The 88,051-nt window shown below is 60.4% G+C and carries 74 protein-coding genes and 3 tRNA genes; 31 read left to right on the plus strand and 46 right to left on the minus strand.

Features of this window, described 5'->3' with window-relative positions:
• Nucleotides 1-84 precede the first annotated feature (84 nt).
• Nucleotides 85-1,197, plus strand: coding sequence for an IS4 family transposase (locus GM79_RS20185; RefSeq protein WP_035560846.1), 1,113 nt, complete (start codon nucleotides 85-87; stop codon nucleotides 1,195-1,197).
• Between the two features lie 16 nt (nucleotides 1,198-1,213).
• Here GM79_RS20185 and GM79_RS20190 read toward each other — a convergent pair whose 3' ends face one another.
• Together GM79_RS20190 and GM79_RS23965 are read right to left on the minus strand one after the other, a co-directional pair.
• Complete coding sequence (locus GM79_RS20190; protein WP_035567419.1) at nucleotides 1,214-1,531, minus strand: hypothetical protein; 318 nt, start codon at nucleotides 1,529-1,531, stop codon at nucleotides 1,214-1,216.
• Nucleotides 1,532-1,616: 85 nt separating this feature from the next.
• Complete coding sequence (locus GM79_RS23965; protein ID WP_072008682.1) at nucleotides 1,617-1,784, minus strand: DUF2256 domain-containing protein; 168 nt, start codon at nucleotides 1,782-1,784, stop codon at nucleotides 1,617-1,619.
• Nucleotides 1,785-1,930: 146 nt separating this feature from the next.
• Between GM79_RS23965 and GM79_RS20195 the strand changes: the two genes are divergently transcribed.
• Both GM79_RS20195 and GM79_RS20200 read left to right on the plus strand, forming a co-directional pair.
• Nucleotides 1,931-2,662, plus strand: coding sequence for a class I SAM-dependent methyltransferase (locus GM79_RS20195; protein WP_035567420.1), 732 nt, complete (start codon nucleotides 1,931-1,933; stop codon nucleotides 2,660-2,662).
• Between the two features lie 61 nt (nucleotides 2,663-2,723).
• Nucleotides 2,724-3,152 (plus strand): thioesterase family protein, encoded by a 429-nt coding sequence (locus tag GM79_RS20200; protein WP_035567422.1) that lies wholly within the window; start codon nucleotides 2,724-2,726, stop codon nucleotides 3,150-3,152.
• Nucleotides 3,153-3,234: 82 nt separating this feature from the next.
• Here GM79_RS20200 and GM79_RS23410 read toward each other — a convergent pair whose 3' ends face one another.
• Nucleotides 3,235-3,801 carry a DinB family protein gene (locus GM79_RS23410; protein ID WP_051719121.1) on the minus strand — a complete coding sequence of 189 codons (567 nt, stop codon included), beginning with the start codon at nucleotides 3,799-3,801 and terminating at the stop codon, nucleotides 3,235-3,237.
• Between the two features lie 149 nt (nucleotides 3,802-3,950).
• On the opposite strand from GM79_RS23410, the gene GM79_RS20210 reads away from it, so the two are divergent.
• Together GM79_RS20210 and GM79_RS20215 are read left to right on the plus strand one after the other, a co-directional pair.
• Nucleotides 3,951-5,360, plus strand: coding sequence for a hypothetical protein (locus GM79_RS20210; protein WP_152560111.1), 1,410 nt, complete (start codon nucleotides 3,951-3,953; stop codon nucleotides 5,358-5,360).
• Nucleotides 5,354-6,754 (plus strand): hypothetical protein, encoded by a 1,401-nt coding sequence (locus GM79_RS20215; RefSeq protein ID WP_152560112.1) that lies wholly within the window; start codon nucleotides 5,354-5,356, stop codon nucleotides 6,752-6,754. Before GM79_RS20210 ends, GM79_RS20215 begins: the two co-directional genes overlap by 7 nt.
• Before the next feature lie 268 nt (nucleotides 6,755-7,022).
• Here GM79_RS20215 and GM79_RS20220 read toward each other — a convergent pair whose 3' ends face one another.
• Both GM79_RS20220 and GM79_RS20225 read right to left on the minus strand, forming a co-directional pair.
• A complete protein-coding gene (locus tag GM79_RS20220; protein WP_035567426.1) occupies nucleotides 7,023-8,006 on the minus strand; it encodes a pyruvate dehydrogenase complex E1 component subunit beta in 984 nt (327 codons plus the stop codon).
• Between the two features lie 224 nt (nucleotides 8,007-8,230).
• Entirely contained in the window at nucleotides 8,231-10,039 is a 1,809-nt protein-coding gene (locus tag GM79_RS20225; protein WP_035567427.1) for a tetratricopeptide repeat protein, read from the minus strand.
• A gap of 162 nt (nucleotides 10,040-10,201) precedes the next feature.
• Here GM79_RS20225 and GM79_RS20230 point away from each other — a divergent pair, with 162 nt between their 5' ends.
• Complete coding sequence (locus GM79_RS20230; RefSeq protein ID WP_035567429.1) at nucleotides 10,202-10,420, plus strand: PspC domain-containing protein; 219 nt, start codon at nucleotides 10,202-10,204, stop codon at nucleotides 10,418-10,420.
• 207 nt (nucleotides 10,421-10,627) lie between these two features.
• Here GM79_RS20230 and GM79_RS20235 read toward each other — a convergent pair whose 3' ends face one another.
• The 14 genes from GM79_RS20235 to GM79_RS20300 form a co-directional block, all read right to left on the minus strand.
• Nucleotides 10,628-11,677, minus strand: a complete 1,050-nt coding sequence (locus tag GM79_RS20235) for a glycosyltransferase family 2 protein (RefSeq protein ID WP_235184127.1) — start codon at nucleotides 11,675-11,677, stop codon at nucleotides 10,628-10,630.
• Nucleotides 11,667-12,005, minus strand: a complete 339-nt coding sequence (locus tag GM79_RS20240; RefSeq protein ID WP_035567430.1) for a YbaB/EbfC family nucleoid-associated protein — start codon at nucleotides 12,003-12,005, stop codon at nucleotides 11,667-11,669. The genes GM79_RS20235 and GM79_RS20240 overlap by 11 nt, the downstream gene beginning before the upstream one ends.
• 113 nt (nucleotides 12,006-12,118) lie before the next feature.
• Nucleotides 12,119-14,122 (minus strand): gliding motility-associated C-terminal domain-containing protein, encoded by a 2,004-nt coding sequence (locus tag GM79_RS20245; protein ID WP_152560113.1) that lies wholly within the window; start codon nucleotides 14,120-14,122, stop codon nucleotides 12,119-12,121.
• A gap of 124 nt (nucleotides 14,123-14,246) precedes the next feature.
• A complete protein-coding gene (gene hutH / locus GM79_RS20250) occupies nucleotides 14,247-15,740 on the minus strand; it encodes a histidine ammonia-lyase (RefSeq protein WP_035567433.1) in 1,494 nt (497 codons plus the stop codon).
• Between the two features lie 92 nt (nucleotides 15,741-15,832).
• Nucleotides 15,833-17,671, minus strand: coding sequence for a serine hydrolase domain-containing protein (locus GM79_RS23415; RefSeq protein ID WP_051719122.1), 1,839 nt, complete (start codon nucleotides 17,669-17,671; stop codon nucleotides 15,833-15,835).
• A 27-nt stretch (nucleotides 17,672-17,698) separates the two neighbouring features.
• Nucleotides 17,699-18,856, minus strand: a complete 1,158-nt coding sequence (locus tag GM79_RS23420) for a helix-turn-helix domain-containing protein (protein ID WP_051719123.1) — start codon at nucleotides 18,854-18,856, stop codon at nucleotides 17,699-17,701.
• Nucleotides 18,857-18,977: 121 nt separating this feature from the next.
• Nucleotides 18,978-20,405 carry a histidine--tRNA ligase gene (gene hisS / locus GM79_RS20265; protein ID WP_035567436.1) on the minus strand — a complete coding sequence of 476 codons (1,428 nt, stop codon included), beginning with the start codon at nucleotides 20,403-20,405 and terminating at the stop codon, nucleotides 18,978-18,980.
• A 130-nt stretch (nucleotides 20,406-20,535) separates the two neighbouring features.
• Entirely contained in the window at nucleotides 20,536-21,885 is a 1,350-nt protein-coding gene (locus GM79_RS20270; RefSeq protein WP_035567437.1) for a serine hydrolase domain-containing protein, read from the minus strand.
• Nucleotides 21,885-22,328 carry a MarR family winged helix-turn-helix transcriptional regulator gene (locus GM79_RS20275; RefSeq protein ID WP_035567440.1) on the minus strand — a complete coding sequence of 148 codons (444 nt, stop codon included), beginning with the start codon at nucleotides 22,326-22,328 and terminating at the stop codon, nucleotides 21,885-21,887. The genes GM79_RS20270 and GM79_RS20275 overlap by 1 nt, the downstream gene beginning before the upstream one ends.
• Before the next feature lie 299 nt (nucleotides 22,329-22,627).
• Nucleotides 22,628-25,084, minus strand: a complete 2,457-nt coding sequence (locus GM79_RS20280; protein ID WP_035567441.1) for a TonB-dependent receptor domain-containing protein — start codon at nucleotides 25,082-25,084, stop codon at nucleotides 22,628-22,630.
• Nucleotides 25,085-25,765: 681 nt separating this feature from the next.
• Nucleotides 25,766-27,211 (minus strand): toxin-antitoxin system YwqK family antitoxin, encoded by a 1,446-nt coding sequence (locus GM79_RS20285; RefSeq protein ID WP_035567442.1) that lies wholly within the window; start codon nucleotides 27,209-27,211, stop codon nucleotides 25,766-25,768.
• Between the two features lie 217 nt (nucleotides 27,212-27,428).
• Complete coding sequence (locus tag GM79_RS20290; protein WP_051719124.1) at nucleotides 27,429-28,613, minus strand: acetyl-CoA C-acyltransferase; 1,185 nt, start codon at nucleotides 28,611-28,613, stop codon at nucleotides 27,429-27,431.
• Between the two features lie 137 nt (nucleotides 28,614-28,750).
• Nucleotides 28,751-29,761 carry a hypothetical protein gene (locus GM79_RS20295; protein ID WP_035567443.1) on the minus strand — a complete coding sequence of 337 codons (1,011 nt, stop codon included), beginning with the start codon at nucleotides 29,759-29,761 and terminating at the stop codon, nucleotides 28,751-28,753.
• A complete protein-coding gene (locus GM79_RS20300; RefSeq protein WP_051719125.1) occupies nucleotides 29,758-30,741 on the minus strand; it encodes a VWA domain-containing protein in 984 nt (327 codons plus the stop codon). The genes GM79_RS20295 and GM79_RS20300 overlap by 4 nt, the downstream gene beginning before the upstream one ends.
• 156 nt (nucleotides 30,742-30,897) lie before the next feature.
• On the opposite strand from GM79_RS20300, the gene GM79_RS20305 reads away from it, so the two are divergent.
• The 5 genes from GM79_RS20305 (at nucleotide 30,898) to ppk1 (ending at nucleotide 36,237) form a co-directional block, all read left to right on the plus strand.
• Nucleotides 30,898-30,985 (plus strand) — tRNA-Ser (locus GM79_RS20305).
• An 80-nt stretch (nucleotides 30,986-31,065) separates the two neighbouring features.
• Nucleotides 31,066-31,139 (plus strand) — tRNA-Pro (locus GM79_RS20310).
• 20 nt (nucleotides 31,140-31,159) lie between these two features.
• Nucleotides 31,160-31,233: transfer RNA gene (locus GM79_RS20315), tRNA-Arg, on the plus strand.
• 319 nt (nucleotides 31,234-31,552) lie between these two features.
• Complete coding sequence (gene gyrB / locus GM79_RS20320) at nucleotides 31,553-33,547, plus strand: DNA topoisomerase (ATP-hydrolyzing) subunit B (protein ID WP_035567444.1); 1,995 nt, start codon at nucleotides 31,553-31,555, stop codon at nucleotides 33,545-33,547.
• Between the two features lie 344 nt (nucleotides 33,548-33,891).
• On the plus strand, nucleotides 33,892-36,237 hold the full coding sequence (gene ppk1, locus GM79_RS20325) for a polyphosphate kinase 1 (RefSeq protein WP_235184128.1): 2,346 nt from the start codon (nucleotides 33,892-33,894) through the stop codon (nucleotides 36,235-36,237).
• Nucleotides 36,238-36,367: 130 nt separating this feature from the next.
• On the opposite strand, the gene GM79_RS20330 is transcribed toward ppk1, so the two are convergent.
• The 6 genes from GM79_RS20330 to GM79_RS20355 form a co-directional block, all read right to left on the minus strand.
• A complete protein-coding gene (locus tag GM79_RS20330; protein WP_081867912.1) occupies nucleotides 36,368-37,363 on the minus strand; it encodes a Ppx/GppA phosphatase family protein in 996 nt (331 codons plus the stop codon).
• A gap of 222 nt (nucleotides 37,364-37,585) precedes the next feature.
• Nucleotides 37,586-41,338, minus strand: coding sequence for a hypothetical protein (locus tag GM79_RS20335; protein ID WP_152560114.1), 3,753 nt, complete (start codon nucleotides 41,336-41,338; stop codon nucleotides 37,586-37,588).
• Between the two features lie 55 nt (nucleotides 41,339-41,393).
• Complete coding sequence (locus GM79_RS20340) at nucleotides 41,394-41,942, minus strand: metal-dependent hydrolase (RefSeq protein ID WP_035567447.1); 549 nt, start codon at nucleotides 41,940-41,942, stop codon at nucleotides 41,394-41,396.
• Between the two features lie 55 nt (nucleotides 41,943-41,997).
• A complete protein-coding gene (locus GM79_RS20345) occupies nucleotides 41,998-42,684 on the minus strand; it encodes an SIR2 family NAD-dependent protein deacylase (protein WP_035567449.1) in 687 nt (228 codons plus the stop codon).
• Between the two features lie 78 nt (nucleotides 42,685-42,762).
• Entirely contained in the window at nucleotides 42,763-43,179 is a 417-nt protein-coding gene (locus tag GM79_RS20350; RefSeq protein WP_035567450.1) for a pyridoxamine 5'-phosphate oxidase family protein, read from the minus strand.
• 48 nt (nucleotides 43,180-43,227) lie between these two features.
• Entirely contained in the window at nucleotides 43,228-43,761 is a 534-nt protein-coding gene (locus tag GM79_RS20355) for a hypothetical protein (protein WP_051719126.1), read from the minus strand.
• Nucleotides 43,762-43,947: 186 nt separating this feature from the next.
• Here GM79_RS20355 and GM79_RS20360 point away from each other — a divergent pair, with 186 nt between their 5' ends.
• On the plus strand, nucleotides 43,948-44,634 hold the full coding sequence (locus tag GM79_RS20360) for an HAD family hydrolase (protein WP_035567452.1): 687 nt from the start codon (nucleotides 43,948-43,950) through the stop codon (nucleotides 44,632-44,634).
• Between the two features lie 81 nt (nucleotides 44,635-44,715).
• Here GM79_RS20360 and GM79_RS20365 read toward each other — a convergent pair whose 3' ends face one another.
• Both GM79_RS20365 and topA read right to left on the minus strand, forming a co-directional pair.
• Nucleotides 44,716-45,621, minus strand: a complete 906-nt coding sequence (locus GM79_RS20365) for a DUF4846 domain-containing protein (RefSeq protein ID WP_161787228.1) — start codon at nucleotides 45,619-45,621, stop codon at nucleotides 44,716-44,718.
• A gap of 73 nt (nucleotides 45,622-45,694) precedes the next feature.
• A complete protein-coding gene (gene topA, locus GM79_RS20370; RefSeq protein WP_035567454.1) occupies nucleotides 45,695-48,217 on the minus strand; it encodes a type I DNA topoisomerase in 2,523 nt (840 codons plus the stop codon).
• Nucleotides 48,218-48,574: 357 nt separating this feature from the next.
• On the opposite strand from topA, the gene GM79_RS20375 reads away from it, so the two are divergent.
• From GM79_RS20375 to GM79_RS20405, 8 genes are all read left to right on the plus strand, one after another.
• A complete protein-coding gene (locus GM79_RS20375; protein ID WP_235184129.1) occupies nucleotides 48,575-52,918 on the plus strand; it encodes a HAMP domain-containing protein in 4,344 nt (1,447 codons plus the stop codon).
• Nucleotides 52,919-53,011: 93 nt separating this feature from the next.
• Nucleotides 53,012-53,542, plus strand: coding sequence for a chemotaxis protein CheW (locus tag GM79_RS20380; RefSeq protein ID WP_051719127.1), 531 nt, complete (start codon nucleotides 53,012-53,014; stop codon nucleotides 53,540-53,542).
• A gap of 78 nt (nucleotides 53,543-53,620) precedes the next feature.
• Nucleotides 53,621-54,007 carry a response regulator gene (locus tag GM79_RS20385; RefSeq protein WP_035567457.1) on the plus strand — a complete coding sequence of 129 codons (387 nt, stop codon included), beginning with the start codon at nucleotides 53,621-53,623 and terminating at the stop codon, nucleotides 54,005-54,007.
• A gap of 105 nt (nucleotides 54,008-54,112) precedes the next feature.
• Complete coding sequence (locus tag GM79_RS20390; protein WP_035567460.1) at nucleotides 54,113-55,753, plus strand: chemotaxis protein CheA; 1,641 nt, start codon at nucleotides 54,113-54,115, stop codon at nucleotides 55,751-55,753.
• Nucleotides 55,754-55,810: 57 nt separating this feature from the next.
• Nucleotides 55,811-56,443: a chemotaxis protein CheC gene (locus tag GM79_RS20395; protein ID WP_235184130.1), complete on the plus strand. Its 633-nt coding sequence runs from the start codon at nucleotides 55,811-55,813 to the stop codon at nucleotides 56,441-56,443.
• A gap of 18 nt (nucleotides 56,444-56,461) precedes the next feature.
• A complete protein-coding gene (locus GM79_RS25640; protein WP_161787229.1) occupies nucleotides 56,462-56,605 on the plus strand; it encodes a hypothetical protein in 144 nt (47 codons plus the stop codon).
• Nucleotides 56,598-57,695 carry an agmatinase family protein gene (locus GM79_RS20400; RefSeq protein ID WP_051719128.1) on the plus strand — a complete coding sequence of 366 codons (1,098 nt, stop codon included), beginning with the start codon at nucleotides 56,598-56,600 and terminating at the stop codon, nucleotides 57,693-57,695. The genes GM79_RS25640 and GM79_RS20400 overlap by 8 nt, the downstream gene beginning before the upstream one ends.
• Before the next feature lie 27 nt (nucleotides 57,696-57,722).
• Nucleotides 57,723-58,061 (plus strand): phage holin family protein, encoded by a 339-nt coding sequence (locus tag GM79_RS20405; protein WP_035567463.1) that lies wholly within the window; start codon nucleotides 57,723-57,725, stop codon nucleotides 58,059-58,061.
• A gap of 79 nt (nucleotides 58,062-58,140) precedes the next feature.
• Here GM79_RS20405 and murA read toward each other — a convergent pair whose 3' ends face one another.
• From murA to GM79_RS20420, 3 genes are all read right to left on the minus strand, one after another.
• The gene (gene murA, locus GM79_RS20410) at nucleotides 58,141-59,445 is read right to left on the minus strand and encodes a UDP-N-acetylglucosamine 1-carboxyvinyltransferase (protein ID WP_035567464.1); all 1,305 of its coding nucleotides are present in this window, start codon (nucleotides 59,443-59,445) and stop codon (nucleotides 58,141-58,143) included.
• Between the two features lie 118 nt (nucleotides 59,446-59,563).
• Complete coding sequence (locus GM79_RS20415; RefSeq protein WP_051719129.1) at nucleotides 59,564-60,313, minus strand: DUF4290 domain-containing protein; 750 nt, start codon at nucleotides 60,311-60,313, stop codon at nucleotides 59,564-59,566.
• Between the two features lie 89 nt (nucleotides 60,314-60,402).
• Nucleotides 60,403-62,649: an ATP-dependent helicase gene (locus GM79_RS20420; RefSeq protein WP_035567465.1), complete on the minus strand. Its 2,247-nt coding sequence runs from the start codon at nucleotides 62,647-62,649 to the stop codon at nucleotides 60,403-60,405.
• Between the two features lie 101 nt (nucleotides 62,650-62,750).
• On the opposite strand from GM79_RS20420, the gene GM79_RS20425 reads away from it, so the two are divergent.
• A complete protein-coding gene (locus GM79_RS20425; protein WP_035567466.1) occupies nucleotides 62,751-63,329 on the plus strand; it encodes a DUF3109 family protein in 579 nt (192 codons plus the stop codon).
• Between the two features lie 137 nt (nucleotides 63,330-63,466).
• Here the strand turns inward: GM79_RS20425 and GM79_RS20430 are convergent, their stop codons facing one another.
• Nucleotides 63,467-63,925 carry a peptidylprolyl isomerase gene (locus GM79_RS20430; protein WP_035567467.1) on the minus strand — a complete coding sequence of 153 codons (459 nt, stop codon included), beginning with the start codon at nucleotides 63,923-63,925 and terminating at the stop codon, nucleotides 63,467-63,469.
• 186 nt (nucleotides 63,926-64,111) lie between these two features.
• Between GM79_RS20430 and GM79_RS20435 the strand changes: the two genes are divergently transcribed.
• A complete protein-coding gene (locus tag GM79_RS20435; protein WP_035567468.1) occupies nucleotides 64,112-64,729 on the plus strand; it encodes a fasciclin domain-containing protein in 618 nt (205 codons plus the stop codon).
• A 119-nt stretch (nucleotides 64,730-64,848) separates the two neighbouring features.
• On the opposite strand, the gene rsgA is transcribed toward GM79_RS20435, so the two are convergent.
• From rsgA to GM79_RS20460, 5 genes are all read right to left on the minus strand, one after another.
• Nucleotides 64,849-65,817 (minus strand): ribosome small subunit-dependent GTPase A, encoded by a 969-nt coding sequence (rsgA, locus tag GM79_RS20440; protein WP_051719130.1) that lies wholly within the window; start codon nucleotides 65,815-65,817, stop codon nucleotides 64,849-64,851.
• Nucleotides 65,814-67,064 carry a 3-deoxy-D-manno-octulosonic acid transferase gene (locus GM79_RS20445; RefSeq protein WP_035567470.1) on the minus strand — a complete coding sequence of 417 codons (1,251 nt, stop codon included), beginning with the start codon at nucleotides 67,062-67,064 and terminating at the stop codon, nucleotides 65,814-65,816. Before GM79_RS20445 ends, rsgA begins: the two co-directional genes overlap by 4 nt.
• Before the next feature lie 49 nt (nucleotides 67,065-67,113).
• Nucleotides 67,114-67,698 (minus strand): peroxiredoxin, encoded by a 585-nt coding sequence (locus tag GM79_RS20450; protein WP_051719131.1) that lies wholly within the window; start codon nucleotides 67,696-67,698, stop codon nucleotides 67,114-67,116.
• A gap of 158 nt (nucleotides 67,699-67,856) precedes the next feature.
• Entirely contained in the window at nucleotides 67,857-68,630 is a 774-nt protein-coding gene (locus GM79_RS20455) for an enoyl-CoA hydratase-related protein (RefSeq protein ID WP_035567473.1), read from the minus strand.
• A gap of 38 nt (nucleotides 68,631-68,668) precedes the next feature.
• Entirely contained in the window at nucleotides 68,669-69,970 is a 1,302-nt protein-coding gene (locus GM79_RS20460; protein WP_051719132.1) for an aspartate kinase, read from the minus strand.
• A gap of 174 nt (nucleotides 69,971-70,144) precedes the next feature.
• On the opposite strand from GM79_RS20460, the gene fbp reads away from it, so the two are divergent.
• Nucleotides 70,145-71,170 carry a class 1 fructose-bisphosphatase gene (gene fbp, locus GM79_RS20465; protein ID WP_035567475.1) on the plus strand — a complete coding sequence of 342 codons (1,026 nt, stop codon included), beginning with the start codon at nucleotides 70,145-70,147 and terminating at the stop codon, nucleotides 71,168-71,170.
• A 69-nt stretch (nucleotides 71,171-71,239) separates the two neighbouring features.
• On the opposite strand, the gene GM79_RS20470 is transcribed toward fbp, so the two are convergent.
• From GM79_RS20470 to yihA, 3 genes are all read right to left on the minus strand, one after another.
• Complete coding sequence (locus GM79_RS20470) at nucleotides 71,240-71,764, minus strand: DUF5606 domain-containing protein (RefSeq protein WP_035567477.1); 525 nt, start codon at nucleotides 71,762-71,764, stop codon at nucleotides 71,240-71,242.
• A 108-nt stretch (nucleotides 71,765-71,872) separates the two neighbouring features.
• Nucleotides 71,873-72,325, minus strand: coding sequence for an energy transducer TonB (locus tag GM79_RS20475; protein WP_051719133.1), 453 nt, complete (start codon nucleotides 72,323-72,325; stop codon nucleotides 71,873-71,875).
• Nucleotides 72,326-72,409: 84 nt separating this feature from the next.
• The gene (gene yihA, locus GM79_RS20480; RefSeq protein WP_035567478.1) at nucleotides 72,410-73,030 is read right to left on the minus strand and encodes a ribosome biogenesis GTP-binding protein YihA/YsxC; all 621 of its coding nucleotides are present in this window, start codon (nucleotides 73,028-73,030) and stop codon (nucleotides 72,410-72,412) included.
• A gap of 450 nt (nucleotides 73,031-73,480) precedes the next feature.
• Here yihA and GM79_RS20485 point away from each other — a divergent pair, with 450 nt between their 5' ends.
• From GM79_RS20485 to GM79_RS20500, 4 genes are all read left to right on the plus strand, one after another.
• A complete protein-coding gene (locus tag GM79_RS20485; RefSeq protein ID WP_081867908.1) occupies nucleotides 73,481-75,751 on the plus strand; it encodes an OmpA family protein in 2,271 nt (756 codons plus the stop codon).
• 175 nt (nucleotides 75,752-75,926) lie between these two features.
• Nucleotides 75,927-76,655, plus strand: coding sequence for a bifunctional demethylmenaquinone methyltransferase/2-methoxy-6-polyprenyl-1,4-benzoquinol methylase UbiE (gene ubiE / locus GM79_RS20490; protein WP_035567537.1), 729 nt, complete (start codon nucleotides 75,927-75,929; stop codon nucleotides 76,653-76,655).
• Complete coding sequence (locus tag GM79_RS20495) at nucleotides 76,604-77,410, plus strand: porin family protein (protein WP_081867909.1); 807 nt, start codon at nucleotides 76,604-76,606, stop codon at nucleotides 77,408-77,410. The genes ubiE and GM79_RS20495 overlap by 52 nt, the downstream gene beginning before the upstream one ends.
• Nucleotides 77,411-77,503: 93 nt before the next feature.
• Nucleotides 77,504-78,250, plus strand: a complete 747-nt coding sequence (locus GM79_RS20500; RefSeq protein WP_035567481.1) for an SDR family NAD(P)-dependent oxidoreductase — start codon at nucleotides 77,504-77,506, stop codon at nucleotides 78,248-78,250.
• A gap of 159 nt (nucleotides 78,251-78,409) precedes the next feature.
• On the opposite strand, the gene GM79_RS20505 is transcribed toward GM79_RS20500, so the two are convergent.
• Together GM79_RS20505 and GM79_RS20510 are read right to left on the minus strand one after the other, a co-directional pair.
• Nucleotides 78,410-79,072: an alpha/beta hydrolase gene (locus tag GM79_RS20505; protein WP_035567482.1), complete on the minus strand. Its 663-nt coding sequence runs from the start codon at nucleotides 79,070-79,072 to the stop codon at nucleotides 78,410-78,412.
• A 74-nt stretch (nucleotides 79,073-79,146) separates the two neighbouring features.
• Nucleotides 79,147-79,644: a cytidine deaminase gene (locus tag GM79_RS20510; RefSeq protein ID WP_035567483.1), complete on the minus strand. Its 498-nt coding sequence runs from the start codon at nucleotides 79,642-79,644 to the stop codon at nucleotides 79,147-79,149.
• Between the two features lie 135 nt (nucleotides 79,645-79,779).
• On the opposite strand from GM79_RS20510, the gene GM79_RS20515 reads away from it, so the two are divergent.
• The 3 genes from GM79_RS20515 to GM79_RS20525 are packed head-to-tail and all read left to right on the plus strand — an operon-like array spanning nucleotide 79,780 to nucleotide 82,894.
• Nucleotides 79,780-81,132 carry a saccharopine dehydrogenase family protein gene (locus GM79_RS20515; protein WP_035567485.1) on the plus strand — a complete coding sequence of 451 codons (1,353 nt, stop codon included), beginning with the start codon at nucleotides 79,780-79,782 and terminating at the stop codon, nucleotides 81,130-81,132.
• Nucleotides 81,133-81,176: 44 nt separating this feature from the next.
• Nucleotides 81,177-82,175 (plus strand): hypothetical protein, encoded by a 999-nt coding sequence (locus tag GM79_RS25135; RefSeq protein WP_035567487.1) that lies wholly within the window; start codon nucleotides 81,177-81,179, stop codon nucleotides 82,173-82,175.
• A gap of 26 nt (nucleotides 82,176-82,201) precedes the next feature.
• The gene (locus tag GM79_RS20525; RefSeq protein WP_035567488.1) at nucleotides 82,202-82,894 is read left to right on the plus strand and encodes an ATP-binding cassette domain-containing protein; all 693 of its coding nucleotides are present in this window, start codon (nucleotides 82,202-82,204) and stop codon (nucleotides 82,892-82,894) included.
• A gap of 17 nt (nucleotides 82,895-82,911) precedes the next feature.
• Here the strand turns inward: GM79_RS20525 and GM79_RS20530 are convergent, their stop codons facing one another.
• The 5 genes from GM79_RS20530 to GM79_RS20550 form a co-directional block, all read right to left on the minus strand.
• Entirely contained in the window at nucleotides 82,912-83,634 is a 723-nt protein-coding gene (locus tag GM79_RS20530) for a tRNA1(Val) (adenine(37)-N6)-methyltransferase (RefSeq protein WP_035567491.1), read from the minus strand.
• Between the two features lie 57 nt (nucleotides 83,635-83,691).
• Nucleotides 83,692-84,162 (minus strand): ribonuclease HI, encoded by a 471-nt coding sequence (rnhA, locus tag GM79_RS20535; RefSeq protein ID WP_035567494.1) that lies wholly within the window; start codon nucleotides 84,160-84,162, stop codon nucleotides 83,692-83,694.
• Nucleotides 84,163-84,251: 89 nt separating this feature from the next.
• Nucleotides 84,252-84,812: a MarC family protein gene (locus tag GM79_RS20540; protein WP_035567497.1), complete on the minus strand. Its 561-nt coding sequence runs from the start codon at nucleotides 84,810-84,812 to the stop codon at nucleotides 84,252-84,254.
• A gap of 100 nt (nucleotides 84,813-84,912) precedes the next feature.
• Complete coding sequence (locus GM79_RS20545) at nucleotides 84,913-85,989, minus strand: aminotransferase class V-fold PLP-dependent enzyme (protein ID WP_035567499.1); 1,077 nt, start codon at nucleotides 85,987-85,989, stop codon at nucleotides 84,913-84,915.
• Between the two features lie 229 nt (nucleotides 85,990-86,218).
• Complete coding sequence (locus tag GM79_RS20550; protein WP_035567501.1) at nucleotides 86,219-86,665, minus strand: type II 3-dehydroquinate dehydratase; 447 nt, start codon at nucleotides 86,663-86,665, stop codon at nucleotides 86,219-86,221.
• 172 nt (nucleotides 86,666-86,837) lie between these two features.
• Here GM79_RS20550 and xerD point away from each other — a divergent pair, with 172 nt between their 5' ends.
• Nucleotides 86,838-87,737, plus strand: a complete 900-nt coding sequence (gene xerD / locus GM79_RS20555) for a site-specific tyrosine recombinase XerD (protein WP_035567502.1) — start codon at nucleotides 86,838-86,840, stop codon at nucleotides 87,735-87,737.
• Nucleotides 87,738-88,051 lie beyond the last annotated feature (314 nt).

The following is an 88,051-nucleotide window of genomic DNA, read 5'->3' on the forward strand; positions in this document are numbered from 1 at the left end:
CACTCTACCCTACTAAACTTTAGGGCATAAAAACGGGGCAGTCCGACCTTTGGGGTTCCTACACACCATTGTCCGTCCTGCCCCGTGAAGCCAAGCCTCATTGCCAAAATTACGACGCTTTTGCGTCGCGTCCAGCTAGTGCCCCATCTGTCCCGGCAAAAGTTTGTCAGCCAGTTTGTTATCGCCCTGCTCAAAAGCCGCAACGTCCAATTTTGCGAGGTAGCCCAGCACCTGAATGACGCGGTGAAAATCGCTTCGAATGAAACCCGCATTCAGGACTTTTTTCGGCAGGTGGACCTGAATTATCTGGTGCTGGCCCACCTGCTGCTGCGCTTGCTGCCCGCCACGGGCAAACTGCGCCTGTGCCTGGACCGCACCGAATGGGACTTCGGCCGCTGCCAGGTCAATATCCTGCTCGTGACCGTAGGCCGAGGCGACTTTCAACTGCCGCTCTATTGGGAACTGCTCGACAACCGCAGCGGGAACTCCAGTGCGGCCGACCGTATTGCCCTGCTCAAAATCTGCGTACAGGTGCTGGGCCGCGACCGCATCGGGCTGGTGGTGGGGGACCGGGAGTTTGTGGGCCATGTCTGGCTTAACTGGCTACGGAAGAATAAATTGCCTTTTGTAATGCGCCTGCCCAAGCACCACCAAATCACCTTTGCTAGTGGCCGACGGCAGGCCGTCACGGCCCTGGGCCTTGCCGTAGGGCAGCAGCGGCATTTTCTGCATTGCCAAGTGGCTGGGGTCTGGGGACAGGTCTGGGTCAAGCGGCTGGCCGACACGGAGTTTCTGTTTCTCTTCGCCGCGCCCGGCTTGCGCAACCTGGGCGGCCTCTACGCCAGCCGCTGGACGATTGAGCAGTGCTTTCAGAACCTGAAAGGACGCGGCTTTAACCTGGAAGCCACCCACTTATGCTGCCACCAGAAGCTGCGCAAGCTCGTGGCTCTGGTCAGCCTGGCCTACGCGCTATGTCTGGGCGTGGGCACGATGGCCCACGGCAAAATCAAGGCCATTCCACGCAAAAATCACGGCTGCCGGGCCACAAGCCTGAGCCGCTACGGACTGAATCTGTTGCGCCAGCTCACGCGGCCCCACGCCCAGCCACAAGAGCCGGTGGCCCGTAAAATCATGGCCCTGCTAGACTGGTTTATTCGGCAACTTACTTATTATCAAATCCCTAAAATAGTAGGGTAGAGTGACGTAGCAGTTATTAATGCACGATGCGCAGCTCGTAGCGCGCGGGGGCGCCATTCAGGGCGGGCACCTGCCACGCCCCAATCCGGCTGGGGCCGTAGCCCAGGTTCACTTTAAGCCATTCGTCGCGGGTGGGCAGCAGGGCAATGATTTCCTGTTCGAGTTTGGCCAGCTCGGTGCGTCGGCGGCTTATCTCCGGGTCCGATTCCCCGGTGTTTTGGGTATGGCCAGCGGCAATGGCTCGCTGCAGGGCTTTGGCCGATTCCAGGTAGGCATCGGCTTTTCCCTGCAGGGGAATGAGGGCCGGGTCAAGGTAGTCGAGGTTGGATGCCATGAGGAGGGAAAGAAGTGAGGGGGCAGCAGTAGCCCGGTTGCAGAACGGCTTCCGCTGCCGAAAGGATACAAGCGGCGGCGTTGCCTTAGGTAGCGGGGGGCGTCGCTGCCGGCCGGTTGCGCTGGCAGCGCTCGCCGCAGTATTTCACTTCGTCCCAGTTGGCCCGCCACTTTTTGCGGTACTCGAAGGGCCGCCCGCAGGTGAGGCAGATTTTGGTGGGTAGCTGGCCTTTGCGAAGTTTTGAGGGAAGCATAACGGTAGGGAATACAAGCGCTGATGAGCAAACGCCCGACGCCACCGCGAAGTTTTGGGTACTTTTCGGGCCCGAAACGGTGGCGCCGCCGCTTCAGTACCTCTTTTGCTTGCCAACTGGCCTTCATTCCAGCACCGTATTCCTTCATGACAACGACCACTGCCCCCGATGTTTTGGGCCAGGCCCTGCTGGCCTATCACCGAGGCGATGCCGATGCGTCGCTCATCGTGCATTGCAACGTGGCCGATGACGAACCCCTGCCGGCCGCGTATTTTTTCCGCACCCTGCTGCAAATGCCCGAATTGGAGCGCCTGGCCCTCGACGAGTGCCGGGGCCGCGTGCTCGACCTGGGCGCGGGCGCCGGCTGCCACAGCCTGGAGCTGCAAAACCGGGGCTTCGAGGTGAAAGCCGTGGACGAATCGGGTGGGGCCGCGCAGGTGATGGCCGAGCGCGGCGTGCGCACCGTGGCTCGCCACGACGTCTTCGACCCGCTGCCCGCCACCGAGCGGCCCTACGATACCATCCTGCTGCTCATGAACGGCCTCGGCCTCACCGGTACCTTGGAGGGGCTCGACCGGTTTTTGGCCCACGCCCGCACGCTGCTGGCCCCCGGCGGCCAGATTCTGGCCACTTCGTCGGATGTGCGCTACCTCTACGAGGACGAGGACGGGGCGCTGCTGCTGAACCTGAACGGCCCGTACTACGGCGAAGTAGCTTACTCGCTGAGCTACGCCGGCAAAACCGGCGCCTCGTTTCCCTGGCTTTTCGTGGATGCGGCGTTGCTCAACGACGCTGCCGAAACCGCTGGCTACAGCGCCGATTTTCTGGGCGAGGACGACGATGAGCAGTACCTGGTGCGCCTCACGCCGTTAGGCTAAAGTCGCAAGTAGCGCCATTGCCGTTTTGCTGGACCAATTTCGTATTTTACTTTCCTTTCGAATGACCAACGCCACTACTTACCGCACCCGCTGGGCCGACATGGACCCCAACGGCCACATGCGCCACTCGGCCTACGCCGACTATGCCGCCGACCACCGGGTGGTGCTGCTGGCCCAATGGGGCTACGGCGTGGCCAAATTCGCCGAGCTGCGCCTCGGCCCGATTCTGTTCCGCGAGGAAACCAAATACCTCAAGGAAATCGGAATTGGCGAAGAAATTCGCGTCGATGGCTGCCTGGCTTCGGCCAGTGCCGACGGTTCGCGGTGGTCCATTGTGCACACTATCTTCAAGGCCGACGGCCGGGTGGCGGCCACCGTTACCGTCGATGGGGCCTGGCTCGACCTCGACCGCCGCAAGCTCACCCTGCCGCCCGCCGAGCTCGCTGCCGCCTTCAGCTCAATGCCAGCCTACGAGCCGCCCACTCGCTAGCAAAAAAAGCCTCCATTTCGGATGAAACGGGGGCTTTTTTAAAGGAAGCTATCAGCTGAAAGCTGATGGCCAACGGCTCAGCTTAAGATTTTGCCAGCACCGGCGCGGTGGGCCGCAATGCCTTGGTAATGCGGCCCACCTGCTGCTGATGGTGCAGCAAATGGTCGAGCAAAAAGTCCATCACCTGCCCAATGGTAATCTTGCCGGAGCGGGGGTGCGGGAAAATAGCCCGGTTAATCTGCCGGCCGGGAAATTCGTTGAGCAGACGTTCGAGCTGACGGCGCGAGGCCAGCCAGGTTTCCCGCAGCTCGGGCAGCGTGGGCACGTCGCCGGTGTCGGTGAGGGTGGCCACGCCGCGCGGCGCCTTAAACTTAAAACCAGGCACACGCAGCAGCAGGCGCACAAAACGGGCCTTCAGCCGGGTATACAACCCAACTTTGGGCAGTAGCTCCTCAGACTGCATTTTTTTCTGGATGTACTGGATGATGTTGGTTTCAATGAACAGCAGGTGATGCACCACCTGCGTGGCCGACCACTGGCCCGTGGCGGGCGCCTTGGCGCTGTCGGGCCCCAGGGCTTCGGCCGAAGCCAGCAGGCGCTCGGTGGCGCGTTCCAATTGTTCGAGTTTGAGGTGGAGGCGATGATTCATCGGAAGGGCAAAGTCGGCGGTGGTGTAGCTTTGGGCTATTTACAGCAAGTGTACGGCTTCAGGGTCGTAATGGGCAGCAAGGTATGAGTAAAGTAGCTTGGTTGAAGAATCGGTGGGATTGGGTGGGGCATCACCCGACTCTGGTTGCCGTGCTAATTATATTTATTAGCTACCTGGTTTACCTGCCCACCACCGAGTACACCAAGCAGTACTACGACGCGGAAGGCTACTGGCTGTTTGGCGAAAAATACTTCTCTACGGGCCGTTTCGCTTTTCTTTCTTACTTCAACGCCATCCGGGGCTACTTTTTCCCGCTGCTGCTGGCGCCGCTCACGCGGCTGTCGGTCAATTATGGGTGGACGGTGATGGACCTGTGCCGGCTGCTGGGCGCCGCCAACGCGGCGGCCATCTTCGGCTGGGCGGGCCCGGTGCTATGGCACACCGTGCGGGGCGGCGCGCCCGTTTCGCTGGGCCGTCGGCTGCAGTTTGCCGCGCTGGGGTTTGCCCTGTGGCGCGACTATTTCAATTTTTGCCTGACCGATTTCCCGGCGCTGCTGGCCATTGGCATCGCCTTGATTGGTCTGCTGCGCGGTCGGGGACTGGCCAGCTGTCTGGTGGCCGGTATTGCGCTGGCGGCGGCCGTGAACATGCGCCCGGTGTACCAGGCCGCCATTCCGGCCATGGGGTTGCTGGTGCTGCTGCCCGCTGTGGGGCGGCCCCGCTGGTGGGGTGGGGCCCGCGCCGTTGTGCTGGCGGTGGGCATGGCCGTGGTGATGGCACCGCAGGCCTACAGCAACCATTTTCACGTGGGAAGCTGGTCGCCGTGGGTGCTCACCAGCATGCCCGACGAGCCCAATCTGTTCCTGCAACAGCTGGGCTGGGGCCTGGAAATGCAGAAATACGAAACCCACGTGGGCCAAAGCTACCCGTTGGCCAGCATGCGTTTCGAGGACCAGCGGGGCAAAGCATTATTGGCTTCCACCGGTCTCACCACTTTCACCGAAGCCAGCCAGTACGTGCAGCTATGCCTGCACCGGCCGTGGCGCGCCCTGGGCGTGTGGCTGCGGCATTTATTCAATGGCCTGGATATTCAATATCCAACGCCTTATATCCTTGATGTGTACGCGCTTTCCTGGCCGTTGGCGCTGCTGAATTACGGCCTCATCTGGAGCGGTTTGCTGGCGTTGTTCGTGCGGAAGTGGCCGCGGATGAGCGGCGCCTGGCTGCGGCCGGGCCTGGTGGCGCTGGCCTTGCTGGTGCCCTGCCTCATCACCTTGCTCACGGCTATTGAGTGCCGGTTTCTGCTGCCGCTACACTTGCTACTGAGTGCGGCGGTCGTTTTTGGCACCGCTCCGCTGCGGTGGTGGCGGGCGGCCACGGGACGGTGGCGCCTGGCGGTACTGGCCAGCTACGTGGTGGTGGTGGTAGCCGGCTTCTCCGCTTCGGCCAGCACGCAACGGCACCTGGCGCTGCAGCCCCGGCACATTTTGCGGGACTTGCCGTTTAGCGACGTTTCGGCCGATGATTTCCTGCCTGCTCCCCCGCCCGAACCGTGGTAGCGGCAACTAAAGTATTGGCAGCCAATAGGTGGCGGTTTTTGCTGGTGCTGGCCCTCTACGCCGCCTACCTGCCGCTGAGCGGCTACACCGTGGGCCAGTTCCGGTTTGATGCCGCCGAATACTGGGAGCTGTCGCTGAAGTTTACGCAGGGCGGCGGCTTCTCTCTGCTGCGGTTCGACGACCCGCTGCGGGGCTACCTGGGCCCGCTGCTGATAGTGCCGGCGCGGGGGCTGTGCCGCCTCACCGGGTGCTCGATGCTGACCGGGGCGCAGGTGCTGGGTGCCGGTTGGGCGGCGCTGCTGTTTGGCGTGGCCATTCCGCAGCTGTGGGCGCGGGTGGCGGGCCGCCCGCTGGCCGGGGCGCGCTGGCTGGTGTTGGTAGGCCTGGCGCTCATCTTCTGGCGGGATTACTTCAATTTTACCCTGAGCGACATGCCGGCGCTCACGCTGCTGCTGCTGGCCCTGGGGGCGTTGGGGCGGCCGGGGTGGCATTGGGCGTTGGTGGGTGGCCTGGGGCTGGCGGCGGCCCTCAACATTCGGCCCGTTTACGTGGCGGCCCTGCCCGGCTGTTTGTGGCTGCTGTGGGGAGCGCACCGGCTCAATGAGCGGCGGTGGGCGCGCTTGGCGGGCCTGGCCGCAGGTATGGCGCTGGTGCTGTCGCCCCAGTGGCTTATCAACCGGCAGCATTTTCAGCAAAATACGCCGTTGGTGCTGGCCGGCCGGCCCGGTAGCCCGCCGCTCTACCTCCGGCAATTGAACTGGGGCACGCGCTTCCAACGCTACGAATCGAGCCTGATACCGGAAATTCCCCGCTCGCTGCTCTACGCCGACTCTGCCGGCCAGCTGTTGCTGCTACGGGAGCCGGGCGGGCGCTTCGCCAGCTACGGGCAATACCTTAAACACACTTGGCAACACCCAGTCGCCACCGGTTGGCGGTACGCGCGCCACCTTTTCAATGGCCTCGACCTGCGTTTCCCCACGCCTTACCCGCGCCAGCTGCACCCGCCGGGCCAAGAAGGACTGCGCGTGCTGAATTACGGCCTGCTGGGAATCGGAGCCTGGTTGACGGCCCGCGCCGGGTGGCGGCGTCGCAAAAGCCGGCCGCACGAAACAACTGGCTCGGGCCAAGGTGCCGTGCTGCTGGCGTTGCTGCTGCCGTGCCTGCTCGTTTTGCCCACCCTCATGGAATGTCGGTTTCTACTACCGCTGCATTTGCTGATGCTCACGGGCGTTGCCGGTGCGTGGCAGCCCGTGGCATGGTGGCGCGGGCTCGGCGGGCCGGTCCGTCGGGCTGCGGTGCTGGGCTTGGGGGCGGCGTGGCTGTGGGGCTGCTGGCAGCTTTCAGAATCAACGGCCCGGCAGCGGCGCCCGCCCAGCGAGGCCCCGCAGGAATAGGTGAGTTGTCAGCTTCAAGCCGCAAGCTTGCGGCCTATTATTAAGCAGTGGTACAAAAGTAACCGTAGCGAAAAACCGGGTCATGCTGAGCTTGTCGAAGCATCTCTACCGCACCGTTGAAACTATCCAATGGTGCGGTAGAGATGCTTCGACAAGCTCAGCATGACGGTCAAAACTCAATACGATTACTTATGCATACCTGCTTATTAAGCCGCAAAAAGCCCCGACACAATTAACTGCCGGGGCTCTTACTTTTAAAATGGGTGACTTACACTTTGGCGTAGGTCACTTCCTTCACGGCTTTCACTACGCGGGCCACGTTAGGCAGCGAGGCTTCGATGAGGGTGGGGGCGTAGGGCAGGGGCACGTCGGCACAGGTGATGCGGATAACCGGGGCGTCGAGGAAATCGAACGCGCGGCGCTGCACCATGTAGGCCAGCTCGCTCGAAATGCTGGCCAGCGGCCACGCTTCTTCGATAACTACCATGCGGTTGGTCTTCTTCACCGAGGTTATCAGGGTGTCGTAGTCGATGGGACGCACCGAGCGCAGGTCGATAACCTCGGCTTCGATGCCTTCCTTGGCCAACTCGTCGGCGGCGGTGTAGGCCAACTTCATCATTTTGCCGAAGCTTACCAACGTTACGTGCTTGCCTTGGCGCACTACGTTGGCCTTGCCGATTTCGAGCAGGTATTCCTCTTCGGGCACTTCGCCTTTATCGCCGTACATCAGCTCCGATTCCATGAAAATCACCGGGTCGGGGTCGCGGATGGCGGATTTCAGCAAGCCCTTGGCCTCGTACGGGTTGCTGGGCGCCACTACTTTCAGGCCGGGGCAGTTGGCAAACCAGTTTTCGAAGTTCTGCGAGTGCTGGCTGCTGAGCATGCCGGCGTTGCCGGTGGGGCCGCGAAACACGATGGGGCAGGAATACTGGCCGCCCGACATCGAATAAATCTTGGCGGCCGAGTTAATCACCTGGTCAATAGCAACCAGCGAGAAGTTGAAGGTCATGAATTCGATAACCGGAATCAGCCCGTTGGCCGCCGCGCCAACGCCAATGCCGGCAAAGCCAAGCTCGGCAATGGGCGTGTCAATCACGCGCTCCGGCCCGAATTCGTCGAGCATACCCTGGCTCACTTTGTAGGCGCCGTTGTACTCGGCCACTTCTTCGCCCATGAGGAAGACCCGCGGGTCGCGGCGCATTTCCTCGGACAGGGCCTCGCGCAAGGCCTCACGAAATTGAATTTGACGCATGGTTTTTTAGTAGGTAAACAGCGGTTTTGAGCCGTTGGACAAAGCTACGATGGGCTGGGCGGATGGGCAAGTTCGGGGTAGAAGGGGTTTTAGGGTAGGCGGGTTTGGGGGTAGGAGGGTAGGAGTTTGGAAATAGGGTAAAAGGATTCGCGGCATGAGTTGATTTGCCAAATTCCTGCCCTCCCACCCCAGACCCGCCTACCCTATAAATACCCTAATAACCCCTACCGCAGCGCCTCCCGAAATACCTTGCCCTGGGCATAATCCTGAAATTCGAGGTCTTCCACAGCGCGCTGGGCGTAGCTGCGGTCCAGCGTCACCGCTTGTTTTAGGTAATTGCCCACGGCGGCCTCGTCTTTTTGCCGGGCGGCCACCACGGCCATGCCGTAGACCGGGGCGGCGGCGGCGGGCCGCAGGGTTTGGGCCAGCTGGTACTGGGCCAGCGCCGATTCGTAGCCTTCGCGGCCCACCAAAATCAGGCCCCGGTTGAGGGCGTTCTGGTAGGACGGCCCCGCGTAGTCGAGGCTGCGCAGGGCTTCATCGGGCTGTCCGATTTCGATTTCCAGCGCGGCCCGGTCCGAAAAAACTTTGCGCAAAAGCGGCCGCTCGCCGCCCAGCTTAATGGCGTAATCGTAATTCTGGAGAGCTTCGAGGCGGTCGCCGGCCCGGTGGTAGGCCGTGGCGGCGTGGTAGAAGAACTCCGCCGTGGGGTTGCGGTGGGCGGCCAGGGTGAAGTTGACGGCCGCGCGCCGGTAGTAGGCTTTGCGGATTTTATCGGTGGGCTCTTTTTCGCCGCGCTGCAACAGCACCACGCCCAGGTTATGAAACGCCTCCCAACTGTTGGTGGTGGCCGCGGACTTTTCGTAAATACGCTGCTTTTCGGCCAGCAACGGGGTTAGCGTAGCCGAATAGCGCAGCTCTTCGGGCGTGAGGGCATCAACCTCCAACTGCTTGTCTACTATTTTTTTAGACAGCAGATACACTTCTGAATCGTAGCGTTTGGGGGCCGTATACGTGACCGCTACGGTGCCAAAACGTAGCACGGGATAGATGTACTGCTCAATGTAATCGAAGGACGACAGCCGGTGCAGGGCTTTTTCCTTCTGCCGAAACGTGCCCTTGGCGTCGTTGATGATGCTCACGATGGAGTCAATCTGGTCGGCTTTAAGGGCCGAGGTCGTGACTTTGCTCAGGAACGTGTCCCAGCGCCGGGTGTAGGCCAGGGTGTCGAAGCGAATGTCCTGCACCTGATTGAGGTAGGAGAAGGTTTTGACGCGCTGCTGGTAGTAATAGAGCAGCATGCGCACGCGCTTGCTGGCCAGCAGGCGGTTGTGGGCATCTACCGAATCGGGGGAGTGGCCGGCGATGATGAGCACCTGCTTGGTCTGCTGGTTGGCGTCGATAAGGTCTTCCAGCGCCTGTACGTTGGTGCCGAGATAGCCACGGATAAACCACTGGCCCTCATCAAAATAAAAGGGGAGCACGCGAGTGCCGCTCATGGTATTGTTGGCCCGCTCGGGCAGCAGCGTCAGCACGGTGTCTTCGCGCGTCACGAGGCGGGCCGGGTCGGCGATGCCGCGGGCCACGCGCACCTCGCTCTTGGCGCGCAGCACCTGCCCGCCGGTTTTTAGCTCCCGCACCTGGGCCCGCGCCAGCAGTTCGCCGGGGTTGCGGCTGGGCGTGTTGGGCAGGCTGAATTTCTGGGTGGCCATGAGCAGGCCTTTGGTCTCCTCATCGTACACGTAGTTGCCCGTGGCAAAGGTGATGCGGCCGATGGTGTCTTCGCGCAGGCCGTGCTCGTAGCGGTAGCTCAGCAGCAGCTCGTAAGCGACACCCTTGTGCAGGTGGCTGGCTGGTACGCGGGCAATTACCTCGAATGGTACCGCCTCGCCCGACGCTGTGAGCGGGGTGGGCCGCGCCATCACGGTGCGCCCGGTTTCGGCCTCTTTGAGCACCCGGGGCAGGGTGCAGGCCGATAGAAATAACGTGGCTGCCAGGAGCACCGGGGCCAGTGGCCGCAAAATATTTATCATCAAAAAGCGCAAAGCAGGAAAACGAAAAGCATCCCTCCCAACGTAAAAGAGCCCAAATTAGTCGGGCGTCGGGTGGCAAAATTACGCCAATGCTGTTGCCTAACCCCCGGCCAAGCCTTATCTTAGCCCAAAGAATCTGTTTTTCGCTAGCCGCTACCGCCCATGAAACGCTTCACCGACTACCTGGAAACGCAGTCTTTTGGTTTGTGCTCCGCCCTCGCCCAGAAGTGGGGTTTCAGCACCCGTAGCGTCCGGCTCTCGTTCGTTTACGCCTCTTTTTTCACGTTTGGCTCGCCCGTGGTGCTCTACTTCGCCGGTGCTTTCTGGCTGAACGTGCGGCGGGCCATGCGCCAGCAGCGCAGCACCGTTTGGGATTTGTAAGCAGCTTGGGGTTTCGACCAACTTTTGTGATTATAGAAAAGAGCATCTTTCCTGTTGAGGAAGATGCTCTTTTTTATATTGAAGCTATTTAGGACGTTATCATGCTTCGACAAGCTCAGCATGACATTTTTTTTGTGATGCTTACTTTTGTACGAGTGCTTAAGGAGCTTCTGTGTCAACTGTTAGCTTTAGCATTTGGCAAGAAGCTTATTTAATCCCCAAATCACTGAATTTGCGTTTGCCCTTCGCGAAATAGGCCCATACCAAACTGCCGTCGTACACGCCCGGCCGCTGGGCAACGCGCAGGTGCGGACGGGCCGCCCGGCGCTGCCGGCGCCAGTAGGCGAGCTTGCCATAAAAACTGAAGTGGGCCCGGATAACCGCCTGGAAATTGCGAAACTGGCCGCCCGTCAGAAACCGCAGGCCCGCCACGCCATCCAATACCAGCCGCTGGAACATGCTGGATAGCAACTCGCCTGGAGCCGCGTTTTTGTAGAGCAGCGCCAGACCGTTGCGGAAGTTGAGGTAGGTTTTGCGGGGGTTGCTTTTTGGCAGGGTGCCGCCGCCCACGTGGTGCACGGCGCTGCCGCCGTGGTACCATACTTCGTGGCCGGCATTCCAGAGGCGCCAGCACAGGTCAATTTCCTCCATGTGGGCGAAAAACGCGGGCTCCAATCCGCCCAAGGCTTGCCAGGCCGGGCGCCGCACCATAAGGCAGGCACCGGTGGCCCAGGCCACGGGGCGGGAGTCGTCGTACTGGCCGTGGTCTTTTTCGAGGGTGTCGAAGAGCCGGCCGCGGCAAAACGGATACCCCAACCGGTCGAGGTAGCCACCGCCGCCGCCCGCGTACTCAAAGTACGTGGGGTCGGCGTGGGCCAGGATTTTGGGTTGCACCGCCGCTATGCGCGGACTGGCTTCGAGCAGGCTGCGCAAGGGCCGCAGCCAGCCCAGCGTCACTTCCACGTCCGAGTTCAGCAGCACAAAAAAGTCACTGTCGACTTGCTTCAGCGCTTGGTTGTAGCCCTCGCAAAAGCCGTAGTTGCGGTCGAGCAGCAGCAGCTCCACTAGCGGAAACTCGCGGGCCATCAGCTCCACCGAGTCGTCGGTGGAAGCATTGTCGGCCACGATAACGCGGGCGCCATCGGCGTGGGTGATGACACCGGGCAGGAAACGGCGCAGAAAACCCGCGCCGTTCCAGTTCAGAATAACGATGGCGACATCGGCACAGGGGCCGACTTTGGCGGCGCTAAGCTCCAAAACCACTCAGGTCGAGGCCCGGCACGTTGGGCATCAGGCCGCTGGTTTTGCGTTGCAGCTCCTGGCGGGCCAGCTCGGCGGCTTCGTCCAGGGCTTTGTTCACGGCGGCTACCACGAGGTCGGCCAGCATGTCGCGGTCCTGCGGCGTGAGCAGGCTTTCGTCAATTTCCAGCTTGAGGATTTTGCGGTGGCCGTTGGCCGTGGCCCGCACGAGGCCGCCACCGGCTTCGCCCGTAGCAGTAATGTGCTGGATTTCCTGCTGGGCCTGCTGCATTTTGTCTTGCAACTCTTTCACTTTGCCCATCATGCCGGTTAGGTCAAATGCCATAATTAATCGGGGTAATTTGTGTGTATTGATTGTTTGGTCTGGTAAACAAGGCAACGGCCAGAAAGTGCTTCCCAAATCGAAAAGAGTGCCTCCGGTACGAATTGGCCAAGACGTTAATTCAAAATGGTAACCGAACCTGTGGCAGTAAATGGCGTGCCGTCTTCGTTCAATTGCTGGAACCGCCACACGTAGGTGCCCGGCACCGGGGCCCGGCCCTCGATGGTACCGTTCCAGGTGTCGGTGCGTTGCGTGCCCCGGAATACTTCCTGCCCGTTGCGGTCCACAATCACAAAGATGTACTGCTGCAAATAGCGTCCTTTCACTTCCAACACGTCGTTGAGGCGGTCCCCGTTAGGCGTGAAAGCGGTGGGAATATTAAGGGAAAGCTGGCGTGTGACGCTGGCTACGTTCGAGTAGCTGACGGTGCCGGCGGGCAGGCCCGCTCCGCGAATCAGCAGGCGGTAGCGTAGCGTTTGGCGGTCGGCGGGCGGGGTGAAGTCCGTGAAGCTGCCGCCGCTTACGGGCACCGTGCTGAGCACCGTGCCATCGGGGGCCAGCCGTTGCAGCGTGTAGCTGACCGCAATGGCGGGCACGGGGCCGGTAAAAGGCGTCCAGGTGAGGGTGGCGGTGGTGCCGGTGGGGTCGGCCGGGGCAGCGGTGAGCAGGGCAGGGCAAGCGGGCGCGCTTTCTGGCGAGGCATTGCCGCACACGTCAATCAGGCGCACCGTGTAGCAAGGCATTTCGGCAATAAGCGCGGCCAGCGCCACCGAATCGCGCTGGATGCCGGCCGTTCGGGCTACGCGGAACGCGGCCGGCAGCCCGCCCGCAGTGCTACGCTGGTAGCGCAAGGTGCTGCCCGTGGTCAGGGCTGGGCCGTTGGCCAGTAGGGGCGTCAGCTCCACCACGTTGCGCAGGTTGAAGCTGGCCAGCAGCTGCGGTTGCGCCGGCGGCAGGGCCGACTGCGTAGTAATGGCCACCGGGTTGGAAACCGACTCGCCCCCGCCCGGCTGCGGGGCCGTGACGCGGTACGTGTACGTAGTGCCGCATTCCACGTTAGGGTCTTCCAAGCCACCCGGAATTACGTTGAAAACGGTGAGCGGCTGACCGTTGCGACTTACGCTGTATAGCGTATCGCGGCCCGCATAGGTAAGCAGCAGCTGGTTGCGGTTTTGGGTAGAGCTGCCCGCGAGGCTGAGCGTGCAAACGAGGGGCGAAAAGGCCGAATCGAGGCGGCAGGGGTCGGTGCGGCGCAGGCGGTAACAGCCCGCCGCCACATTGGTGAGGTTGAAGCTGGTGCTGCCGGCTGGCACGTTGGCTACGGCGCGGTAGTCGCCGGGTACGCTCGCATCGGCGCGTTGCAGGGTGTAGCGGTAGCCGGCCGGCAGCTGCCCCACGGCCAGCGTAGCGGTGCCGCCGTGCAGTGGAGTGGCTAGCGTGAGGCGGGTGAGGGCCGGGGTTTGCGCGGGCAGGAGCGGGGTAATCGGTTGGGTAGCGGCCCCGGTGCACACGCCGGTGGCGGCGTAGCGGCCCGTGACGGTGACTGTGGTGGCGCCGGCGGGCACGGCAACTACCGTGGCTTTATTGCGAAGGATAGTACTGGCCGGCCCGTTGCCCACGCGCACGGTGTAGCTGTCATAGGCCGCATCGGTCACCGTAACCAAGGCCGAATTGCTGGGGCAGGGCGCCACGGTGAAAGCGGGCGGCGCGGGGTCGTACACCCGAAACGTGCGGATGAAATAGGTGGACGCCTGCCCACCGCCGCCCCCCGCCGCATTGGCTAACTCCGAAACCGTAACTAAGCCCACCTCGGCTCTGGTAGGTGTGTATTGGAAAGTGGCAGGATTTGGTGGACTGCACGAGGGCAAAAAAGTGGTGCCGCTGCCGGGCAACACTCCGTAGAAGAGCAGCGCGGCGGGTACGTTGCGCCCGGCGCACTGCTCAAAACGCACCCGGCGCCCCACGCAAAAAGCACCAACTGGCTGGTTGGTAGCCACGTCGATGGCCAGAAAGCTGCACGACGGCTGGTTGGCCGAGGCGCATGAGGCCTGCGCCCGTACCGCCGATGCGGCTCCCAGCCAGCACACAACAAGCAAAAAACAGCAGCGAATCAACTTCATAGGCAACTCACATAACGCGGATAAGGCAGGCATCGCGCCCACCTCCCCGTAAAATTCGGGCAGTAATGAAAACTTCTTCACTACAAGGGCTTGCCTGTACCAAGCCGTTTGGCCTGGCTTCAGCTTACTGCCAGTCAAACTTACGGACGAAGGCGGCGGCCCGGTGCAGGTCGGGGTAGAGTACCCGGTCCTGGCCCACGAATTTTACTTCCTCCCGGAAGGCGTCAACAACTTGTTCCAGCGCGGCGGAAGTGCGGCCCGGCCGGCGGAAAGCCAGTGCCTGCACGGCCGTCATCAGCTCGATGCCGAGTACCTGCTCCACGTTTTCGACCACGCGGCGGGCCTTGGTGGCAGCGTTGGCGCCCATGCTCACGTGGTCTTCCTGGCCGTTGCTGCTCACAATGCTGTCCACCGAAGCGGGTGTGCACAGCTGCTTGTTCTGGCTCACGATGCCGGCCGCGGTGTACTGCGGAATCATCAGGCCGGAATTCAGGCCGGGTTCAGCCACCAAGTACTGAGGCAGGCCGCGCTGGCCGGAAATGAGCTGATACGTGCGCCGTTCCGAGATGCTGCCCAGCTCGGCCACGGCCACGGCCAGGTGGTCGAGGGCCAGGGCCAGGGGCTGCCCGTGGAAATTGCCGCCGCTCAGAATCTGGTCGTCGTCGGGGAAGATGTTGGGGTTGTCGGTCACGGAGTTGCACTCGATTTCCACCACCTGGGCCACGTAGGCCAGGGCGTCGCGGGTGGCGCCGTGCACCTGGGGCTGGCAGCGGAACGAGTACGGGTCCTGCACCGCCAGCCGGGGCTGGGCCTGCAGCTCGGAGCCGGCCAGCAGCTCGCGCAGGCGCCGGGCCACCAGCACCTGCCCGGCGTGCGGTCGAATCCGGTGCAGGTTTTCGCTGAATGGCGTCGGGCTGCCCCCAAAAGCTTCGGTCGAAAGCGCCCCGATGACGTCGGCGGCGTTGGCCAGGCGTTGGGCCCGCAGTACCCCATCCACCGCATAAGCCAGCATAAACTGCGTGCCGTTGAGCAGCGCCAGTCCCTCCTTGGCCTGCAACACAATGGGCGCCCAGCTAAATAAGCTCATAGCATCGGTCGCACTTAGGCGGTAGCCCATGTAGTTCACTTCGCCCAGGCCCAGCAGCGGCAGGCACAAGTGGGCCAGCGGGGCCAAATCGCCGCTCGCGCCCAGGCTGCCCTGCTCGTACACCACGGGCAGCATCTCGCGGTTGTACATGGCCACGAGGCGCTCGGCGGTGATGGTTTGCACACCGCTGTGGCCGTAGCTCAGGCTCTGGGCTTTCAGCAGCAGCATGAGGCGCACCAGGTGGCCGGGCACTTCGGCGCCGGTGCCGCAGGTGTGCGACATCATCAGGTTGACTTGCAACTGCGCGCGGGCCTCCTGGGGGATGGCCACGTTGCAAAGCGAGCCAAACCCGGTGTTGATGCCATAAATCGGGCCGTCGTCTTCGGCAATGCGCTGGTGCAAATAGGTGTGGCAGGCGGTAATGCGCGCTTTGGCATCGTCGCCGAGCGCCACGGGCCGGCCGTCGGCCAGCAGGGCAGCCAGCGCGGCCAGGGTGAGCGGCTGCGCGGGCGAGATAGTATGGGTGGGCATTGAGGGGGCGGGGTGAGGGGCTACAAAAATAGCCGCATTTCACTGGCCCCCGGTGTTCGGTTCCTCCTTCCGCTCTCCTCTCACCCAATTTTCTAACGGGTCAGGGTCACCAGTTTTTCCTGCAAAGCCTTGTCGCCCGGGTTCAGGCGCAGGGCCGTTTGGTAGGAGGTGAGGGCCTGCGGTTTGTCGCCCCGGCTCAGGTATAAGTCGCCCCACCGCGCGTGCACCACGGCCGACTGGGGGAATTTTTCCAGGGCCAGAGCCAGCAGGCCTTCCACCGCCGCGGGGTTACTGGGCCGGCGGTTGAACAGCTCATAAGCCATATAAGTGAGCTGATATTCGTTGAGCTGAAGCTGACGGTAGCCAGCCACGGCTTCCGCAATACGGCCCAGGCGCAGCAGCTCGTCGGGTAAAAACTGGTCGGGGCGCAGGCGGGGCATGGGTTTTTCGGCGTCCAGCATCCGAAAGCCCGTGACTGCGCCGGCCGCGTCGCGCTCGAACCGGCCCCGCATGGGGTAGTCGGTAAAGGCCACCGTGTCGCCGCCCACGGCATAGGTCAGAATCGGATTGCCGGCGTTAATGCGCTGCACCAGATGGGAGGCTTCCCGCTCAAACGTCACCACCTCGTCGGGGCCGCGCTGGTACCGGCCCGCCACGGCATCGAGCGTGCCCACGGGCACCACCACGGGCTGAATGGCGGCGGGCAGAAAATCGGGCCACTGGTACACCCGCGCCACGGCCCGCCGCAGCTCCTTGCCCAGCTCCCCGGCCCCGCCGTCGCTGTTCATCATAATAACCACCCCGTTCCCGCCCGTCACGCTGGCCAAGGCGTAGGCCAGAAAGCCCGCATTTACGCCCGTGTGCTCGAAGTACCGGCTGTTTTCGTCGGTGCGGTCCGCGCGTTGCAGTAGAAACGGGCCCAGCCCCATCTCCTCGCGGTAGGTCCCACTCGACACGGCTACCTGCGGTGTGAGCATCGTGCGGGCCGTGGCCTGGGTAAACAGCTTGCCCCGGCCCCGGTACGCCTGCTGCACTTCGATAAGATAGCGCGCCAGGTCCGTGGGGGTAGCGTACAGGCCCGCCGGGGCCTGCTGCGGATACAGATACGGCATGCCCTGAAACCAGCTGTTTTCGGAGTAGGCCCATGCCGCTTGCCCTTGCAGGGCGGCAGGCAGAGGCTGGGCAAAAGTGGCCGTTCGCATTTTTAGGGGCCGGAACAGCGCCGTTTCCGTGAGGGTGGCGAAGTCCTGCCCGGTGGCGTCCGTCATGGCCAGCTGAGCCACTAGGTAGCCGCCGCCCGAGTACTGGAAGCCCGTGCCGGGCGCGCGGTTCACGCCCACGGCCCGGCTTTCGGCCCGCGGCTGACCGCTCAGAATATCTACCACCGACGGCAACGGCCCCTTGCCCGGCACAAAGCCCCAATATGACGACTGACTGGTGCCGCCCTGGTGGCTGAGCAGCAGGCGCAGGCTCACGGGGCGCTGGCGGGTGAAGTTGTTCTCGGCCAGCTGCCACGACTTCAGGTAAGTATTGATGGGGCGGTCCAGGTCCAGCGTATGCTGCTGCACGAGGAGCAGGGCGGCGCCCGCAGCCACCAGCTTCGAAATCGAACCGGCCGAGAACATGGTGGTGGGGGTAACGGGCGTGCGGGCCGTGGTATCGGCCCAGCCGTAGGCCTTCACCCAGTCAATTTGGTAGTTGCGGATAACGGCAATGCTCAGGCCCGGCACCCGGTGGAATTTCATGCGGTCCCGCAGGTTCCAGCCGGGCAGGCCGGCCACGGGCACGTAGGGCAGCAGGCTATTCTCAACTTGCCGGATGCGTGCCGCAACCGTGGGAGGAACGGGCGCGGAAGGCGTCACCTGCGCCTGGGAAAAGGCGGGCCGAAGGCCACTTAACAGCAGCAGAAAAAGGGAGAGTTTGCGGAACATAAGCGGGGTGAATTAGCTGCCGCAAACCTAGCCGGGGCTTGGCACCGAGTCGTCCCAACGGGTAGGCTGGGACTTCTTTTGGTACTCTTTGGGCGTCAAACCAGTCTTTTCCTTAAAAACCCGGTTGAAAGTCGTCTTGGAATTAAAGCCCGCTTCCAGGGCCAGGGCCAGCACCGTGAGCCGGCGGGCGTCGGGGCCAAGCAGGCGCTGCTTGACCTCGGCCAGGCGGTAGCCGTTCACCACGTCGTGAAAGGACTGCTGCAAGCCGGCATTGATGGTCTGGGAAACCACGTTGGCCGACAGCCCCACGTGCCGGGCCAGGCTATCGAGCGTCAGGTCCGGGTCGCGGTACAGCTGCTCCTCATCCAGGGCCTGAACTACCCGCGCCAGGTGGTCCGGGTCGACGACTGGCCCCGGACTGCCGGCCGGCCGCTGGGCGGGCAGCGAAGCCGAAGCGGGGGCCGAGTCGGTGGTCGGGGTGGTGGAAGCGGGCTCCGGCGCCGGCGCCGGCCGGGTTACCCCGCGACTAAGCCAACTCCCCAGCGCCACGGCGTAGGCGAGGACCGGCAACGCCACGGTGGTGAGGTAAAATTTGGGCGCCCCCGCCGGCAGGTACGCCGCGTTGACGAGCGGGTCGAGGGCGGCGGCTCCGTAAAAAACACCCAGGCCGAGCAGCACAGCCCACAGCCAGCGCGGGCGCCGCTCGTGCCGGCCCACCACTCGCAGCGCCACAAACAGGTAGCTCAGCACCGACACGATGGCGCCGTAATGTTCCACATAGCGCGTCATGGGCTTGTGCACATTCAGCCAAAACCACGTTTTTGCATTGAAGGATTGCAGCGAGATAATCCCATAAAAAAGCGCCTGCCCCGCCACCGGCACGAAGTGGCGCCACGACAAGCGGCGCGCCGAACCATACACTTCCCGCACGTAGGCCAACAGCAACGGCCCAAAGCTCCACGAAAAAAACAGCGGCGTGAAATACAGCCAGCGATGCCGGTAGTACACCCCCGATTGGCTCAGGAAGTAGTCCACCACCTGCAGCGTCAGGCCGAGCAGCAGCAGGCCGAGCCAGCGGCTGCCCGCCCGTCGGGGCCGCGCCACCAGCAGGTACACGCCCGTCGTCAGGCCCTGCACGATGCAGAACAGCTGAAAAACCACGACCAGGTCAAGGTGTACGAACATGGAAAACCAACAAAATTGTCCGGGAAAGATAGAGCCGCCGCCACCCTTGCTAAAGCCGAAACGCCCCGGCCTTGTTGGGGTGCAACCAACAGTGCCGGGGCGTTTGCAATCGGAGCACGGCTTACTCCGCCGTCAGCGACGATACCACCTCGCCCAGCGGGAGCACGCGCTCCACGCCCGAGGCCATGATTTTGATTTTGGCCACGCCCGCCGCCAGCTCTTCCGGCCCCAGCACGATAACCAGCGGAATGCCCTTGGCATCGGCGTATTTGAACTGCTTTTGCAGCTTGCTCACGTCCGGGTACAGCTCGGCGGGGATGCCGGCCGCCCGCAGCTGGGCCAGCAGCGGCAGCGCCGCCCGCCCGCTGGCCGCGTCGAAGTGCGTGAGCAGGCAGCGGGTGGGCGTTTCGGCCGTGGCCGTGAACAGGTCCAGCGCCTCCAGGCAGTCGTAAAGTCGGTCTACGCCAAACGAAAAGCCCACGCCCGACACGCCCGGCAGCCCAAACGAGCCCGTGAGGTTGTCGTAGCGCCCGCCGCCGCTCACGCTGCCCATCTGCACGTTGTTGATTTTGACCTCGAAAATACAGCCCGTGTAGTAGGAGAGGCCCCGCGCCAGCGTGGGGTCAAATTCCAGCCGGTCGAACTGCCGGAAGCCGGAGGCTACGAGCAGTTCGCGCACTGCAGCTAACTCGGTCAGACCGCGGTAGCTGGCATCGGCGTCCTCGGCGTCCTCAGCATTCTCGTCGGGACGCCCGCCATCGGGCTCCACGCCGGCTGTCACGAAGCCCGCTAACAGACGCTCCAGCTTCTCCTCGTAGCTACCAGCCACGCTCAGCAGGTCAAACAGCGTCTCAATCGTCGCCGCCGAAAAGCCGCGCTCCAGCAATTCCTTGCTCACGCCCTCGCGCCCGATTTTGTCGAGCTTATCAATGGCCACGAACAAATCCGACTCCCGGCCCTCGCCGTCCAGCGCCTGGTAGATGTTGCGCAGCACGCCGCGGTGGTTGATTTTGATGGTAAAATCATCGAGCCCCAGCCCGCCCAGCACCTGCGCTATCATGAGCACAATTTCGGCTTCGCAGAGCAGCGAATCGGTGCCCACCACGTCGGCATCGCACTGGTAAAACTCGCGGTAGCGGCCGCGCTGCGGGCGGTCGGCGCGCCACACGGGCTGCATCTGGTAGCGCTTGAAGGGGAAGGTGAGCGTGCCCCGGTTCATGGCCACGTAGCGGGCAAACGGCACGGTGAGGTCGTAGCGCAGGCCCTTTTCGGCCACTTTGGGCAGCAGGGCTTTCGAGCCGGTTTCTAAATCGGCCGCCGTCACGTCCTTGGCGAAATCCCCGGAGTTCAGCACTTTAAACAGGAGCTGGTCGCCCTCATCGCCGTACTTGCCCGTCAGCACCGAGAGGTTCTCCAGCGTCGGGGTTTCGAGCGGCGCGAAGCCAAACGACTCAAACGTGCGGCGAATGACGTTGAAAATGTGCTGGCGGCGCGCCACCTGCGCGGGGCCAAAATCGCGGGTGCCCTTGGGAATACTCGGTTTCTGCATAACGCCACAAAGGTAGGGGCGGGGCTGCTCCCCTCCTTTTTTAAAGGAGGGGAGTTTTTGCGCAGCAAAAGCGGGGGTGGTAAAGTCGTTGCCCGGGCTGCGCTCGCAACAGCTATCCCATCGTTCCGGGCTACTGTCCCTTTTTATTTCGCAGCAGCGTTTCGGGAACTCCGCCCTTCGTCACCACCACGGCATAGACGGCTCCTTTTTTGTTGGCCAGGAACTCAAAAGTGCGGTCTGGGTTGGCTTGGTTGAAGAACTTGCGGGCGGATTCCGGCACCAGGGGAGTTTCCTCGGTGCCCAGGTACAGCCGCCCATTGGCCTGGCCGATGCGCACCGCGCCGTACTGGCCCGTGAACCGCGGCAGCGTGGCGGGGGCCAGGGCCACGGACTGGTGCTCGTAGGGCAGCTCCACCGCTTTGCCAAACAGGATGCCCGCCAGCCCGTAGCTAATCCAGTGCGATTCGGCCTGGTTGTTCGACAAAACCGTGACGAACAGCTCGTCCTTTGGGTAGCGGTCCAGGGTGGTCATGGCCCCGAAGTAGCCGCCGCTGTGGGTCAGCAGGTCGTGGCCCTGGCTGAAGAACGGGTTGATGAAGACGCCGTACCCGTAGCGGTCGAGAAAACCATTGCCCGGAAAGCGCTGGTTGTGCGGCGTGTTCATCAGCGTTTTCGACGCTTCCGAAAGCAGCGCGGTGCCTTGCATAGCGCGGTCGTAGCGGGCCAAATCGTCGGCCGTGGAGTACGCCCCGTCGTGCCCCACGTTGAGATTCCAGTTGATGTAGGGATTTTTGACGAATGCCACGCCTTCCCGGTAGTAGGACCGGGCCAGGCGGGGCACCAGGGCAGTGTTGCTGTGCAGGCCCGTTTGCGTCATGCCGGCCACGTCGAAAATATTCCGTTGCAGGTAGTCGCCATAGGATACGCCGGATACTTTTTCAATAATCTGCCCCAGCAGATAGTAGCCCACGTTGCTGTACACCAGGGCCGTGCCGGGAGCAAACTGCGTGGGCAGCCGTTGGACATAGGTCAGGGCCGAATCTTTGGAAACGGCGGTGCGGTCGAGGTACAGCTCCTCAAAATCGAGCGCCAGCCCGGCCGTGTGCGTCAGCAGCATGTGCACGGTAATGGCGTCGCCGTTGGGAAAACCGGGCAGAAACGCGCTGAGCTTATCCGAGAGCCGCAGCTGCTTGCGCTCAGCCAGCTGCAGTACGGCCACGGCCGTGAACTGCTTGGTGATAGATGCCAGCGCAAACTTGGTATCCGGGGTGTTGGGCACCTCCCATTCAAAGTCGGCCCGCCCGTAAGCCTGCCGCAGCAGCACCGAGTCGTGGCGCGTCACCAGCACCACGCCGGCAAAGTGGTTCACCGCGTGTTGCGCCTGCATGTAGGCGGCTAGTTTTTGCGCCACAGCCGGCTGCCCGAAACAAGTGGCGGCACTGCCCAGCCAGCAGCACAAGAGGAAGAGTATGGGGCGCATCAGACCGGAACAGAGCAGTTGGCGATGATTTTTTGCAGCGTGGCGTAGAACCGGGCCAGCTCTTCGTCGGGCAAGCCCGCCAGCGCCGTTTGTTGGTTGAGCTGAATGGTGCCGCCGAGCTGGGCAATGGTATCCCGGCCTTTGGCAGTGATGCGCAGCTCGAATTTGCGTCGGTCGGTGGCGTGCATGGCCCGGTCCACGAAGCCCTTTTGCACCAGCAGCTCGATGATGCGGGTAATGGAGGCCTTGTCCTTGAAAACCAGCTCGGCGATTTCGTGCTGGTTGAGCGTCGGGTGCTGGTTCAGCACCATCAGGGCCAGTCCTTGGTCTACCGTGAGGTCGGCCATTACCTGGGAAATGTTGCGCTGGCAAAGCTTCCGATAGGCCTTAATAGCCTGTTCGAGGGAATAAAGAACCGTTTGGGTGGGGGTGTCAACAATCATAGTTTGGTTTGTTTGATGCAAACATAGTTGATATATCAACATAGTCAACATCAAATTTGAAAGCTCTGCCAAGAGTCGGCAATACTTGTTTTCCCGCAGAGGTCGCAGAGGTAAAAACGCAGAGGTTCGCAGATTTTTCACGGTCACCACTGCGAGCCGGTGCGGAAAGTGCTCGCGGCTGGCTTGCGTACCATCCTTCACCTCAAACGACAAGCCCCGCCGCCGGACGAACCGACGACGGGGCTGTTTGCAGAAAGGAGGGTGAGAAAAGCGGGGTGGCAAACAAAAAATCAATTAACTCAGCCGCCGAAGCCGCCACCGCCCTGGGGCGCGGCCTCCATGCGGCCCGGCTTGGCCTTGCTGGCGCCGATGTACCAGGTGAAGCCCAGCCAGCCCACGCGGGTCTCATCTTTGGCGTAGCGGGTGCTGCGCAGCGCGTCAGTCTCCACTTCGCTGCGGTACTTCAGGGTGTTGAACACATCCGAAACGCGGAGTGTGAGAGCGGCGCGGTCCGAGAACAGGCGCTGGCGCAGGGCCACATCCATCGAACCCTGGGAAAGCTGCCGGCCCTGGGCCGTGAGCGCGGCCGAGCGCAGGTTGCCGCTCAGTTGCATTTCCAGGGTGGGGCGAATGGTGAAGTTGTTGCTCAGGCGCACGGAGCCCACCAGGGCCTGGCGGTTGTTGCCGAAGGCATTGGCCGCCACCTGGGCGCGGTAGAGGCTGGTGCTGGCATTCAAACGCCACCACTTGGCGATAGGCTGATTCAGGCTGAACTCGGCGCCGATGTTGGTGACGGTGCCCACGTTGTCGTAGGTTTCAGCCGTAACGAGGCCGGCGCCGGGGCCCGCCAGGCGGGTGGCCTCGGTGTCAACAAAGCGCAGGCGCTGAATGGAGTTGGTAGTGATGCGGGCGAAGGCCGTGCTCGTGAGCGTGGCCGCGCCCAGGCTCAACTGGTGGCCCAGCTCCATATTGTGGCTGAACTCGGCCTGCAGGCGGGGGTTGCCGAGGCGGTAGCTGCGCGGGTCCTGGTAGATGGCCAGCGGCATCTGCTGCATGAAATTGGGGCGGTTCAGGCGGCGGGCGTAGCTCAGCTGCAGGCGGTTCTGGCCGGGCTCCTTGCCAAACTCGCGGCTGATATTAGCCGAAGGGAAGAAGTTGAGGTAGTCCTGGTCGAGGCTGCCGCGCTGTGCTATGCCCGCGCCGCCTTCCACGCTGCCGCTGATGCGGGTGTATTCCGAGCGCAGGCCCACCTGGGCGTTCCACTTGGGGCCCAGGGGCCGCTGCACCGTTACGTAGCCGGCGGGCACCAGCTGGTTGAAGGAGTAGGTGAGCGAGCGGGCGGGGTCGTCCTGAAAGCTGTTGGGAGCCGTTTCGCTGTTGGCGACCCCGAATTTGTTGGAGCCGACGTTGGACTGGTTTTCAAACTTTACACCCATTTCCAGGCGGCCTTTGCCTTCGGCGAAAGGATGGGTGTAATCAACGGTTCCGAAGGTGATGTTGGCTATTACGTCCAGCTGCTGCCGCGTGCCGGGCTGCGCCGTCTGCCCCGAGCCGGCCTCTACGTACTGGCGCTGTACCACGGGCACGGTGGCATCGATGCGCACGCCGCCTACGTTGGCCGAAAGCTCGCGGCCTTTGTGAGCTTCCCAGGTGCGGCGGTAGTCGCCGCCGTACTGCATCACTTTCACGCTCACGTCGAGGTCTTGCCGGCCGCGGGCCCGCAGCACGGCGCCGTTGTCGGTTTGCTGGGTCAGGTCCTGGCTTTCGCCCTCAATGTTCCGCTCCGTACCCATCGAGGCACTAAAACCCAGGCTTTGGTCTTTGGGCAGCTCCAGCTGCACGCCGGCTTGCAGCTCCTGGTTGCGGTGAATTTCGCGGCCCACACCCACTTGGGTGGTGCGCACCGTCTGGGGGTTATCAGCGGTGCCCAGCAGGGCGGTTTGCTGCGAGCGTCCGCGGCTGCCGTAGGTCACGTCGCGCCCGTCGTAGCCCGCCGTCCAGGTGGCCTTGCCCACCTTTCGGGTCAGGTTCAGGCTGCCGCTGTACTTGTCCTTGGTGCCCAGGTTGAAGGCCGCGGTGCCATTGGTGCCGTTGCGGGTTTCCTTCTTGGTAATGAGATTGATGACCCCGCCGCCGCCCGAGGCATCGTACTTCGCCGAGGGGTTGGTGATGACCTCCACCTGCGCAATGCGCGAGGCCGGAATCTGGTCGAGGCGCGGACCACCCGCGCCGCCGCCGTTGCCGGTGCCGGCGGGCTTGCCGTCAATGAGAATGGTGAGGTTGGACGAGCCGCGCATCGTGACTGTGCCGTTCACGTCCACGTTCACCGAGGGCACGTTTTGCAGCACATTAGCCGCCGTGCCGCCGATGCTGCCCAGGTCTTTTTCCACGTTTATCACGCGCTTGCCCAACTCTTCCACCACGGTGGCTTTCTGGCCGGTCACCACTACTTCGCCCAGCTTGGTAGCCGAGGCGGCGGTCATGCGCAGGCCCGGAAAGTTGAGGCTGGGCGCGGCCTCCGTCAGGGTGAAGCGGCGGCGCAGCACCTGGTAGTTCAGGTCCTGCACCCGCAGCAGGTAGGTGCCCAGCGGCAGCGCGGCGCCCTGAAACGTGCCCTGCTCGGTGGTTTGGGCCACGGCCACAAACGTGGAATCGGCGGCGCGCAGAAAGAGAACATCGGAGAACGGAACGGCTTTGCCATTGCTGGCTTCCAGCAGGCTGCCGCTCACGCGGCCAAGGCCTGTGGTTTGGGCCATAGCGCCCAAAGGCAATAGTAACGAAGCAAATGCCCACCCACGCAGGGCGAGCGTAAAGCGGGAAAGAGCGGGGCGAGTGACGAAACTTTTCATGGTGCAGAGGTGAGAGTGGAGGCGGGCAGGGGAGCAGCTCATCCAGCGGCCGCGGTTCCGCTGGGATGGTGAGTTGCTCAGCGACCCTTACTCCGATGAGTGAGGTTTCAGTAATGGGGTAGCGGGCCATCTTTGGTACACGCTAAGCACAGCTACTGGGCTTTGAACAGAACAAAAGTAAAGCAGGTACTTTGTAAAGCAAGGTACTGTTGCAATAAATATTCAGCAAGCTATGCTTTGTGAATTGTTATCAATTGATTGTTAGTGTGTAACGGGTTGAAAAATATATTCAACTTCGCTACTATTGAGCGTCCATGCGTTGCGCGCTTGGTCATTCAGATGCCGGACTCAGATTTTGGGTTGCCTGAGAAAGCCGCCGGGATGGACAAAAACCAAAAAAGCCCTGGCCGGAAGCCAGAGCTTAAATTATTAAATTCACTGTTCAGTGCAGGAAGCTGGGTGTCAGTTGCTGGTTTAACTGCTCACGCAGAAGTATGCTCATTATGACAACTCAACTGGAGTACGGTTATTTATGCTCCATTCCCCAACAACCATTCAGCCAAAAACTAACAACCAGCAACTAAAAAATCATTTGCGTCTTGGCGCTGGCTTGGGCCGGGCGGCAGCCTTCTTCACCGGGTCCACCAGTTCGCCGTTGCGGTAGGTTACGGAGCGGGCTTCGGTGGTGCCATCTTCCTTGAAATACGTCCACACGCCGCTCTGCTTGCCGTTGCGGTACTGCCCGCTCACGGCCAGCGTGCCGTCCTCCCGTAGCTCCCGAAAAGGGCCCAGCAGCACGTTGCGCACGTAGGTGGTTTCCTTGTGCAGCTTGCCCGTGGGATAGAATTCCTGCGCCATGCCGGCCATAAAACCGTTGAGGAAAGGTTGGCGACTCTGCACCTCCCCGTTCTCGAAATAGGTGATGCGGTCGCCGAGCAGGCGGCCGGTGGGGCCGTAGGTTTCGGCCTTGCGCGGGGTCTTGCCATCGGGGTAAAACTCCTTCCAGGTGCCAGCGGGCTTGCCGTTTTTGTACTGGACTTCGGCCTGCGCCAGCTTGCCGGCCGCGTCGTGGTACCGCGTGATTTTGCGGTCGCGTCCGTTGTTGCTGTAGTCAATTTCCTCGCGCAGGTTGCCGTTTTCGAAGTATTCCAGAGCGTTGCCCACCGGCACGCCGCTGCGGTAGGTCATCTTGGTTTTCACCTGCCCGCTCTCGTAATAGCTCGTCGAGGCGCCGTCGAGGTTGTTGGTGCCGGTGAGCGGGGCCACACGCTTGGTGAGGTCATCGCCCAAAGGGTTTTTCACGGGGCGCTGCACCAGCGGGGCAGGGGCGTAGGTGCTTTCGGTCTGGAGCTTACCGCTTTGGTAGTAGCTGCGGTAGCGCCCGCGGCCATTCTTGTCGGCCAGTACCTCATTCTCAATCTGGCCGTTAGGGTAATACGTTTTGTAGGGTCCTGAGAGCAGCCCGCGCGTGAATACGCCCTCGCTCTGCACCGCGCCGCTGGGGTAAAAGAACTTCACCGCGCCGTTGGGCTGCCCGTCCACGTAGCTGATTTCAGCCTGGGTCTTGCCATCGGGATACAGCGCTTTCAGGGGGCCATTGGGCTGGCCTTTGGTGAGCGTGGTGCGCAGCCGGACTTCCCCGCTGGGGTGGTAAAACGTCAGCTCGCCGTTGGGCTCGTCGTCCTCAAAGAAGCCTTCCTGGGCCACCTTGCCACCGTCGTAATACGTTTTGAAGGGGCCCTGCCGGATGCCGTCGCGGTACGTCGTCTCCAGCCGTCGGTTGCCGGTCGGGTGAAACTCCACGTAGGCCGAATCGCGCTTGCCCTGCCGGAAACTGGTTTGCTGCTCCAGCTTGCCGTTGCGGTAAAAGCGCTTGTACGTGCCCTGGGGTACAGTATCGGCCGCCACCAGTGCGGTGTACACTTCCCGCTTATTTACCTTCGTGGAGTCGTAAAACGTGATGAGCCGCCGCACTTTCTGGCCATACGAAGGCAGGGCCAGTAGCAGCAGAAAAACAGGCACTAGGTATTTCATAAATCGCTGATTTTCTATGGTTAAGCGTGATTTCACTGCTTAACCGCAGTACGTAAACTGTTTCCCCCTTGCTTTTCGTTTACTTGGCGTCCACTCAACGCAAAGAAAAGGCCACGCTGCATCCAGCGTGGCCTTTTTGCAAATAGTTTTTTCAAGCTAACGAATCAGAACGGCAATTAATCAGTGAAATCACGATTAATCAGCGGCAATCAGCGATTTAGAAAGCCTCTACTACAATGGCGCTGGCACCGCCGCCGCCGTTGCAGATGCCGGTGACGCCAATTTTGCCGCCTTCGTTTTTCAGCACGTTCATCAGCGTGGTTACGATGCGGGCGCCCGAAGCGCCCAGCGGGTGGCCCAGGCTCACGGCACCGCCGTACACGTTTACCTTGCTGCCTTCCAGCTTCAGCAGCTGGTTGTTGGCCAGGCTCACTACCGAGAAAGCCTCGTTAATTTCGTAGAAGTCCACATCGGCGGCCGTTTTGCCGGCGTTCTTCAACGCCTTGGGAATAGCCAGCGCGGGCGAAGTCGTGAACCACTCCGGGGCCTGCTCGGCATCGGCGAAGCCCAGAATGCGGCCAATGGGGCTCAGGCCCAGGGCGTCGGCCTTCTCACGGCTCATCAGCAGCACGGCGGCCGCGCCGTCGTTCAGCGTGGAGGCGTTGGCGGCGGTCACGGTACCGTTCTCCTTGATAAAGGCGGGTTTCAGGCCGGGAACCTTGGCGAAATCCACCTTCAGGTATTCCTCGTCGTCGGCAATTACCGTGGTTTTGCCGCGGCTCTCGATGGTCACGGGAACAATTTCGTCCTTCTTCTTGCCCGCCTTGGCCGCGGCCGCGCTGCGGGTATAGCTTTCAATAGCAAAGGCGTCCTGCTGCTCGCGGGTGATGCCCATTTCCTTGGCCGTGTTTTCGGCCGCGTTGCCCATGGCGTAGTCGTTGTAGGGGTCCCAGAGGCCGTCGCGCACCAGGCCATCTATCATCTGGCCGTGACCGTACTTGGCTCCAAACCGCGCTTTATCGAGGTAATAGGGCACGTTGCTCATGCTCTCCATGCCGCCGGCCAGCACCACGTCGGCCTGCCCCAGCATAATGGCCTGGGCGGCATACATGATGGCCTTCGTACCGGAGGCACACACTTTATTCACGGTGGTGCATTCCACGGTGTCGGGCAGGCCCGCTTTTTTGGCTGCCTGCCGGGCCGGAGCCTGCCCCAGGTTGGCCGAAATCACGTTGCCCATAATCACCTGTTCAACTTCCGAGGCAGCGACGCCGGCTTTCTCCAGGGCACCTTTCAGGGCAATAGCACCGAGCTCAGTGGCCGACAGCGACGCGAGTGCGCCACCAAATGAGCCAATCGGGGTGCGAACGGCAGCTATAATGACAACTTCCTTGATTTGCATACGAGCTTCGATAAGAGTGTTGAGTGGGAGGTGAAATCAGGCCGCAAAAGTACGGATTTAACCGCCCCCAAGCCACCTCTTGCCTGGGAGGCGTTTTGCGGAGGTTGGTAGAAAGCATTTTGCTGGCGCCGCCACAATCACCAGGTTGGCTTGCTGGGGTCCGGTTTCTGCTGCACGGGCCGCGTAAGCTGCTGCAGGTATTGCTGCTCCTGGGCCCGCAGCGTTTCAAGCAGTTGGCGGGCCTGGGCCGGACTCAGGTTCATGGCTTTCAGCCGTTCCCGCTGGGTTTGCAGCTGCGCATCGCTTGCCGTGGCCGCTTCCGTCCCTAAGCCGCTGTTGCGTCCGTTGCCGGAGCTGCCCGGAGCCGCGCTGGTCCGGTCCAGCCCGCGCTGGGTGCCGGGCGTGGCCCCGCTGGCTACCGCTTGCGGCGTGCCGGAACCGGGCGCGCGGCCCTCAGCCGAGCCCTGGCCCGAAGTGCCCGCGGGCGGCGGCCCACCCGGTTGGCCGGCCGGGTCGGGCCGGCGTTCGGGAGGCGTGTTTGGAGTTGGTGGGGCGGGTTTTTGCTCGTTAACTTCTCCCTTGCGGGTTGTCCCTTCTTTTTCGGCGGGCTGATTTTTTTCGGCACCGTTTTTTTCTTTTTCCGGCGAGGGCTTTGGCACCCCAGTCGCAGGGGCCGGCGGCTCCGCAATTCTGGGCGCGTTGGGACGCCTGGTCAGGTACTCGCTCAGTACTTCGTAGTTGTAGCGGGCCCCGCGGTTGCCGGGGTCGAGTAGCAGGGCCTGCCGCAGCGAAGCCAGCGCCTGGGCAATTTCGCCCTGCTGAGCGGCTTGCACCGCCAACTGCTGCCGCGCCACGCTGCTCAGGCCCTTGGGGCCCGCCGCAAGTAGCCGGGCATAGGTGGTCTGCGCCGCCACCAGCTGCCCGGCCCGGGCCTGAGCGTGGGCCAGATTCAATACCAGGCGCGGGTCGGGCGTGCGCTGGGGCCGTGATGCCATGGCTGCTTTGAACGAGGTAGCCGCCACGGCCGCTTCTCCGCGGGCGTAGGCGGCGGCGCCTGCCGCCACGGCCGCGTTGCGGTCGTGCACCCAGGTCAGGAGCTGCCAGGTGGGCGCCCCAATTAGCAAAGCCAGCAATACCAGGTATTTCATGGGCGAATGATGGTAACGGTAAGCACAATGTCGAGCACCAGCAGCAGCACGGCCGCCGCCAGCGGGTAGCGGTAGCGGTTGTCGGCCACGGCCACCGTGCGCACCTGCTCCGTGGTGCCCTGCATGGTGCGCAACGACCGGAGCACCGTGCCAAAACCGTTCTGCTCGTTGTTTAGCTCCACGTATTGCCCGCCGGTTTGGGCCGCCAGCTGCAATAGGGGGGCTTCCTGCAGGCGGGTCTGCACCACTTGTCCCTTCGCATCTTTCACAAAGCCGCCCGCCGCACTCGGAATTTTACCACCTGCGCTCGTGCCCACGCCCACCGTGTACACCCGTGCCCCACTCCGGGCTATTTCCCGGAGCGGCTGTTCCAGGTTCTCGCTAAAATCCTCCCCGTCGCTCACCACCACCACCGCCGTCGCGCGGGGCAATGGGCCGGTAGAGGCAGCGGGAACAGCCGGGGCCAAACGACTCAATACCAATTCTAATGGAGCCCGCAGGGTAGTGGGGCCGCTGGGCAGCAGGCTGGTGCGCAGCGTGCTGATAAATACCTGCACCGCTTCCTGGTCGTAGGTGAGTGGGCACTGCACCACCGCCTCCGCCCCAAACACCACCAGCCCCAGCCGGTCGGCCGGAAACTGCGCTACCAGCTCTCGCAGCTCGGCCTGCGCGCGCAGCAGCCGGGTAGGGGCCACGTCCGGGGCGTCCATGGAGCGCGACACGTCTACCAGCAGCCATACGTCTTTGCCCGCAGTGCGTACCGGCTGCTGGCTCACGCCCAGGGCCGGGCCCAGGGCCGCCGCTAGCAAAGCCGCGCCCGAGAGCACGCGCAGCGTCAGTTTCCAGCCCCGGTGCCGGGCACGGCTACCCAGGGCGCGGCCCACCCGGTGGCTCCGGCGCCAATGCACCAGTAGCAAGAGCAGGGCAAATGCGGCCGTGAGACTTACGGCTAAAAAATGAGGGTATGCCCAGGTTATCAATTGTAGAACAATGAGAAAGCAAAGTGCAAAGAACCCTCCGGAGCGCCGGTTGCTCAACTTATTTTCACTTCTGCGATAAATTTTTTGCCGAAAGTGTGGTTTTCTGATTCCTGCCCGTACATTTGTACCCGCTTCGGACGGAAGCGAAACCAACCTGGAGAGGTGGGTGAGTGGCTGAAACCAGTAGTTTGCTAAACTGCCGTAGCTCTAAAGGTTACCGGGGGTTCGAATCCCCCCCTCTCCACTATAATGTTGGGTTGCGAAAGCTTCCCGTTGGGGCTCCACCCAATAGGTCGTCGCCAAGACTCAGCATTATTTTTTTCTCGGGGTGTAGCGTAGCCCGGTATCGCGCCTGGTTTGGGACCAGGAGGTCGTAGGTTCGAATCCTGCCACCCCGACATTTGATTGCCCCGGTTTCGACCCCGTAGCTCAGTTGGATAGAGCAACTACCTTCTAAGTAGTCGGTCTTTGGTTCGAATCCAAACGGGGCCACAAAAAAGCCTCTCACGGTAGCGTGAGAGGCTTTTTTGTGTACTTGGAGTGCGTTTTCGGCGGTTATTGATGAGCAGGGCACTCCAGTGTTAATGGGATTTATAGTGTAGAGCGAGGCTCAAAAAGGCGAATTCTTTTGCAGTCCGGTTTATGTCACGAAATCAGCGCTTTCGGCCATGAATTGTAATTAGGCATCCTAAAAAAACAGTGGGATTAAAACCGCAGAAATTCCTTAAAATGGGATTAAATAAGTACTTTTGATTGTTCAGTACCTAGCAACCCGAAGGGCTGTTTTACGACCTGATTTAATCCCGCCCACATGAGCGAAACGAAAGAGAAAATGGCGCAGTCGGACTATTCAGCCGACAGCATTCAAGTATTGGAAGGGTTGGAGGCCGTGCGCAAGCGGCCCAGCATGTACATCGGCGATACCGGCATGAAAGGCCTGCACCACTTGGTGTGGGAAGTAGTCGACAACTCGATTGACGAAGCCCTCGCCGGGCACTGCGACCTGATTAACGTTACCATCAATGAGAACAACTCCGTGACCGTGCGCGACAACGGCCGCGGCATTCCCGTCGATTTTCACGCCAAGGAAGGCCGCTCGGCCCTGGAAGTAGTGCTGACCGTGCTGCACGCCGGGGGCAAGTTCGACAAAGGCTCCTACAAAGTATCCGGTGGCCTGCACGGCGTGGGCGTGAGCTGCGTGAACGCGCTGAGTACCGACCTGAAAGTGACCGTGCGCCGCAACGGCCACAAATACGAGCAGGAGTACAAAATCGGCTTCCCGCAGTACGACGTGAAGGAAGTGGGCGACACCGAGGAGCACGGCACCGAAGTGCAGTTCCTGCCCGATGCCAGCATCTTCACCGAAACCGAATACCGCTATGATACCGTGGCCGGCCGCCTGCGCGACCTGTCCTACCTGAACAAGGGCATCCGGATTACGCTCACCGACCGCCGTGAGAAGCTGGAAGGTGGCGAGTTCCGTGGCGAAGAGTTTTACTCGACCGGTGGCCTGCGCGACTTCGTGCAGTACCTCGACGGCGAGCAGCGGCCGTCGCTGCTCTCGGAGCCCATTTACGTGGAGAGCGAAAAGGGTGGCACGCCCGTGGAAGTGGCGTTGCAGTACAATACCTCGTACCAGGAAAATGTTTATTCCTACGTCAACAACATCAACACCATTGAGGGCGGCACGCACGTGGCGGGCTTCCGTTCGGCGGTGACGCGGGTGCTCAAAACCTACGGCGACAAGAACAAGCTGTTTGAAAAAGCTAAGGTAGAAATCACCGGCGATGACTTCCGCGAAGGCCTCACGGCCGTGATTTCGGTGAAGGTGATGGAGCCGCAGTTTGAAGGCCAGACCAAAACCAAGCTGGGCAACTCTGAGGTGAGCGGCGCGGTGAACTCGGTGGTGGGCGAAATCCTGACGCAGTACCTGGACGAGAACCCCAACCAGGCCAACCGCATCATGGAGAAGGTGATTCTGGCCGCCAAGGCCCGCATTGCCGCCCGTAAGGCCAAGGACATGGTGCAGCGCAAGGGCGTGCTGAGCAGCAACAGCCTGCCGGGCAAGCTGGCCGACTGCTCGGAGTCGGACCCCGAAATCTGCGAGCTGTACCTGGTAGAAGGTGACTCGGCTGGTGGCACTGCCAAGCAGGGCCGCAACCGGGCGTTTCAGGCCATTTTGCCGCTACGCGGTAAAATCCTGAACGTGGAGAAAGCCCAGGAGCACCGCATTCTGGAGAACGAGGAAATCAAGAATATGATTACCGCGCTGGGCGTGAGCTTCAACGAGCGGAAGTCATTGGCCTTTACCACCGACGACGACGGTACGGAATCGGGCCCGCTGAACTTCAGCAAGCTGCGCTACCACAAGGTCATCATCATGACCGACGCCGACATCGACGGCTCGCACATCCGCACCCTGATTCTGACTTTCTTCTTCCGCTACATGCGCGAGCTGGTGGACCGGGGCTTTATCTACATTGCCCTGCCGCCGCTCTACCTCGTGAAGCGCGGCAAAGAAGAGCGCTACTGCTGGACCGAAGAGGAGCGCATGCAGGCCCAAACTGACCTCGGCCGCGGCAAGCCCGAAACCGTGAACGTGCAGCGCTACAAGGGATTGGGCGAGATGAACGCCGAGCAGCTCTGGACCACTACCATGCAGCCCATGACCCGCACCCTGAAGCAGGTAACCGTGGAATCGGCCGCTGACGCCGACCACCTCTTCTCGATGCTGATGGGCGATGAAGTGGCCCCACGACGCGACTTTATCGAACGCAACGCCAAATACGCCAAGCTGGACGTGTAAGCATCCCGCTACTGCAAAGGCCCGCTGCAAAGCGGGCCTTTTCTTTTTGTCCGTAGGTGTAGGAACGCGCCTTGGCACGTTCAATCGTGGAATGGTGGCGCGTTGTCTGGTGGCCTTATCTACAATGTTGCCTTTCACACGCCGAACGCGCGAAGGTGCGTTTTCATAACCATTGTAGGAAAGAAGCAACTCAACCTATCAAGCAGTGTCGTTTTGGTATGGTCAACCACTTTTCTTTGCGGGCGGTCCCAACGGCCGGTCGCAAAGTCGTTAATTTGTGCCACAACGGTTAAATCGTCTACAAAATCCGCGAAATCCGTCTAATCCGATTAAATCCGTGATTCATGAAGCTATTTAAGTCTGCCGACCTTATCCGCAAAAGCAAGTACATCAGCCGCGATTTGAGTTGGCTGCGGTTCAATTACCGGGTGCTCGACCAGGTGCAGGACACCAGCCGGAGCATCTTTGATAAGCTCAAGTTTCTGGCCATCACCAGCTCTAACCTCGACGAGTTTTTCATGATTCGTGTGGGGTCGCTCTATAATTATCTGGATTATGGCAAGGAGCGGATTGACTACTCGGGCCTGCGGGAGCTACCGTTTCGGCGCAAGCTGCTGGACTTCGCGCACCGTTTCGTGAACGACCAGAGCCTGACTTACCTCAATGAGTTGAAGCCCAACTTCGAGAAGAACGGCTTTAACATTCTAAAGATGTCGGACCTCACGGAGCTGGAAATAAAGAAGGCTGACGGCTACTTTAAAAACACCGTATTTCCGCTGCTCACGCCGATGGTCTACGACGCCTACCACGGCTTCCCGCTGATGATGAACCAGATGCTCATCTTTGGCGTAGTCACGCGTATCGGCAACAGCCTGGGCCTGGACGCGGAATCGGACAAGGGGCAGGAGCGGCTCACCTTCGTGCAGATACCGCAGAACCTGACCCGGTTCTTCGAGCTCACGCGCAAGGACAAGGTGATTTTTGTGCCCATCGAGGAAGTGGTACGCGAGTTTCTGCCGCGCCTGTTTCGCAACGTGGAGATTGTGGCGGCCAACCTGTTCCGCATCAGCCGCAACGGCGACTTCACGCTCGAAGAGTCCGACGATATCGACAACGACTTCATTAAGGAAATTCAGGTGGGCCTGAAGACCCGCAAGCGCGGCCGCGTGGTGCGCGTGGAAGTGGAGCCCAACGCCTCACCGGTGCTCATGAACGTGCTGCGGGAGCGGTGGAACATCGACAACGGTAACGTATTCGTCATCAATTCGCTGATTGACCTGAAAGGGCTGTGGCAGATTGTGAAGCACCCGGCTTTCCGGGGCAAAACACCCAAGCTGCCCACTCCAGTCGCGCCGCTCAGCTTGCCCGAAGGCGCCGAGGAGAACATGTTCGAGTACCTGAAGCACCACGACGTGCTGCTGCACCATCCCTACAACAGCATCGAGCCGATGGTGCGGCTGATGGAGCAGGCCGCCGTGGACCCGCACGTACTGGGCATCAAGCAAACCATCTACCGCCTCGCCGACGACTCTCGCGTGTCGGCGGCGCTGCTGAAGGCGGCCGAGAACGGCAAGCACGTTTCGGTGCTGTTTGAGGTGAAGGCCCGGTTTGATGAGGAAAAGAACATCCGCGAAGGGGCCCGGCTGGAGAAGGCCGGCTGCTTCGTGATTTACGGCGTGAGCAAGTACAAGACCCACACCAAACTGCTCATGATTATCCGCAAGGAAGGGGAGAAGGTGACGCGCTACGTGCACATCGGCTCGGGCAACTACAACGAGCAAACCTCGCGCCTCTACACCGACGTGAGCCTGTTGACGACCAATGACGTGTACGGGCACGACGTGTCCGAATTCTTCAACGTCATCACCGGGCACTCGCAGCCCGACGATTACGAGTACCTCATCACGGCGCCCAAGGACATGCGGCAGCAGCTCATTCACCTCATTCGGGAGGAGGTGAAGCACGCCAAAAAAGGCCTGCCCAGCGGCATCGTGATGAAGATGAACTCGCTCGAAGACAAGGAGATTATCGACGAGTTTTACAAGGCCGCCAAAGCCGGTGTGCCCATTCGCTTCATCGTGCGCGGCATTTGCTGCCTGCGCCCCGGCCGGCCCGGCCTGAGCGAGAACATCGAAGTACGCAGCATCGTGGGCGAGTACCTGGAGCACACCCGGCTGTTCTATTTCCACCACGGCGGCGAGGCGCGGGTATACGCCGGCTCGGCTGACATCATGGTGCGCTCCTTCGACCGGCGCATTGAAGCAATATTTTTGATTGTTAATCCGCAGCTCAAGCGGGAGGCCATTAATATTCTGATGATGAATATGATGGATAATCAGAACAGCTACGTGATGCGGGAGGATGGCGCCTACATCCGGCAGCATCCGGCCCCCGGCGAGCCAGTGGTGAATGTGCATAAAGCCTTCTTCAAGCGCGACGAAGCCCAACTCGCCACCGCCACCCCGGAAGGACTGTTGGCGTTGCTCGACGTGCAGGCGCAACGCCGCCTCGACGTAGCCAAAGCCCTGGGCGTAGCTGATGAACTGACCGCTCTGGCAGCGCAGCACGCGAGCGAGGCAGCCGATGATGCTTTCGGCGAAGGCGAGACGGAGGATGCCTGTGAAGACGATGCCACGCCGGTGGGGCACGTCGATGAGGAAAGCGTGAGCAGCGTGGCGGCGCAAGGCTAAGCCCAGTCGCTTGCTACGCAGGACCTATAACAACGCCCGAACGCGCTAATGCACGTTCGGGCGTTTGCGTATTGTCCCGGTATGAATATCTTGAAAATCAGGCAACGCCAAATTGCGCCTTAGCGCATTCCTACTCCAGCTCGGCGGGTACGTTTTGCACGTCGGGCACGGGCAGGTGGGCGGGATGGCCGGCGGCGGGGTCGGAATTCAGGTCGTCGAAAAAGTCTTCGAACAGGGATTGCAGCATGCCATCCTTCAGGCCAATGTCGGGCACGAGCATGCTGTTGATGCCGGCCCATTCCATGGCGGAGAGGTAGATGTGGCCGGCGGGCACGATGACGTCGGCGCGGTCGGGATTGAGCATGGCCACGTTCACCCGTTCTTCCATGCTCAGGCCCGAAAGGCGCCGCAGGATGCTGTCGATGCTGCGCTTGGTGATGGGCTTGTTGGGCGCGGCGGGCGACATGCTGTATATTTTATTGATGTTGCCGCCCGTGCCGATGGCCCGCGTAACGTGGTGCCTGCGGGCGTGCTCGCGCACCCAGGATTCCATGCGCTCCCACAGCTCGGTTTGGGCCTCGGTATTGGCATCGCCGCTTTCCTCCTGCTGCATGCGGCGAATGGAGCCGATTTCGAACGACTGCGCGGCCACTTTGCGGCGGTCGTGGTAGATGTTGAATTCGGTGCTGCCGCCGCCCACATCGATGTGCAGGTAATGCTTGTTGTCTTCCAGCAAGTGCTCGATAACGCGGTTGATGTAGAAGGCTTCATCCTGCCCGTCAATTACTTTGATTTCCATGCCCAGCTCCTGACGTACCCGCGCCGCAATGGCCGCGCCGTTGGCAGCGGAGCGCATGGCCGAGGTGGCGCACACTAAGTAGTGGCAGACTTCGTGCACCTCCATCAGCAGCTTGAGGGAGTGCAGAAACTTGACGAATTTTTCTTCCTTAGCGGGCGAAATCTCGCCGGAAGCAAACACGTCTTCGCCCAAACGCATGGGGAAACGTACGTACTCGACGCGCTTTAGTCGGTAGCGCCCTTCGTAATAAAGCACCGCCGATATCTGGCAACGAACAGCATTAGACCCAATATCGATGGCGGCAATTTTGCGAAGCGGATAATTCATGGGCACGAAATTACGGGAGAATGGCAGCGGATAATGCGGCAGGCCGCGAATCATTCCTTAACCCGCCGCTGCTTACACAATAGAGCCACCAACACGCTCCATTATTGGACCTGCCCACGGTTGTTTCTCGCAGAGGTTCGCGGAGGTAAAACGCGGAGGTCCGCAGAGGTCAGGCCGCAAAATCTGCTAACCTTTGCGAGAGGCAACAATTGTAATTTCCAACTACTTATCGATGCGGAAACCCAGCCCAAATTGCAGCAAAGTGTTTTCCACCGATTTCTGGTAGGAGAAGGTGAGGGCCAGGGTTTCTACGACGGGAGCGAGGTAGAAGCCCGCGCCGTAGCCCGAGCGCCAGCCGCCGGGCGAGCTGCCCTCGTAGTACACGCGCCCCTGGTCGTAGAAGCCAAACACGCCGTAGCTAAAGGGCAAAAACCCGTTTTTGACCCGCCCCAGGGCCAGGCGCAGCTCCGTGTTGTAGTACAGGCTGGCGTCGCCGCTGAAGCGGTTGCGGTAGTAGCCGCGCAGGCCCTCCCGCAGGCCCAGCGACGCGAATTTATAGAACGGAATTTCGCTGTCGCGGCCGTAGTTTTTGGCGCCGCCGCCCTTCACCACCAGCGTAACGGGGATGCCCAGGGTGGCCGTGCCGTAGTATTCGGCAAAGCCCTGGGTGAGGCCGAAATTGGTTTTGGCGCCGGCCAGTTGCCGGTAGCTGTCGTGCTGGGCAAACAGGCGCACGCCCCGCCGGGCAAAGGCCGGCCGGTCGCGCAGGTCCAGGTCGAATACCGCGTTCAAACCCAGCAGGCGCTGGAAGCTGGTGTTGATGATAGGGTCAACCACGGGATTGTCGGGACGGAACGGGTAGGTGCCGAGGTAGCTGGTAGGGGCAAAGTCGGTGGCGTAGTACTCAAATGTCGGCCCCACCCGAATCAGGCTCCGTTGGAAAAATACTCGTTCCAGGAAGGTGGTGAGCGTGAGGCCCCGGTAGCGGGCGCTGTAAAAGTTGTTGTCGTACTGGTCCTGGTTCAGCGCCGTGTTGTTGCCGAGCCCGAAGAAATTGTAGAACGGAAAGTAGTTGCCATAGCTGACCGCGCCGCCCGCATCGACTTTGCCGATAGCATAGCGGTGCCGGGTGCTGGCCGTGAGCTGGCGCTGGCCCCCGGTGCTCACTTCAGCCAGAAACGAGTACTGGTTCTTGAATCCGGGCTTGCGGAAGCCCTGACGTTGAAACGTGGCGCCTGCACTGACCGTGAAGCCATCGTTGCGGTTGTAGCCCAAGCCGATGCTGGGCCGGTAGGAATTGTACTCGAATTGCTCCCGGTCGTAGGCATTCACGCCGGGGCGGGGGCTGGTGCGGTTGTCGGTTTCGGGGCCGGCTTTGAGGTCGGTGCCGGGCAGGTCGTATACCTTGGTGAGGGTGCGGAGCCCGGCCGCCCGCGAGTCGTCGGCAATCCGGTCCTTGCCCTCGCCGCCAATCACGCGCACCAGAATGCTATGGCTGCCGCCGTCCCCGGTCAGGGTGAAAATATCGCGGCCATCAAGGCCGTAGAGGCAGATTTCCTCGGTTTCGCGGGGCTCAAAAGTGCGGTCGAAAAGGGCCGGACCCTGGGGTGCGTCGCCTTCCTTGGCCCGGTCGAACAGCTGCACGCGCACCTGCCCCGTGGGCAGCCGGTTCACCAAAAACACCTCACCTTTGTTGCTGCCCACCACGTCCACCCGCTTGGCCAGCAGCAGGTAGTAATCGTCCAGGGCTTTGGGTAAGGTTTTGATGCGGGCCTTTAACTTCCGGTTGAGGTCGTTGCCGGATAAGCCCTGAATTTCAGCGGGTAGTTTGCCAGTCGCCTTATCAATGGCGGCTGGAGTAAGCTGCGTTTGCAGGTACTTCCCGGCCTCCTGCCACTGCGCGCGGCTGAGGCTTTGGAGCAGGAAGCGGTCGAGGTGGCGGGCGGGCCAGTTCAAGCTTTTCAGGTCGTTGAAATCTTCCTGGAAATCTTCGATGCTGGGCACGGCCCATTCGCGGTTGGCCACGTAGGTGAGCAGGCCGTTCCAGAGGGTGAAGCTCTGGTCGCGGTCGCGCGGAATGGGGCGGTAGAGTGTGGTGCCGTCGGCCTGCTTGAAACCGGCCCACTTCCAGTTGTCCTCGTGCTTGCCGAAGTCGGCCACCAGCATGTCGAAGGCGCGGGCGCGGGCCAGGGCGGGCGCGTCGATGCGGTTGTCGTTATCCTTATAAAGCTTGCGGAAGAAGTTGAAGCTGCGGGTCACCTCATCGGAGCCGCCGAAGCCGGGCAGGTTGGGTTTATCTGGCGATGAACTTCGTTTGGGGTCTTTGGGGCTGTCTTCGAGGGTGCCGAGCAGGCCGGCGTATTGCGCGCGGTAGGGGCCCAGCTGCTGGTTGTCGGGCAGGCGGAACAGGCGCGGGCGGGCGTGCAGGATGTCGGTTTTATCGAGCAGCGCGCCCGTCACCAGGGCCGAGTACGGGTGGGCCGTGGCGGTGATGTCGCGGAGCACGTCGGCCGCAATCGAGCGGCGTAGCTCCGGGGGCAGAATGCGGGTCACGTCCTTGTCCACGGAGCGAAACACGTACGCCGAGCTGTCGGCCGCAATCAGCTTGAGGGAAGTGGTTTGGCGCCCGCCGCCCTTGCCATACGGGCGCAGGCCGCCTTTTTCGGTGCGCAGGTCCAGGGTGGGCACGGCCACGGGCTGGAGCCAGGAGGAGCGGTAGATGCTGCCGAGGAAGAATCGCTTGGCGCCGTTGCCCTTGTATTCCGGGCCGGGCACCACCGTGGTAATGGCCTGAAAAGGCGCATCCGGCATGGCCTCCGCCGCCGTTTTGGCTACGCCGGGGCAGTCCGACAGAAAAGGGTTGACCGGAACTTTGGAATCGGCCAGCCCGGCGCAGGCCGAACGAAATAACGTGGTGGCGAAGGCACTGGTAGCGGGCGCGGCGGCGCTGCCGAACGTGTAGAAGTGCGTGGTAACGGTGCCATCGACAAAGTACTCCAGGGCCGTGTAGCCCTCTTTGCTTTCGTTATAAAGCGATGCGCCCGCGGGCCCCACGTGCTGGCTTTCGGCAAAGCTGCCGCTCACCACGTGGTAGTTGCCCTGGAAAGGCGTGAGCTGGAGGCTGTAGTCGTGCGCGGCGGCATAAACTACGCCGGGGTTGCTTTGCAGAGTATTGAGCAACTCCTGGCGCAGCTCCTGGTAGCGCGGGTTGGCCAAATCGCGCGGGGAGCCCACGTTCTGGCGGTAGGCCGCGTAAATGGTGCCCAGCACGGGCGGGCTGAGGTGGCGCGACAGAGGCTGACTGCCGCCGTACACGCCGGTGCTCAGCACCGGATGGTGGCCTACCAGCAGCACATTCCGGCCCTTGGTCTCATCAATAATATCCTGGAGCTGCTCCCGAAATTCCTCTTTAGTCAGGGTTTTGCAATCGGTGTCGGGGGCTTCGGGCCGGTCGAAGGGATGGGTGAACCACGGGGTGTTGATGGCCACGAGGCGTACCAGCGGGGCCACGTCCACTACCTCGGGGCCGGGGCAGCCGTTGGTGGGCAGGAAGGCATTCTGGCCGGGCAGCTGTTTTTCGATGTACTTCTCCAGGCGGCGCACGGCCTTGAGGCCGCCGTTGCCGGAATTGGCCCAGTCTTTATCGCCGGGCAGGAAGTAGATTTTACCCAGCGGCAAGCCCTTCACCAGCGCAATCAGGGCATCGGCCCGGCTGCGGGCGGCCGTGGCCAGTACCGAGTCGCCCTTGGCCGCCAGGCCGGTGTTGCTCACAATATCGCCCAGGTGCACGACCGTGAAAGGACTGGTTTGCTGTTCCAAAGCCACCCGCAGCTGCTTGAGACGCTCCGGCGGCAAATCAGCCCGGGCGGTGTTGCCCAACAGGAAAACGGTATGGGCCGGCGAAGCAGTCTGGGCGTGGGAAGTGCTGGCAATAAAAAGAGAAATTGCCAGAAGCAGGGTTAAAAATCGAGGCATGGAGACAGATTATTGCCCCTCTTACGACGGCAGCCCAAAAAGGTAAGCCGCCTCATTAAAAGCGCTTCCGCTGCACCTTGGCCAACTGCCGCTGCAAGCCCAATAATACCAGGCACGGAAGACCCACCCACACGGCCTCGCTGGCCAGAACCCGCAGTCCCCGGCCGCTAAAAAAAGCCTTGATGCCAATGGGCGACACCTTAATTGGCCGTAAGCCAAAAAAATACCGCTCCAAATCCCAGGGGCTGAAAAACGCGACGCCCAGGCCGCCCGTGGTCATGGCATCGAGCACGCCGTGCGACGCCGTAGCCAGAAATAAAAGCAGCCCCAGTCGCGCCGCCGCCGGGCGTTGGCCCGCCCGCGCCAGCCGGCTCCACAGCACGCCCACGGCCGCTACCAAAGCCGCCGCCAACAGCGAGTGCGTGAGGCCGCGGTGGCCCCACAGGCTCTCGTACGGCACACCCAGCTTGTAGCCCAGCGCGTCCACGTCGGGCAGGGCGGCACACGCGGCCGCCGCCACCCAGTAGGGCCAGTGTCGGCGTTCGGGAAGAATAAGTTTGCCCAAAGTAGCGCCCAAGGCCGCGTGCGCGAATGCTGATGCCATAACCGACGAGAAGAACAGCCGCGAATGTAGGCGCGGAAAAGCCACTGCCTCCTTTTCAGCCCGCCGCCAGCTCGCTCAATACCCTGGGCACGCCCGTGGTGGCGGGCTCCACCACGTATCGGATGCCGCGCCGGCCCGCCTCGGGCTGATGCGGGTCGATGACGTAGACCGGGCAGCCCACGGGGGCGTAGTGCAGCAGGCCCGCGGCCGGGTAAACCTGCAGAGAAGTACCCACCACCAGCAGGGCATCGGCAGTACCCGCCACTTCGGCGGCCTGTTCAATCAGGGGTACCATCTCGCCAAACCATACGATGTGCGGGCGCAGCTGCCCGCCGTCGGGCGCGAGGTCGCCGGGATTAATGTCGCCGGGGCAGTCGTATACCTTGGTTTCATCCTTCACCGAACGCATCTGACTGAGCCGGCCGTGCAGGTGGATAACCTCCGTGGAGCCGGCGCGCTCGTGCAGGTCGTCCACATTTTGGGTGATGATGGTGACGCGCCAGCCGGCTTCTTCCTCAAAGCCCGCGAGTGCCAGATGCGCTGCATTGGGCGACACGGTACGCGCCTGGGCGCGCCGCTGATTATAAAAATCGAGCACCAAAGCGGGGTCGCGGGCAAAGCCTTCGGGCGAGGCCACGTCTTCCACGCGGTGGTTTTCCCACAGCCCGTTGCTGTCGCGAAACGTGCGAATACCAGATTCGGCTGAGACGCCAGCTCCGGTGAGAACGACCAGATGTTTCATGGTTTTAGGGTAGGAGTATGTGAGGGTAGGATTTGCAAATCGTAATGACGGGCCAATGGGCTCATTGTTAAAGTCCGTCTACAGTTCTATCTCGCCATCTCCTTCGCCGTGCCAAAACTTGATGCGGCTGGCTTGCACCCGAACCAGCACGATGCCGGGCGTGTCAATTCCTTCTTTGAACCAACGCTTTAGCTCGGGTAGCCAGTGCTTTTCGAGGGTGGCCCGCTGGCGGATAAGCGTGGCGGTGCCCACCACGGACACATACAGGTAATCGGGCCCGGAAAAGCCGAGGCTGACGTGCGAATTTTCGGTGATGTCGCGCACGGTGCGCGAGTCTTCGTAGGTGAAATAGTAGGAATTGCCGTCGTATTCCACGTCGCCGTTGTTGCTCATGGGGCGGGTACTGAGCTGGCCCCGGCTGGTGTGCGTGGTGAGCAGGGCGATGTCGAGCTTCGCCATTTTGGCAGCGACGGCTTTGAGCGTAGTTTCAGCCATAGTATTTTGAGGGAGAGGAAAAGGGCAAAGTAATGCGGGCGGTCCGGCTTAAAGCACGGCTTCTTGGCGTGTCTCGTTGCCGGGGTAGTCCGAAGCGGTAATGGTAATCTTGTCGCCGGCCAGTGACTCGTTGGAAGCAGTAGCCACGTAGCGGAACGTGCTACCGTCGGCTTCGGGCCGCACATCGCCCTCCTCCACAATGCTGCCATCGGGATTCTGGATGAGCACGTGCACGTGGTGCAGGGCAAAATCGTCGGTGGCCTGCACCACAATTACGTCGCCCACCCGGCCCCGGTAGCCCGAAAAATCGACATTCGTAATATTGGGCGCGTTCAGATAGTCGGCCACGGCCACAGCATAGGGCGAGCGCAAAATCTCGTCGGTATGCTTGCGGTAGGCAGACTCGCGGGCGGGGTCGTTGCGCACATCGTGGGCGTAGAAGGCGGCCTGCTGCACGCGCTGGCGCTGGGTGAGGCCCGCCGCACCGGCCGCCGTAGGCGGGTTGGAAGTATTCTGGCGAAAAACCAGGTCGGGGTTGGTGGCCGGCTGGTCAGGCGCGGGCACGGGAAGGGCATCGGACATAAGTGGGTGGGATTGGGGTGCGAAAGGGTGGCGTAAGTAGCAATTTCTACCCTACGCACCAAGGTGTTGGTCAGGCCATAACTTTTCAAAAAAAGTGGCGAGCTGTTGCCCCGCACCCCGCCCGCACCCCAAAGTCGCCTCGCCCCCCACCCGGTACCTTTGCCGCTCCTGCTTCCCCGACTACTCATGATTCGCACCGTAATTTTCGACATGGACGGCGTCATTATCGACACCGAGCCGCTGCACCACCACGCCTTTTTCACGCTGTTTGCCGAGCTGGGCATTACCGTCAGCGTGGCCGAGTATGCCAGCTTTCTGGGCGGCTCGACGCGCAACGTTTTTCAGCGGCTCAAAAGCGAATTTGGCCTTACTCAGGACGTGGAAAGTCTGCTGCTGCGCAAGCGGGAGCTGTTCAATAAGTCTTTCGATGAAGATACCGGGCTCGACCTGCTGCCCGGCGTGCGCAGCCTGATTGAGGACCTGCGGGCGCATGGCGTGCAGCTGGTGCTGGCTTCATCGGCTTCCAAAGCCACGATTGTACGGGTATTTCAGCGGTTCGGGCTCGGCCCTTATTTCAACCACCTCGTTAGCGGCGAAGACTTTGAGCGGTCGAAACCCGACCCGGCAATTTTCCGGCACGCGGCGGCATTGGCCAAAACCGCTGTGTCGGAGTGCATCGTTATCGAGGATTCGGCCAACGGGGTTTCGGCGGCGAAGGCGGCGGGTATCTACTGCGTAGGCTACGCCAGCCCGCACTCCGCCGGTCAGGACCTAGGCCACGCCGACCGCATCATCCAACACTTTTCGGAATTGACCGCTCCGGCCATTATCGGCATTCGACCCACCGAAGAATCAGCAAGCCAGCGGGTGTAGCCGGTGCTGGGTAGTTAGCCTAAGCTACAAGCGGTGGGCCGCAAGCTTGGGGCTTGTAGCTTATGGCTTGTGAATCAACGCTTAAAACCGGCCTAATTCCTCCCAGTCAAAGTCCCATTCGGGCGTAAAAAACTGCGCTTGGGCCGTGGCCGGTACCGAAAACCACGCGCCCAGCTCGGGGCCGTCCACGTTGCGCAGGATATGGACGTTCTGAGCCGGCATGTAGCTCTGGGCCAGCAGCACGTATTTCTGGTGAGAAGTCGGGTTTTCGGCCACATCCACTACCAGCACGGCGTGGCCGGGCGCCCCGCCGTGAATTAATACGTCGCCGGGCTGTACCGTACTGAGCGGCACTGGTCGCAGCTCCTTGCTCAGCGAGAGCGTGCCCGCGTAGCCGAACGTGGGCACCAGGTAGCGGGCCAGGGCCGCGTGGGTGGGCGCCTCGGCCGGCCGGGCGGCGGGCGTCACCTCCTCGCCGCGCACCTTGAAAGTCTTGCCGGCCACGAAATCTGAAAACCAGAAATCATAGCCCGTGGTGAGATGAAAATGGATTTTATTCGGGTCGTGGCTGAATAAATACTCGGCCCGCAGGCGCATCACGGCGTCGGCACACTGCTGCAAATCCTGGGGCGGCACGTCGATATCGACCACGGCCGCCACCACGTCCTGCCGGTTTTTCGGCTGCCCGTTGTAGAGCAGGGCTCTGGTGCCGGCTGGTTTCAGGGGCAGCCACCGCAGCCACTCGCTCCAGCTTCCGGCGGCGGTAGCCACGCGCCGGCTGCCGGCGGGGGCCGGGAATCGGACCGCCACCGTTTGCGTGGCCGGGCCAAGCTGGGCCTGCCAGGGGTAGGAGAGGCCCGCAGGGCGTGGGGCCAGAGTTGGCGGCGTGGCCCTAGTAACGGCCGCTTTCGCGGTATCGGCCGTATCGGACTGGCAGGCCAGCAAACCCAGGGCCGCGAGCAGCAGTAGAGGTGTTTTCTTCTTCACAGCAGCATTAAGCAACAAAAAAAGCCCGCGAGGTGCGGGCTTTTCGTATGCGAATAACGTAATATGCTGCTGATTATTTTGCCGCCGCCGTTGGCTTTTTAGCGGCTGGCTTCTTGGCAGTAGCGGGCTTCTTGGCGGCGGTGGCTTTTTTGGCGGCGGCAGGCTTTTTTGCCGCTGGTTTCTTAGCGGCGGCAGTGGCTTTGGCCGCCTTTTTAGCCGGGGCGTCGGCGTCCTTTTCAGCTTTTGCAGGGGCCGCTTTTTTGCCGAAGCGGCCGCCTTTGGCCGGTTTGTCGGGCGTGGCGTCGGCCAGCTCCTGGCAGCGTTCCAGGGTTAGCTCGGTGGGCTCCTCGCCTTTGGGAATCTTCACGTTCTTCTTGCCCGCCACAATGTAGGGCCCGAAGCGGCCATTCAGCACCTGAATATCGGGGTTTTCGGGGAAAGCCTTGATGAGGCGCTCGGCGTCGGTTTTGCGCTTGAGCTCAATCAGGGCCACGGCTTCTTCGGCGTTGATGGTGTGCGGGTCCTGCTCCTTGGTGAGGGAGAAAAACTTGCTGTCGTGCCGCACATAAGGCCCGAAGCGGCCCAGGTTGGCCGTCATGTCCTTGCCCTCAAACTCGCCCACCACGCGCGGCAGCTTGAACAGCTCCAGCGCCTCTTCCAGGGTGATGCTTTCGATAAACTGGCCTTTGCGCAGGTTGGCGTAGGCGGGTTTGGTTTCGCCTTCGGTGTCGCCCAGGGCCACGTAGGGGCCGTATTTGCCCAGCCGGGCCGAAATGCGCTCGCCGGTTTCGGGGTGGGTGCCCAGCTCGCGGGTGGTGCCCACGGTGCTACGGTCAATCTCCTGCCCGGCCTCGATGGTCGCGTGGAAATTGCCGTAGAAATTGGTCAGCATTTGCGTCCAGTCTTCCAGGCCGTTGGCAATCTGGTCGAACTCGTCTTCCACCTTCGCCGTGAACTGAAAGTCCACAATCACGGGGAAGTGCTCCACCAAAAAGTCGTTCACCACCATCGCCGTGTCCGTCGGAAACAGCTTGGCTTTCTCAGCGCCGTAGTTCTCGGTTTTCACTTCCGTACTCACCGCCGCTTCGTCCAGCGTCAGCACGTGGAACTTGCGCTCCTTGCCCTCACGGGTGTCTTTTTCCACATAGCCACGCTTCTGCACCGTGCTGATGGTGGGGGCGTAGGTGGAAGGCCGGCCGATGCCCATTTCCTCCAGCTTCTTTACCAGCGAAGCCTCGGTGTAGCGGGCCGGCGGCGATGAAAACCGCTCCGTGGCGCTCAGGCGCAGCAGGGGCATCGCCTGGCCCACGCTTAGCGGCGGCAGGCCGCGCGAGAAGCTCGATTCGGCGTCCTTGGCTTCTTCTTCGTCCTCGTCGTCCTTGCTTTCGGCATACACTTTCAGAAAACCCTCGAAGGTGATGACCTCGCCGGTAGCCGTGAACGTGACGCCAGGCTGCGTGCTGATGCCGATAACGGCCGTGGTCCGCTCAATCACCGCTTCGGCCATCTGCGAAGCCATTGCCCGCTTGCGAATCAGGTCGTACAGGCGCTGCTCCGAGGCATCGGAACCGGCTTTTACCAGCGCGAAATCGGTGGGGCGAATGGCTTCGTGAGCCTCCTGGGCCGAAGCCGACTTGGTTTTGAAGGTGCGGGTGTGGTGGTACTCGGCGCCGTAGGCGGCCGTGATGGCATTTTGGGCCCCGGTCATGGCCTCGCCCGACAGGTTCACCGAGTCCGTCCGCATGTAGCTGATTTTGCCAGCCTCGTACAGCTTCTGGGCCACGCTCATGGTTTGGGCCACCGAGAAGCCGAGCTTGCGTGAAGCCTCTTGCTGCAGCGTAGACGTGGTGAACGGGGCCGCTGGGCTGCGCTTGCCGGGCTTTTTATCCAGGCTTTCAATCTGATATTTGGCCCCGAGGCAGCGCTGCAAAAAGGCTTCGGCTTCGTCCCGCACTTTGTAGCGGGTAGGCAGCTCGGCTTCGAGCACCGCGCCGCGGCCGGCGTCGAAGCGCGCCACAATGCGATAGGCGCTGGCCGAGAGGTGGGACGCTACTTCGCGCTCCCGCTCCACCACCAGGCGCACCGCCACCGACTGTACCCGGCCGGCCGACAGGCCCGGCTTTACTTTTTTCCACAGTACCGGGCTCAGCTCGAAGCCCACAAGGCGGTCGAGCACCCGGCGGGCCTGTTGGGCGTTCACCAAGTCCTGGTTCACCGTGCGCGGCGCGGCAATGGCGGCCAGGATGGCATTTTTGGTGATTTCGCGGAATACGATGCGACGCGTTTTGGTCTCGGGCAGGTTCAGAGTCTCGGCCAGGTGCCACGAAATGGCTTCCCCTTCGCGGTCATCGTCACTCGCCAACCAGACCGTTTCGGCCTCTTTGGAAAGTTTTTTTAGCTGCGCAATTAGCTCGCGCTTGTCGGGCGACACCACGTAAGTAGGCTTAAATCCATTGGCAATATCGATGGCGTTGTTGTCCTTGGGCAAGTCGCGAACGTGCCCGTAGCTGGAGCGCACCACGTAATCCTGGCCGAGGTAGCCTTCAATGGTTTTGGCCTTGGCCGGCGACTCGACGATAACTAAATTCTTGACCATGTGAGCGGGTAAGGGGGGACGGCAGACGAAAGGAGGCAGTCCTGAGTGAAACGGCCAGCCGTGGGAAAATGTTGAATTTAGCCGCAAAGATGCCGGATAATTCCCAGCACCGCCGCACTTAAAAATAATAGGGACGCTCCGGGGGGGCCGAAACATAACTTTGACCCTGCCGGGTTCACGCCCGTCGCCACCGGCCGAAGCTTTGCTCATTCCGGCTTATTCCGCGTACTTTCGTCTTCGCATCCCTCCTCCTTTCATCCGTTTGATTCCTATTAGTATATGGCTGCCCCCAAGACTCCGCAAACCAAGCCTCGTCGTTCCGCGGTCGTGGCAGCTTCGGAAGATAACCCCGGTGGAATGCCGGATTCTGGTGCCATCTCGTCCCTGGATGTGGTCCGGACCAACAACGACCTGACCCGCAAAAGAGGCGGCTCCCGTGGTTCCCTCGATACGCAGGACCCCGGCTACGTCAACGACCAGCTCAACCGGGTGCTATTTGCCCTCGACGCCTTTAAGAAGGGCGACGTATCGGTGCGCCTGACCAAGCAGAACGACGACATTTTCGCGGAAATCGCCGAAGCCTACAACTCCATGGTGGAGATGATAGGCGGGGTAGGCGGCGAAGTGTCGCGCATCTCGAAAGTGGCCGGAGTGGAAGGAAACCTCAAGGCGCGGGCTTCGGCCGACGGCGCCGCGGGCTTCTGGCGCGACATGCTCAACAACATCAACGGCCTCGTTGACAGCATCGCCGTGCCGGTACTGGAAGTAAGCAAGGTGTTGAAGAACATCAGCCGCGGCAATCTGGACGAAAGCTTCCAGATTCCGGTGTCGGGCGACTTCAAGCTGATGGCCGAAACCATCAACAAAACGATTGATAACCTCAATATTTTCGCCAGCGAAGTAACCCGCGTGGCCCAGGAAGTGGGCACCGAGGGCAAGCTCGGCGGCCAGGCCAGCGTGCCCAACGTGGGCGGTATCTGGAAAGACCTGACCGACAACGTGAATAACATGGCCTCGAACCTCACCGTGCAGGTGCGGGACATTGCCAACGTGGCCACGGCCGTAGCCAAGGGCGACCTGAGCCAGAAAATCACCGTCGATGTAAAGGGCGAGTTCCTGCAGCTCAAGCAGAACCTGAACCAGATGGTGGACTCGCTCAACCTGTTTGCCGGCGAGGTAACCCGCGTGGCCCAGGAAGTGGGCACCGAGGGCAAGCTCGGCGGTCAGGCCTCCGTGCCCAACGTGGCCGGCGTGTGGAAGGAGCTGACCGACAACGTAAACAACATGGCCAGCAACCTGACTTCTCAGGTGCGGGACATTGCCAACGTGGCCACGGCCGTAGCCAAGGGCGACCTGAGCCAGAAAGTTACCGTCGATGTAAAAGGGGAGCTGCTCCAGCTGAAGCAGAACCTGAACCAGATGGTGGACTCGCTCAACCTGTTTGCCGGCGAGGTGACCCGCGTGGCCCAGGAAGTAGGCACCGAAGGCCGCCTCGGTGGCCAGGCCTCCGTGCCCAGCGTGGCCGGGGTGTGGAAGGACCTGACCGACAACGTGAACTACATGGCCAGCAACCTGACCAGTCAGGTGCGGGACATTGCCAACGTGGCCACGGCCGTAGCCAAGGGCGACCTGACCCAGACGGTGACCGTCGATGTAAAAGGCGAGTTCCTGCAACTCAAGCAGAACCTGAACCAGATGGTGGCTTCGCTGAACCTGTTTGCCGGCGAGGTAACCCGCGTGGCCCAGGAGGTGGGCACCGAGGGCAAGCTCGGCGGCCAGGCTTCCGTGCCGAACGTGGCCGGCGTGTGGAAAGCCTTGACGGACAACGTAAACGATATGGCCGCGGCTCTCACCTCGCAGGTGCGGGACATTGCCAACGTAGCCACCGCCGTAGCCCGCGGCGACCTCAGCCAGAAGATGACGGTGAACGTGAAAGGCGAAATCCTGGAGCTGAAGAACATCCTCAACCAGATGGTGGACTCGCTGAACATCTTCGGCGATGAAGTAACCCGGGTGGCCCGCGAAGTGGGCACCGAAGGCAAACTCGGCGGCCAGGCCGTGGTGCCCCGCGTCGGCGGCACCTGGAAAGAGCTGACCGACAACGTGAACACCATGGCCAGCAACCTGACCTCGCAGGTACGGGACATTGCCAACGTGGCCACCGCCGTATCGAAAGGCGACCTGAGCCAGAAGATTACGGTGGACGTGAAAGGCGAGCTGCTGGACCTGAAGGACAACCTCAATCAGATGGTGGACTCGCTCAACATCTTCGCTGGCGAAGTAACCCGCGTGGCCCGCGAAGTGGGCACCGAAGGTATTCTGGGCGGCCAGGCCAACGTGCCCCGCGTAAGCGGCACCTGGAAAGACCTGACCGACAACGTGAACACGATGGCCAGCAACCTAACCTCGCAGATGCGCGACATTGCCAACGTGGCAACCGCGGTAGCGAAAGGTGACCTGAGCCAGAAAATCACGGTGAACGTGCGCGGCGAGCTGCTGCAGTTGAAGGAAAACCTCAACGAAATGGTGGACTCGCTGAACATCTTCGGCGACGAGGTAACCCGCGTGGCCCGCGAAGTAGGCACCGAAGGCAAGCTCGGCGGCCAGGCCACGGTGCCCAACGTGCGCGGCACCTGGAAAGACCTGACCGACAACGTGAACACCATGGCCAGCAACCTGACGAGTCAGGTGCGGGACATTGCCAACGTGGCCACCGCCGTATCGCGCGGCGACCTCAGCCAGAAAGTGTCGGTAAACGTCAATGGCGAGCTGCTGGACCTGAAGGACAACCTGAACCAGATGGTGGACTCGCTCAACATCTTCGCCGGCGAAGTAACCCGCGTGGCCCAGGAAGTGGGCACCGAGGGCAAGCTCGGCGGCCAGGCCAGCGTGCCCAACGTGGCCGGCGTGTGGAAGGAACTGACCGACAACGTGAACTACATGGCCAGCAACCTCACCACGCAGGTGCGGGGCCTGGTGAAGGTGGTAACCGCCGTATCGAAAGGCGACCTTACCCAGAAGCTGACCCTCGAAGCCAAAGGCGAAGTAGCCGAGCTGGCCGACACCATCAACAGCATGGTGGACGACCTGAACCGCTTGGCCTCCGAAGTAAGCCGCGTGGCCAAAGTGGCCGGGGTAGAGGGCAAGCTGACCGAACGCGCCACCGTAGGCGGCGTGTCGGGCTCCTGGAAAGAGCTGGTGGACACCCTCAACGGCCTCATCGAATCCATTGCCTCCCCGGTACTGGAAGTGAGCCGCGTGGTGCGGGCCATCTCGGAAGGCGACCTGACCCAGCGCGTGGAAGTGCCCACCACGGGCGACATCCTCGCCATGTCCAACGCCCTTAACCTGGCCGTGGAAAACCTCAACGAGCTGCTTGGCGAAATCAACGACTCCTCGCAGATTGTAGGTACTTCTTCGGAAGAAATGGCTGGCAAAGGCCAGGAGATGAGCCGCGTGACCGTGGACGTGGCGCTGGCCATGCAGCAGATGGCCGAAGGCGCCCAGAATCAGGCCTTGAAAACAGACCAGGCCTTCAAGCTGATTGAAGAAATCATGCAGGCCACCAAGGAAACGGCCAACAAAGCCGACGTGGTGAACAAGTCGGCCATCCTGGGTGAGCAAACCTCGCAACTGGGTCTGAAAACCGTAGCTGAGGTGGTGAAAAACATGGAAGAAATATCCAGCGCCGCTTCTCAGACCTCGCGCACCATCGAAGTACTGAGCACCCGTTCGGGCGAAATCAGCAAGTCGCTGGGTGTGATTACCGACATCGCCTCGCAAACCAACCTGCTGGCTTTGAACGCCGCCATCGAAGCCGCCCGGGCTGGCGAAGCCGGCCGTGGTTTTGCCGTGGTAGCCGAAGAAATCCGCAAGCTGGCCGAAGGCTCCCGCAAGTCGGCCAACGAAATTGCTACGCTGGTAGAGGACGTTCGGAAGGACACCACCTCGGCCGCCACCGCTATTTCGACCATGGAAAACCGGGTACTGAAAGGCAAGAATGCCACGTTCGAAGCCAGCTCGGCCTTTAAGAACATTGCCACCAGCAGCGGCGAAACGCTCCGCACCTCGCGCGACATTCTCACGGCTACCGAGGTGCAGAAAGCCTCGATTGGCGACGTGGTGAAGTACGTGGAAGAAGTGGTAGCCATTGCCGAGCAAACGGCTACCGGCACCCAGCAGGTGGCCGGCACGGCCAAGCAGCTCTCCACGGCCATGCAGGAGCTCACCACCAGCTCGCAACGCCTCACCGACATCGCCGACGACCTGCAGGCGGGCCTCGAAACCTTCCAGCTCAGCTCCTACGAGCCGGAGCCCGAGCCGATACCCATTCGTCGGGCCAGTGTCCGCGACGTTTACCGGGGCCGCGAGTCGTATGCTCCGGCACCGCAAGCGGGCATGACCGCCCGCCGGGGCCAAAGCCAGAACGAGCAGCATGCCCCCGACCATGCCGAGAACAACCGGCGGAATGGCATGGTGCGGCGTACCAGCCGGGCCGAAGCTGCTCCTGAGGCGGCTCCAGTTCCTACGAAAATCGAACGTCGGGTGCGGCCGTTGCGCGCCGAAGCTCCGGCGCCCGCCCCACGGCCAGCAGCAAAGCCAGCGGCGCCCAAGCCCGATGCCGCTAAAAACCGCAAAGAGCCCACCAAGGGCCAGGTCGAGACACCCAGTGCGTCCAAGTCAAAAGCCAAAGCCAAGTAGTAGCATCACATATTAAATAGCCGGTTATTGCTCTGTTTTAGGGGCAACCGGCTGTTTACTATTTTTTCTGACTACTGCCCAACCACTCATAATATGGCCGAGACCACACCTTCCCTTACTTCCTCAAAAACCGAGCGCGCCAAACCGACGGAGCGGGTTCAACTCATCGTGTTCCGGCTGGGAGATGAGGATTATGGCATCCGCATTGAGCAAGTAAAGGAAGTGACGGTAACGCCCGAGGTTGCGCGCATGCCCAAAACCCCGCTATTCATCAAAGGCATTGCCAACCTGCGGGGCGACATTATTGCCATCATCGACCTGGAAGAGCGGTTTCGACTGCGCCCGGAGGGGCGTCCCGTACCCGAACGCTCGTACACGGTGGCCGTGGAAGCCGACGATTACACCCTGGGGCTGATGGTACGCGAAGTGCCCCGGCCATTTACGCTGCCTTTAAGCCAGATTGAGCCCGCCCCCGAATTCGTGCAGGATTCGAGTACCCGCGATAAGTACCTGGAGGGTATTGCCAAACTGCCCGAAGGCGGAATCATCATCGTGTTGGACATGCGCAAGCTGCTCACACCAAGCGAAGTAATGCGGCTGCCGGGCAAAATGGCATCTTCGTAACCACTTCCCCGTACAACCCGGGGCCAAGCCAGAGGGCCCGGCAGCCAAATCGAAATTATTATTAAGTCAGCCATTCCCATGAACAAGCGCATTCTCATCGTCGACGATTCTTTTTACATGCGCACGATGCTCAAAAACATGCTCACCGATGCCGGCTACGAAGTAGTGGGCGAGGCGGCCAACGGTGCTCAGGCACTGGAGATGGCCGCTTCGACGGAACCCGACCTGATTACGCTCGACGTTATTCTGCCCGACAACACCGGTCTGGACGTACTCAAGAGCCTGCGCCAGATTCAGCCTTCAGCCAAAGTGGTGATGTGCAGTGCAGTAGGACAGGAGGTCATCGTGACCGAAGCCATCGAGAACGGCGCTATGGCGTACATCGTGAAACCGTTCTCGGAAGAGAAGGTGCTGGAAATTGTGGGCGCGGCGTTGCAAAACGGCGCGAGCGAGCAAACCGCGTAAGATGCGGCTTTCATCTATCCGTGTAAGCTTACAATCCGCCGGCAACGGCGGGACTCGGCTGTGCGCGGTAGATTCTCTCCTTCTTCACGCAAGGATATCCGGCCAATGAAAACGCGCGACCAGGAATATCGGGAGCTGTTTATGGCCGAGGCGCTGGAGTATTACGACTCCATGAGCCGGCATTTGAGCGAGCTGGAACGCAACCCCAACGCCGGACCCGCTCTCAACGAGCTGTTCCGGCTCATGCACAACCTCAAGGCCAACGCCCGCGCCATGGGCTTCACCGATTTGGGAGAAGTGGCGCACCAGCTGGAAACCTTATTTGGTCTTATTCGGGATAAGGAGCGGGAGTTCAGCGGCGCCTTGATTCGGGTTGTTTTCGCTGGGGTTGACGCCTTGGGGAGTATGATTCGGGCCGTAGGTGCTAACCAGCCGCTGCCGGATGCCACCGCGCTGCTCCATAACCTGGACCTTGTAGTGCGCGGCGAAGCGCCCATTCTGGAAGAGGAAGAAGCGGCCGAAACCGAAGAGGAATCCAATCGCAAAATGGAGCTCTCGGACCTGGTCTATATCCAGGTAAAGAAGCTCGATAATCTGCTTAACCTGGTAGGAGAGTTGGTCATTGACCGGGACCGGATTATGACCCTGGCCCAGGAACTCGACAACCCCGCGCTACTGGCCACGGCTCAGCACCTGTTCCGCATCTCCGACGACCTGCAGTACAGCGTGATGGATGCCCGCTTGGTAGGCGTGGGGGTGCTGCTCAATAAGTTTCCCCGCGTGGTGCGCGACGTGGCCAGTGCCGAAGACAAGGAAGTAAAGCTGACCTTGAGCGGCCAGGACGTGCAGATTGACCGCAACATCCTGCAAATCATCACCGATGCGCTATTGCACCTCGTGCGCAATGCCGTCAGCCACGGCCTCGAAACCACCGAAAACCGCCTGAAAGCCGGCAAGCCACCGATAGGTGAGCTCACATTGTCGGCCATGACGGAGCGCGACGATGTGCTGCTTCAGGTGCGGGACGACGGCCGCGGCATCGACACCGAAGCCGTGCGCCGCAAAGCCATAGAGCGCGGCCTCATCACTGCCAAGGCCGCCCCCGCTTTGGACGAGCAGGCCGTGTGGGCGCTTTTGTTTGAACCCGGCTTTTCGATGGCCCAGCAAGTGACCGATATTTCGGGCCGCGGCGTGGGGCTGGACGTGGTCAAGCTGGCCCTGGATTCGTTGGGTGGGCAGTTGCGCGTTGACTCCGAATTGGGCGTGGGCACCACTTTTACACTGGTTCTGCCTACCTCAATTGCGGTGAAGGGCGCTTTGCTGGTTGAGGTAAATGAGCGGCCCTACGCCATTCCGCTCATGCACACAGACACAGTGCTGGCCTTGCATCCCGGCCAGATTTCAATCGTTGGGGGCGTGATGGTTACGTATTTACACGAGCAGAGCGTGCCGCTGGTGCCATTGCGTCAACTCCTTCACGACGAGGGCGACGAGCCTTTGCCCTCAGCTCATAAAAGTGACATTGAGGGTACCCAACATGTGTTGGTGGTTAACTATAATAGCCGTCGTTTGGGCTTGATAGTTGACCGGTTTATTCGCCAGCAGAACATTGTTATTAAGCCCCTAAGTAAGCCTTTGGACACTATTGACCTTTTTGGGGGGGTCACGTTGCTCGGAAGCGGGCAAGTGTGTCTTGTGCTGGACGTGCCAGCGCTCAGTCGTTTGTTTCTTACCAAACGGCCTTAACTTCTCTTTCTTTTTCATCTCAGTCCTCGCAGCTGCACTTCCCCTATTATCGACGTTATGGATTTATCGATGACCGACTTAGAGCGTGATATAATTCGCGAGATTTTGAACATCGGCCTGGCTCGCGCCGCCGATTCGTTCGCCGTAATTGCCCAGGAACGGGTTTTGTTGGAAGTGCCGAATATCGACTTGCTCGTGAGCGACGACATCTTGGCCCGTGTGCGCGAGTACCAGTCCCGGCACGTTCCGATTCAATCCGACATTCGGGGCGATTTCAATGGCACGACGCTGATGTTCTTCTCCGGCCAGCACATTCAGCGCCTGTCCCGGGTGTGTTTGCGCATGCAAACCACCGAAACCCTGGAGGTGAACGAGCTACAGGAATCCCTGCTGCTGGAAATCAGCAATATCATCACCGGGGCACTTGTCACCCAGCTGGCCAATATACTGAAGGCCAACATCTACGGCGCGCCACCCACGGCCCCGCACGGCGACATTGCCGACGTGATGGATGGCTTGCTGCCCGAGCACCAGCTGCAGCCCCTTATTTTCTCGGTGATTACCCAGTTTTCCGACAAGGACAACATGGTGGAACTACCGCTTATGCTCTTTTTTGACCGCGAGACGTTTACGAAAATTCTCGAAATCATTCGCAGCTACGACTTTTTAGGAAGTCAGATGTCGGCTTAGGTCTTCGTTCCATTCCATTTGAGCAAGCTGGGTATTAGCGCCATTTTTGCCGGCGTGCTTGCCCGATTGCCTCGCTTTCTGTCCAACGCCGCCAGTGGATTTATTCCCTTTGGCGGCCTTGGTTTTTATAATCTTACTTCCAATACCAACACCGATGTCTAAAAACGAGGCCGCGCGGGCCAAAAAAATAGCTTCCTTCGACCCCAATGCGCCCGGCGATGCCGCCGGTGGCTTGTTCGGCCTGCCCTTCACGCCCGAGGAAGCCCAGGTGGTGGTAGTGCCCGTGCCGTGGGAAGTGACCGTGAGCTACCGCGCCGGCACCGCCCAAGGCCCCGCCGCTATTCACGAGGCCTCGCTGCAGGTCGACTTGTACGACCCGGATATGCCCGACGCCTGGAAACTGGGCCTGGCCATGGAGGACGAGGACGAAACCATTCTGCAGGCCAGCAACAAGCTCCGTCCGCAAGCTGCCGAATACATCACCTGGCTGGAAGAAGGCCAACCCGAAAGTGGAACCAGCACCCACAGCAGCGTGCCCGCCCAAGTCACGGCAGAGGGCGAGAAGATGGTGCAATGGCTGAAGGAAAAAACTGGCGCCCTGCTCGATGAGGGCAAGGGCGTGGTAGTGCTCGGCGGCGACCACAGCACGCCGCTGGGCTACCTGCAAGCGCTGGCCGAGCGCCACGAGGAGTTTGCCATTCTGCAGTTTGACGCGCACTGCGACTTGCGCCCGGCCTACGAGGGATTCAAGTACTCGCACGCCAGCATCATGCACAATGCCCTGGAGCTGCCGCAGGTGAAGAAGCTGGTGCAGGTGGGCATCCGCGATATGTGCCAGCAGGAGGCCGAATACATTGCTACCTCCAATGGCCGGGTGGCGTTGTTCAGCCAGCGTTTTCTGAGCGACGAAAAATTCGCCAAGAAGTCCTGGAAAAAGGTCTGCGGCAAAATCATCGCCCAGCTGCCCCCCAAAGTGTACATCAGCTTCGATATTGACGGCCTCGACCCCAAGCTGTGCCCGGGCACCGGCACGCCCGTGCCCGGCGGCCTGGAGTTTGAGGAAGCCACGTACCTGATTCGCTCCATTGTGCGGTCCGGCATCACCATCATCGGCTGCGACCTCAACGAAGTAGCGCCCGGCGACAGCGACTGGAACGGCATTGTAGGCGCCCGTCTGCTCTACCAACTTTGCAACTGGATGGCCGTATCTCAAGGCCGCCTCACCGCCAAGGGAATGGAGGTGGCCGACTAAATTTCTCTCACCTCAATTTTCTTTCCCATGCTTGGTTTTATCCTCAAATTCATCCTCACCGCTGTGCTGGTGTACGGCCTCAGTATGGTGCTGCCCGGCGTGGTGCTGACCGGTTTTGGAGGCGCAGCTATTTTGGTGCTGGTGCTAGGCGTACTGAACGCGGTAGTAAAGCCCATTCTCAAGATTCTGGGCTTTCCCATCACGGTGCTCACATTGGGCCTGTTCCTGCTGGTCATCAACGTCATCATCGTCAAGCTGGCCGATTTTCTGATGAGTAGCTTCGACGTGCACGGTCTGCTGAATGCGTTGCTGTTTAGCATTGCGTTATCCGTCGTCAATGCCGTAGTTGATTTGGTGGTAGATTAGTGCAATGCGCCACCATCCAACACAAAAGAGCCCCTGCTGAATTATCAGCAGGGGCCCTTTTGCATTGGATGGTGTCCTTTTATATCCGTCGAATATCCGCGCCGAGAGCATTTAAACGCTGGTCGATAAACTGGTAGCCGCGGTCAATCTGCTCCACGTTGAGGATGGTGCTGGTGCCCTCGGCCGATAGAGCCGCGATGAGCAAAGCCACGCCGGCCCGGATATCGGGCGAGGTCATGGTGATGCCGTTCAGGCGCTTGGTGTGGTCGAGGCCGATGACAGTGGCGCGGTGCGGGTCGCAGAGGATAATCTGGGCACCCATGTCGATGAGCTTGTCCACGAAGAACAGGCGGCTCTCGAACATTTTCTGATGAATAAGCACCGTGCCCTTGGCCTGGCAGGCCACCACCAGCACAATGCTAAGTAGGTCGGGGGTGAAGCCGGGCCAGGTGTGGTCGCTCACCGTGAGGATGGAGCCGTCGAGGTACGTAGCAATTTCATAGTGTGGCTGAGCCGGAATGTGAATGTCGTCGCCCCGGAATTCAATCTGAATGCCCAGCTTGCGGAAGGTGTCCGGGATGAGCCCCAGTTCAGGAATCTGGCAGTCTTTGATGGTGATTTCGGAACCCGTCATGGCCGCGAGGCCGATAAAAGAACCGATTTCTATCATGTCGGGCAGCATGCGGTGTTCGGTGCCGCCCAGGCGCTGCACGCCCTCAATAGTGAGCAGGTTCGACCCGATACCCTGAATATTGGCACCCATGCGCACCAGCATGCGGCAAAGCTGCTGCAGGTAGGGCTCGCAGGCGGCATTGTAGATGGTGGTGGTGCCTTCGGCCAGCACGGCAGCCATCAGAATATTGGCGGTGCCGGTTACGGAGGCTTCGTCGAGCAGCATGTGCGTGCCCGTCAGCTTGCCGTCTACTTTGATGCGGTAGAAATCCAGGCCTTCCAGCGTGAGCTTGCCGCCCAGCTTTTCCAGGCCTAAAAAGTGGGTATCCATGGGCCGGCGGCCAATTTTGTCGCCGCCCGGCTTGGGCAGCTGGCAGCGACCGTAGCGCCCCAGCATGGGCCCCAGAATCATCACCGAACCCCGCAAAGAGCCCGCCTGCGTCACAAATTCCGGCGTGTCCATGTAGTCGAGATTCACCTGCTCGGCCTGAAAAACGTAAGTATCGGTGGCCAGCTTGCCCACTTTTACGCCCAAATCGCGCAGCAGCTCAATGAGCTTGTTGACGTCGCGAATGTCGGGGATGTTGCTGATGGTGACCGGCTCCGAGGTGAGCAGTACCGCGCAGAGAATCTGGAGAGCTTCGTTTTTGGCCCCCTGGGGCGTGATTTCACCGTGCAGTGTTTTGCCACCGCGTACTTCAAATGCTGCCATTTTGGATTAAGCTGTTAGCTAATAGCTGTTAGCCATTAGCTCATTGATAACTAGCTGAATTGGCTGATAGACAGTCTTTAGCTAACAGCTAATTGCTACCAGCTACCAGCTAAAATAATTATTGGGGCGGCTGCTGGGGCTCCTGGCTGCGGCCTTTCTTGCGCTTCTTGCCGTTTTTGTTGCCGAAGCCGTTGCCCCGGCTGTCGCGGTCGCGGCCTTCGCGGTTGTCGCGGCCCTCGCGCCGGTCGCGGCCTTCGCGCTGCTGGGGCTGGGGCACGATGAAGGCCTTGGTAGCGCCCGTACCGGCTGGCATTTCAAATAGGTTATCGCTGTCGACCACGGCCGGGTCGAGTTTGAGCTGGCCGCCCGAGAGCTCGCCCAAATGCCGCAGAATGGTCACGTCCTTGGCGTTTTCCTTGTTGTGCTGGCGGTACAGGAACTTCATGGTCCGGCCAATCTGCACGGTGGCCTGTTCGCGCTCGGCGGCATCTTCCAGGGTAACGGCTTTGGCAATGAGGGCTTCCACGGCCACGCCGTAGGCGCGCAGTTTGGGGCCCTGGCGCGGGTAGGGGACGCGGGCGGGTTTCTCGGTGCGCACCGTGAGGCTGCGGAGCGGCACCGGCGCCTCCAGGGTCACTTCTTCGCCGGCCATGGCGTGCAGGTGGTTCCAGAGGCGGGTTTGCACTTCGGGTAGCTCGCGCAATGCGGGCTGCAGGCGCAGCATCAGCTGCACAATTTGCCCGGCTCGTTTGGTGCGCTCGGCCACGTCCTCAATGTCTTTGAGGCCCAGAATGAGCTGGTAGGTACTGTGCCCGTATTCGCGCACCAGCAGTTGCAGGTGGAAGGGCAGGTTGAGGAGGTCAGTCATTGATATATAATAAGGGGGGCGTCTGCGACGGGGCCCAAGCCAAAGATAGGACGATGGGCGCATGCCCCGGCCGTGGCGTCAGCAGAAGATTAGTGCAGCCGCAGTTTGGCGAAACTCAGTAGCAGCACTTTCTCGCCCACTTCCTCAAACTGGATGGTAGCCTTGGTGGTGCCCTGCTGCGTTTCGAGCGCACTCACTACGCCAAAGCCAAACTTGGCGTGCTCCACGCGCTGCCCGCTTTGCAGGTTCGACGTGTCGGAAGGAGTGAAGTCGGCTGGGGCTACGTATTTGGTGGCCTGCACCTTGCGCGGCGCTACCGGTATCAGATTCGACCGCCGCTCAAACACGTGCTGAAACGGCGAATCGCCCGCGCCCGGCCCGGCGGCAAATTTGAAGTTGACGTACTGCGGGTCGATTTCGTCCAGAAAGCGCGACTTCTCGCAGCTCCGCAGGTTGCCCCATTGGTAGCGCGAGGTGGCATAGCTCAGCGTGAGCTTTTTCTCAGCCCGCGTTATAGCCACGTAAAACAGGCGCCGTTCCTCCTCCAAATCGGCCCGGGAGGTAATCATCATCTGGCTCGGAAATAGGTTTTCTTCCATGCCCACGATGTACACGTTGCGGAATTCCAGGCCCTTGGCCGAGTGAATGGTCATCAGCGTCACGGCCTCGCCTTCCTGGGCCGCGTCCTTCAGGTCGGAATCTGTGACCAGGGCAATGTCTTGCAGAAATGCGCCGAGGCTTTTGTCCTCGCGTTCGGGGTCGTCCACGTATTCTTTAATGCCGTTGAGCAGCTCCTGCATGTTCTCGTAGCGGGAGAGGCCCTCAATGCTCTTGTCAGCATAAAGCTCCTCCAGCATGCCCGAGTTCTTGGCAATAAACTTGGCCGCTTCAAAAGCGTCTTCCTTGGCCGCTACGGCAATGTAGCTTTTGATTTTTTCGGCAAATCCCACCACCGGGTTGCTCACCCGCGAGGGCATGAATTGGTCGGCATTGGCCACCACTTCCCAGAGGGTGTGGTTCTGCTCGTCGGCAGTGGTAATGAGTTTGCTGATAGTGGTGTCACCAATGCCGCGCTTTGGGTAATTAATTACCCGGCGAATAGCTTGCTCGTCATTCTGGTTGACAGTCAGGCGCAGATAAGCCACCAAATCCTTGATTTCCTTGCGCTGATAAAAGCTCAGGCCACCAACAATTTTGTATTTAATATTTAATTTCCGCAACGATTCCTCCATCGCGCGGCTTTGCGCATTGGTGCGGTAGAGAATGGCAAAATTGTCGTACGACAAATGCCCATTCATCTTGTCCTCAAAGATGGAAGCGGCCACCAATTTGCCCTCCTCGTTGTCAGAAGCCGCTTTTAGCACCTCAATCAGGGTGCCATCTTCGTTTTCCGAAAATACGTCTTTGCGCAATTGCGCCTGGTTGTTTTTAATTACCGAATTTGCCGCCCAAACAATATTTTTGGTGGAGCGGTAATTCTGCTCCAATTTAAATACCTGCAATTCGGGGTAGTCTTTCTCGAAATTGAGAATGTTGGTAATATCGGCGCCGCGGAAGGCGTAAATGCTCTGCGCATCGTCGCCTACCACGCAGATATTCCGCTCTTTGGCGGCCAGTTTGCGAGTAATTAAATACTGCGAGTAGTTGGTGTCCTGGTACTCGTCCACCATCACGAACCGGAACATGTTCTGGTACTTGTTCAGCACATCCACGTGGTCCTTAAACAGCACGTTGGTGTTGAAAAGCAGGTCGTCGAAATCCATGGCGCCGGCCTTAAAGCAGCGCTGCTGGTACTGCTGGTACAGCACCCCAATTTTGGGCCGGAGCGCCGCCTCGTCATCGGCCTTGATGGCCGCGTCGTTAAGGTACTGATTCACCGAAATCAGCTTGTTTTTGGCGGCTGATATGCGGCCCAGCACCAGACTGGATTTGTAGAGCTTGTCGTCTAGCTCCAGCTCCTTCACAATCTGGCCCATCAGGGTTTTAGAATCCTGGGAGTCGTAGATAGTGAAGCTGCGCGGATAGCCAATTTTGTCAGCTTCGGTGCGTAGGATTTTGGCAAACACCGAGTGAAACGTGCCCATCCACAGGTTGCGGGCATTGGGTCCCACCACCTTTTCGACGCGGGCGCGCATTTCCTTGGCGGCCTTGTTGGTAAAAGTGAGGGCGAGGATGTTGAACGGGTCAACGCCTTTTTCGAGCAGGTTGGCGATGCGGTAGGTGAGTACCCGGGTTTTGCCCGAGCCGGCACCGGCTATAATCATGCACGGGCCTTCGGTTTGCATCACCGCGGCCGCCTGCGAGCCATTGAGTAGGGAGAGATAATCTAATGCCATCAGCGAATTAAGCCGCCTTTTGGACGGTTGACAAAGATACGGCCACCGGATAGGGGGCGCAACCAATTTCTAGCCCTGCGGGCGGGGTTATCTTTGTTCTAATGATTATTATTCAAGAAACGGTCATCTCCGATGACATCGCCGATAACTTTTTTGTCTGCAACCTCGAAGCCTGCAAGGGCGCCTGCTGCGTGGAGGGTGACCTCGGTGCCCCCCTCGAAGAGCCCGAGCTCAAGATTCTGGAGCAGGAATACGCCAACATCAAGCCCTTTCTCACCGATGCGGGCCGCGCGGCCATCGAGGCGCAGGGCCTTTACATCAAGGATTGGGAAGGCGACTTCAGCACCACCACCATCGACGACAAAGAATGCGCCTACGCCCTTTACGACGAGCGCGGCATTCTGAAATGTGGCATTGAGCAGGCGTACCTAGCCGGTGCCACCACGTTCAAAAAGCCCATTAGCTGCCACTTATATCCCATTCGTATCACCAAATACGAGGGGTTCGATGCCCTGAACTACGACCGGTGGGGCATCTGCAACCCAGCCTGTTCGTTTGGTGACAAGCTGGGCGTGAAAGTGTACCAATTTCTTAAAGACCCACTCATTCGCAAGTACGGCGAGGGCTGGTACGGCGAATTGGTGCGGGAAATTGAGAACCCTACACCGGGTAAGAAGTAGTAGGAGATATAGAAAATAGAACGTCATGCTGAGCTTGCCGAAGCATCTCTACCACGCAACTAATCAATTTTAGTATTGCAGTAGAGATGCTTCGGCTGCGCTCAGCATGACGTTCTTCTTTGTATTTAGAAAGAAGCTTATGCCTCTTTCACCACAATCTTCTCGATTTCGTCGTTGGCCTGAATCTGGTCGATAACCTCCACGCCCTCTACTACTTTGCCGAATACGGTGTGCACGCGGTCGAGGTGGGCGGTATTCTGGCGGTCGTGCACCACAAAGAACTGCGAGCCGCCGGTGTTCTTGCCGGCGTGGGCCATGCTTAGGGCGCCGCGCTCGTGGTACTGGTTGTTGCCACTGGTTTCGCAGTCAATTTTGTAGCCGGGGCCACCGGTGCCGGGCTGGCCCTTGGCGCCTTCGCGGGTGTTGGGGCAGCCGCCCTGAATCACAAAATTTGGGATGACACGGTGAAATTTCAGACCGTCGTAGTAGCCTTTTTCAGCCAGGTCAATAAAATTTTTAACAGTTTTCGGAGCGTCTTGCTCGTAAAATTCAACTTTCATAACACCTTTCTTGGTGTGGATTTCGGCAGTTTTCATGAATTCGCGGGTTTAGCGGAAGAAATAATTGGTAGTTCCCCAATGCGGGGGCTTCATAACAACGAAGGTAGGAAATCGGTTGGGTCCGAAACATCCAACGTGGTTTCGCATTTCGTAACCTCGACGGCGAATCACCATATTTGCCGATAATAATTTTTACAATACCCAATTCACCTCATTTTTTTCATGAAAAAGCAATTTGCCCCCCTGATGGCCGCTTTGGCCACGTCGCTCATGCTCGCTAGCTGCAGCACCGAAACCAAAACCGAAACCGAAGTAGTGGCTACCGAAACCGAAGCCACTATGGAAGGCGACTCGGCTCGTATGGCCAAGCCCGAGGGCGTGATGGTAGACGGTGTGGCCATGACGGCTGACAAGGATATCGTAGACAACGCTGCTGCTGCTTCGAGCGTGAGCACGCTGGTGGCCGCCGTAAAGGCTGCTGGTCTGGTTGAGACCCTCAAAGGTGCCGGTCCTTTCACCGTATTCGCCCCCACCAACGCCGCTTTCGACAAGCTGCCCCAAGGTGCCGTAGCCGGCCTGATGGAGCCCGCTAGCAAAGACAAACTGGCTGGTGTGCTCACCTACCACGTAATCGCCGGCCGCTTGGTGGCCGCCGACCTGAAGGATGGTCAGGAACTGACCACCGTGAACGGTGAGAAGCTGAAAGTAACCGTGAAAGATGGTACTGTAATGATTGGCAACGGCAAAGACGCCCCCGCTACCGTACAAATCGCCGACGTTATTTCGAGCAACGGCGTGACCCACGTTATCGATAGCGTGATTCTGCCCGCTGCCAAGTAGTCGCTCTTGAAGCACAAAAAAACCCGCTGGTGAAAACCAGTGGGTTTTTTTGTGCTTCAAGAGCTGCAAGCTTCAAGCTACAATCATTCCTGGCTAGCAACTTAAAGCTCACTGCTATTCTAATGCCGGTTGTCCTCGCCGGCCAGCATGCTCAGGTAGCTATCGTAGCGGGGAAGGGCGATGCGGCCCTGGTCCACGGCCTCGCGCACCACGCAGCCGGGCTCGTGGGTGTGCCGGCAGTTGTGGTAGCGGCACTGGTTGAGCAGGGCGCGCATTTCGGGGAAGTAGCCGGCCAGTTCGGCTGGGGGCATGTCCACGAGGCCCAGTTCCTTTATGCCCGGCGTGTCGATGATGTGGGTGCCAGGGCGCACTTCCAGCATTTCGGCAAAGGTGGTGGTGTGCACGCCTTTGTCCGAGAATTCGCTGATTTCGGCGGTTTTTAGGTCCAGGTCCGGTACCAGGGCGTTGATGAGCGTGCTTTTGCCCACGCCGGAGTGGCCGGCCAGCAGGCTCACCTTGCCATCCAGAAGATGGTCGATTTCCGGAACGCCCTCGCCCGTCGTGGCCGCGCAAGTGAGGCTGGGGTAGCCCAGGCTGGCGTACATGCCCGCAATCTCGGCCTGGTACTCAAACCCTTCGGCGTCGTAAAGGTCAGTTTTATTGAAGAGCAGCGTGACGGGGACATGGTAGGCCTCGGCCGTGACCAGAAACCGGTCGATAAAACCGAATGACGTGGCCGGCGAAACCAGCGTGACGACGAGCAGGGCCTGGTCAAGATTGGCGGCCACGATGTGCGAATGGCCGGTTTTGTGCACCGAGCGGCGAATGATGTAGTTGCGGCGCGGCACAATGTGCGAGATAACCGCAGCTCCCTCCGCCTGCGCTTCTACCGTGAACTCCACGTGGTCGCCCACGGCTAATGGGTTGCTCACCTTTAGGCCTTTAATCTTGAATTTGCCCCGCAGGCGGCACCGGTAGAGCTGGCCGGTTTCGAGGCCGCGCACCACGTACCACGAGCCCGTGGACTTCACCACCGTGCCAGTTAGCAAGGTATTGGGGGCAGGAGGGGAGGCGATGTCAGGATTCATGAGGTGGTGTGGCCGGGCAGCGCGGCCATAATAGTGCGGGTGGCGCCGGCCTGGCCGTGCACATAGTCAAGCAGGGCGTCCTGGAGCCGTAGGCGGGCTTCTTCATTGTGCCATAAGTAAGTGAAGGCCGCTTCCAACTCCTGCGCATTGTGAATGGGAAACGCACATTTGAGCGCGACTAATTCGGTGGCCTCCTGAAATTTTTCATAAGCAGGTCCAAAAAACAAGGGCGAGCCAAATGCCGCGGCCTCCAGCGTGTTGTGCAGGCCCTTGCCAAATGCGCCCCCGACGTAGGCGTACTGGCCAAAACGGTACAGCTGGCTCAGCAAGCCGATGTTATCGAACAACAGGATGCGGCTCTGCGCCACGGTTGCCGGCTCGGCCTGCGAATACCGCCGCACGAGGCCGGGAAACGAAGTTTCCACTAGGCGCAGGTTGCTTTCCGTAATTTCATGCGGGGCCACCAAAACCCGCAGTTCGGCTCCGTAGCGGCGAATTAGCGGTGCCAAAGCGGGCAGGTCCTCGGGCCAGCTGCTGCCCACCACCAGTACCGGCGCGCCATCGGCCACGAAGGCACTGACCACGGGCAACACTTTGGGGGGCAGGGCCGCCGTGGCTACTACCGTATCAAAGCGGGTATCACCGGCCACACTCACCTGATGAATTCCCGCGTCGCGCAGTAGCTGGGCCGACGCTTCGTTTTGAGTGAAAATGTGCGCAAATCGCCGGAGAATGCCGCGGAAGAAGCCGCCCCAGGGCTTGAAGAAAACCTGGTTTTTGCGAAAAATGGCCGATACTACCACCGCCGGAATTCCCCGCCGGTGGGTTTCATTCAGAAAATGGTACCAGAATTCATACTTCACAAACACCACCAACTGGGGCTGCACCGCATCCAGGAAAGCGCGGGCGTTGCCACGCGTGTCCGGCGGCAGGTAAAAGATGTAGTCGGCGCCAGGCCAGTCCTTGCGAATTTCGTAGCCCGAAGGCGAGAAAAAAGTGAGCACCAGCTTGGTGGCCGGGTGGGCTTTCCGGTAGGCTTCCAGTAGGGGCCGGCCCTGCTCAAACTCGCCCAGCGAGGCGCAATGGAACCAGACGCGGGGCGCACATTCGGTGCCGATTGTGCGCCGAATGTGCGCCAGCAGCCCCCGGCGGCCCGCTACCCAGGCCGCCGCCTTGGGCACAAACGGCGCCAACACGCGCAGTAACAGGCCGTAAAGGGCCAGGGCTATGTTATAAAAGAAAAGCAAGCCCCAAAATTACGCTAATCTGGCCCAAGCCCGCCGCTATTTGTGCATTCTAGTCGTGCGCGTCGGCCTGCCAGTCCACGGGGCAGGCCTCGCCGTTGTTTTCGTAGTGTTGCAAGGCATCTATCATGCGCAGGGCTTCGCTGATGCTGCGGCCCAGGGGCCGGTCATTCACCAGCTGGTGGCGCACGATGCCGTCCTTGTCAATCAGAAACAGGCCGCGGTAGGCCATGGGCGAACCTGTGAAGGTCATCTCGCCCTGCTCATTGTAGTCGTAGTGGCCACCGAGTACGTCGTAGTTGGCCGAAATAGTCTTGGTGGCATCGGCTACCAGCGGGTATTTCACGCCAGCAATGCCGCCCGTGTCGCGCGACTTCAATTCCCAGGCCAAGTGCGCGTACTGCGAATCGGTGGAGCAGCCGACGACCGCTACGTTCCGGCGCTCGAATTCAGCCAATCGGTCCTGAAAAGCCAGAATTTCAGAGGGACACACCAAGCTGAAATCGGCGGGGTAAAAAAAGAATAAGACGTGCTTTTTGCCCAAATAGCGGTCCAGCGAAAAGTCTTCTTCGAACGTGCCGTCAATAACGGCGGTAGCTTTAAAGGAAGGGGCGCGTTTGCCCACGAGTACTGACATAGAGGAAATGTGAAAAATGTGGAAATGTGGAGATGTAGGAATGTGAAAATTTGCTTGGGACGGTGGCTGGTTGTGGGTACGTATTGGGCGTGAAAGGCACTGATATCAACAGCATATTTTCACATCCCCACATTTTTTACATTTTCACACCAAAAAAATTACCGGCCCTTAAATTCCGGCTTGCGCTTCTCAACAAAGGCCGCCATGCCTTCCTTCTGGTCTTCAGAGGCAAACGTGAGGTAAAAGTTTTTGCGCTCGAAATGCAGTCCCTCGTCCAGATGGGTTTCAAAAGAGCGGTTCACCGATTCCTTGGCCAGGCGGGCCGCCACCGGGCTCATGGCCGCGATGCTGGCCGCCAGGCGGTAGGCTTCCTCCAGGTACTGGCCCACTGGCACCACGCGGTTTACCAGCCCCACGCGGTGCGCCTCCTGGGCCGAGATAAATTCGCCGGTGAGCACCATTTCCATGGCTTTGGCCTTGCCCACGGCCCGCGTGAGGCGCTGGGTGCCGCCTGCGCCGGGCATGGTGCCAATGCGAATTTCGGGCTGCCCGAACTGGGCCGTTTCTGAGGCCACGAGCATGTCGCAGGTCATGGCCAGCTCGCAGCCGCCGCCCAGCGCGAAGCCCGACACGGCCCCGATGAGCGGCTTACGGAACTTGCGAATCTGGTCCCAGGTGCTGAACTGGTCGGTAATGAGCATGTCGATGGCCGTTTTGCCGGCCATCTGCTTAATGTCGGCCCCGGCGGCAAAGGCGCGCTCGTTGCCCGTAATGATGACCACGCGCACGGCGTCGTCCTCGTCCAGCACCTTCAGAGCATCGCGGATTTCCTGCATCAATTGCAGGTTCAGGGCGTTCAGCTCTTTGGGCCGGTTGAGCTGGATGAGGGCCACGGCCGGACGGGCCTGTGGGGTTACGAGAATGAATTCCATGGGAAGCAGGGAGTGAATCGAGCGGAGCGACTAAAAAATTATTGGCAAACGAATTGAAAAGTATTGCGCGTACGTTGCTCCAGTAGCAGGCGTTTGCCCGCCGTGAGGCGCGTAATGCTGGCCGCGTCGTAGTTTTTGATGGTGAAGAGCGTCAGGCCGGTGTTGTAGTGCAGGGTGAACTGCTCGCGCAGCAAGTCCAGCAACTGGTGCACGCGGCGCTCCGAAAAATCGGTGCACACCGAAAAGCTGATGGCCGAATTCTGCATCAGGTTGATTTTGAGCCGCGCCTGCGCCAGCGCCCCAAAAATCACCTCCAGGTTTTCTTCCGACACAAAAGCGAAGTCTTTGCTTTCGAAGGAAATCAGGCACTGCTCGGTTTTGCGGATGAAGGCCGGGGCCAGCGCCGGGTGCTGGCAGTCGTGAATGAGCGTGCCCTCGGCCGCCGGGTCCAGAAACGACTTAACGCGCAAAGGAATATTACGGTCGGCCAGCGGCTTCAGCGTTTTAGGATGAATAACCGAAGCGCCGTAATAGGCCATTTCGATGGTTTCGCGGTAGCTGATTTCGGGGTAGCGCACCGTGTCCGGAAACAGCTTGGGGTCGGCATTGAGCAGGCCTGCCACGTCCTTCCAGATGGTCACGCTCTCGGCCCGCAGGCAGTAGGCCAGAATGGCGGCCGTGTAGTCGGAGCCCTCGCGGCCGAGCGTAGTGTGAAAATTTGTGTTAGTTCCGCCAATAAATCCTTCCGTAACAATTAGCTCAATGCCTGAAGCGACTAATTGATTGATATTTAACTTAATATTTTCAGCGGTTTCAACCCAATCTACTTGCCCTTCGCGCCAATTTTCGTTGGTCGTAATTAGTTCTTTAGCAGCGCTTTTACTGACTTCATTCCAGGAAAAATTATTAGCCAATGCTCCCGTCACGATGGCGACGGAAAGCCGCTCGCCATAGCTCACTATTTGGTCGTATCCCTGGTCATAAGTCCAGACGGTATCAATTGAAACCAGTGCATCAGCAAGTTCAGCAAGAATTTCTTCGACTAGTTCAGTATTAACATCAGCTTCTTTTGGTAATTGTAGGCGCATCAACTCCTCAACCGTTGCGCGATGTGCTGTGGCTAAAGCTGAGAATTGCCCCGAATAATCCGCGCCGCGGTACGCTAAATCATAAATCTCCTCCAGCGCATTGGTCGTTTTGCCCATTGCCGACACCACAATCACCAGCGGGCCCTGCGGCCCAAAGTCCCGCACAATGCGGCAGAGGTTGAGAATCGCCGCCGCGTCCTTCACCGAGGCGCCGCCAAATTTGTACACCTGAATTCCCTGTGCTTCCTCCATAAGGCCCAAAAGTAGGCACCCACGCCGGAAAGGTGCCTTTCGGGGCCATTCGCAACTGATTCGGGCTGACTGAACGCTGTTTCGGGATAAGTAGGAGGGGTATTGCGCCCGATAGTAGCTTTCTCGGCGCGAACCGGGTAAATTTGCCCAAAGCATTCCCACTCAACTCTTTTTATGGACCACAACAAACTGGCCCTGCCCGTCGGCACTACTCTCGACCGTTTCATCATGCGCAAGCAGGAGGACTTTCCTTATGCCACGGGAGAATTGTCGCAGCTATTGCGCGACATTGCCCTGGCCGCCAAGATTGTCAACCGCGAAATCAACCGCTCCGGCCTCATCGACATTGCTGGCGCCTACGGCAGCCAGAACGTGCAGGGCGAAGACCAGCAGAAGCTCGACGTTATTGCCAACATTCGCTTCATTCGCGCCCTGCGCAACGGCGGCGAAGTGTGCACCATCATCTCCGAAGAGGATGATGAGATGATTCAGACCGGCAACAATCAGGGCAAGTACGTGGTAGCCATCGACCCGCTCGACGGCTCCTCGAACATTGACGTGAACGTGAGCATTGGCACCATTTTCAGTATTTACCGCCGCGTATCGCCCACCGGCCGCGAGGGCACCGCTGCCGATTGCCAGCAGCCCGGCACCCATCAGGTAGCCGCCGGCTACGTCATCTACGGGTCCAGCACCATGATGGTGTACACGACCGGTAACGGCGTGAACGGCTTCACCTACGAGCATTCGCTGGGCGAATTTTTCCTCTCGCATCCTGATATTCAGACGCCTAAAACCGGCGCCGTCTATTCCATCAACGAAGGCAGCTCCGAGTCGTTCTCGTCCGGCGTGGCCGCTTTTGTGAAGCACTGCAAAGACAACAGCTTTTCGGCCCGCTACATCGGCTCGTTGGTAGCCGATTTCCACCGCAACCTGCTCAAAGGCGGCATCTATATTTACCCCGCAACCGCCAAAAATCCGCAGGGCAAGCTGCGCCTGATGTACGAGTGCAATCCGCTGGCCTTCATCGTGGAGCAAGCGGGGGGCAAAAGCTCCAACGGCTACCAGCGCACCATGGAAATTGAACCCAAAACGCCCCACGAGCGGTGCCCGGTTTTCATCGGCAGCAAAGAGCTGGTGGAGGCCGCCGAAGCCTATCTGGTACAAGAGAAGGAAACGAAAGCGGTAGCTTCGAAATAAGCAATCTGTAACCCAAAAAGGGCCGTTCCTACCAGTAGGAACGGCCCTTTTTGGGTTACAGATTGCTGTTTACTCAGCTTTCTCGGTGTCGGCTGCCGGCGCTTCGGCTGCAGCCTTGGCAGATTTGCGCTTGGCTTTGGGCGCTTCCTCGGTTATTGCGTCTGCGTCTGCTTCTGCTTCAGCGGCTGGGGCGGCGGCTTCCTGATAGGGCAGGTGCTTGCTCACGATGCCAAACCAGCTGGCCAGCTTCTTGATATCGGACAGGTACACCCGGTCGCGGTCGTAATCGGGAATCACGCCGGCCATGAAATCGGTCAGCTCGGCTTCGCTCGATTTGGAGGTAACCGGGGCCGCAACGCCGTGCTTTTGATAAATGCGCTCGAACACTTCGGTCAAAGGCACCGTCTCGTCGGGGTTCTGGGTATAGATTGAAATCTCCGCCAGGAGCGAAACTTTGTTGCGGGCCGGAGCCAGGGTGCGAGTCGATTTTTCGTCCAGGCTTTCGACCAGAACACCGTGGCGCGCGGCGCGCACCAGGCGGTAGAGACCGGGCATTCCGCTGATGGCGGCCAACTCTTGCAGTTCGTAGGGCATCTTGTTTGGTAATAAATGGAAAATGAGGAGCTAACGCAAAAAAAAATGAATGCGGCGCACCTGCCGGTTATTCCTTCTTCGGTATCGTTCCCCGCTCAAAATTAGGCTTTATTCTCCTCCCGCAGCTTTTGGGGCCGGTGCGCTAAGCTTGAATACGATGGGCAAGCTGGTAAGAATCGGGTACTCCGGGTTGTTGAATTTCAACAGGCGCACCACGCGCAGCGCCTCTTCGCCGGTGCCGCCGCCCACCTGCTTCACCAGTTTAACGCCTTGCATGCTTCCGTCCGGGTTCAGCGTGAAGCTGACGATGCACTGGCCCTGAATGCGGTTGCGCTTGGCCGTGAGTGGATATTTCAGCTCCTTGGCAATGAAGTCGTACATCGCCGCCTGGCCGCCTTCGTAGTATTCGGCCACCGGAATGACCTTGCCCGCCGCGCCGAGGCCCGCGCCTTTTTCGGCGGCGGCCGGCTGGGGAGTGGGAGCGGTTTGGGCCACAGCGGGGGCCGCTGCCGCCAGCAGCAAGCCAAAAATAAGCTGCGAAAAAGAGGATTTCTGTAACATGAATCTTCTGTTAATAAGACAAGGATAAGACAAGCGAGAACGGCCCGGTTCGGGCCCGCCGCTACTGGCAATTACGGGGCCAATTTACGAATTGCTCTCCGCCCCGGCCACCCAATCCTTGTTCACTTCGGCAATGAAGTCGAGTACTTCCTCGCGTCCCTGCGCCGTTTCGGCCGAGGTCTGAAAATAGCGGGGCAGCTCGTCCCAGATTTCGCTCATTTTGGCCAGGTAAGTGGCTAGCAACGCTTTGGTTTGCGCGGTGGACTGCTTGTCGGTCTTCGTAAATATCATGACGAAGGGGATGCCCTCCTCGCCGAGCTTCTCCATGAATTCCAGGTCGGCAGACTGGGGCGCGTGCCGCGAGTCGATGAGTACGCACACGCACATCAGGTTGGGCCGCTGGCGCAGGTAGTAATTAATCATGCGCGCCCATTCGGCGCGGGACGTTTTGCTCACTTTGGCATAGCCGTAGCCCGGCAAGTCCACTAAAAACCAGTCATCGTTGATAACAAAGTGGTTGATGAGCTGCGTTTTCCCGGGCGATGCCGACGTTTTGGCCAAGCCTTTGTGCTCCGTCAGCATATTAATGAGCGACGACTTGCCCACGTTGGAGCGGCCAATAAAAGCAAATTCCGGCAACGTGGGAGCAGGGCACAAGTCGGCCCGCGAATTACTGGTTAGAAAGCGAGCATCACGAATAATCATTGACGAACGGATAAATAAGCGAATGGTAAAAGAGCAACGGGCGCAAAATTACACCCGAAAGCAAAGGCTTGGGGACCTAAATAAAAAACAGCGTATTGAATGGCTATTGCATTGATGCTTCTATATTTGCGCGGTATGCCTGCCAAGCCAGCAGGCCACTACACCTGATTTCAGAAGCGCCTTAATGGCCGAATTTTTGTTCAAAACCGCTTTTTGCAAGCAAAAACCCTATCTTTGCCCGTCATTGTCCTGCATTTGACGAGGCGAAGCGTGCGGTGTTGTTAGCTTTTGGTGCGGTTGCCTTTTGTGCAAAGCAGCAGGAAAGCCTAACCCTAACACTGTTTTTCAGTATAAGCCCAAAAATTAACGCGCCGCTAATACAATTGTCAGCGCTGCACGTTTCCGAGTAAAACCCCTTCAGAAATTTCTTTTTTTCAAACTTCTCCTCCAATGGACAACTTATCCAGAAGGTTACTGCAAGCCTCGTGCGCCGTTGCTCTTACGGCCGCTACTGCCTCCACGGCTCAAGCGCAAAGCACCGGCAAGGACCTCAAAACCGGCAACAAGTTATTCGAGCAGGAAAATTACCGCGCCGCCCTTCCGTTCTACGAGAAGGTATTGGCAAAAGACCCGAACAATGCCAAAGCGCTGTTCAACGCCGGTATTTCCTATATGTCGTTCGACAAGGAAAAGGCCAGTGACTACATTTACAAAGCACAGAAGCTCAAGCCGAAGGTTTCGAAAGATGTGGAGTACTGGCTCGGCCGGGTAGACCACCTGAACTATAATTTCGACGAGGCCGTGGCTCACTTCCAGGCCTACAACGTCACGCTGAAAAAGAACGACCAGCGCAAAGAAGAGCTTGCCCAGCTTATTCAGCACAGCAAAAATGCCAAGGTGCAGTTCAACTCGCCCAAGGATATTTTTGTGAAAAACCTGGGGCCAACCATCAACACGCAGTATTCGGAGCACAGCCCGGTTATTTCGTCGGATGACAAGACGCTGCTTTTTACCTCGCGGGGTGAGAAAGTGACGGGTGCGACGGGCCAGTTCACCGACAAGAAGAACAACAGCATTGCCGCCGATGGCGAGTATTACGAGGATATCTTTGAAACCACCCGCGTGGATGACGAGAACTGGGAGGCTCCCCGCTCGCTGAGCGCGGCCCTGAACGGCAAAGGTCACGATGCCTCGACGCAACTGTTCGACAACGACACCAAGCTGTTGATGTATCGTAACGATAACAACGGCGACATTTTTGTGGCGGAAAGAACCGCTACCGGTGGCTGGTCTGTTCCCAAGCCTTTGGGTGACAACGTTAACTCCAAGTCTTACGAAGGTGACGCTTACATCACGCCCGATGGATTGACGCTTTACTTCTCCACTGGCCGCTACTCGGAAGATGGCACGCTGGACTTGTACGTTTCGACCCGTTCGAGTGTGAGCGGTGACTTTGGCCCGGCTAAATCCCTCGGTGGCGTTATCAATACGCGCTACGACGACGACAGCCCCTACTTGAGCCGTGATGGCAAAACCCTGTACTTCTCGTCGCGCGGCCACAACACGATGGGCGGCTACGATATTTTCAAGTCGGAGTACAACGCTGAAACCCGTCGCTGGGGTACGGCTGAGAACCTGGGCTACCCCATCAATACGCCCGACGACGATTCTTATTACCGCCTGAGCCCCGACGGCTCGTACGCCTACTTGAGCAGCTACCGCATTGGGGGCTACGGTGAGAAGGACATCTACACCATCAACTACATCAAAAACGCCATTATCCAGGGCAAGGTGTTCTCGGCACGCGACAGTGTGACGGTGATTCCGGGTGTAGAGCTGGTGTTCAGCGGTGCGCAGGCCGACAAAACGGCGCTGAGCTTCCGCGACATTACCAAGCCCGACGGTGCGTATCAGGTGGCAGTGCTTTCGGGCCGTACCTACCAGGTAGCGGTGAGCAAAGACGGCCAGAACATCGAAACACAGGAATTCCCGGTGCCGGTTTCGACCAACGACTCGACTATCATCACGAAGAATTTCTACGTGAACTACATCGATACGACCGGCCGGTATGCTTATAAGCCCATCTACTTCGACACCGACAAATACAAGCTTCGTCCGGAGTCGATTACGGAACTGAACAACCTCACCCAGATTCTGACGGCTACGCCCGGCATCAACATCTCGATTGAAGGCCATTGCGACTCGCGCAACACCGACGAGTACAACATGGTACTGGGCCAGAACCGCGCAGAGGCTGCTTACAACTACCTCAAGAAGCAGGGCATCGCTGAAACCCGCATGACCACCGTGAGCTACGGCGAGCGTCGTCCGGCGGCTCCGAACGATTCGCCCGAGAACATGCAGCTTAACCGTCGTGCCGAGTTCAAGCCGGTACTGCAGGAAGGCCAATCCATGCCAATGACCAACCCAGGTAGCACGGGTACGGGTACCACCGGTACCAATTCCGGCTCGATGGGCACCGGCGCAGGCACCAGCGGTGCTGGCATGGCCGCGCCGCTGACCCCCGGCAAAAGCAAAGTGAAAATGGCCGACGGCACCAAGGTGAAAACCAAAGTGGACGAGGACTCCGATAAAGTGAAGGTGAAAACCAAAGGTGCCAACGGCGAGGAAACCAAAACCAAAACCAAAGACGGTGAATTGGATGGTAAAGCCAAGGACGCCAACGGCGACAAAACCAAAATCAAGACCAAAGTTGAGTAGTCAACCGGGTCAGTAAACAGGGAAGCGGGCTGGGCAAATTGTCCGGCCCGCTTTTTTTATGGGCTTTGCGTGGGCACTCCACCTCGTTTATCCCTGAGTTTGTTAACAAAGCGGCCCTGTTGGGCGTTGGGGGAATACAATTTTCTCGCTTCATCACCGTTATTTGCGCCTGCACATGGCCGTAGTACCCTACAAAGACAATTCCGACGACAAGAAATCGCAGGTTGCCCAGATGTTTAACTCCATCGCGGGCAAGTACGATTTTCTGAACCACTTCCTCAGCGCCGGCACCGACATCTACTGGCGGCGCAAGGCGGTGGATGAGTTGAAAGCCCTGCGCCCGGCCCGCATTCTGGATATTGCCACCGGCACGGCCGATTTCGCCATTGAAACCCTGCGCACCGCCGCCGCCGATGCCCACGTAACCGGCGTGGATATTTCGGAAGGCATGCTGGAAGTAGGTCGCCGCAAGCTGGCCGCCAAAGGCCTCGGCCACCGCATTCGCCTGGAGTTGGGGGATTCGGAAAACCTGCCGTTTCAGGACGGCGAGTTTGATGCCGTGACGGCTTCGTTTGGCGTGCGCAACTTCGCACACCTGGAAGCAGGCCTGGCCGAAATGCTGCGCGTGCTGCGGCCGGGCGGCAAGCTGGTTATTCTGGAGTTTAGCAAGCCCACGGCCTTTCCGCTCAAGCAAGCTTATAATTTTTACTTCCGCCGGGTGCTGCCGGTTTTTGGCAAATTGATTTCCAAAGACCAGTCAGCTTATACTTACCTGCCCGCTTCGGTGCAGGCATTCCCCGACGGTCCCGATTTTCTGGCTATTTTGGCCAGGGTCGGTTTCAAAGAACCTGCATGGCAACCACTCACCTTCGGTATCAGCTCCATCTACACGGCGCACAAGTAAAGCGCCTGGCCCTGCTGGGCATTTTGGGGTTGCTGGTGCCCACCGTGGCTTTTGGGCAACGCAAATCCAACTCTAAAGCTTCACGGGGCAGGGGCGGAACTGTGAAATCCATTACGGTGAAAAACCTGCCCGCCTACGACGAGCGGTGGTTTCATCCGGGCATGTATGTCGGCTTCAGCGCGTCCCGCTTTATTATTGAGCAGTCGGACCGCTACATCACCAACCGCAACATCATCGCCAATTCCGTTATCAGTCCGAGCCTGGGCGTGGGGTTTATTGGGGATGCGCGGCTGGGGGATGCGACTTCGCCGTTTGTGCTGCGTTTCGCGCCGGGGGTTTCGTTTCTGACCCGCAAGGTAGAATTCAAGCCGCGGCGGTACCCCAATCCGGATTCCATCGTGACCCAGGAAGTCACTTCCACGGTCATCCAGTTTCCGGTATTGCTAAAGTATCAGTCAGACCGTCGTCGCAATAGTCGCGCCTACATGATAGCTGGTCTCAGCCCCAGCATCACGGCCAGCAACCGTCGCAGCGACCCCTTGCGCAACCAGCTGCAGGCCCTGAACAGCGACCTGACCCTTGAATATGGCGTCGGGCTGGATTTGTTTTACCCCTTGTTTAAGTTGGCGCCGGAGCTGCGCTTTTCGCATGGCCTGCGTAATCTGCTCGTTTCCAGCGACCGTGACGTTTTCAGCCGCAGCCTGCAGCGCATGAGTACCAATTCGGTGACGCTTTACCTCAACATTCAGAATTAAGCCCGGTGGGATGGTTGTCAGCTGCTGGTTGCTAGGCCTTACACAACTGATAACGAATAACCAACAACTGACAACTACCAGCCAACAACGCCCATGAAAACTGCCTTTATTACGGGAGCTTCTTCAGGAATTGGTCGAGCCACTGCGGTGGCGCTGGCTGGTGCCGGCTACCAGTTGGTGATAACCGGGCGGCGGCGCGAGCGGCTAGACGAGCTGGCCGCTCAGCTGGCGCCCGTGCCGGTGCATTCGCTGGTGTTTGATGTGCGGGACCGGGCGGCGGTGCAGGCGGCGGTAGCCACGCTCCCCGCCGCGCTGCAGGCGCCCGATGTGTTGGTGAACAACGCGGGCGGCGCGCACGGCCTGGCTCCAATCCAGACCGGCGACCCTGCCGACTGGGACCAGATGCTCGACGCCAACGTGCGGGGCCTGCTGAACGTGACGCAGGCATTACTGCCAGGCATGACGGCCCGCGAAACTGGATTTATCGTGAACGTGGGCTCGGTGGCGGGGCAGGAGGCCTACGCCAATGGCAACGTGTACTGCGCTAGCAAAGCCGCTGTGGCTATGCTCACCAAAACCATGCGCCTAGACCTGTTGCCCACGGGCGTGCGGGTGGCGGAGGTAAACCCCGGCGCCGTAGAAACCGAGTTTTCGCAGGTGCGCTTTAAAGGTGATGACGCCAGGGCTGCCAAAGTTTACGAAGGCTTTGAGCCTCTGCGCCCCGAAGACATTGCTGAGGTCATCGTGTTTATGGTGACCCGGCCCCCGCACGTCACCATTGCCGAAGTGCTGATATTGGCCGGGGCGCAAGGCGCTGCCACTACCATCATCCGCAAGTAGGTAGTGCTGCAAGCTGGCCTGTGAGCTGGTACGCTGCCCATTGGTCCCGAGCCTCTGGCTCGAACGTGCACTGACGTTTCAGACACCCGCACCCGTCGAGCCAGAGGCTCGAAGCCAATGGGCAGCGCGTCAGAGACGCGCGCCAGCCTCTGTAGCAGCTTAGCTGTTGGTCGGAGTTGCCACAATTTTCTCCAGCACAGCACGGTTGAGTTCGTGCTTTCCGTCGAAGGTGAGCAGGCGGGGAGTTGCTCCGAGTTGCTGAAGTAAGGCTTGCTGCTCGGTCATTTTCGCGGTGGAAATGTATTCGTCTCTGCTGCCGAGAACGAGCGTGAGGTCGAGGCCGCGTAGCAGGCGGGTGACGTCGGGGGCGGCCATGTCTTCGGGGAAGCCACCGGCCCAAAGCACCAGCCGGTCGGGGCGAAAGGGAGCCCGCGTCAGCCACCGGCCGACGGTGGCGGTGCCCTGCGAAAAGCCCAGCACGGTGGTGTGCACCCCGGCCGGGCACGTGGCCAGCACCTGTGCCGCTAGTTGGTTGAGGAAGCCGATGTGGTCTTCTATTTCGTGCAGCCGGTCGTCGCTGGTCATCCAAGAGGCGCCCACACGGCCGCCGTTGCCGCGGAGGTAAAACCGGGAAAGGCCTTCGGGGGCGATGACGACCGTGTGCGGGTCGGCTTCGGTAAGGAAGGCGAAATGGCGCGAGAAATAGGCCGCCAACTGGCCATAGCCGTGGCATACGAACCAGATTCGCCGTGTAGCGGGTGATAACTCACCCAGCTGATAGTACCGGGCGGTGCGGGTTACGGCCAGGTGGTGCTCCGTCATTGCTGTCGATTGGGGAAATGCGCCGGTGAGCTTTCAACCTAAAGTGAGTGAAAGCATCGAATCACCTAACCAGCTCAGCTCGCTGGCAGGTCGTCGGCTGAAAAGTTGAATGGTATTAACGCGGCCAAAGAGGGAAAGCGGAGGATGGTGCCCGCCCGGCTGGGCAGCAGCAGTGGAATGGCTTGCCCCTGGCGGGTTTCGTATTCCAGCATCACCTGGCGGCAGGCGCCGCAGGGGAGGGCCGGGCCAAAGTCGCCGGCGGTGGGGCGGGCCGCGATGGCCATGCCTACAATGGCGGCGTGTTCCGGTTGGCTGGCAGCCAGGCCAAACAGGGCCGTGCGCTCGGCGCAGAGGCCCGAAGGATACGCCGCGTTTTCCTGGTTGGTGCCCCGGAAAATGGTCCCATCGGCTAGGAGCAGGGCTGCGCCCACCTGGAACCCGGAATAGGGCGCGTAAGCGGTGGCGGTAGCGTCGCGGGCGGCTTGCCAGGTGGCTTGCTCGGCGGGAGTGAGGTCAGCGGCAGTGTCCAGCTCTTCGAAGGCGATGAGCTGCTGGCGGGAAATACGGGCCATGAATTGCGGATAAGGGGCGGCGAAGATAGGGCCTCGCGTGGAATGCGAAACCATGAGGGCGAACGGCGGGCATTTCCCCAGCACCAATGCGCCCGGATTGCGCGCTACGCGGGCGGCGCTCCCTACTTTTGCCGCATGACTTCCCGCTTACTACTGCTCGGCGCCGGACGCTCGGCCTCCTCCCTTATTCAATACTTGCTGCGCCACGCGCCGGCCGAAAACTGGTTGCTGACCGTGGCCGACGCCAATGCCGCCCACCTCGCGCCGGTGCTGGCCGCGCATTCGGAGTACGCCCGTGCCGTGCCGTTTGACCTCAGCAATGAAACGCTGCTGGAGCAGCTGGTGGTCGAAGCCGACGTGGTGATTTCCATGCTGCCGGCCCTGCTGCACCCCGTGGTGGCGCGGGTGTGTGTGCGGCACGGCCGGCACCTGGCTACGGCCAGCTACGTGAGCCCGGAAATCGCGGCGCTGCACGACGAGGCCCAGGCGGCCGGCGTGACCCTGCTCATGGAGTGCGGCCTCGACCCCGGCCTCGACCATATGTCGGCCATGCGCGCCATTGCGCACATTCGGGCGCGGGGCGGCCGGCTCATTTCGTTCAAGTCGTACTGCGGTGGCCTGCTGGCGCCCGCGGCCGAGGGCGACAACCCCTGGAAATATAAGTTTACCTGGAACCCGCGCAATGTGGTGCTGGCGGGCCAAAGCACGGCTAAGTTTCTGGAAAACGGGCACCCGCGCTTCATTCCCTATCAGCAGCTGTTTGCGCGCACCGAGACGCTGACATTGCCCGGCTACGGCGACTTTGAGGGCTACGCCAACCGCGACTCCCTCAGCTACCGGGCGCCCTATGGCCTCGATGATATTCCCACTATTCTGCGTGGCACCCTGCGGCGGCCGGGCTATTGCGCCGCCTGGCACGCCCTGGTGCGCCTCGGCCTGACTGACGACGCCGTGAACCTGGGCAATGCCGAAACCATGACCTGGGCGGAACTGGTGGCCGCCTATTTGCCGGTTTCACTCGTTCCAAACCAGGTGCTGGCAGCGCGGCTGGCGCAATACCTGAACCTGGACCCGGCCGGGGAAGAAATGGCCCGTCTGAATTGGCTGGGCTTGTTTTCGGACCGCCCCGTGGGCCAGGCCAACGCTACGCCGGCCCAGCTGCTGGAACGTCTGTTGAGCGCAAAGTGGCAGCTACAGCCGCAGGACCACGACCTGATTGTGATGCAGCACCTGTTCGAGTTTGAGCTGCAAGGCGCCACTCACCGCCTCACCTCGTCGCTGACGGTGGTGGGCGACGATGCCACGCACACCGGCATGGCCAAAACCGTGGGTCTGCCGCTGGGTATGGCGGTGCGTCGGCTCGCGCGGGGCGAAGTAGCACAGCACGGCGTGCTGATTCCGGTGCATGCCGACTTATACGAGCCCATTCTGGATGAGTTGGCGGCGGACTACGGCATTGTATTTCTGGAGGAAGAGCAGCCAGCCTAACCCAACCGACAATATCAGCAGTAGGTGGCCGTTTCGCCTTCGCCATGCAAGCACTCCATGCCTACCTGCGCCTGCGCCGTCAACTCCTGCTTCGGCAGCTGCGCGAAGTTGGCTGGCTGCGGCTGGCCGTGCTGTTGCCCCTGCTGGGGCTGGCCGTGGGCCGGGCGCTGGTGGCGGCGGCAACCAACTCCCAAGCGCGGTGGGCGGTGCCCGTGGTAGTGGTGCTGCTGCTGGCCTCGGCCCACCGGCAACGGGCCGATTTAAAATTTCTGGCCATCAGCGCGCCGGCCTTTCGCCGGTGGCTGGCAGTAGAATACCTGCTCTGGGCCTTGCCGGTGGCGGTGGTATTGGCGCTGTTTCGGGATTGGGGCGCGGCGGTGCTTACGCTGCTGCTGGCACCTTGGGCGGCGGCGTTGCCTCCCGTGCGTGAGGCCCGGGGCACGCGCACCAAAAGCCGCAGCCTGTTTCGCAGTGAGGCATTTGAGTGGGTGAGCGGCCTGCGGGTAGTGGGCTGGGTGTGGCTGCCGCTGCTGGCCGGGGCCGTTTGGCAACACGACGCGCCCCTGGCTCCCGTCGTCGCGCTGGCTGTTTGGCTGCTGGTGCTGCTGGGCTGCTACGGCGTGCCCGAACCCCTCACGATGCTGGTGCTGGCGGCGCGCTCGGCCCGGCAGTTTTTGCGGCGCCGGCTGCTGCTGGGGCTGGGATTGGGGCTGCTCACGGCGGCGCCTTTTCTCGGGCTGCTGGCGGCGGGGCCGGCCGGGGTGGGCGGCGCGGCGGCCGTGGGCGTGTTTTGGCTGGCGTTGCTGGGACTGATTATTCTGGCCAAGTATGCTTTTTATCCGAATGCCACGCAGCTGCGCATTATTCAGGCGCTGGTGGTGAGCGTGGCCCTGCTGCTGCCCGGCAACCCTGTGTACCCGGTGCTGCTGCTGGTGGCGGTGGGCGGCCTCATCTGGCAAAGCCAGCGCCGGCTCCGGACTGTGCTGGGGGAGGCTGGGGCGCCTCACTCCCTAGCCCCCTCTCCAATGGAGCGGGGGAAGTAGTTTCTAGCCCTAAAATCGTTTTCTACATGCTTGAAGTCAAAAACCTGCGCAAAGCCTTCGGCACGCATGTGGTGTTGCACGATGTGAGCCTGACGCTGCGGCCCGGCACTATTCACGGCCTGGTGGGGGCCAACGGCGCGGGTAAAACCACGCTCATTAATTGCCTTTACGGACTGGAAAAGTACTTTTCTGGTGTGGTGCGGGCCACCGATGGCCCGGCCTTGCGCGAGCAGACGGGCCTGCTGCCCTACGAGCCGTTCTTTTACCCGCGCCTGACCGGGCGCGAGTACCTGGAGTTCTGTCTCCATGCTCGTGGTCGGCCGCTGAAAGATTTTGCCGGCTGGAATCAACTGCTGGAATTGCCCCTCGACCAGTACGCCGACGAATACTCGGCCGGCATGCGCAAGAAGCTGGCCCTGCTGGCGCTGCTGGTACAGGATTTCAAGTACCTGATACTAGACGAGCCCTTCAACGGCCTGGACCTGGAAGCCAACCTGCTGCTGAAAGCTATTCTGCGACGGCTGCGCGACCGGGGCCTGGGCATCCTGCTTACTTCCCACATCCTGGGCGCCCTCACCGAAACGAGCGACGAGATTTCGGTGCTGGTGGGCGGGCGTGTGCAGCGGCACTACGCGGCGGCGGAATTTGGAACCCTGGAAGCCGACTTGCTCAATAGTCTGCACCGCGAGAAGCTGGCGCTGCTGGCCGGGCTGGTGTAGGGCATGTAACACAAGCCTCATAGTGCCAGGTAAAAACCCGTCAGCAACGCCCGGAACTCCGCCGAGTATGCCTCCTGCGCCGTGCGAATCAGCAGCTCCGTTTCTGCCACCGCCGCGCCCGGCCCGCGCCGAAAACCCGTGATGTGGCGCAATGGCCGGCTGCCCGGTCGGTGCCGCAGCACCAGCCGCGTAGCCGGGCGCAACCCGTGCCGAGTCGCAATTTCCTCAAAAGCCTGCATCTCCGGTGGCGGCAGCAGCACCGTCAGCAAGCCCTCTGCTGCCAGATACTCCGCCGCAAAAGCTGCCAAGGCCTCAAAGGAAAGCGTGCCGGCCGATTCGTGGCGGGCGGTGGTGCGCGCCGCATTGGGCGAGGGCAGCGACTGCCGGAAAAACGGCGGGTTGCAGAGCAAGTGGCTGAAGGGCGCCGGGCTGGCAGCCGCCAGCTCGGCCAGGCTTTGGGCACGAACCGTGAGGCGGGCCGCCCACGGGCTGGCGGCACAGTTGGCAGCGGCCTGCGCTGCTGCGGCTGCGTCAATTTCTACCGCTTCAATCTGCACGGTGGGGTGGCGCTGGGCGGCCATGAGGGCCAGCAGGCCGGTACCGGTACCGATGTCCAGCAGCCGCGTGGCGCCGCTGAGGTCGGCGGCGGCGCCCAGCAGGCAGGCGTCGGTGCTCACCTTCATGGCGCACTGGCCCTGCTCGATGCGGAACTGCTGGAACTGGAAGTAGTCGTTGGGCAATTTAGAAGGGATTAGAGTTAACTATTGAGGGTTGAACCGGGCTTTTCAACTTGCTATTTAACCCTCAATAGTTAACCCTTTCCCTTCGTAGCCCTCGTCCACTACCAGCCCTTTGCCCAGGGCGCTTTGCACGGCCAGCACGTCGCAACGCTCGTTTTCGGCGTGGCCAGCGTGGCCTTTTATCCAGTGAAACGTGACTTTTCGCTGCTTGTAGATGCGCAGGAAGCGCCGCCACAGGTCCTCGTTGGCCTTCTTGCCAAAATCAGCTTTTGCGGCCCAGCCGAAGACCCACTTTTTCTCCACCGCGTCCACCACGTACTTCGAGTCGGACACCACGCGGATGGGCAGTTCGGGGCGGGTCACGGCTTCGAGGCCCACAATCACGGCCAGCAATTCCATGCGGTTGTTGGTGGTGTGGCGGAAGCCCTGGGTCAGCTCTTTTTCGTGGGGTCCGTAGCGCAAAATGGCCCCGTAGCCGCCCGGCCCGGGATTGCCGCGGGCCGAGCCGTCGGTGAACAGGTGAATCACAGTCGTTGTCAGTTGTTAGTTGTCAGTTGCTAGGCTTTTCAGGTGCTAGTCGTTGACCAACAACTGACAACCAACAACCGACAACAAATTTAAAAATTGGCTTTGAATAGCTTGATGGCGATGGCGAGCAGAATCACGCCGAACACGCGGCGCAGCACGTCCTCGCCGGCCTTGCCGAGCTTGCGCTCAATCCAGGGGCTGGTTTTGAGCACGGCGTACACGAATACGAGGTTGAGCAGAATGCCCACCAGGATGTTGGGCAGGGTGTAGGCGGCCCGCAGCGAGAGCAGCGTGGTCATGGTGCCGGCCCCGGTGATGAGCGGAAACGCCAGCGGCACGATGGAGCCGGTGCTGGCCGTGAGGTCGGACTTGAACAGCTCGATACCGAGTATCATTTCCAGCCCGATGAGGAAGATGATAACCGCGCCGGCCAGCGCAAAACTCTCGTTGTCGACTCCAAACAGGCGCAGAATGCTCTGGCCCAGAAACAGGAAGGCCACCATGAGACAGCCGGCCACGAAGGTGGCCAGTTCGGCCTTAATCTGCCCTTCGCGCTGCCGAATCTGGATGATAATCGGGATGGAGCCAATGATGTCAATCACGGCGAAGAGCGTGAGCGTGACAGAAAAAATCTGTTGGAGGCTGAGCATGCGTTTAATTAAAAATCGAGAATTAAAAATTAAAAATCAGAGAAAGGTATTTGCGTCAAACGCTCATTTTTAATTCTGCATTTTTAATTTTTAATTCATCTCAGCCCGGGAATTCTTTGGCAAAAAACTGCACCAGGGCTTCAAAAGCGGCATCGGGCACGGCCGGGAAGTTGGCAATGCGGATGCTCGTGTTTTTCAGCGGCCCGTAGCCGCTGCCCAGGTGCAGGCCCGCTTCCAACGCCTTGCGCTTGATTTCCTCGATGGTGGCCGCGTCCCCTTTCAGGCCGATAACCGTGGTGGAGCGGGCTTCGGGGTTGCTGATGAGCGGCTGCAACGGGGTGGCCTGCTCAAAAAAGTCGTAGAGCTTCTGGGCGCGGTCGGCCAGGTGCTGGTGCACCGTTTTGATGGGCTCCCGGTCGGCCAGCACCCGGCCGAGTAGGTAGATGCCCAGCACGTTGGGCGTATAGTTGGTTTGGAAGTTGAGCATCTGGCTCAGCATGGCGGGCAGGGCGTTGTAGTGCGCCCGGTCGTTTACAACGCGGGCCTGGGCCACGGCCCGTGGCGAGAGCACCAGCACCCCCAGTCCGGCGGGCAGCCCGAAGCACTTTTGCACCGAGGCAAACCAGATGTCGGCCTTGATGTATTTGAGATTAATGCCGCCGAAGCTGCTGGTGGCGTCCACGGCCAGCAAGGCGCCGTTGAGGCGGTTGTACAGGTTCAGGATGAAGCCTTCGCGGAGCTGGGTGGCGGTGCTGGTTTCGTTCTGTGTGATGCACACCAGGTCGGTGTCTTCGCCCGAAAAGGGGAGGGCCGCAATGTCGGGCAACTCATCGATACCGAAAGAAATGCCGCTGCTGGCGGGCCGCAGGGCCTTGGCATACTTCAGCCACTTCTCGCCGAAGTCGCCGTTGTAGAGGTGGAAGCTGCGGCGGGGCGTGAGGCTTTGGGCCAAAATCTCCCAGCATTCGGTGGCCGAGCCGGTGAACAGCACGCTGTAATCCTGCGGGATGTTGAGCTTGGCTTTGAGGTCGGTCACGGCCTGGCGTACCAGGCTGGTCACTTTGTCGCTGCGGTGCGGGGCCGAAAGCCAGCCCTCGTCAAACGCATCGGTGAGGTATTGACGCACGGCCGGATATACGGCCGAAGGCCCGGGGTTGAAAGTGAATGTCGGGACCACGGAAGGGACGGATTTTTGAGTGGAAGAAATTCTGGGGGCGTTTCGCGGGCCCGGGCAACAACGAAAAAAGTAATCGATGTATTGGCTGCCGCGCGCGGGGCGGGGCACCCAGAAGAGACTTGGGGATGGCGGCGGGGCCGCGTATGCAAAGTTCGGCGGCAAATCGCCGGCAACCGAAGCCCGGCTCTGCTAAAATCGTGTACTTACTAAAATCCGTTCAGCACCTGGCCTATACCCGAAACCCCACGCGCTTGGGTTGCTGGGCCTGAAACCAGTGCAGGGCCAGCCGGTAGCTTTCCAGCCCAAAGCCGCTGACGCAGCCCGCGCAATGGCGCCCTAGGAGGCTCTTATGGCGTATTTCCTCGCGGGCGGCCAGGTTGCTCAGGTGCACCTCCACCACGGGCGTGGCAATGCCGGCCACGGCATCGGCCAGGGCCAGGCTGGTGTGGGTGTAGGCGCCCGCGTTCAACACGATGCCGTGGTGGGTGAAACCGACCTCGTGCAGCTTATCAAGCAACTCGCCCTCGTGGTTTGATTGAAACATGCTGAGCGTCAGGCCCGGAAAGGCGGATTCCAGCTCCGGAAAAAAATCTTCGAAGGAGCGGGTGCCGTAAATGCCGGGTTCGCGTCGCCCCAGCAGGTTCAGGTTGGGGCCGTTTATAATCAGGATGTCCATTATCAATGAGCAGTTATCAATGAGCAATTAGTAATTGGCAATGAGCAATTGCCCAACGCAGGTTTAGCTTGCGGCTTCAAAGGTCGTTGATTGCCACAACAGTGTGGGCCAGAAACCAAAAACAACACATTCATTATTGCTCACTGCTCATTGATAATTGCTCATTAAAACAATGACTTGGCCCCAGGCAATTAAGCAGTTCGAAGGCTACCTCCGGCTCGAAAAATCCCTGTCTCCCAACTCGGTGGAGGCGTACGTGCGCGACGTGAGCAAGCTTCAGCAGTTCCTGCTGATGGGCAAGGTGCACGCCGGCCCCACGCAAGTTACCACGGTGTTGCTGCGCGAATTTCTGGCCACGCTGCAAGGCCTCGGCCTCAGCGCCACGTCGCAGGCGCGCACCCTGTCGGGCCTCAAGGCGTTCTATAGCTTCCTGATAATGGAAGACCTGCTGAAACTGGACCCGACTGACACGCTGGAAGCACCCAAAACCGGCCGCCACCTACCCGATACCCTTAGCTACCCCGAAATTGAGACGCTACTAGCCGCCATCGACCTGAGCACCGACGACGGCCTGCGCGCCCGCGCCCTGCTGGAAGTGCTGTATTCGTCGGGCCTGCGGGTGAGCGAGCTGTGCGACCTGCGGCTCTCGAATATGTACGCCGAGCAGGGTTTTGTGAAAGTAGTGGGCAAGGGCAATAAAGAGCGGCTGGTGCCCATCGGCCGCGAGGCGCTCAAGCACCTCAACTTCTACCTCAGCGGCGTGCGCGGCCACCTCGACATCAAGAGTGGCGCCGAAGACGTGGTGTTTCTCAGCCAGCGCGGCCGGCCCATCTCCCGCATCACCGTCTTCACTACCCTCAAAAAACTGGCCGAGCAGGCCGGCCTGCGCAAAACCATCAGCCCGCACACCCTGCGCCATTCCTTCGCCACGCACCTCATTGAGGGCGGCGCCGACCTGCGCGCCGTACAGGAAATGCTGGGCCACGCCAGCATCACAACCACCGAAATCTACACCCACCTCGACCGGGATTACCTGCGGCAGGTCATCACCGAGTTTCATCCGCGCAGCTGAAGAGGGTAGGGGAGGAGGGTTTTTAGGGGAGGAGGGTATGGGGGTAGGAGGTAAGGATTTGAATGTTAAGCAACGTGCAACGCAGTTTCTGAATACTCGGGGAAGAAGCTTGGACGATTCCTGCTTCGGCGCTAAGGCGCTTCACTGCATTCAGCACGGCAGGAAACGCAACATCCATATCCTCCTGCCCTCAAACCCCCATAACTTCACACCCCACTTCCCGCCTTCATTGCGTAAATTTGGCCTTTATGCTTCCTTCGAATGGCCGATAACCGATATAAGAATACCCCTGCTGGCCCTTCTGGCAACCGCCC

The sequence above is a fragment of the Hymenobacter sp. IS2118 genome (assembly GCF_000715495.1).
In the GTDB taxonomy this organism is placed as follows: domain Bacteria; phylum Bacteroidota; class Bacteroidia; order Cytophagales; family Hymenobacteraceae; genus Hymenobacter.

What these genes read in the sequence shown, in the direction of transcription:
- GM79_RS20340 (WP_035567447.1), bottom strand. Translation starts at nt 41,942, where the DNA reads ATGGCATCAGCATTCGCGCACGCGGCCTTGGGCGCTACTTTGGGCAAA.
- GM79_RS20435 (WP_035567468.1), top strand. Translation starts at nt 64,112, where the DNA reads ATGAAAAAGCAATTTGCCCCCCTGATGGCCGCTTTGGCCACGTCGCTC.
- GM79_RS20230 (WP_035567429.1), top strand. Translation starts at nt 10,202, where the DNA reads ATGAAACGCTTCACCGACTACCTGGAAACGCAGTCTTTTGGTTTGTGC.
- GM79_RS20420 (WP_035567465.1), bottom strand. Translation starts at nt 62,649, where the DNA reads ATGGCATTAGATTATCTCTCCCTACTCAATGGCTCGCAGGCGGCCGCG.
- GM79_RS20475 (WP_051719133.1), bottom strand. Translation starts at nt 72,325, where the DNA reads ATGTTACAGAAATCCTCTTTTTCGCAGCTTATTTTTGGCTTGCTGCTG.
- GM79_RS20225 (WP_035567427.1), bottom strand. Translation starts at nt 10,039, where the DNA reads ATGATAAATATTTTGCGGCCACTGGCCCCGGTGCTCCTGGCAGCCACG.
- GM79_RS20285 (WP_035567442.1), bottom strand. Translation starts at nt 27,211, where the DNA reads ATGAAATACCTAGTGCCTGTTTTTCTGCTGCTACTGGCCCTGCCTTCG.
- GM79_RS23965 (WP_072008682.1), bottom strand. Translation starts at nt 1,784, where the DNA reads ATGCTTCCCTCAAAACTTCGCAAAGGCCAGCTACCCACCAAAATCTGC.
- gyrB (WP_035567444.1), top strand. Translation starts at nt 31,553, where the DNA reads ATGAGCGAAACGAAAGAGAAAATGGCGCAGTCGGACTATTCAGCCGAC.
- GM79_RS20550 (WP_035567501.1), bottom strand. Translation starts at nt 86,665, where the DNA reads ATGGACATCCTGATTATAAACGGCCCCAACCTGAACCTGCTGGGGCGA.
- GM79_RS20450 (WP_051719131.1), bottom strand. Translation starts at nt 67,698, where the DNA reads ATGTCAGTACTCGTGGGCAAACGCGCCCCTTCCTTTAAAGCTACCGCC.
- rsgA (WP_051719130.1), bottom strand. Translation starts at nt 65,817, where the DNA reads ATGAATCCTGACATCGCCTCCCCTCCTGCCCCCAATACCTTGCTAACT.
- GM79_RS20510 (WP_035567483.1), bottom strand. Translation starts at nt 79,644, where the DNA reads ATGGCCCGTATTTCCCGCCAGCAGCTCATCGCCTTCGAAGAGCTGGAC.
- GM79_RS20470 (WP_035567477.1), bottom strand. Translation starts at nt 71,764, where the DNA reads ATGCCCTACGAACTGCAAGAGTTGGCCGCCATCAGCGGAATGCCCGGT.
- GM79_RS20525 (WP_035567488.1), top strand. Translation starts at nt 82,202, where the DNA reads ATGCTTGAAGTCAAAAACCTGCGCAAAGCCTTCGGCACGCATGTGGTG.
- GM79_RS20390 (WP_035567460.1), top strand. Translation starts at nt 54,113, where the DNA reads ATGAAAACGCGCGACCAGGAATATCGGGAGCTGTTTATGGCCGAGGCG.
- GM79_RS20240 (WP_035567430.1), bottom strand. Translation starts at nt 12,005, where the DNA reads ATGGCATTTGACCTAACCGGCATGATGGGCAAAGTGAAAGAGTTGCAA.
- GM79_RS20500 (WP_035567481.1), top strand. Translation starts at nt 77,504, where the DNA reads ATGAAAACTGCCTTTATTACGGGAGCTTCTTCAGGAATTGGTCGAGCC.
- GM79_RS20415 (WP_051719129.1), bottom strand. Translation starts at nt 60,313, where the DNA reads ATGACTGACCTCCTCAACCTGCCCTTCCACCTGCAACTGCTGGTGCGC.
- GM79_RS25135 (WP_035567487.1), top strand. Translation starts at nt 81,177, where the DNA reads ATGCAAGCACTCCATGCCTACCTGCGCCTGCGCCGTCAACTCCTGCTT.
- GM79_RS20350 (WP_035567450.1), bottom strand. Translation starts at nt 43,179, where the DNA reads ATGGCTGAAACTACGCTCAAAGCCGTCGCTGCCAAAATGGCGAAGCTC.
- GM79_RS20220 (WP_035567426.1), bottom strand. Translation starts at nt 8,006, where the DNA reads ATGCGTCAAATTCAATTTCGTGAGGCCTTGCGCGAGGCCCTGTCCGAG.
- GM79_RS20200 (WP_035567422.1), top strand. Translation starts at nt 2,724, where the DNA reads ATGACCAACGCCACTACTTACCGCACCCGCTGGGCCGACATGGACCCC.
- yihA (WP_035567478.1), bottom strand. Translation starts at nt 73,030, where the DNA reads ATGATTATTCGTGATGCTCGCTTTCTAACCAGTAATTCGCGGGCCGAC.
- GM79_RS20385 (WP_035567457.1), top strand. Translation starts at nt 53,621, where the DNA reads ATGAACAAGCGCATTCTCATCGTCGACGATTCTTTTTACATGCGCACG.
- GM79_RS20485 (WP_081867908.1), top strand. Translation starts at nt 73,481, where the DNA reads ATGGACAACTTATCCAGAAGGTTACTGCAAGCCTCGTGCGCCGTTGCT.
- GM79_RS20345 (WP_035567449.1), bottom strand. Translation starts at nt 42,684, where the DNA reads ATGAAACATCTGGTCGTTCTCACCGGAGCTGGCGTCTCAGCCGAATCT.
- GM79_RS20355 (WP_051719126.1), bottom strand. Translation starts at nt 43,761, where the DNA reads ATGTCCGATGCCCTTCCCGTGCCCGCGCCTGACCAGCCGGCCACCAAC.
- GM79_RS20360 (WP_035567452.1), top strand. Translation starts at nt 43,948, where the DNA reads ATGATTCGCACCGTAATTTTCGACATGGACGGCGTCATTATCGACACC.
- GM79_RS20540 (WP_035567497.1), bottom strand. Translation starts at nt 84,812, where the DNA reads ATGCTCAGCCTCCAACAGATTTTTTCTGTCACGCTCACGCTCTTCGCC.
- ppk1 (WP_235184128.1), top strand. Translation starts at nt 33,892, where the DNA reads ATGAAGCTATTTAAGTCTGCCGACCTTATCCGCAAAAGCAAGTACATC.
- GM79_RS23415 (WP_051719122.1), bottom strand. Translation starts at nt 17,671, where the DNA reads ATGTTCCGCAAACTCTCCCTTTTTCTGCTGCTGTTAAGTGGCCTTCGG.
- GM79_RS20380 (WP_051719127.1), top strand. Translation starts at nt 53,012, where the DNA reads ATGGCCGAGACCACACCTTCCCTTACTTCCTCAAAAACCGAGCGCGCC.
- GM79_RS20400 (WP_051719128.1), top strand. Translation starts at nt 56,598, where the DNA reads ATGTCTAAAAACGAGGCCGCGCGGGCCAAAAAAATAGCTTCCTTCGAC.
- GM79_RS20275 (WP_035567440.1), bottom strand. Translation starts at nt 22,328, where the DNA reads ATGATTGTTGACACCCCCACCCAAACGGTTCTTTATTCCCTCGAACAG.
- GM79_RS20515 (WP_035567485.1), top strand. Translation starts at nt 79,780, where the DNA reads ATGACTTCCCGCTTACTACTGCTCGGCGCCGGACGCTCGGCCTCCTCC.
- GM79_RS20405 (WP_035567463.1), top strand. Translation starts at nt 57,723, where the DNA reads ATGCTTGGTTTTATCCTCAAATTCATCCTCACCGCTGTGCTGGTGTAC.
- topA (WP_035567454.1), bottom strand. Translation starts at nt 48,217, where the DNA reads ATGGTCAAGAATTTAGTTATCGTCGAGTCGCCGGCCAAGGCCAAAACC.
- GM79_RS20425 (WP_035567466.1), top strand. Translation starts at nt 62,751, where the DNA reads ATGATTATTATTCAAGAAACGGTCATCTCCGATGACATCGCCGATAAC.
- GM79_RS20280 (WP_035567441.1), bottom strand. Translation starts at nt 25,084, where the DNA reads ATGGCCCAAACCACAGGCCTTGGCCGCGTGAGCGGCAGCCTGCTGGAA.
- hisS (WP_035567436.1), bottom strand. Translation starts at nt 20,405, where the DNA reads ATGCAGAAACCGAGTATTCCCAAGGGCACCCGCGATTTTGGCCCCGCG.
- GM79_RS20190 (WP_035567419.1), bottom strand. Translation starts at nt 1,531, where the DNA reads ATGGCATCCAACCTCGACTACCTTGACCCGGCCCTCATTCCCCTGCAG.
- GM79_RS20460 (WP_051719132.1), bottom strand. Translation starts at nt 69,970, where the DNA reads ATGGAGGAAGCACAGGGAATTCAGGTGTACAAATTTGGCGGCGCCTCG.
- ubiE (WP_035567537.1), top strand. Translation starts at nt 75,927, where the DNA reads ATGGCCGTAGTACCCTACAAAGACAATTCCGACGACAAGAAATCGCAG.
- GM79_RS20375 (WP_235184129.1), top strand. Translation starts at nt 48,575, where the DNA reads ATGCCGGATTCTGGTGCCATCTCGTCCCTGGATGTGGTCCGGACCAAC.
- hutH (WP_035567433.1), bottom strand. Translation starts at nt 15,740, where the DNA reads ATGCCCACCCATACTATCTCGCCCGCGCAGCCGCTCACCCTGGCCGCG.
- GM79_RS23420 (WP_051719123.1), bottom strand. Translation starts at nt 18,856, where the DNA reads ATGTTCGTACACCTTGACCTGGTCGTGGTTTTTCAGCTGTTCTGCATC.
- xerD (WP_035567502.1), top strand. Translation starts at nt 86,838, where the DNA reads ATGACTTGGCCCCAGGCAATTAAGCAGTTCGAAGGCTACCTCCGGCTC.
- GM79_RS20505 (WP_035567482.1), bottom strand. Translation starts at nt 79,072, where the DNA reads ATGACGGAGCACCACCTGGCCGTAACCCGCACCGCCCGGTACTATCAG.
- GM79_RS20430 (WP_035567467.1), bottom strand. Translation starts at nt 63,925, where the DNA reads ATGAAAACTGCCGAAATCCACACCAAGAAAGGTGTTATGAAAGTTGAA.
- GM79_RS20495 (WP_081867909.1), top strand. Translation starts at nt 76,604, where the DNA reads ATGGCAACCACTCACCTTCGGTATCAGCTCCATCTACACGGCGCACAA.
- GM79_RS20195 (WP_035567420.1), top strand. Translation starts at nt 1,931, where the DNA reads ATGACAACGACCACTGCCCCCGATGTTTTGGGCCAGGCCCTGCTGGCC.
- GM79_RS20335 (WP_152560114.1), bottom strand. Translation starts at nt 41,338, where the DNA reads ATGCCTCGATTTTTAACCCTGCTTCTGGCAATTTCTCTTTTTATTGCC.
- GM79_RS20270 (WP_035567437.1), bottom strand. Translation starts at nt 21,885, where the DNA reads ATGCGCCCCATACTCTTCCTCTTGTGCTGCTGGCTGGGCAGTGCCGCC.
- GM79_RS20290 (WP_051719124.1), bottom strand. Translation starts at nt 28,613, where the DNA reads ATGCAAATCAAGGAAGTTGTCATTATAGCTGCCGTTCGCACCCCGATT.
- GM79_RS20455 (WP_035567473.1), bottom strand. Translation starts at nt 68,630, where the DNA reads ATGGAATTCATTCTCGTAACCCCACAGGCCCGTCCGGCCGTGGCCCTC.
- GM79_RS20330 (WP_081867912.1), bottom strand. Translation starts at nt 37,363, where the DNA reads ATGAATTATCCGCTTCGCAAAATTGCCGCCATCGATATTGGGTCTAAT.
- GM79_RS20395 (WP_235184130.1), top strand. Translation starts at nt 55,811, where the DNA reads ATGGATTTATCGATGACCGACTTAGAGCGTGATATAATTCGCGAGATT.
- fbp (WP_035567475.1), top strand. Translation starts at nt 70,145, where the DNA reads ATGGACCACAACAAACTGGCCCTGCCCGTCGGCACTACTCTCGACCGT.
- GM79_RS23410 (WP_051719121.1), bottom strand. Translation starts at nt 3,801, where the DNA reads ATGAATCATCGCCTCCACCTCAAACTCGAACAATTGGAACGCGCCACC.
- murA (WP_035567464.1), bottom strand. Translation starts at nt 59,445, where the DNA reads ATGGCAGCATTTGAAGTACGCGGTGGCAAAACACTGCACGGTGAAATC.
- GM79_RS20295 (WP_035567443.1), bottom strand. Translation starts at nt 29,761, where the DNA reads ATGAAATACCTGGTATTGCTGGCTTTGCTAATTGGGGCGCCCACCTGG.
- GM79_RS20245 (WP_152560113.1), bottom strand. Translation starts at nt 14,122, where the DNA reads ATGAAGTTGATTCGCTGCTGTTTTTTGCTTGTTGTGTGCTGGCTGGGA.